The organism is Niabella hirudinis (assembly GCF_051201075.1).
Classification (GTDB): domain Bacteria; phylum Bacteroidota; class Bacteroidia; order Chitinophagales; family Chitinophagaceae; genus Niabella; species Niabella hirudinis.
Map to the genome: position 1 here is coordinate 1 of NZ_JBPEHJ010000007.1, position 115,343 is coordinate 115,343.

Below are 115,343 nucleotides of genomic sequence, written 5' to 3' on the forward strand. Positions count from 1 at the left end.
ATAAGCAGCAGATGGAACAATTTAGCGGCACCAGGGTAATTTGCATACAGCAGGATTATGCGGCAGGCTTGTTTGTTGCCAACCTGCAAAGCCTTATTGAAAAACAATCCTGTAAATATTTACGGCAGGTAAACCAGGAAAGAAAATACACTTATAGGATTAATAGGAACATAAGTTTTGCATCATTAAAATATGATATAGTGCAGCTCTTTCTGTCGGCCGATACTGAAGAACTATTATACCGTATACAAAAAAAATTTGAGCGCTACCTTGAACCAGTAAGGCCGGGAAGGCAGTACCAGCGGTCCAGAAAGGCAAAACGGCTAACAGGCAAATACCAAACTTTTACAAACTATAAAAGAGCTATATGAGCTTAACTAAATGACATTGGGCTAAAGCCGGGGGCTTTGCATATAGCACCCTGCGGGCACAACTACAGAATGATCGCCCGGTACAACCCCAAAAAATGTGTCCACACGATAGGGTTTATCGGGACGAAGTATAAATGTAAAACCTGCCCGTACCGGGCGGGCATCAAATGAAGCATGTAAAATGAAAAAGAAGTATTTGTTTTAGGAAAAAGAGCCTGTCGGTCTTGCCGGAATCCGGTTTTGCATTTTACATTGGATATTTATTATTTTACATTTCCTGAAGTCATTGTTAAAAAACGGTTTCTTATAGCGAATAGATTTTTATCCCTTGACCAGTACAGGTTGGTTCCGGGGTCAATATCACAAGTGGGTTTAACACCTGGTGATCTGCGGGCCAAACGACACTACATGATTCAAATAAATACTATCTGTGTTCATAAGATAGGATCCTTGGGGATTCAAATTGCTCCATCAATTCCAGTGTTGTAATTTTACACGGAAGTAAAATGACTGGTTCGTAAAAAGCACACTCATGACGGAATTGTACCTTCTTCAGTTGGAACGCTTGTATAAAAAATATCTCAAGGATGTGATTGCGGGCGCTGCATTTGATCCGATTGATCTGAGAGGCGGTAAACAGAAACCTGCAACTGCTGTTGAATTACATCAGGCAATCGCACAATTCAGGAGCCGGGAAAAAACCGCACAGACAGCGGGCTGGACGATCCATTGGGAGGATTGGGATAGCCGCAGGCTTGGCAGACAGGCATGGCCCGGGAAGATTGTTGTGGAGGAAGAGAATGATTATTTGTATTTGTTGCAAAAAGATCGGGAAGCCGCGGTTTTTAAGTTGCTTGTCGAACAGCTATTAAGCTGGCAGCCGGGGATTCAACCGTTCCTGCTTGCTAACCCCGAAAAAATTTTACAACTTAAGGACGATTGGCCTGGTATTATGCGGGTTGTTGACTATTTACTACTTCACGATGTTCGGAACCACTATATACGCAGCATTCCCGTACCCGTTCACACAAAGTTTATTGAAATTCACAAGCAAACCGTTGCATCCTTATTAGCGATGCTTCGGCCCGGTTGCTATATGGCTGGCGATACGCTTGAGCAGATGCTGGAATTAAAGACAAAGAAAAAATTGTATACGTTACGTTGGCTGGATAGCGGACTGGCAGCACAATATATGCATGGTATCGGAGTTGCAGGCGTTTCAATTGAAACCCTGCAGCAGGTTAGCTGGCGGCTAAAAGAAATCTGGCTGGTAGAAAATGAAACAAATCTATACCTGCTTCCCGAAAGAGAAGGGGCCCTGGTAATTTTTAGCAAGGGCTATGCTGCTAATAAAATCAAAGACGTTCCCCTTTTTCACCAGGCAGACCTCTACTACTGGGGCGATCTTGATGAAGACGGATACCGTATGCTGCAGCTAATGCGGAATCAATACGCGAACCTGAAGAGTATTTTTATGGATAGCTCCACGCTTCTGGCGCATGAAACAGAAATAGGCGGGCAGGGGCATCCTTACAAAATAACAGATTTAGAGTTGCTCACCGAAGAAGAACGGGCGGCCTTTAATATACTAAAGTACCATGGTGGCAGGCTGGAACAGGAAAAAATACGCCAGGATTTTATAAGGAACCGGCTGCTCATCATGTAGCGATGCCCGGTAAGGTGCCGATGGGAATAAGGTTGTGATTTAAAAATGTCATTTTCATACGACATTTTTTGTATATTTTTGTGCTAATTAAAGTACAATTTATGGATATTTTGTATGAATTTAATGACAATCTGATGGAACAGGTGGAGGATCATTTTTTCCGTTATCTCATCGATAAAATAAACTGGAAGCAACGGATGCTGGCCATAAAGGGGCCCCGGGGATCGGGCAAAACCACCCTGATGCTGCAGTATATGCGTTACCGTCTGAAGCGGCCCAAAGAAGAAATGTTGTATGTGACGGCCGATCATTATTGGTTTTATACACATAACCTGGTAGAGACGGCGGACACGTTCTATAAAAATGGAGGCCGGTACCTGTTTATTGATGAAGTGCATAAATATCCCGGATGGTCAGGAGAATTAAAGAATATTTACGATGGTTATCCAAAATTAAGGGTAGTCTTTTCTTCTTCATCGGCTCTGGACATCTATAAGGGAGAGGCTGATTTAAGCCGGCGGGTGATCAGTTATGAGCTCCCGGGGCTTTCTTTTCGCGAATTTCTGGTGCTACAGGGGTTTTCAATGCTGGAGACCTATACCTGGAACGATATGCTGAAACATCACCGGGAAATGAGCAGTGCTGTGTTGAAACAGTTACAGCCGCTGCCCTGGTTTAAAAAATACCTGCGTTATGGATACCTGCCGGTATTCAACGAAGGAGAAGCAGATGACGTTCCTTTAAGGCTGGGACAGGTCATCAATACGGTTATTGAAGCAGACCTGGCATCCATTGAGGGATACAATGCCGGTACCGCTTTTAAAATAAAAAAACTGCTGGGTGTTCTGGCGGAATCCGTTCCTTTTAAGCCCAATATCGCCTCACTGGCCCGTAAGCTTGATGTGAGCCGCGAAACCATCTATGCCTGGCTCCGGTACCTGGAGAATGCACGGCTGCTGAACCTGCTGATGGCAGAGGGTAAAGGCGTTTCTGTATTGCAAAAACCCGAAAAATTATATTTGGAAAATGCCAACCTGGCTTATGCATTGAAAGCAACACCCGATATCGGCTCTATCAGGGAAACATTCCTGCTCAACCAGCTCCGTAACCTGCAGTTCCCGGTTACACTTCCGGCCTCGGGTGATTTTGTGGTGAACGGTGTATATGTGGAAGTGGGAGGAAAAAGCAAAACCGCGCAACAGGTAAAAAAAGGGAACCGCTACCTGGTAGCTGCGGATGACATAGAGTATGGTGTGGGTACCAAAGTTCCGTTGTGGCTGTTTGGGATGATGTATTAGGAGCATCTGTGATAAATCTGATATTATTGCTCAGACTGGTGAGCATTCCGGCCCTATCGGAGCCGCGTAGACTTTTTTACGGGGAATGCCTATCTTTATTCCAGTACAGGAATTTAGTAGCTGAAAATTATGCAACACAAAAAGCGACATATCAATACCAGGAGGAAGTTTATAAAAAGAGCCGCAACGCTGGCGGCTGCGCCGGTCATGATCGGTCATTACCCCGGTTTGGCAAAACAGCAGGTGATTCATCATGTTTTCTTTTGGTTAAAGAACCCCGGATCGGCATCAGATCAAAAAGCGCTCATCGAAGGGTTGAGGACCCTGAAGGCGGTGCCGCAGGTACGACAACTGTTAATTGGCACGCCTGCTTCAACGATCAAACGCGATGTAGTAGACAATAGCTTCCAGGTTTCAGAGCTGATGTATTTTAACAGTACGGCAGACCAGGATGCCTACCAGGCGCATCCCATCCATACAGCCTTTGTTGAAAAATGCAGCCACTTATGGGAGCGGGTGGTCGTCTATGATATGCTAACTGTTTGATACCCGCGGTAGATGCCTGTCGCCTTCAATCAGTTGGCGGTTTTAATATCGGCGATATTGTGTATATGCAGCCATTGCCGGAACTCTTCCGGGCGCTCCGGCGAAAAATGGATGATCTCTCCTGATTTAAGCAGGATGGTAAAATAGCCCGCTGCTTCAACAAACTTGTTTAGCTGCGCATGGCCATATTCAAACTCCGGAAATAAAGCAGCAATATTCATTATGTAATGCGTTTAACCGGCAGGGCATGCAAAACGCATCCGATGCCTGGCGTAAAATTATCGAAATACCGGGCTTAAAAAGTCGGCAGAAAATTTACTGGGGACAAAAGGTGGAAATCTTTGGTTGCGGATCCTGGATCTCCTTACTAACAGCTCTTTCCCGGAGCGGCTTCCACTGGTTTTGAAAGGAACTACAGCTTTTAAGCATGGCTGCGTTCCGCTGGTTATCGCAACGGCATTAGTGATCGGTAAAAACGGCCCGCAGATAACGCTGATGAACCGCAGATGACTGGGGCGATAGTTACGAAGCCATCAGCGCGGATCAGCGGGAAATAGGGTGCCCTGAACCCCTCAGTTATTGATCAGTTTCCGGTACTCATTGGGTTGAATTTTTTTCATGCGTTTAAACAACCGGTTAAAATGGGTAATATTATTAAACCCGCTTTCATAGCAGATCTCCTTAATGCTTTTTTGTCCCTCGGATAAAAGTTTACAGGCATGACCAATCCGTAATTCTGCAATAAACTGTGTATAGCTTTTGCGGGTGCAGGACTTAAAATAGCGGCAAAAGGAATTTTCGGTCAGGTTGGTTAAGGCAGCTATCTCCTTAATATAGATCGGCGATTTAAAATGCTGAAGGGTATAATTATAGATCTTGTTGATTCGTTCCGATTGGGTAAAAAGGTTGTCGCTTTTGTACGCCGATGAAATGCTGCCGGGCTTCCTGCATTCGGCTAAACAGGTTAGCAGTTCAAGCAGAAGGATGATCCTTTTGGTGTCTGTAGCAGCGATCAGATTGGTCAGGGCCTCCTTGGCAGTATCTGCCTTTGTACCCTTAAGCACCAGGCCCTGTTTGCTCTTTTCAAGGAGCGCGGCTATCTTCTGGTTTTCGGGTATGGACAGGAAGTCTTTTCCCCAGAAATCTTCCCGGAACTGGGTAAGCTCAATGTAGGATTTTTCCGGATTATCTGTGGTATATAAACTGTCAAATTTCCAGTAGTGCGGCAGGTAGCTGCCAATAAGCACAAGATCGCCGCTTCTGAAATAATGGATGCCATCTCCGGCAAATAATGTTCCCGCTCCTTTTATTACATGGATCAGTTCAAACTCCGGGTGGTAATGCCAGCTGTTGTTTTTATAAGACTTGCTGTCGGATCGTGCACTAAAAGAAATGGCCGGTCCTGATGTGATCTTAAGGAGTATCGGTTTCATAATGCTAAAGATATTCCTTTTAAATGTTAAAATATAAAATAGATGGTAAAATAGTGTAGGTAATGGAACATACAATGGCTGAATTGCTGGCGATTATTTTATTTCTTTGTTGCAGGGAACGAAAAAATTGCCATGCTATTATCAAATAAGGTCATTATTGTTACAGGAGGCGCCAGCGGTATCGGCTATGAATGTGTAAAAGCCTATATCAGGGAAGGGGCGCTCGTAGCCCTGCTGGATGTGCAGCAAAAGGAGCTGGAACTGGTGATGGGCGAAATAGGTGCCCGGCATTTGGGCCTCCATTGCGATGTGTCTGATGAAGAGCAGGTAAAAGTTTCCATAGCGCAGATTCTGCAGCATTTCGGAAGGATCGATTGCATCCATAACAATGCAGGAATTGCATCGCCATCGAAACCTCTTCATGAAACTTCAACGGCGGAGTGGCATGCCCTCATGAATGTCAATGTTTTCAGTATCTATCTCACTACCCGGTATGGACTGCCGGCCCTGCAGGAGTCAAAGGGCTGTATTGTAAATACCAGCAGTATGGTAGCGCAGATCGGGCAGGCGCATCATGCTGCGTATACGGCTACAAAGGGGGCTATCAATACCCTTACCAAATCTATGGCGCTGGATTATGCCGGCTACGGGATCCGGGTCAACGCAGTGGCCCCTGCCGGCGTATGGACGCCTTTGCTGCGGAGCTGGGCTGCAGAACAACCGGACACCGCCGGAATTGAAAAATACCTTGATGATATTCATCCGCTGGGCTATTGCCCGGAGGGGGATGTAATCGCCGATGCCTGTGTATATCTGGTATCGGATAAGGCACGATTTGTTACCGGATGCATTTTGCCCGTTGGCGGTGGGGCAGAGCTGGGGTACAGACGGTAGCTGTATATGCAAAAGTATACACTGAACAGGAGTTTTATAAAATAAATGATTTACGATATATGATTCGGAATATAACGATCCGGGACCGGCGGTTTGCATTGTCCGGCGGTGCAGGTAGCGATGCAGTGCATAGAGACCCTGTCTATTCTTATGCGGTTACAGAGCTAACAGACGACTCGGGAGTAAAAGGAACGGGTTTTGCCTTTACCCTGGGCGAGGGGAATGACCTGGTTTGCAAGGCCGCGGCATTTTATGCCGACCGGCTAAAGGGATTGGATATTGAAGCCGTTATGGCCGATTTTGGCAGCTTGTTCAACCGTTTATCCAACGAGCAGCAGTTCCGCTGGCTGGGCCCTCATAAAGGGGTTGTGCACCTGGCACTGGCATCCGTTACCAATGCCTGTTTTGATTTGTGGGCGCAAAAAAGAGGAGTACCGTTGTGGAAACTGCTTACAGACCTTACCGCGGAACAACTGGTAGCCACCTTGGATCTGAGTTACCTGGAGGATCTGCTGGACCGGGAAACCGCGCTGGCCCTGATCCGCGGGGAGGAAGCCACCCAACACCAGCGGGAACCCATTCTTGAAAAAGGCTATCCCGGGTACGATACTTCTGTGGGATGGTTTAATTACGATGATGAAAAGGTGCGCGAAAACTGCCGTAAAGCCATCGACAGGGGATTCAATGCCCTGAAATTAAAAGTAGGATCCGGGGAAGCCGAACGGGATATCCGCCGGGCGCATATTGTAAGGGAAACGGCGGGGGACGGTGTAAAAGTAATGCTGGATGCCAACCAGCAATGGACATTGCCCGCAGCGCTGAAGATCTGCACCGCATTGCGATCGATGAATCCTTACTGGATCGAAGAGCCCACGCACCCGGATGATATTGAGGCGCACCGTGTGCTGGCCAAAGCTATAGCGCCCGTTCCGCTGGCTATTGGTGAGCATGTGCCCAACAGGATCATCTTTAAAAACTATCTGCAGGCAAAGTGTGCGGGCTTTATGCAGGCCGATGCCGTAAGGCTGGGTGGCGTAAGCGAATTTATTACCGTAAGCCTCCTGTGCAGGAAGTTTGGTGTTCCGGTGGTACCGCATGTGGGAGATATGGGACAATTGCACCAGCACCTGGTATTGTTCAATCATATCCGGCTGGGGCATGAAGCGTTGTTCCTGGAGCATATACCCCACCTGCAAAAACAGTTTGTGCACCCGGTAAAGATCGTAGACGGAAGATACCAGACGCCACAGGAGGCCGGTAGCTCCTGTACATTAATTGATCCTTAAAATAATGATCGTATGAAGCGTTTTTGCTTAACATTGGATTTGAAGAATGATCCCGGGCTTATTGCCCTGTACGAGGCCCATCACCGGGAGGATGGCATCTGGCCGGAGATTTTAGAAGGCATCCGGGCCTGTGGTATTGAGGCGATGGATATTTACCGCGCCGGCAACCGGCTGATGATGATCCTGGAGGCGGGGGATGATTTTGACCTGCAGGCAGGCTTTGCCCGCATGGCCACCCTGCCCCGCCAGCAGGAGTGGGCCGCGCTGATGGATACTTTTCAGCAAAAGCTCCCCTTTGCCCAACCGCAGGAACATTGGGTGGAAATGAAACAAATTTTTAAACTTTATAAATAACCGGCTTGCAAGTGCATACCTCTTCTTCATCAAAACGCTCCGCATTCCTGGTGCCGTTGTTGATCGTTATGAGCCTCATGTTCTTCTGGAATATGAGCCGCAATATCAATGATATCCTGATCCCGCATCTGAAACGCGCCTGCCAGCTTACCGATTTTCAGTCTTCGCTGGTGCAGTCTGCTTTTTTTGGCGCTTATTTTCTGATGGCCCTGCCTGCGGGGATCTTTATTCACCGCAGGGGCTACAAGGCCGGTATGGTTACGGGGCTTTTGATAGCGGCTGCAGGCGCTGCACTTTTTTTCCCTGCGGCAGAGATCCGGTATTATCCTTTGTTCCTGGGGGCCCTGTTTATTATGGCTGCAGGATTCACCTTTCTGGAAGTAACGGCTACACCTTATATTTCCCGGCTTGGCGATCCGGGGGAAGCTTCCAGCCGGTTAAGCTTATCGGCTGCCGTGGGTTCGGTAGGGGCTACCGTTGCTCCCTATATAGGGTCGCTGCTCCTGCTGCACAAAGAGGATATTCCGGAATCGGCCATACAAAACTACACGCCCGGCCAGCTGCAGGCGTTTCTTACAGCGGAAGCCAATCTTGTAAAGTTGCCCTATGTTTCGCTGGCACTGCTGTTCTTTGCTATGGCCATATTGCTCATTTTTATCAAATTGCCCGCCATCCGCGAAGAAGAAGGCACGGGCCGCTATACGTTTAAAGACATTCTCAATTACCGGCATCTCCTGCTGGGGGTGGGTGCCGTATTTTGTTATGTGGGCGCCGAAGTGGGCATCGTGAGCTTCCTCATACGTTATGCCCAGTCGCTCCGGATACCCGGGTTGACCCAGCAAAAGGCGGCATTGTTTATATCCCTGTTTATGGGGCTGGTATTGGCCGGCAGACTGGGGGGCGCCTATGTTCTCAAAAAAATAGCGGCGCCCCGGATGCTGGTCATTTCTGCAGGCGGCGCTTTCCTGCTGGTAACGGTGGCCCTGCTGGCCGGCGGCTATGGGTCCCTGTTTCTGCTGGCGCTGATCGGGTTGCTGACGTCGGTAATGTACCCCGTTATTTTTACGCTCAGCATTGATGGGTTGGGCCGGCATACCAAAACGGCCTCATCCCTGCTAATTATGGGGATCGTAGGCGGGGCGCTGGTACCGCCGGCCATGGGCTATGTTTCGGACCAGGTGGGTATCCGCTGGTCTTTTATATTCCCGGCGCTTTGCTATTTGTATGTATTGTTTTTTGCTGTAAAGGGATACCATATCCGTATCCGTAATAACCACAAATGATTTTAATAACGAAACTGTCTGAAATTTTATTTTTCTTAAAGCTTTAAGGCATTAAGAATAGTTAAGTGAGCATATTGCTTAATGACTCTTCACTTCTTAATGTTTTAAAATTCATCATATATCTTCTGTTGATTAAAATTTAAACAGGCTCAACACAACTTCAACGATAATTTTAAAACAACGTAAATAATGAAGCAGCTAAAATTAATCGGGTTACTGCTCCTGGTGAGCAGCAGTTTACTGATGGCTCAACCCTACAGTACTATCAGTAAAAAGACGATGGAGGATTTTATGGGTAAGCGGTTTGGAATGTTTATTCACTGGGGACCGGTTTCTTTACGCGGTACAGAGATCGGCTGGTCGCGGAACCATGGAGTAACCCAAAGCGACTACGACAGCCTGTATAAGCAATTTAACCCGGTGGATTTTGATGCCGATGCCTGGGTAAAAACGGCAAAAGAAACCGGAGTGAAATATCTCACCATCACAGCCAAACATCACGATGGATTTTGCCTGTGGCCAACGGCTTATACCGATTATAACATCATGAATACACCCTATAAAAAGGATGTGGTAGGGGCACTGGCAAAAGCCTGCAAAAAGTACGGTATAAAATTTTGTATTTATTATACCGTATTGGATTGGTACGACCGCCGTTATCCCCTGCACAATGATGGCAACAAAGTACCCGATCCAAAGGCCAATATGCCGCAGTTTGTACAATACATGAAAGATCAGCTAAAAGAGCTGGTAACCAACTACCATCCGTATATGCTCTGGTTTGATGGCAACTGGGAAGCTCCCTGGACCCTGGCTGATGGAAAAGAGATCTATGATTTTTTAAGAAAGCTGGATCCCAATGTGGTTATCAACAACCGTCTGGGAAAAGGTAAGCATACTTTATTGAATGAGGAATCGGTAGGTGATTATGCAACACCCGAACAGCAAATTGGGGCTTTAAATATGACCACACCCTGGGAATCCTGCATTACACTTTGCCGTCAATGGGCATGGAAGCCCGGCGATGCAATGAAATCTTTAAAGGAATGTATTCAAACCCTGGCCAGCACAGCAGGAGGCAATGGCAATTTGCTGTTTAACATCGGCCCCATGCCGGATGGTCGTATTGAGGAACGGCAGGTCCTGCGCCTGCGGGAGATTGGCGCCTGGATCAAAAAATATGGAGAAGCCATCTATAATACCAAAGGCGGCCCCTATCAGCCCAACAAGGTATTTGCCACTACCCGCAAGGGAAAGAAGATCTACCTGCACCTGTTTCAGAAACCTGGAGAACAGCTTAAATTGGCAGCGATACCGGGCTATAAAATAAAGAAGGCACGGTTTCTGGGAGGCCCCCGGGTGCACTTTCAGCAGGATGAAGGAGGCATAGCACTGCAGCTGCCGGAGCAGCTGCCCGATGAAAATGATTCGGTGATCGTACTGGAGCTCAATAAGAACACGGAGGGCATAGCGATCATTGGAAAATAAGTAATGGAACCAAACTCAGAACGCGGTGCGTGAAGAATTCGCAAAGGACGTTGCGCAGTAATATGGCCTTTGCGTTAAAGAAAGGACTAAAAAAGCTTTATACCAGTGAAAAGTTGTTGCTATTTTTTTATATTCCTGTTCCTCTGCGGAACAAGGCTTTATGCCCAGGATAACCTGGACCTGCAAAGCCGTATGCCAAAGGAGGTAGGGGCCAGGCAGCTCTTTGTTGCCGATTCTTTTTATAACTGGTGCAGCAGCGTGATCAAAGGACCCGATGGGCGCTATCACATGTTCTACTCCCGGTGGAGCCATGGTAAGCGGGCATTGGATGACGACCCAATGAATGGCATCTTTAACGGCTTTAGCGGCTGGCTTAAATATTCGGAAATAGCCTATGCTGTGGCAGACCAGGCTACCGGCCCTTACCGCTATGTTAAAACAATCCTGAAAGGCGAGGGGGATTCCCGCAGCTGGGACCGGTACACCATGCATAACCCTCAGATCCGGAAATTTGGCAATCAGTACTACCTTTATTATATCAGCAATTCCTTTGACCCCGCTTTTCATTTTTCGGATAACCGCAAGGTGGGTAAAGACTGGCTGCACTGGCTCAAATATAATTGCACCCAAAAGATAGGTGTTGTAAAGGCGGCCAGTATTAAGGATCTTGTAGAAGGAAGGTATAAAAAGCTGCCGCAGCCATTGATGCAACCGGACAATGAACATACCTTTGAAGTGACCACCAATCCCAGCGTAACGCAGGGGCCGGATGGCCGGTACTATATGATGTTTAAATCGCGCAAACCCAATGTGGGGCACATGACGATGTGGATGGCGGTGAGTGAGCAGCCCGATCAGCCGTTCCGTTTGCTGGGGCAGGTATTTACAACGGCCGATCTGGCCTGTGAAGATCCGTACCTGTGGTACGACCGGGGAAGAAAACGCTTTTATGCCATTGTAAAGTATTATTCGAATGATAAAGTGCTGGCACCCCAGTTTGGGGCCCTTGCCCTGGTTACTTCGGAAGACGGACTGCACTGGCAGGCAGCTAAACATTCCCTTGTGTCCATGCGTACCTTAAAAATAAAAGGAAGGCCGGCAACGGAACTGACGCATCTGGAGCGGCCTTTCCTCTTGCAGGATAACAGGGGCAACCTGCAGGCACTATTTGCCGCAGCCTCTATAAAGGAGCCGGGGAAGGGCGATGTGCTGCACACAGACTTCGATCATAACAGCTTTATTATTTGTTTTCCGTTATCCGGGAAATAGATTCCATCTTAAAAAACAGGATATGCGACTTTTATTAAGTTTCTTTCTAATGGTATTATTTTTTGTGAGCGCAGGCAGCAGGTTGCACGCGCAGGGAAAAACAAAACCCAATGTGATCATCATTTTTATGGATGATATGGGTTATGGCGATCCCGAGTGTTATGCGGGAGTTAATTACAAAACCCCGGCTATCAATAAACTCGCTGCAGAAGGTATGCGGTTTACCAATTTTTATGCAGCGCAGGCCGTGTGCAGTGCTTCGAGGGCAGGCCTGCTTACGGGCTGTTATCCCAACCGGGTAGGCATACACGGGGCTTTGATGCCCTGGGCCACACTGGCATTAAACCCGGCAGAAGAAACCATCGCTTCCACGTTAAAGAAGGCCGGCTACCGTACCGGTATGGTGGGTAAATGGCACCTGGGAGCAAAAGCGCCTTTCCTGCCGGTGCATTATGGTTTTGATGAGTTTCTGGGCCTGCCATACTCCAATGATATGTGGCCGGTAAACTATGACGGTAAACCTGTTACAGACACGGCCAACCGGAAATTCAAATATCCTCCATTGCCTTTACTGGAGGGCGACCGGCCGGTACGGTATATTAAAACACTGGAGGACCAGGGTACGCTTACGGCTACATATACCGAACGGGCCTGCGATTTTATAAAACGCAACAAAAAAAATCCGTTCTTTTTATACCTTGCCCATTCCATGGTACACGTGCCCATTGCCGCATCGCCCCGCTTTTTGGGTAAAAGCGGCGCCGGCTTGTTTGGAGATGTGATGATGGAAGTAGACTGGTCGGTAAGTGAGATCATGAAGACCCTGAAGGCACAGGGGATCGACCGGAATACCGTGGTTGTTTTTACCAGTGATAACGGCCCCTGGCTTACGTTTGGTGACCATGCCGGCAACACCGCCGGCCTGCGTGAGGGCAAAGGATCCAGTTGGGAGGGTGGCCAGCGGGAGCCCTGTATTGTGCGCTGGCCGGGAACGGTACCTGCGGGCACCATCTGCAATAATCTTGCGGCTACCATGGATTTGCTGCCTACACTGGCGCGCCTCGCCGGAGCGCCCCTGCCCAAAAATAAAATTGACGGAGTGGATATAGCCTCATTATGGTTTGCCAAAGCCGGCGCTAATCCCCGGGATGAGCTGGCCTATTACTACGGGCGCAATAACCTGGAGGCCGTTCGCAAGGGAAGCTGGAAACTGGTATTCCCGCACCGGGGACAAACCTATAAAACCTATATGCCGGGCAAGAACGGATTTCCCGGGGGCTATGCAGATGCGCAGGTGCCCCTGGCACTGTACGACCTGGCCCATGACCCCGGCGAAACACAGGACGTACAAAAAGCCAATCCCGAAGTGGTGGCGGCGCTCATGGATGTGGCCGTTAAGTATCGTAAAACATTAGGGGACGATCTTACAAAGACCCCCTGTACAGAGTGCCGGGAGCCGGGGCAAATAACGGCTGCACAAAAATAGCAGCAGCAGGAAGAACCCATAGGAGACCGGAATACAGTGAATAATTCAAATACAACGACCAATGCAGTTTAGTTTTAAAAAGTTCTTTTTTATCGGTGGCGCGCTGCTTTTAGCCGTTACCGGTTTTGCTCAAAAAATCCGGAAGCCCCAGCCGCCCAATATCCTCATTATTGTTTCTGATGATCATGCCTTCCAGGCCATTGGAGCATACGGAAGTAAGATGATGGAAACACCCGGTATCGACCGCCTGGCAAAGGAAGGAGCGGTTTTCAGCAATGCCTTTGTAACCAATTCTATTTGCGGCCCCAGCCGGGCCTGTATCTTAACCGGTAAATACAGTCATATAAACGGATTTAAGGACAACCTGAGTAAATTTGATGCCAGCCAGGACCTGTTTGTAAAACGGCTGCAAAAGGCAGGATACCAAACGGCCTGGATTGGTAAAATGCACCTGGATACCAAACCGCAGGGCTTCGATTATTGGGAGATACTGCCGGGGCAGGGGCATTATTATAACCCGGACTTTATTACGATGAGCGGTGAAACTGTAAGGCGTACCGGCTATGTGACCAATATCACTACGGAACTGGCAGAAAAATGGCTGGATTCCCGCGATGCCTCAAAACCCTTTTGTTTGGTAGTGGGACATAAAGCTACGCACCGGATATGGATGCCCGATCTGCAGGACCTGGGGAAGTTTGATAAAAAACAGTTTCCCCTGCCGGATAATTTTTATGACAACTATGACACCCGGTATGCCGCGGCGCATCAGGATATGAGCATCGAAAAAACGCTGCGGCTGGGCTATGATCTGAAGGTGATGCAGACCAGTGATATTATGGGGGCAGAAAACTATAACCGGATGAATGACGAGCAAAAGAAGGTATATAGTGCCTACTATAAAAAAATAGAAAAAGAATTTATTTCAAAGAACCTGTCCGGCAAAGCGCTTACCGAATGGAAATACCAGCGGTACATGAAAGATTATCTTGCCACGGCGGCCTCTCTGGACCGCAATATAGGCGAGCTGCTAAGCTATCTTGATAAAACAGGCCAGGCAAGCAATACGTTGGTGATCTACCTGTCGGACCAGGGCTTTTATATGGGAGAGCATGGCTGGTTCGATAAGCGGTTTATGTATGAAGAGTCGTTCAAAACGCCCATGCTGGCGCGTTTTCCCGGGGTTATAAAACCCGGTACGGTATATAAGGATATGGTCATGAACATTGATATAGCGCCCACGGCACTGGAGCTGGCAGGGGTGAAGATACCGGGAGAAATACAGGGAAAGTCGATGCTGCCGCTGTTTAAAAACAAGGAACAGCAGGCGCGGGATGCCGTTTATTATCATTATTATGAATCCGGTGAACATTCAGTGATTCCACATTTTGGAGTGCGTACCAGCCGGTATAAGCTGATTCGTTTTTACCAGGTGGCCGATAAATGGGAATTGTTCGACCTGGAAAAAGATCCGCATGAAATGCGCAATATATTTGACGATCCTGCTTACAAAACCATACAGGCGGGGCTTATGAAACGCTTAAAAGAATTGATAACGCAGTACCGGGATACCGATGCAGAGAAATTAGTGGGCAACCAGAGATGATTTATGGTCCCTGATGGTCAAAAGTGCATTCGCTGAGTCGCCGTTCGGCCGTTCAACGGCTGCTAACCTTGCTGTTTCCTGGTTATAAATTAAAAGGTTGCAGAGCGGGGTTCGCTGCCGGTATGAAGTTTTAATTTAAACAACAGCTTTTTCCCCGCCACTACAATACTGCCGGCATTGAGGATTCTGGTGGGGTCTTATAGCAATGTAGCTTGCTTTTTAAATATTATGAAGAAAATAAACATTCTTTGTTTGTGTGCATGTTTCTTTTTTGCATTGCCACTTTTTGGACAACAGATTTCATTGTCGCCGGTTCCACAATCTGCCTTATTTGGTAAAAAGACATTTAGCCGTCCTGTTACTTACTATATTGACAGTAAAAAAACAGCAGATGCGGATGCCATAGGGCTTTTGATGCAAAACGTGAAAACCGGCAAGAGCGGTGTTAAAATATCTATTGGCAAAAAAGGAGATGCTAATGTTCGCGATATTGATGCGCAAATACCCAATATAAAGGAAGGATATTTTCTGCGTATTACTCCTAAAAGAGTAATTATTGCAGGCAGTGATGATGCCGGCACGTTTTATGGCGTGCAAACTTTTTTACAATTAACGGCAAGTGCCAGGATATTACCCGTAACCATAAAAGACTACCCCAATGTAGCGGCACGTGGTATCGTAGAAGGATTCTATGGTAACCCTTATTCTTTTCAGGATCGCCTGCGCCTGTTCGCTTTTATGGGCCACAATAAAATGAATACCTATATATATGGACCTAAAGATGATCCTTATCATGGCTTTGGCACCAAATGGCGGGATCCTTACCCGGCGGAACAAGCAATGAATATGAAGAAATTGATTGATGCTGCACATAAAAATAAGGTAAACTTTATATGGGCGGTTCATCCGGGTAACAATATAAGTTGGGATGACAAAGACGGCGATGATGTTGTTGACGATTTTAAAGCCTGTGTAAACAAGTTTAGAAAAATGTATGAATTAGGAGTACGCTCGTTTGCCGTATTCTTTGATGATATTGGCGGAATAGGTGCCGATGCAGCAAATCAGGCAAAAATGATGAACTACCTGAATAAAAATTTTGTAAAACAAATGCCGGATGTTCATTCGCTTATTCTCTGTCCTACACAGTACAACGAACGCCGTACAAAGGGCGATTACCTGAATATATTAAAAACGGAAATGGATTCCAGTGTCCGCATTATGTGGACGGGTAAAAGTGTAATACGTCAAATAGATAGGGAGACGATGGACTGGATCAATCCCAGAATAGGCCGCAAAGCCTATATATGGTGGAATTACCCGGTAACGGATTATAGTGTAGAACGCTTGTTGATGGGGGCTGTGGATTATAATGGGCAGGATATTGCACCGCAATTATCAGGTTTTGTCTCTAATCCAATGGAATATGCAGAAGCCTCAAAAGTAGCATTGTTTAGTATTGCCGATTATTGTTGGAACATGGGCGCTTATGATGCCAGGGCTTCCTGGGAAAAAGCATTGAAATATCTGATGCCCGGGACTACAGGAGCTTTCCGCGTTTTTTGTGAAAATAACCAGGCTTTAAATCCGGGGGAGTTTATCAGGAATGATAATGAGTCAGCGTCATTTAAAAAGATTGTTGCCGGTTTTAAAGCGGATTATGGCGCACAGAAACCGATTGCAGAACTGATACATCAGTTTGAAAACTTCAGAAAGGCATCAGCTGCGTTGTTGGCTTCTTCGGATAATATCCCCATGCGTGATGAAATACAACCTTGGGTAAAGGTGTTTGATATAATGGCGCAAAAAGGCCTCGCTATGACATCGATGTGGCGTGCGTTGGTGGTAAAGGATAGCGTAGCATTTATCAATGAGTATCAGAAATTAGCTTTACTCGATAAGGAACAGGCAGATGTTAGTTCCCGCGGGTATAAAGGATCGCGGGCCACGGCTTATCCAAAACCGGCAAATCTGGTGGTACTTCCTTTCCTGAACTGGTTTAAGGATACGTTGATAAAAACATATAAAGCAACTTATGGCTACCGGGCGGATATTTTTCCCAGGCCGATTGTTCCGGATGGAAAATATCTGATCAAATATGGAGGAAAATATTTATCCAATCTTCAAAACGCTGCCCCGGAAAATAATCGTCCTGTCTTTATTTCCGAAAGAGATGTCAATATGCCTGCGCGACAGGAATGGATGATTACATATAACTATGCTACAAACCGGTATAAAATAGTAAATATGCTGGATGGCAAATATTTAAATGAAAATGGAGAATTTGGGACCGGGGATTATAATCCACTACGGCATAATTTTCTGCTGTATGTCGAAAAAGATAAACTAGCCATTCAAAACGCTGGGCAGGGCGGTCACAATTTTATGGGCGTTGCAATGGATAAAGTCATAGGTAGCGCAGTTAAAAAACTATTACCCGAGAGCTTTCTTTTTGAATTGGAATCTACAATGGCGAAGCCGGTTCAATGATGAAGGCTTTTGGTAATAATATTGCAATGTCATTAAATGATGCGTTCATTCCTTTATTATTCATGAAAACTATTTTAATGTTAGAATAGTGTAAGTGTTGGGGTATATTAAGAATATTTGAATATACTATCTTCCCTTATTTTGCATTGAAATAATAACGGGTTGTTTTTTTAGATTGCGTCAATCATTAAACGAGCTGCTGAAATAATCTGGCTTACAATAATGACAATCATACTGGAGTAGCGGTTTTGCGCCGTTGCCTCCGGGGGGAGTTGTTGTGTTTTACCGGATAATAGGATCAGGATTACTAACTAAAAGTTGCCAAATATTATGTTTAAAAAATGCGGTGGAGCTCCCAAAATCATATTCATGATACTGGGAATCGTAATGTGTTTGTTTTCGTATAGCCAGGGTAAAATTACAGTGGTGGGCTCTGTTCTGGATTCTACCCGGGTGCCCCTGATGGGCGTAACGGTTTCTGATAACAGTACAAAAACGGCGCTTACAGCAACAGATGTCAACGGCCGGTTTGTACTGGATGTTGCCTCCGGAACAACACTGAGTTTTTCATTTGTGGGCTTTGTGTCACAAACGCTTTTGGTATCCGGGAAGCCGGATACGGCTACTATAATCGTTTTAAAAAATGCCGCCATCAATGCCGGGGAGGAGGTGGTGGTAACCTCATTTGGACAAAAGAAAATGCGTGAGGCGGTTACCGGTTCTGTAACAACGGTCAAACCGGAGAACCTGCGGATCCCCTCCAGCAATCTTACCAATGCATTGGCAGGCCAGGTGGCGGGCATTGTGGCTTACCAGCCCAACGGGCAGCCGGGGTATGATAATTCAGAATTTTTTATCCGGGGGGTAACTACTTTTGGATATGCCAGTTCTCCTTTGATCATCATCGATAATATGGAGTCTTCCGCCACCGATCTTGCACGGCTTCAGGTAGATGATATTGAATCTTTCTCTATTCTGAAAGATGCCGGGGCCACCGCGCTTTACGGGGCCCGGGGCGCCAACGGGGTAATATTAGTATCCACAAAAAAGGGCAGGGAGGGAAAACCTAATTTTTACATGAAGCTGGAAAATTCGATTTCGGCGCCCACACAGCGTTTGAAAATTGCCGATCCGGTTGCGTTTATGCAGGGGTATAATGAAGCTACAACCACCCGTAATCCAACAGCCGGGGATTATTATACAGCCGATAAAATATACTTTACCCGTCAAACCATGCAGGGAGCTCCGGATGGCAATCCTTATGTATACCCGGCCAATGACTGGCTTTCCATGTTGTTTAAAAATCGTACCAATAATCAAAGAGCCAATCTGAACATCAGTGGCGGAGGCGGGGTAGCTACCTATTTTATCTCGGGCTCCTATAACCTGGATAATGGTATTCTTAAAGTAAGTCCCGTAAATAATTTTAATAACAATGTAAAGCTGCAGAACTATCAGCTTAGAACAAATATCGATGTAAATGTAACCAAAAGTACAAAATTGTCGTTGCTGATGAATGGTATATTTGACGACTACAATGGCCCGTTAACCAGCAATGCAAATGGTACTACTGATATGTGGGCGTTAGCCATGCGCACGGATCCCGTAGGATTTCCCGCGTACTATGCACCGGACTCTGCCAACGCCTATACCCAGCATGTTTTATTTGGGAATACCGCTGAATTGGGCGTCAACCCTTATGCGCAATTATTGCGGGGATATACGCAAACCGTTAATTCCACCATCAATGTGCAGCTGTCGCTCAACCAGGATCTGAAATTCATTACCCCGGGTTTAAAGTTCTCCGGCAACCTGCAGCTGCGGCGTACATCCGGCACTTCTACCACCCGGCAGTACAGGCCTTTCTATTATACGGTGCTGCCCAATAACTATAACCCGCTTACACAGGTATACCAGTTGTCCTGGCTGAATGCGTCGCCCGGAGCGGCAACAGAGTACCTGGACTATGCCCGCAGCGGAAGCGATGTAAATGCAGTAAGCAACCTGCAGGCATTTCTTAACTACGACCGTACTTTTGGAAATCTGCATACTGTAAGCGGCCGGGTTATTGCCTGGAAGCAGCAAACGATCAGCAACAAGGGCGCGGATCTTACCCTTCAATCCAGCCTGCCCTTCCGCAACCTGGTATATTCGGGTGGACTGGCCTATACCTATGATAAACGGTATACCGCAACTTTTGACTTTGGGTATAACGGATCGGAGCGGTTTTCTGAAAATAACCGGTTCGGGTTTTTCCCAACAGCCGGCGCTGCCTGGATCGTTTCTAACGAAAAATTTTGGGATGGGTCGGCCATTGCTGCAGTTGTCAGCAAGCTGAAATTAAGAGGAAGCTATGGCGTAGTAGGAAATGATAATATCTCCGGGTCAAGATTCTTTTATCTTTCGGGCGTCAATCTGAATGGTGGCAACGGAGCTTCCTTTGGCGCTACCAATGGCTACTCAAGGCCCGGAGTTACCATCAGCAACTATCCCAATCCCTTTGTAACCTGGGAGCGCTCCTACCAAACGAATCTTGCAGCGGAACTAACCCTGTTCCATTCCCTGAACATTGTGGCGGAAATATACCAGCAGAAACGCGAGAATATTTATCAGAACCGGCTGCCCATCGCCACGATGGGGCTGGAAGCCGCTGTGGGCGCCAACCTTGGAAAAACAGAATCCAAAGGATTGGATCTCCAGTTAGACTATTCAAAAACGATCAGCAATGATGTTACCATCAGCGCCCGCGGTAACTTAACCTATACGCAGGGTAAATATAGCTACTTTGAAGAACCGGCATATCCCGGTCAGCCGTGGCGGCGCCGCACAGGTTCATTGCTGGGACAGCAAATGGGATATATTGCCGAACGTTTATTTGTAGATGAGGCAGAGGTAGCCAACTCACCGGCACAATTCCCCGGCACCATGGGCGGGGATATTAAATACAGGGATGTAAACAGTGACGGTCTTATTAATACGGCGGATATGGTACCTATTGGTAACCCCGTAACACCGCAAATTACCTATGGGTTTGGCCCCAGCGCCAGGATAAAGGACTTTGATATTGCCTTCTTTTTTCAGGGTACAGGTAAAAGAAGTTTTTTCATCGATCCCTATATTGTAAGCCCCTTCCTTACCGGATCTGTTAATACCAATAAAAACCTCCTGCTGCAGGACTTCGCCGATAATCACTGGTCAGAATCATCCAGGAATCTTTACGCCCTTTATCCCCGGTATGTGACTTCCTCTACCCAGCTGCTAAACAACGGTCAGACAAGCACCTGGTGGATGCGGGATGGTTCATTCGTCCGGTTAAAGAGTATTGAGCTTGGCTATTCGCTCCGGCAAAACCTGCTTCAGAAATACAGGATCAAAAGCTTCAGGATCTATGCCAGCGGCCTCAACCTGTTTTTGTTCAGCAAATTTAAAACCTGGGATATAGAGCAGGCCGGAAATGGGTTTGCCTATCCCATTCAGAAGACATTTAACATCGGTATTCAGACAAGCATAAATTAACATACAATGAAGCGCATACTTTACCTGGTTTTAGCAATACAGATTTTAAGTTCCTGCAAAAAATACCTAGATATTGTGCCGGACAATGTGGCTACATTGGATTATGCTTTCCGCAACCGGAACGAGGCGGAAAACTATCTGTTTACCTGCTACAATACCTACCAGGGCCTGCAGGCTTTGGAAAGCAATGCCGGCTGGACCAGTTCCGGCGAGCTGGTTTTGAAAACGGATCTTAAAGGAGTCAATTTTGCAAGCAACTATAACCCCAATGGCTTTTGGGTAATGTATGGGTACCTGTCTCCCTATGGAACAGGGGCTACCACCAACATCCAAAACTGGTTTTCTAATTTGTATACGGCTATCCGGCGCTGCAATACCTTTCTCGACAATGTGAATAAGCCGGTGGACCTGTCTTCCGGCGAAAAGGCGCGGTGGGTTGCCGAAGCAAAGATTTTAAAAGCATGGTACTATTATTACCTGGTACGGCAATATGGCCCTGTACCCCTGGTAAAGGATAACCTGCCGGTATTTACGGAAACAGCAACTGCAAAAATACCAAGAAGCCCGTCTGACGAGGTGTTCCGGTATATCTACGATCTGGCGGATGAAGCGCTGGCCGACCTGCCCGATATGATCTATGATTTACAAAATGAAACCGGCCGCTTTACTCAGGTTATGGCGTTGAGTCTTAAAGCAAAAGCGGCTGTACTCCAGGCCAGCCCTTTGTTTAACGGAGATCCCGATTTTAGTGCACTGGCCAACAAGGATGGCACGCGTTTGTTTCCGCAAGCCTACGATGCGGCAAAATGGGATACGGCGGCACGCTTTTGCCGGGCAGCACTGGACTTATGCGAACAGCAGAGTATTACGCTCTTCCGGTATAACCAGGCCACCAATACACAAAACCCCATTCCGGATTCGCTGCAACTGTTATTATCCATACAGGGCCCCATCAATTTCGACCGGTCTACTTCATTTTCGATACCCGAAGTAATTTGGCCGGGCAACGTACGTTCCCGGCAGCAGCGCTATTTTGCGCCCAATATTGTAGCTGCAAAAATTACCACAAGCATGGACTACGATGCCAGCTTATCGGTGCCTTTAAAAATTGCGGAATTGTTTTACACCAATAACGGGGTGCCGATCGATGAAGATAAAAACTACAATTATTCAGGACGGTATGGCTACTCGCTCGGTACGGCCGACCAGCGTTTTTATACAAAGCAGGGGTATGCCACTGCCAATCTAAATCAGTACCGGGAGCCCCGGTATTATGCAGATCTGAGCTTTGATGGCGGTATCTGGTACGGGTTTGGATTTCTTTCTGCTTCCAACCTGCTCAACAATGATGCCGTGCCTACCCAGCACTCCAGCTACACAGGCTACTGGCCTAAAAAACTGGTTAACTATCAAACCCGGCTTTCTTCGTCTGTTACAGATGAAGCAGGCTACTATCCGCCCATGATGCGTCTTGCCGACCTGCAGCTGCTTTATGCGGAAGCATTAAATGAGTCCAAAGGACCCGGTGCCGAAGTGTATCGTTATATCGATTCCGTAAGGATTCGTGCGGGGCTAAAGGGCGTGCTGGAGTCCTGGCAAAACTTCTCTACACAGCCCAATAAACCTGCAACTAAAGATGGGTTAAGAAGCATTATTCATCAGGAGCGCCGCATTGAGCTTTGTTTTGAAGGCGAAGTAGGATGGGACCTGCGGAGGTGGAAGGAATACCTGCAGGCCAATTCCGGCCCCTGCCAGGGATGGAGCAATATCGGCACCACCACGGCGGCGGATTATTATAAGATCATCAATAAATTTGTGCCCTCCCTCGCTGCAAAAAACTACTTCTGGCCGCTACATGAGTCGCTATTGTTGAATAATGAATATTTAGTACAAAACCTTTATTGGTAAAAAGATAAAATATGAAACAGTTATATATACTGGCCTGTTGCGTTATCGTATTGCAGGCATGCAGGAAGACCACGGATTATAACACGGTGGTTTCAACGGATGCCACGTCTCCCGGCCAGGTGTCTGATGTTCAGGTACAGAATGGCGCGGGAGGTGCCACGCTTACCTACACCTTGCCGCCATCAGATAATATTTTGTTCGTAGAAGCGTCTTACGAAATAAGACCCGGGGTTACCCGCCAATCGGTTTCAAGTTTTTATAAGAACACGCTTACGGTGGAGGGCTTTGCCATAGAAGGCAGCTACGAGGTGGCGTTGGCCGTTGTGAGCCGCGCTAATGTGCGCTCGGCCCCGGTAAAAGTAACGGTAAACCCAACCCGTCCGGCCTACCTGCTTGCCCGGGACCAAATTGCCATTAATCCCACTTTTGGAGGTGTTAACGTGATGCTTCGAAATGAAAATAAAGCCAATGTGGGTGTGGCCATATTGAAGTATGATTCCTTATACCGGTACATGCGGCCCGTAGCGCAGAAGTTTGGCACCGATACGCTGGTGTCCAATACCGTAAGGGGATACGATTCTGTTAATTACTACTGGGGATTTGTAACGATGGACCGGTTTGGCAATAGCTCGGATACTGTGTTTCAATGGGTGAAGCCTTTTTTTGAAAAAAGAATTACGGGACCTGGTCTTACAAAATCCTATCCCATGCTTTCAGACGCCAACGCCGCCTGGCCGGTAACCAATATGTTTAATGATAACCTGGCCATGAACAATGACGCAGCTGCCTGCTGGCGGGGACTTTCCGCGGCATTTCCGGTTAGTTGTACTTTTGACCTTGGCGCCAGCTTTCGCTTAAGCCGCTATATCTTATATGGAAGAACAGGGGCTACCTACAATTTTGCCTGGGATAATGAAAATCCTACAGAGTGGACATTCTGGGGTACCAATGTGGCCTTGCCAAAAGATGCGCTATTACCCATGGGCGCTACAAAAGGCGCTGTAGTGGGCGACTGGATCTGCCTGGGAAGATTCCTGTGCCCACCCATTCCTTCCGGCCAAAAAACCCTTACACAGGCCGATAAAGAGTACTTCTCGGCAGGGTTTGCTTTTGACTTTGATTTGGATCTGCCCCCCGTTCGCTATATGCGCTTTTCTTCCGAAGGAGTCTTTAATGAAAAACCCAATTGTATAATAAACGAGCTGAGGATTTTTGGTCAAAATGTAAATTGATTTTATGAAGCATTGTTTCTTCCATTTAATAGCCGGCGTTACCCTGTTAATGACGGCTTGTAATAAGCCAACGGAATATAAAAAATACTTAGACGATAGAGAAATTGTTTATCCCGGCGCCCCGCAAAATGTGGTGGTACAACCACAGGTAAACCAACTTACTTTCCGGTTTAATCCCAGTACGGATCCAAATATTACAAAATACGTGGTGTTCTGGAGAAATAGGTTAGACTCTATGGCATTTACGCCGGGCACCCATGATCCGGCCGCTTATGAAAAGCTGGTGGTGCCGGGTATATCAGAGGATTTTCTTTCTAACTATATACTGTACTCGGTAAACAAGGAAGGCAATTATTCTGTACCAGTTACGCTAAATAATATCCGGAGCATCGGAGATGTTTATCTTAACAATTTGAGAAACCGTCCGGTTATTGGGGTTCAGGCGGCCACAATGGTTGCTACAAAAATACCGATGGACTCTGTTTATCTGGCCTTTAAATCAAACCCCGACACATTTAATCTTAAAACCGCTATTTACTGGGCCGATAAGAATAATAGCCAGCAGGAGTCGGAGATCAGCGCGCAAAACGGAAAAGTACTGCTCCCCGGCTATAAGATTGGCAGCTGGATTTATTACCAGTCGTTTTATAAGCCCAACCGGTACACGGATGAAACCTATACTCCAAAAACGGGACTGGATTCTGTAAGAATCATTCAGAACACGAATGGTACATTGACCGTGGGCTTTTGATATTAAAAATAAGGTAGGTTTTCCCAAAAAAGTGGAATGCCCTGATTTTTTGCTGATTTAAGGCCGATTAAATAGGGCTTGCTGTTTAACCGGTAGTCAAGCAAATTAGACTGTAAGACAATGATTTCTGGTTGTTGAGGAGCGAGGATGATGCAAGCAAAACACAACCAACCCCACAAAACCCTTGCATTAATTTTTTTGTAGCCTTTTTGTTTGCCCAAAAAGGTACCCAAAAAGGGCCCCGGAATCGGTTACAGCTCGATTCCGGATGGGTGCTTCTATCACCTTCAATACAAAGTAGTAGGTCCGCCATAGCGGACGCTCAGCTTCAGAATTTCTATGCTTTAATCGATACAACCTTCACCGTTTGTGGCAGCAGGCCCTAAATACACCACTGATCCCGGACCATTCTATTGTGAGGATACGTTTCATGCGAAAAACTGCACAACAAGGTTTAGACGCTCTATTGGTTTTGCAGGCTGAAAATTATTAACCCGGCGCCTGCGGGTGATGGGTCAGTTTCTTTTTGCTATTTTGAAGAGGGTGGCGGCATCTTCAAAATTTTTAAGGTCGGTGTTTGCCGGGATAGGGTACCCTTCGGGTAAAAGAACGTAAATAAAACTATACTTGAGTTTATTACTACCCACCGGATCAAAGTCCGCATTGATTGTTATTTGTCCTTTTGCCGGGGAAAAATCGATGTTCCTGCCCGCCTGCTGCTAATGCAACCAGAAAAAGATCATTGAAGGCTATTATTTACTTTAATTTGCTTACCAATCTTATACCCTCTTACGGCATAAAAAAGAACAAATAGGTAACAGGGGATCAGGATCCAATACGAATTCTGTGCGCCAACTATATCATTGAAATAGCCATAGATCAGGGGTGTTATGGCACCGCCTACAATTCCCATGATCATAAAGGCTGAAATTTTTTTGGTAAGATTTCCCAGGCCATCTAACGCCAGGGGCCAGATAGAGGGCCAAAGCATAGCATTAAACAGACCCAATGAGCACACGGCTAATACCGATGTTTTTTCCGGTAATAGTAAAACGGCTCCGCAAATCAACAGTCCAGAAATGCAGGAGATTACAAGCATTTTTTGTTGGCTGATGTATTTAGGAATCAGAACTGCACCGAGCAAATAACTTATAATCATCAGCAACAGTGTGTAAGTTGCAAGATATTTGGCGTCCTTAAAGCTAAACCCCATTTTTTGTCCATAGCCTGTAATTGAATCTACAACAAGCACCTCTGCGCTTACTGAAAAAAAATAGTTCTCTCATATAAAAGTAGACAATGTTTTTTGTTTCACCCCTATCTTTGGCTGCGCTGTTTTAATGTAGATTCCGGCAGGTCGGCGGCAGTACTAAAGACAGCAGTCGGCAGTCACCCAGCGGTGTAACCATTTCAGGTTTTAACGCCGGGGATGGGTTGTTCTGCCGGTGCCACAGAAGTGATAAACAGTAATGAATAAAAAAGTGACGATCATGTATCATTGTGTTAAATGGAATATAGTGGGTGCACTGCTTTTATTGCTTATGCATCCGTTAGCAGCGCAGCGCAGCGCCGGGTTGGCAAAAAAGGAAAAAGAAGCAGCAGCAAAAATGGTATTGCAGCGGGTGCTGGGAGAAAGGGCAGGCTTCATTCATCTGAACCTTACTGCGTCCGGTACGGTAAATGATCATTACCGTTATAAAGTGCAGCAAGATAAGCTGGAGGTAAGCGGCAACAGTGTTATTGCGCTTACAAGAGGGGTGTATGATTACCTGAAACACACCCATCAGGGAATGCTGGGCTGGGAAGGCCCTTTGTTTACAATAAGCAACCCGTGGCCACGTGTTCCGGAGCATTCTGTAACAAGCCCTTTCCGGATAAGACATGCACATAATATTGTTACCAGTGGGTATACAACGCCTTACTGGACCTGGGAACGTTGGGAACGCGAGCTCGACTGGCAGGCAATGCATGGCTTCAACATGCTGATGGCTCCTGTGGCCACGGAAGCCATTGCCGCCAGAGTTTGGAAAAAGCTGGGACTAAAGCAAGCGGAGCTCGATAGTTTTTTTACCAGCCCCTCCCTGTTGCCCTGGAACCGGATGGGCAATATTTGCAATGTGGGCGGAGGTCTTCCCGGAGAGTGGGAAAAAGACCAGGTAGCGTTGCAGCACAAGATCTTAAGGCGCATGCGGGAACTGGGCATACAGCCGGTTGTACAGTCGTTTGCGGGGTTTGTTCCTAAAGCGCTGCGCCGGCTGTTTCCGGGTGTGCAGTTGCATGAAACCCTTTGGAACAGTGGTTTTGCGCCCTCTCAGCGGCCTGTTTTTCTGATGCCGGATGACCCGCTGTTTGCCCGGATCTGTAAAATGTATATGTTAGAATGGCAAAAAGAGTTTGGGACTGCAGATTATTTTCTGCTGGATAGCTTTAATGAAATGCAATTGCCTGAAACAAGGGGGTCGGAAACGGCCATGCTTGCGGATTACGGGCTCAGATCCTACGAGGCGCTAAAAGCAGGCAATAAAAATGCTATTTGGGTGATACAGGGATGGATGTTCAGCTATCAGAAAGACATCTGGACGCCGGAACGGGTAAGGGCACTGTTTAGTAAGATACCGGATGATAAGGTTTTGATCCTGGATTACGCAAATGATTATGCCACCGTATGGAATTCGCTGAACGCTTATGACGGGAAAATGTGGGTATATGGTTTTGTGCCCAATATGGGGGGCAAGACTCCCTATACCGGAAACATGAATCTGTATGCAACCGGCCCTGCAAAAACGCTGGCTGCTGCTGATAAAAAAAATCTTGCGGGCTTTTCGATCTCTGGTGAGGGGCTTGAAAATAATGAGGTGATCTATGAGCTCCTGGCAGATGCTGCCTGGAGCAGGGATTCGATAGATCTCCGGTCCTGGCTGAAAAACTATTCGCTCAACCGCTATGGTGGTTACCCGGAAGCGTTAAAGACTTCCTGGGAACTGCTTCAGAACAGTGCATACAAATCGCTTGTAGATCACCCGCAGTTTAACTGGCAAACGGGTAGTTTTTCCAGGAGCCGTGTTAACCGGGACCCTGATTTTTTCAGATCGGTATCCGCTTTTCTTTCCTGCAGTGAGCTCCTTGGCAAATCTGCGGCTTATAGGGCCGATGCCATTGAACGGGTGGCGCTTGCATTGGGTATCAAAGCAGAGGAGTGTTTTATCCGGGCTGCAGATGGATATAAGACCAGGGACACAGCAACGGGAAATAGCAATGGCAGCCGGGGACTCGTGATACTTGCGGCGATGGACCAATTGTTGGAATCGCATCCATTATTAAGATTGGAGAACTGGCTGCAGCTGGCGGAGCAGCACAGTACCGATCCGCAGCTTAAACATTTTTACAGGTCTGATGCTAAAAGGATTGTTACCATCTGGGGCCCGCCGGTAAATGATTATTCCTGCCGCATTTGGAGTGGCCTGATAAGGGATTTTTACAGGGAGCGCATGCGCTTGTTGCTCGAAGCAAAAAAAACAGGAACGCCGTTTGATAAGAACCAGTGGGAGATCGGTTGGGTCAGGAACGCAACCCTTTCGAAAGCCCGGCCCTTTGCCGACCCGCTCCGGGAAGCGGCGGCCCTTTATAACAGGTATGTAGCTAATGATGTACCATAGCTGTTTTCCTGGCAGGGGAAACTTTCAGAATGGCTTGTTTTGCTCAAAAATAATTGCATGAAAAAGCTCAATAATGGAATAGAAAATGGAGCTAAAAATAGTTTAACTTTTTCTAAAAAAAGTGGAGGATCCTGAACGTTGAAGTGCATAGTTTTAAGGCAAATTACCGGTTTGATAATTGCAGACGAGGATGCATTACTTAAAAAAGAAAGATGGTTTTCAGGGGCAACGGAGCATCATCGTTCCGCCTCCATTGCTGGATAAGCTTGCTGAGGAGCATCCGGTAATGCGTCAATTGTATGTAACAGATATCGGATATTACCCCAATGCGCAATATCACTATCGTGAAAGGCCCCAGGGAACAAAGGAACATGTGGTTATTTACTGCGTCAATGGAAAAGGAATCTGCAAAGTGGGTGGCAGGGAGTATGCGGTGGGCCCCGGAGAACTGATGCTGCTGCCCGCTCATGAACCTCATGAATACCATGCAGATGCCACCTTGCCCTGGAGCATTTACTGGGTGCATTTTAAAGGCCTCAATAGCCAGGACTTTATGAATATGATGCTCCGGCAGTTTGCCGGAAACCTGGTGCTGCTTTCTTACCGCGATGACCGCATCCGGTTGTTTGAACAAATTTATACTACGCTTGAAAAAGGATACAGCATTCATAATTTATGCTATGCGGGTTTAAGTCTGCAATATTTTTTGACTACTTGTTGGTTTGATAACTATGACCAGCCGCCTGCTGCTGCCAACGAAATGGGTGGTGTGGATGGCTGCATCCGTTTTATGCGTGATAACCTGGATCAGACTTTGTCGCTACAGCAAATTGCAGCTGCTGCAAACCGGTCCGTTCCCCATATTGCCGCCCTTTTTAAAAAAGGGACCGGCTTTGCGCCTATCGAATATTTTAACCAGCTAAAAGTGCAGCGCGCCTGCCAGTACCTGCTTTATACGGATTTGCGCATCAATGAGATCGCCGCAAAGTTAGGAGTGGAGGATCCCTATTATTTCACAAGGATGTTTACCAAGATCATTGGCGTGTCGCCATTAAAGTACCGGAAAAACCGGCATGGATAAGGGCGGGAGAGGTTTTAAGGTTCAAAGTTTAAGGTTCAATGTTTCAGGTTAGTGCCGGTTCTACGCTCAATGTCCATTGCCTACTGCCTACTGGCTACTTCCTATTTCCTATTTCACTACTCACCATTGCGGGGTTTGAGGTTTCGCTTTTAACGTTTAAAGTTAGCACCAGTTTTACGCTCAATGTCCATTGCCTACTGGCTACTTCCTATTCACTACTCCCCATTTCCACATTCCCACATTTCCACATTTCCCCATTTTCAAATTAAACCAACTTAATCCCGTGTGTATACTAAATGTCCGCGGACTGACTATTGCCCATTGCCCATTCCCCAGATAATATTGTCCAGTTTTAACATCCTTTTATCCATTTGACTGAATTCGGGATCGGATATTTTTGATCTGTTATTAGTGAGGAAATCGCTGTTGCTGAAAACGATTGTAAAACAAGCTGCCTGCTTCCTCATTAATAAAATTACCCTTTTTGTGATAACAGTATCGTATCAAACGGTACTATCAGTGGTATATTAAAACATATATTATGATCAGAGCTGCTTTCTTTTTCTTAAAGGCATTACAGGTACACCATCGGTTGCTGTTGCTTTTACTGCTTACGGGATATTACTCCGGTACCGTCCGCGGCGCCGTAAAAACAAATGATCCAACGGGCGCAGAAACCATTCGCCGACATCCCGCCGCTAAAGCGCTGCTGCCGGCCGGGGCATGGTCCTGGGTGCTTAAAGGTAAAGTGGTGGATGGTACGGGAGCGCCCGTTGCCGGTGCATCTGTAAATATTTTAGGAACAACGCTTGGAGCATCTACCGACAACGATGGAGCCTTTATAATGGAGATTACTTCCGAAAAAGATTCTCTTGTGATAACCGCCGTAGGCTACCGGCCTAAAACAATTGTTGCCGGCAGTGAACGGGCCATTACCATTGTACTGGAACAGGATGAGGGAAAACAGAAACTGGATGAGGTGATGGTTTCCGTTGCCTATGGACGGCAAAAAAAGAAAGAGGTTGTGGGCTCGGTGACCTCTATAAACCCCGGCGATCTTAAAATACCGAGCAGCAACCTTACACAGGCGTTGGCCGGAAGACTGGCCGGTGTGATTTCGTTTATGTCTACCGGGGAGCCGGGTGCCGATAATGCCGATTTTTTTGTGCGCGGCGTATCTACATTTGGTTATAAAAGCAACCCGCTGATATTGATTGATAATATCCAGTCGACCCCCACGGATCTGGCCCGGCTTCAGGTAGATGATATTGAAGGGTTCTCCATTATGAAGGATGCTACCGCAACCGCTTTATATGGGGCAAAGGGCGCTAACGGCGTTATCCTGATCACCACCAAAGAAGGCCGGGAAGGACATGTGGTGGTAAGCGGCCGGCTGGAAAATTCTTTATCCCAATCCGTGCGGAATGTGGAATTTGCCGATCCTATTACTTATATGAAGCTGGCGAATGAGGCCAACCTCACGCGGGATCCTTTAAGCGGGTACCGGTACCTGCCTTCCAAAATTGAAAATACAAAAATGGGAACGGATCCGTTTGTATACCCCGCTGTTGACTGGCAGCAGGCATTGCTGAAAAAATCTACCATGAACCAGCGGTCAACAGTGAGCTTCAGCGGTGGCGGAAAAGTGGCCCGTTATTTTGTATCGGGAAGCATGAATATTGATAATGGTATTTTGAATGTAGACAAGCGCAGTAATTTCAACAGCAATTCGAAGTTGAAAACCTATTCGTTCCGGAGCAATGTAAACATGAACCTGGGGCCCAAAACGGAGCTGCAAACCAAACTCTCCGGTGTTTTTGACGACTACAACGGACCCATCGATGGCGCCAGTGATATATTCAGGAAGATTGTAATGACCAACCCCGTTTTGTTCCCTGCCTACTATGAGCCCACCGATGCTACCCGGTATATTCAGCATATCATGTTTGGCAACTACGGTATGGGTGGGTATAACAATCCTTATGCCGATCTGATGAAGGGTTATAAGCAATCCAATACCTCCGTTATGAACGCACAGGTGCAACTGCTTCAGGACCTGGACTTTCTTACGGATGGGCTGAAGTTCCGGGGAATGGTAAGCGTACAGCGCAGCGCCTCCTTTTTTATAACAAGAGCGTATAATCCCTACTATTATAATCTTACGAATTATGATTACAATACGAAGACTTATGACCTTACACCTATAAATCTTGAAGCGGCGCCCGGCTTGTTGGTTCCTGTGGGAACGGAATATCTTTCCGGCTCCAACTCCTCCAAAACCGTATCCTCGGAGTTTTACAGCGAGCTGGCCCTGAATTACCGCAAGGAAATAGCGGACCTGCACACCGTTAGCGGATCATTGATTGGTGTGGCAAAAAGCGGGTTAAACGGAGCCGAAACAGGAAACCTGATGTTGTCGCTGCCTTACCGCAACCTGGGTTTGTCGGGCCGGGCCACTTATGTGTATGATAGCCGGTATGCGGCTGAATTTAATTTTGGTTATAACGGCTCCGAGCGTTTTCATTCTTCCAAACGATTTGGGTTCTTCCCCTCCGCAGGGGTTGCCTATACGATTTCTAAAGAAAAATTCTGGGAACCGCTTGCCGGTATCCTCCCCTCGTTAAAGCTGAGGGCCACTTATGGCCTGGTGGGCAATGATGCCATCGGGGATGCCAGCGACCGCTTTTTTTACCTCTCGGATATCAATCTGAGCAGTGCACAGAGGGGCGCTTCCTTCGGGTATCTTAACAATTATTCCTTAAACGGAGTCATGGTGAACCGGTATGCCAATACAGATATTACCTGGGAAGTGGCCACCAAGACGAACCTGGGTCTGGATGCCCGCATCCTGAATGTGCTGGAGCTCAATTTGGATCTGTACAAAGACCGGAGGAAAAATATCCTGATGACCCGGGCGGCAATTCCTACCACGATGGGGTTGGAGGCGCCTTCCCGAGCCAATGTGGGTGAAGCTTCCTCAAAAGGGGTTGACCTTGCACTGGATTTCAGCAAACAGTTTACACCAAAGCTCTGGATGAGGGCCATGGGGAATTTTACCTATGCTACCAGTAAGTACGAAATTTACGAGGAGCCGGAGTATATTCTAACCAGGGATGGACAGGACATTGTATTGGACTATTTAACACATAGGGGAAAGTCGCTCTCCCAGCAATGGGGATTCATTGCGGAGCGGTTGTTTGTGGATGACCTGGATGCTGCCAACGCACCAAAACAAACCTTTGGACCTTATGGCGGCGGTGATATTAAATATAAAGATGTCAATAACGATGGGCAAATCACCAATCTGGATAAGGTTCCGATCGGGAAACCAACCGTTCCTGAAATTGTTTACGGGTTCGGATTCTCCGCCCGCTACCAGCAGCTCGATTTTTCGATCTTCTTCCAGGGCATGGCACGCAGATCTTTCTGGATCGATGTGAATGCTACATCGCCCTTTGTAAATGACCAGCGGCTACTTCTGAAGGCCTACAGCGAAAGCTACTGGAGCGAAAGCAATAAAGATATCTATGCCCTATGGCCCCGGCTCAGCCCCAATGTGAATAATAACAACGCCCAAACCAGCACCTGGTTTATGTTTGATGGCGGTCTGCTAAGGATTAAACAGCTCGAACTGGGCTATTCTTTTAAGAGCGCATTTATGAAACGGCTGGGCCTCAGCAATGCAAGGGTCTACCTCAACTCCAATAACCTGCATACTTTCAGCAATTTCAAGATCTGGGATGTGGAAATGGCAGGTAACGGATTGGCGTACCCCATACAGCGGGTTACCAATATCGGGTTGAATTTCACGTTTAAATAGAGGTATTAAAAATCTGTTTTTTTCTAATAAAAGGATTGACCAATGAAGTTATTAAAATATATAGTAGTGGTATCGGTATTGATCCAGCAGCTGGCCTGCAAAAAATACCTGGATATTGTGCCGGATTACACACCCACCATCGATAACGCGTTTGCGCTGCGGGCACAGGCAAAAAAATACCTGTTTACCTGTTATTCGTTCTTACCCCGGCTGGGAGAGTACAGTACCAATTTTACGTTCCTTGGCTCCAGGGAAATTGTAACCACCAATTTCAGCACCCCGCTGGTGGGCACCAGTTATCAGAATTTTATAGACCTGGCGGCCGACAACCAGCAGGTAGGAAGTCCCATTGCCAATTACTGGGATGGAGAGAATACGGGTACCCAAATGTTTATTGCTTTGAGGGATTGTAATATTTTCCTGGAAAACATCGGCCGGGTTCCCGATATCACTGATGAAGAACGGAAGCAATGGATTGCAGAGGTAAAAACCTTAAAGGCTTACTATCATTTTTTCCTGTTGCGCATGTATGGCCCCATCCCGGTAATAAGAACCAATCTGCCTATTTCGGCATCGGTAAACGAGGTGAAGGTTTTTCGGGAACCGGTGGACGATGTGGTAGCCTATATCGGCCAGCTTATTGATGAATCGGTGGCCGACCTCCCGCTCCGGATCGATAACGTAACGGATGAAATGGGACGGGTTACCAAAACCATTGCCTTATCGGTAAAGGCGCAGGCCCTGGTGCTGGGAGCAAGCCCCCTGTTTAATGGCAATGCCGGGTATGCGGGCTTTAAGAATAAAGATGGAAAACCATTGGTGAGCACTGAAGTCAGCAGCGCCAAGTGGACCGCGGCGGCTGAAGCCTGCAAACAGGCTATTGATATGGCTGAGCAGGCCGGGCACCAGCTGCACTATTTTAATAAACCATTTTCCGTTCCGGCCCTCACGCCCGAAACGCAGAAGGAAATGGACATCCGCGGCGCCATTACCGAAGATTTTAATATGGAAACCATCTGGGGCTTTAAGAACGCGCAGCCCAATACCCTGCAAAGCCTTTGCACGCCGTATAGTGGAAGTATTGGCAGCACCAAGCCGGGGGCAAGTGGTATTGCTATGTATGGGGCCAATATGGAAGCCTGTGAACAGTTTTATTCAAAAAATGGGGTGCCCATTGGGGAGGATAAGAACTGGGATTATGCCAACCGGTATACCAAAACGGGTATCGTTGGGGCCGCTGACAGAAGCCGCATGTATCCCAATTTTGAAACGGCACTCTTTAATCTCGACAGGGAACCCCGGTTTTATGCCGATCTGAATTTTATCGGTTCTTCCTTCTTTTATGCCCAGTATATGAATGCTTCCGATTTGATGTACTATGCGGGCTTTGGAAGCGTTACCGACCGGTTTTCCATAACCGGCTACTGGCCCAAAAAGCTGGTCAATTATAAAAATGCGGGCCTGCCCACAACCGCCTATTCCATCGTGCCCTATGTATGGCCGGCCATCCGTCTTTCTGAGATCTACCTGATGTATGCCGAGTCTTTAAACGAAGCCAACGGTCCATCGGAGGAAGCCTATCGGTATGTGGATTCTGTAAGAGCCAGGGCCGGCATCGGTAAAGTGGTAGATTCCTGGAGCACATTTTCTACCAATCCTTCAAAACCAGCTACAAAAGAAGGGCTGCGGGATATCATTCAACAAGAGACCCAGATCGAATTTATGTTTGAAGGCAATAACTACTGGAACCTGCGCCGCTGGAAACGCCTCGACCTGATCAACCGCCCCATCACCGGCTGGAACGTATTTGACAAAACGCGGAGCGGATATTATACCTTTAAGCTGCTGGGCCAGCCGGCCAGCACTTCCCGTTGCTATCTGCAGCCCATAAAAGAGTATAATTTATCCGTAAATCATAACCTGGTTCAGAACCCGCTGTGGTAACATTCCCATAAACATTCATTTCAAATCATTCTTATGTATCAGTTTATTCATCATCTTAAAACAGCCTGCCCGCTTTTGCTTTTCATAGGGCTTGTGGCCTGTACCAAAAGCAGCTCGTTTAAAAGGGATCCCGTAGAAAAAAGTACCGGAAAGCCATCCCCGGTTAAGGTTGCATCCATTGATAATTTAAACGGCGCGGCAGACGTTCACTATACCCTGCCGGACGACCCATCGATCCTGTATGTTCAGGCCGATTATATGATCAATGGAACTACGAAATTGCAGGAGAAAGTGTCCAAATATGCATCTACACTGCATTTAAAAGGATTTGGAAATGCAGCATCTTATAAGGTGCAGCTGTATGCCGTAAACGCAGGTGAAGAAAAATCGGATCCGGTTGAGGTAACAGTTCAGCCAACAACGCCCCCCTATCTTTCCGTTCGGAAGTCCCTGGTGCTCCAGGATGCTTTTGGCGGGGTAAATGTTACCTACCAGAACCTGGATACAGCGGAGGTTGGGATTATTTTACTGACCAAAGAAAAAGGCCGGCCGGAATATGCTTTTTCGGAATATACAGGTGATCCCGGAGGCGATTTTACAAAAAGAGGTTATAGCCTCGACTCAAGAGATTTTGGAGCGTATGTAATTGATAAATGGGGAAATATTTCGGATACTATCTGGAAAACCATAAATCCATTGTATGAAGTACCTCTCGACAAGAATAAGATTGCTAATGGCAATTTGCCCGGAGATGCAGTTGCAGGCTGGGGTACGAATTTTAACAACCTCTTTAACCACACGGGTTCCGGTAATGCCGGCACAGCGCAGATGTATGGAGCGGCCACCACTGCCGGCAACCGGCCGATGATCACTTTTTATTTGGGACAACCCACCAAGCTGAGCCGTCTGAAATTCTGGGCCGCCAGCAATGAGTATTACAAGAATATAGCACCCCGCGTTTTCCAGATATGGGTAAGCGAGCAACCCAATCCCAATGGAGCCCTGGATGATACCTGGACGCAGATCGGCGGCGACTATGAAATCAAAAAGCCTTCCGGGCAGCCCGTGGGTTCCAATACCGCTGTTGATGATCAAACGGCCGCTTCCGGTTGGGAATTTGCGTTTCCGCTGCCCCCCGTGAAAAGCAATTATGTAAGGATTGTAGGCATCGATACCTGGGGGGCAAATAACGATACCCGCATCCGTTTCAGCAGCTTTAGCTTCTGGGGCGATACACGGCAGTGATGCACCTGTAGACAGAAAAAGTAATTGTTGGCAGCGATTTTGAAAGGGAATGACGAAAAATAATAATGTGCTTGCCGCTCTGATGGCACGGGTTTACAAGGTAGCCTTTGAGGTCTGTGAGGGCCTGTTTCCTTAGCCTTTTGAGCTGTAGGGGAAATAGTGGCATATACCCGTCTGCAGGAGACATATCAGGATGATTTTATTTTCAAACAGCACCCTGAATTGATAAAGTATTATGAAAGCATGGCATAAGTTTTTGATTGTATTGCTGGTATTGGGCTGTTCAATTAACGGTGAGGCACAGCTTACGCCCCGTAATCTTTTCAAGCCGTTTACGGAAGCGGTTATCCGGAAGGCGTTGCCGGCTGCTGGCCGGTGGAATCCTTTCCCGGTAACGGCTGCGGGCTGGCGGCAGGTATTGCCCGATAGCGTTATACATCGCTACGTAATAGACGGAACACAGGCCGCAAAACAACCGTTTCCTGTATTGCCGGTAACCGATTTTCTTGAGTTTACCCGCACAAAGAACCGCGCAAATTATGAGCAAAAATGGACGGCCCGGCGGGTGCAGTTAATAAGCCTCGTAATGGCGGAATCCATGCAGGGCGAGGGCCGCTTTAACGATCGCATTGCCGAAGCGGTTTGGGCTATTTGTGAAGAGAGTTTCTGGGGTATACCGGCTCATATACCCGGCCTGCCCGATGTGGATGCACCCTATGTGGACCTGTTTGCTGCAGAAACTGCATCATTGCTGGCCTGGACCAGCTACTTCGCGGGAAAAAATTTGGACCAGGTATCTGCCCGTATAAAACCCCGCATCCTGAGCGAGGTAAACCGCCGCATCTTCCATCCGATGCTTACGGCCAGCTGGTGGTGGATCGGCAACAGCAATCCCAACGGGAAACTGAATAACTGGTCGCCCTGGATCATGTCCAATTATATCACCGCCGCATTGCTGCTGGAAACCGATGAAGCAAAAAGAGCGGCCGCCATTAAACGGGGGCTAAACACCATTGATCATTACCTGAATGGCCTGGGAGATGATGGGGCCATTGATGAAGGACCAATCTACTGGTTTCCTTCAGTAGGCTGCGTTTTTGATGTACTGGCTTTGTTAGACAACGCCACCAGCGGCAAACTGCAACTTTACAGCAACCCCTTTCTGAAAGGGGCCGCCTCCTATATTTACAAAACCCATATTGCCGGAAAATATTATGTAAATATGGGTGATGCTACGGCAACTATGAATGCGGATGGTATCTTTCTTTACAGGATCGGGAACCGCATTATGGACCCGGTACTGATGCAGCTGGGAGCCGAAACGGCCCGGCAGGCATCGGCTGGTGCAGATGACCTGGGCGACAGGATGTTTTCAAGAAAGCTCTTCAACCTTATGGAGCGAACAGCCTGTTTGAAGTATGAATGTAAAAATACCGGGGCAGGCGATGCCTGGATGCCGGGGATCGAAATGATGTGCGCACGATCGGAAAATGGTGTTTTTGTAGCTGCGCATGGAGGACATAATGGCGAGAGCCACAACCATAATGATGTAGGCGACTTTATGGTATATGTAAACGGCCAGCCCTTGCTGGTAGATGTTGGCCGGGGCACTTATACCGGAAGAACTTTTTCTGCTGAACGGTATACCTTGTGGTTTAATAATTCAGGTTATCACAACCTGCCGGAAATTAATGGTATGCAGCAAAAAGACGGAAGCCGGTATGCAGCAACAGCGGTTCAGTATCATAAGGACCGTAAAGCTTCGGTGCTTACCATGGATATCGCAAAAGCTTACCCGGCAGCGGCAGGTGTGCAGTACTGGAAACGGACCGTTTCATTGTACCGGGAAGGAATCGTAAAGATCTCCGATGGATATGCGCTCAACCCTCCCGGATCCGTAAGCCAGCACCTGATTACCGTTTGCGATGCCGATATCCGTCAGCCAGGCAAAATCATATTTAAGATGCCCGATGACACAAAAGTTGAATTACTATATAGTGCATCCATGTGGGAGGCAACAATACAACCCGTGTTGCTGAGCCAACCAGAAGATGAGGAGATCCGTCAGGTATGGAAAGGGCAGACGATCCGGCGGATCACACTCAATGCACGTCACGCATTGCTGAAGGGAACAACTACGCTGTTGTTGCGTAAAATAAATGAATGATCTTTATGCGCCGTATTTTTCAATTATTACTATTATTGTTGCTGTCTTTGGGTGTAAAGGCGCAAAAGCCGCTTGTCTATTATGTATCTAAAAAAGGAAAGGATTCCAACCCGGGCACCCTCCAAAAACCGTTGGAGACCCTTCAGAAGGCAAGGGATCTGATCCGCATGCAGCGGATAGGACGGGCTGCCGTTCCTGTTGCTGTATACATACGGGAGGGGCACTACTTTATGGAGCAGGGGTTTGAGCTGGACAGCAGTGATAGCGGTGTACCGGAAGCCCCGGTTGTATACAGCGCTTACCGGAATGAAAGGGTTTATATCACCGGCGCCCAAACCGCAGACACGCGTAAAGCTGTTGCAGTAACCGATGCCGGCATACGGGCCAGGCTGCTGCCCGAAGCCCGTAGCAGGGTACTGCAGCTGGATTTAAAGGGAGCGGGGATCAGCAACTATGGGGTCATGCACTCAAAAGGGTTCGGGCATCCCTATTCAACAGCGGCCATGGAATTGTTCTGCAACCAGCAGCCCATGCAGCTGGCGCGCTGGCCCAACGACAGCCTGGTGCCTACAGGCAAAGTACTGGATCCGGGATCCATACCCCGGAATGGCGATTCCTCCAACAGGGGCGGGATCTTTCATTATACCGGTTCAAGGCCCGGTCGCTGGACGCAGGCAAAGGATTTCTGGATCTCCGGCTTCTTCAGGTACGGATATGCGGATGATGCCGTAAAAATTAAACGTCTTGATACGGTAGCCAAAACACTAAGCACGCTTCAGCCAACCATGTACGGGTTTGAGAGTGGAAAGGTATTCCAGCGCTGGTACGCCTTCAACCTGCTGGAGGAAATCGACCGGCCGGGAGAATATTATATCGACCGGGCATCCGGAATGCTTTATTTTATTCCACCGGCAGGTCCGCTGCGCTCCATTGAATTGTCGGTTACAGAAAAGCCCCTGGTAACGATGCGGGGCGTGTCCAATCTGTATTTCAGGAATATTACGTTTGAAGTTGCGCGGGGTATCGGCATTTATATGGAAGGTGGAAATAATAATGTGGTGGATGGCTGTACCTTCCGTAACCTGGGAGTGGTTGGCATAGCATTGGGAAAAGGCACGCTGCCCTTTAAGCAGCCGCAGCACAGCGGTACAGCGGAAGCGGCCTCTGGTATTCTTGGCAGTATATATGCCCATTTATACGATAATACCATTTTTAACCGCGATGGCGGTACCAATCACCGGATCAGCAACTGTACCATTTACAACACCGGGTCGGGAGGCATTGTGCTGAGCGGCGGTAACCGGGTAACACTGCAAAAAGGGAACAACCAGGTGGTCAATTGCCGCATCTTTGATTTTAACCGTATTGAGCGATCCTACAAGGCAGGCATCAATATCGATGGCGTTGGCAATCTGATCCGCAATTGTGAAATTTCCCATTGCCCGGGTAGCGCCATCCTGCTGCATGGCAATGATCATATCATCGAGTACAACAATATTCATGATGCCGTAACCGACGGCGATGATATGGGCGCCATTTATTATGGCAGAGATCCCAGCGAGTTTGGAAATAAGATCCGGTACAATTTCTTTCACCATATCGGCAACAGCCATGGTATGATCATGGCCGTATACCACGATGATGGGGCCTGTGGCGGGGAAGTAACCGGCAATGTTTTTTACAAAGCAGGCTCAAGAACCGTAATGATCGGTGGCGGTAATGATAACGTGTACCGCAATAATATCTTTATCGATTGCCCCCTGGCGTTTCACTTGGATAACCGGCTGATGGGATGGGCGAAGTCCTTTATTGAAAAAGATGGACTGTTTCAAAAACGGCTGGAGGCCGTCAATTATAAAAAGCCACCTTATGCCACCGCTTACCCCTCGCTGGTACATTATTTTGAAGATTCGGCAGGGTTGCCCAAACGGAATTTTATCGATGGCAATGTGTTTGTAAACGTAAAGCAATTACACAATGGAAGGCCGGGATGGTCATACATTGGCAAAAACCTGGAGCTTTCCGGTGATCCCGGTTTTGTGGATATGGGAAAAATGAATTTTGAATTACGCGCCTCTTCAAAGGTTTTTTCCTTGCTGCCAGGCTTCAAAGCGATTCCGTTCGGCAAGATCGGGGTTCAGAAAATAAATAGTTCCAATAAAAAATAAATGATGATGAAATCAGTACGTCTTTTCTTTGGCATCGGCCTTTTGATGATCGGTGTGTGCTTCGCTTCAGGCTTGCAGGCAGCGGACAGCTTGTCCCTCGCATCCCCCGATGGGAAAATTATCTTTAACCTGCAGCCGGAAGAAAAGGGAAGCCTGGCCTACCAGGCCTCTTATAACAAGCAGCCCCTGGTGCTTCACTCTGCATTGGGGGTTGAGGGTTGGCAGCAGGGGCTTACGCTGAAAAGGGTAGAGCGTAAACAACAGGACCTTAGCTGGAAGCCGGTATATGGAGAACGTTCCCTGATACGCGACCATTTTAACGAAGCTTCCTTTGTACTATGGCGCCGGAACCAGGCACAGCAGGAAATGAAGCTCCAGGTGCGGGCTTATAACGAGGGGCTGGCATTTCGCTACGTATTTTCTGAATACTCAGAGGGGGGGCAGGATATTTCTATTGCGCGGGAATACACAAGCTTTGCAATGCCGGAAGGTACAAAGGCCTGGTATACCAGCCATGCCCAGGGAAGCTACCAGTTATTGCCATTAAAAAATTGGCCCGGTGCATCAGAACGCCCGCTGACATTGCAGCTGCCAAACGGTGTATATGCCGCCATTGGCGAGGCTGAAATGGTTGATTATAGTCGCACAAAATTTATTTTGGACCCTGCAAGCCCCCACACCATTCTTTGCAGCATGTACGGGCAGGTTGATCTGACCAGTCCGTTCGCCACTCCCTGGCGTGTGGTAATGGCTGCTGATAAGCCGACTGAATTGCTGGCCAATAATGACCTGTTTTTAAATCTGAACGAGCCTTGCAAGATTGAAAACACCAGCTGGATAAAGCCTGGCAAAGTGATGCGGGAGGTTACCCTGTCTACAAAAGGCTCAAAAGAGCTCGTGGATTTTGCCGTAAAGCGGAAGCTGCAATACATTCATTTTGATGCGGGCTGGTATGGTTTGGAGTATGCAAAAGCCTCAGATGCTTCAAAAGTAAATGTTGATCCGAGAAGGAATCCAAAGAATGATCTCGATTTGCAGGCCGTGATCCGCTACGCCAAATCGAAAGGCATTGGCGTTTTTCTTTATGTAAATCACCGGGCACTGGAAAATCAGCTCGATGAGATATTACCGCTGTATCAGAAATGGGGGGTTGCCGGTATTAAATTCGGATTTGTTCATGTAGGCTCGCACCGCTGGACCACCTGGCTGCATGAAGCCATAAAAAAATGTGCCCAATATCACCTGATGGTCGATATTCATGATGAGTACCGCCCTACGGGTTTTAGCAGAACCTATCCCAACCTCCTTACCCAGGAGGGCGTAAGAGGCAATGAGGAAATGCCCGATGCCAATAACAACACGATATTGCCGTTTACACGCTTCTTATGCGGAGCAGCGGATTATACCATTTGCTATTATCATCGCCCGGAGTTAAAACCCAAACTGGCGGAAACACAAAATGCAAGAGTTTTGAAAACCACCTCCATGCACCAGATGGCGTTATCCGTGGTGTATTACAGTCCGCTGCAGTTTATGTACTGGTATGACAGACCGGAAGATTCCCGGGACGAGCCGGAGCTGGAATTTTTTGACCGCGTGCCTACCGTTTGGGACGATACAAAAGTGCTGGATGGGGCCATCGGTCAGTATGCGGTAGTGGCGCGGAGGAGCGGAGATGCCTGGTTTGTGGGAAGTATTACCAATAATGATGCACGCCACCTAAAGATCGCCTGTTCCTTCCTTCCCCCGGGGAAAAAATACCGTGCAAAGATCTATTATGATGATCCCAAATCTTCCGTGCGTACCAGGGTCTCTATAAAACAGGTAACGGTGGATGCCGGTTCTGTAATAGATGCGCCATTATTAGCCTCCGGGGGACAGGCTATCTGGCTGCAGCCTGAAAAGTAGTTGGAGCTTTCAAGTTCCAGGTTTCAGTTGGATCGGTTTTTATGCTTGGTGTTGCATTTTCATTTCCACATTATCACATTTCCACATTATCAGATTTGCACGTTATCACATTAAACCTGCTTAGTTCCGTTTTTATACTTAATGCCCCGGACCAGCTAAAGGCTAAACGTTGAATCTGACAGCGACCTCTGCTCACTACCGGGAAAAGCCTGCGTCAAGCGTTATAAATCCCATTGCGGGCACCTTTATTTCCTGACCCGTCTTTTTTTCGCGGGGATCATTACCCTGGCCACTGATCGTTACTGATAATGGTTTACGGGTTAGCCAGTTCAGCTTTACCGTTTCATTTTTGTCCGATACGGATCGAAGCCTTACAAGGACCTTATTGCCGCTTTCGTTGGTTTCCAGTATGGATACCACCACTTTCCTGCTGCCGTCAATCGATAAGAGGGGTCTACAGGGCTCCCCGCTTTTTACCGGAGTTGCAATTAACGGCTGCGCCTGCTCAAGGCCGAAGCGGTTAGCCAACCCCGCATCGAAAGCCGTGTTGTGCGGCAGAACGCGATACCGGAATGTTATTTTTCCTTCCTGGCTTAAGGGGTAATTGGTATGCCAGTGATTATTTAAGGCCCAGGAATAGATGGTAGCGGCGGGATCAATTTTCGCGATCCATTTGGGTGAATTGGTGGCACCTCCAATGATGTTTGCGGTCATCGTGCCCACTTCAAAAACAGGCGCATCCAATGAGCACCAGGTTACTCCATTTGCTGCACCGGATACATCCAGCCATCTTTGGAAAGTGATCCAGTTGCGGTTGGCTCCGGATAACTGGTTGCTGTCCACTTCCATTACACCCCAGGCAATATCGGCCCTGATAACCGGCTTGCTGATATTAAATGCAAACCCGAAATGAATGCCTTCTTTACGGGTGATGGCCTGCTTGTCAACGATATTTTTGATCTCAATAAACGGGTTCCCCGCCATGATGGTAATTTCACGTGTCAATTCATTACAACCTTCAGCATCCGATCTTACCAGGACCGTGGCCAGCAAAGGCCCGTTTTCTTTGATGGTGATTTTTACATTTGAAGGGCCGGTCGCTTTCTCCGGACTGTCGCCCCCGCGCAGGTACCGGTAGCTATTGAGTTTCCCCGGCGCCTTTGCATCCACAAACTCGTTTCCTCCATATAACAAACCCGATATATCGCCTGTCTGGCGGTCAATCACAACTTTCAGGATCCCGTTGTCCAGGACATTATCTTTTGCGAGAGCCCCTGTAACGGGCACTTCCTTTTTATTTTTTAAAGCGTAGTTCCTTGATCCGAAAGCGGGGATGTCGCCTGCTGAAAAAACGAGTTCACCTGTTGAAAGGCGTTGCGATACCAGGTCGGTACCCTTGTCGTCCTGAACACTGTTATACAGGTCACTCTGTTCTTTGGATATCTGCACCAGACCGCTCCGTTCCCAGGAAAGGGTATTGAAAACACCAATCAGCGGGCTTTTCTTTTTGGCAACGGCAGCTAATGCTGCATTCATTAAGGCTTTGCTTTGATCCTGGGCCTGTTGAAAGTATCCAAATTTTACCTGTAAGATATCGTTGGTGATGGGTTGTTTTGACGGATCCATATAGCACCAGGTATGCTCCGTTCCCATACTTACATTCCGCCATGCTTCTTTTATCCGGGCACGGGGTGCCGGCTCCCCGGGGCGCAGCATGGTCCATAGTGTTTGATCCTGGATCAGGCGCTCCTTGCTGGTACGGTTCATACTGGTTTGTTTGGCTGCCGTTCCCAAACCGTCCGTCCAGTACTCGGTAAAATCACCGGTCAGCACCGGCAGCTGGTCCCCGTATTTTTGTTCAAATGTACGCATGATCTCCGTTGCACCGGAAATGACAAGGTGCGGGAATGCGTAGTCTTCATTCCAGCTTTTGACCGCATCGGGCAGGTCCGCGTCAATAGGCGTGTTGTCGGCCATTGCCCAGGACATGGCAAAGATGTTGTAGGGATAATAATCGCTTTTTTCCAGCTCTGGTAATTTTTCAGCAAGATATCGGTCAACAAAGTGCTGGCGCGGGTGATCCGTTTTTACGATCTGCAGCAGTTTTGAAGTGTCTGTCTGGCCGGCCATTTTGGGCCAGTATTCAAACCCTTTTGCATGGGCGCCAGGGGTGTAACTTCCCGGCTGAAGAAAAAGAACCTTTGATTGGCCGTCTTCACTCTTCCACCAAAAAGGCTTAAAGCTTAATTGGGTGGAATGGCCTACCCGGTCGGATCCGTTGTTCATGGCAAAAATGTATTTGATGCCATTTGCTGCCGCTACCGGCACCATTCCCCATGCCATTCCCGGAACATCCACCTGCACAAAGGTCTCTATTTTTGTGCCTGTCAGTTTTTTAAGTTCCCGGCTATGAGCCAGAAATTCAAACAATTCTTCATCTGCTGCTGCACTGGTATTTGTGTTTACATAGCTGGCGTCCAGGTTCAGGTATCCCTTTTTTACGGCATCAATGATATACTGTTTTTGATGTGGAGCCGCCGTTCTTAAGTAGCGCTCAACCGGCCATAATACTTCTGGGTTCCAGGTATACCGGGCTCCTTTGGGATAGCCGGCTGTTTTCTTTGCCAGTTCAATGCCATTGATAAGATTTCGTTTATGAATAACCTCAACATTGGCCTGTGTATTGGTATAGCCGATGTCAACATGCGAGTGCGGGTATATAAAAACGGTCCACTGACGGAGCGCAGGGATTGATATGGAATAGCGGATCTTTTTAGTACCGCTGCTAAGGACAAATGTTGCTTCGCAACCGGCGGTTACACCCACATTGGGAGGCAGCAGAACGGCAAAACTATCAATGCCGCTACTGCTTTGCAGGGAGATCCGTTCTTTTTTACCGGCACAGGCTACTTCAATAATACCTTTCCCGGAAAACTTACTTCCTTTAAAATATAACATGACTTCTCTGCCTGCCTTCCCATCGGCACGGTGCCGGTAAAACCGCTGTACTTTGCCATCCATAAAGGCGGGTAAGCTGTTTTCGGTAACCGGCGCAGTCTTTGATCTGTTTTGCGCCGATAGAAAATCTGCAGGCAACAGCAGGGTAAGCAGACATAAGATGAAGGTTGTGTTTTTTTGAATTGTCATCTCCGGTAAGGTTTGAAGTTGAAAGTTTAACGTTTGATGTTGGAGCCTCCTCCGTGACTACTCACCGGCCAGTTTCAAGTTCCATGTTTCAGGTTCCATGCACGGGATCCGTTTTTATGCTTGATGTTGCATTCTCATTTCCACATTTTCACATTTTCACATTTCCACATTACACCCCCTCGATCCCGATATTGCTTCCCCTGCGGATCACATCCGGGGCAAAAGCCTTTCGATATTGAAGCGGTGTTAATTTCTGGATCTTTAAAAATTGTTTGTGAAAATTGGCGATGGTATTGTAGCCGCTTTCAAAGCAAATGTCAAGAACCTGTTTTTGTGTTTCTGTTAAGAGGGTGCAGGCATAGCCCGTTCTTACGGTATTTAAAAAATCCACATAGGTCTTTTGGGTACATCGTTTAAAGAAGCTGCAAAAATGTGGTACGCTCATACAAGCGATTTCTGCCACATCCGACAGGGTAATGGGGTCTTTGAAATTGTTGATGGTAAATTGAAATATTTCACTGATGCGCGCATCTTCGTTGATCCTGGTTTCCTGTGTGTTTACAGTTGTCCATTCCGGATTGGAAGCCATTAACTCAAGGCATTGGCAAAGTGCGATGATCCGTTTAAACCCGGTGGCCTTTTCCAGTTCTTTTATCCGGAGCTGCATATTGTTTTGGAGCGCTCCCTGTAGTTTTAATCCCTGCGTACTCGTTTCCAGTAATTGCCGGATCTTTCGGGCTTCCGGAATTTGCATCAGGCCGGGGCCCCAGAAGTCTTCACGAAATTGTACAACAACAGCGCTGGTAACCAGGTCGGGGTCGCGCTTCTGGAACGTATGAGGTACATTGCTCCCCAGAAAATAAATATCGCCTGTTTCAAATTGCCCTACATGGTTGCCAATAAAACTTAAACCCGAGCCCTCTGTAAAAAGGATTAGTTCATACTCAATATGCTGGTGCCAGCCCACTTCAAACTCCGGTGTACGAAATCTTTTGGCTATAAAGCTCGTGCTTTCGTTAAGAGGCAACTTTTGGATCAATGGTCTCATAAAGGATCAATTAATGGTCAATTATATTATGCAATATATGAATAGTTTTTATTGTTTGTAATGAAAATAGTTTAGTTTTTTGTAAAAAAAGTGGAAGCGCTTTTAAACAGGAGCCTTTATTTTTAATGTTTTATTATCATTATAGCGGTTGTTAAAATAAAAGCTTTATGAATACAGATGCATTAGTAAAAGAAGGAAAGCTGCAACAGCAGCACATTGAGTTTTATAATCAATATGGTTACCTGGTAGCGCCGGAGCTGATCAGCCTGGCCGAAATTGATGCGCTCAAAGCAGAAACGGCAGCCATCTTCCGCGGAGAAAGGGGAATGGTGGAGGGGTTAATGCCGGTGACCCCGGGCGAGCCGGACAGCGAAGTATTACGAAAATATGTGGCCATCCATTTTCCACATAAGATATCCCCGGCTATCTTCCGGTTTCTGAGTCACCCGCAGATTGTAAATATATTAGCGGGTATCATCAGCCCCAATGTAAAATGTATGCAATCGATGCTTTTTGTAAAAGCGCCCGGTAAAAAGGGGCAAAGCTGGCATCAGGATGAATATTATATTCCTACAAGGGACTGCTCCCTTACCGGCGCCTGGATTGCCATTGATGATGCCACAATCGAAAATGGTTGCTTATGGATCATACCCGGCCGGCCCGGTCATATCATGCGGCGGGTGGCTTACTCCGGCAATGAATATGCGGATGTGGACACCGTAGATCTGCAGGGGCTGCAGGCGCAGGCCATACCGGTTGAAGTAAAAGCCGGTTCGGTGGTGTTCTTTAATGGTTATACCCTGCACAGCTCGCTGGCCAATAAAACCAATGATTGTTTTCGCACCGCGCTGGTCAATCATTATATGAACGCAGCATCCATGCTGCCCTGGGATCAGGATGGTAAACTGCCGCCCACGGAAGACCTGAGGGACATAGTAATGGTGGCGGGCGATGATCCCTATGCCTGGAAGGGGGTAACAGAAGCCAATGCGCCCTACCTGCGGCCGGAGGTGTTGAAGATCAAAGTAGACGCTGAACGCTGAACGCAGGTTTCAGGTTTGACGTTTGAAGTTTGACGTTTAACGTTAGTACCGGTTCTATGCTCGATGCACATTGGCATTTTCAAGTTTTCAATTGCCTACTGGCTACTCAATGTCGTTTCCTTAAGCCTTGAAACGAAGCCGTAACAGGAAAGAACTATTTTTGGAATGATTTTTTTCCTTTTAAACGGTGATATTGCTTAGGAGGCCGTCTGCAAGGCAGCAAAAGAAAAAATGAAGTGAAATGGCGGCAGTGACGCCCATTGAGGACTTCAGTAATCAGGTAGCGCGGGGGCGGAAGCGCCAAAGCCTGTAACGTACATTTTTTCGGTCCCGCCGGACGCTGGAAAGGCAACTACCAGCAAAGAATGCCAGGCGGGATTTGCCTTCTTTGCAGACAAGATTTTTTGCCTACTTTTTCATCGATGGGAAAAAGTAGGAAGAGAACTAAAAAAACGGCTCTTTCTTATCAACGCAAATTATTTTAAGAAGCGCTATACTTCTTGTAATTTCCCTATCTGCAGTTTGGAAATGGCAATAGAGGAACAGGGATGTTTAAGGAAACGGTATTGATTGCCTATTCACTAATCACTCTTTGCCCCGCCCCGGTCAGTGTCCTCACTGACCGAAAACAGGCTTTGAAAACTGAACAATTATGACAAAAAAAATCTTCCTGAAAAAGAGCCTGCTATGCTGTTGTATATTGCTCCTAAGTACCATGGCGGCACAATCGGCCGTACACACACTCACAGTAGTATCCCCCGATCATAAATTATCGGTAACCATTCGTGAAACAAATGAGCGGCAGATCGTGTATAGTTTTAAGGCAACGGGGATGCAGCTCATTGATCCTTCTGTGATGGGCCCCGATGTGAACGGTGATCTGAAATGGCAGGGTGCTTCGGTACATGCTGTCAAGCAGGAGTGGAAGCCCGTTTGGGGCAAAAGGGCGCTGGTGCCCGATGTCTATAATGAAGGCCTGATTGATGTTGCCTTATATAAGATCCGGGTGCGGGTGTATAACGAAGGGTTCGCTTTCAGGTATGAAGGCTGCAATGCGGAAACGGAGCGGACGCAGTTTCATTTTTCGGGAAACTATACGGCCTGGTATTATAATGGAGAAAATGCCAATATTGGCCCGGAGGAGCTGGAGGCTGCGAACGGCACCCGTCTGCCGGTAATGACGATCCAGGCCGGCCCCACAGATTATATGGCGGTGCATGAAGCCGCGCTGGAATCGGGAGAGCCGCTGGTGTTGCGCACTACCCGGGGCACCCGCTTGTTTACCGTGCCCTCCAAAAGAGCAAAAGCATGGCGCGTGGTATTGTACGGGCGCACACCCGGCGCCATGGTAGATGCGCACCTGATCGAATTATTGAATCCGCCTCCTCCGCAAAACATGGATTTTTCCTGGGTAAAGCCCGGGGTAGCCGTTTGGGACTGGCGCATCAACGGAGCCGTGGCAAATGGGTTTAAATACGCCATGTCCTTACCTTCCTGGAAACGGATGGTGGATTTTGCAGCGGGTCAAAAGATCAAAACACTGATGCTGGATGCAGATTGGTATGGCCCCGAATTTGAAAAAGGATCCGACCCGCTCAAAGGCGGTAAGGTGGCTCAGGTGCATGAATTGATCCGTTATGCAACACAAAAAGGGGTGGGGATCTGGCTCTATTTAAATGATGTGGGAGGGTTAACCTATCCGCTGGAACAAACCATCCGGCAGTACGGAAGCTGGGGAGCCGCTGGGGTAAAATATGGGTTTATGAAAGGAAACCCGGAGCAAAAGAATCAACGCACGCAGCTGATCACCAGGCTTTGTGCCGAAAATAAACTGATGGTCGATTTTCACGATGGCCCCGTACATCCGTATGGGCAAATGCGCACCTGGCCCAACGCGGTTACCCGGGAATATTGCCATTCCCAGCTGGATGCGCACCGGGTGTTTCAACCCTCCACTTTTGTAACGGCGGTATTTGTAAATATGTTAGCCGGCCCCCTGGATATGGATAACGGGGTGGTGGATATGGAGCAAAAGGGCAGGGTAGACAACCCGACGCCGGTGCCGGCCACTATTACGGGCGAAGTGGCACGCACGCTGATCGTTTTTTCGGGAGCTACCATCATCCCCGATATACCGGAAAATTATTTAAAGCATCCGGAACTGTTAAAGTTTATAAGTGCGCAACAGATGCCCTGGAGGGAGAGCAAAACGATAGATGGTGAAATTGGTAAGTACGTGGTGATGGCCCGCAAATCCGCTGAAGGCAAATGGCTGATTGGAGCCGCCACCAATGAAGAAGCGCGTACGCTTTCAATACCGCTGTCGGTGCTCGATAAGGGCCGCTACCGGGCAACCATCATCCGGGATGGGGCAGAAGCCGGTTTCAGAACGAATAAGGAAAGCTATACCACTACAACGGCCATTGTATCCCGCAGGCAAAGTATTGCCGTAAAACTGGCCCCGGGGGGCGGCGCCTGTATTTTGCTGGAAAAGCTGCCATAGCTTATGTTGAACTCATTTTTAAAAATAGAAAGATTAAAAACCATTAAGGCATTAAGAATAGTTTAGTAGCCGCAGTTCTTAATGAATCTTAACTTCTTAATGGTTTTTGAAGGCTGCAGCAGGGCGCTGCTTTTAAGCAGGTATTCATATTGATTTTCTGCGATCCCGAAGGTTCGGACTGCGCAAAAAATTGGCGTAAATCTGCGGGGAATACCACTACTTTCTAAAGTTCAAACGACTTCGGTATTTGAAACCATAGAAAATGATAAAAACCGGCAGTAGGGTGCGGGCTTAAGATAGTTTAGTTTTTGCCAAATAAAGTGGAAGCCCTTGCACAGGAGAGCGCGTAGTTTTAATGCCGTAAATACCGGCATAATGATTGCAAAAGGCGGCCAGCGGATCCCTGGCAGCATCGTTGCGCATGCACTATACGTTGTTTCGGGTAAAATGTGCGATATGAATCTTTGCGTCCTTGCTCCATGGCGTCTTTGCGTGAAAGTTGATGCACAAATTCATCCGGTATGAAGTAAAAAGGACTGGTATCTGCAAATGGCAGCGGCGGTCCGGACAATCCTAAAATAAAACCAGGCATTTCATTAAAATCAATACGAAATGAAGCAATTATTTCTTTTAGTTTTTTCGATGAGTTCATTGTTGGCCCCGGCCCAGGTATACCGGCATACAGGCAGGGAATTTCATGTAGCGCAAAAGGGCAATGATGCCAACAGCGGCAGCGCGGCACAGCCCTTCAAAACCATTATGGCGGCTGCGGGTAAGGCCCTGCCCGGGGATATTATTACCGTGCACGCCGGTATATACCGCGAGCAGATTACCCCGCCCCGCGGCGGAAACTCAGACCAGGAGCGGATCGTATACCGGGCAGCAAAAGGGGAGCAGGTGACCATTAAGGGATCGGAAGTGGTCAAAAACTGGAAGCAGCTGCAGAACGATACCTGGGAACTGCGGCTGCCCAATAGCTTTTTTGGAAGCTTCAATCCTTATAAAGACCAGATCAGCGGCGACTGGTTTACTCCCACACCCAGGGGGCGTAAATACCACCGGGGCGCCGTGTACCTGGAAGGGCAATGGCTGATGGAAGCCGCAAAAGCCGATGAAGTAATGCAGCCCGCCGGCGGAAAGGACCCGCTGTGGTGGGCGGAGGTAGATAGTACAACCACCACCATCCGGGCACAGTTTAAAAATGCAGATCCCAATAAAAAAATGGTGGAGATCAATGTGCGGCCCATGGTCTTTTACCCGGATAAGCCCTTCATCAATTATATTACCGTTAGCGGTTTTACCCTGGAGCAGGCCGCCACCAACTGGGCGCCCCCAACAGCGGAGCAGCAGGGGCTCATTGGCACCCACTGGAGCAGGGGCTGGATCATTGAAAACAATAAAGTACAGTACTCAAAGTGCGTAGGCATTGCCCTGGGAAAATATGGCGATGGGCACGATAACAATCAAACCGAATCAGCCGAAGGCTATGTAGGCACCATCAACCGGGCCCTGGCCTTTGGCTGGAACAAGGGAACCATTGGCGGTCATATTGTGCGGAACAATGAAGTGGCTTACTGCGAGCAAACCGGTATTGTGGGTTCCATGGGCTGCGCCTTCAGCATTATTGAACACAATGATATTCATGATATTCATGTTAAAAGATTGTTTACCGGCGCCGAAATGGCGGGCATCAAATTTCACGGAGCAGTGGATGTGCAGATCCGCGATAACCGCATTTACCGCACCAATATGGGCGTTTGGCTCGATTGGATGGCACAGGGAGCACAGGTGAAAAATAACCTGTTCTACGATAATGGTATCGACCTCTTCCTGGAAGTGGATCATGGCCCCATGTTGGTTAGCAATAATATAATGCTGTCGAAGAAAAGTCTTTTAATGAATTCCAGCGGCGCTGCCTTCGTGCATAATCTTTTCAGCGGTGGTATGGATGTAGTGTCTTACGACAGCCGGTTGACCCCTTATCATTTGCCACATTCCACTTTTGTAAAAGCCCTGCATGATAACCCTGGTGGCGATGTACAGTTTGTAAACAACCTTTTTGTAAACGGCGCAAACGCCAGTCAGTACAGCAAGGCCCTGCTTCCCGTGGTATTTGAAGGTAACGTATACACCAAAGGATCGGTACCTGCACGTGCGGTACAGGGCAGTAAGCGACTGGGCGAAATGACGGCCCAGGGAAAAGAAGCCATGAAAAAATACAACGCGCAGCCGGCAACAGAAGGGAACGCCGTAATGGATACCACCTTTGATGCAGCGGTGACCTTAACAGGCGAAGGGCCCAACCGGTACCTGGAAATAACCTTAAAAAAACAATGGCAGCAGCAAAAAAGAACATGGGTTACTACCGGCAGCTTAAACAAAGCCCTGGTTCCCGATCTTCCGTTTGAAAATACCGATGGCAGCCCCCTAAAGATCGATACTGATTTCTGGGGCAAAAAACGAAAAGCTTCCAGCCCTGCTCCGGGTCCTTTTGAGATTACCGGCAACGGACGGCAAAAACTAAAACTTTAATAATGGGCAACAATCTCAGTCAAAACTGTATTTGATATGGTCAGCAAAACGGTACTTTTTGTTTTCTTGTCTTTGATCCTGCTAAAGCCTTCTGCTGCGCAGCAGAGCAGTGTAAGCAATTATAACCTCCGATGGACCACTCCCGGCATTAACTCCAAGGGGTCCATGCCCGTCGGTAATGGCGATATTGGCGCCAATGTATGGGTGGAAGCCAATGGCGATCTTGTTTTTTATATTTCAAAAACGGATGCCTGGAGTGAGATTGGGCGGCTGCTAAAACTGGGCCGGGTGCGGGTATCTATGACACCTAACCCCTTTAAGGGAAGCGGATTTTTACAGGAACTGAAACTGGAGGAAGGGGCCGTTGCTATTGATTACGGATCTGCAAAGGTAAAGTTCTGGATCGATGCCCATAACCCGGTTATTCAAACGGAAATAAAAAGCAGTATCCCTGTTGCTGTAAAAGTAACTTATGAAAACTGGCGAAAGGAATCGCGCCCGATCACGGGGGCAGAAGCAGGCTCCGTTTGGGGTATGGGTGTACGGCAGGTGTCGAAGGATTGCCAGGTCGATATCAGCCAGGAGCCGGATGTGGTGCTGGCCAATGATCAAAAAAGCATTATCTCCTATCACCGCAATCCCTATTCCATCTGGAAAGGAAATTTACAGGTGCAGGCGCTTTATGATTTTGATAACTACCGGCCGGATCCCTTGCTGCATGCCAATTTTGGGGTGCTCATCAGGGGCGCCGGTTTAAAGAACCAGGATGATACCACGCTGGTAAGCACCGGTGCTGCCCGGCAGTTTTCGATTGCCGTTTACCCCGCAGGCCGGCAGGGCCCGGTGGATGCCTGGGTGCGGCAGCTAAGGCAGCAGGCGGCTGTTATTGAAGCCGTTCCGGTTCAAAAAAGAGCGCTTGCGCACCGCCAGTGGTGGAAAAATTTCTGGAACCGTTCCTATATCTATATTACGGCAAAAGACAGTGTGCAGCGGGAGCAGGCTTTTATCGTTTCGCGCGGATACATCTTACAACGCTTTATAAATGCCTGCGGCGGGCGGGGCGGATCGCCCATCAAGTTTAACGGCAGCATCTTTACCGTAGATACCTATGAAACCGGCGGTCCGCAAAAAGATCTGGATGCCGATTTTCGCTTATGGGGCGGGTGCTACTGGTGGCAAAACACCCGCCTGCCCTACTGGAGCATGCTGGAGTCGGGCGACTTTGATCTTTTTGCACCCCTGTTTAAAATGTATATGAATGCGCTGCCCCTGCGCATGGCGGCTACCAGGAAGTACTATGGCCATGAAGGCGCGTTCTTTCCGGAAACCATGAACTTCTGGGGTACCTATGCCGATGGGGACTATGGTTGCAAAAGAGACAGCCTGCCGGACGGCTTCGTTAAAAATCCCTATATCCGTTATTACTGGCAGAGCGGCCTGGAGTTGGCGCTGATGATGGCAGACTATTACCGGTTTACCAATAGCAGCAGTTTTGCAAAAGACACCCTGTTGCCCTTTGCATCACAGATCCTGAAGTTTTATGCACAGCACTGGAAAAAAGGGCCGGATGGAAAAATCCTGTTTGACCCGGCCATGTCGCTGGAAACCTTTCATACAGCGGTGAATCCCCTGCCGGAGATTGTGGGCATCCGCGTAGTGACGGAAAAACTATTGAAATTGCCCAACCTGACTGGCAAACAAAAAGAGGAATGGACGGCGCTTATCCAGGCGCTGCCGGCGGTACCGTTGCGTTTAAAAGGAACCGATACCCTGCTGGCCCCGGCACAGGCCTACAGCAATAAAGCCAATATCGAAAACCCCGAGCTCTATGCGGTTTTCCCCTACCGGGCTTATGCCGTTGGCAAACCCGGGCTTGATCTGGCCATCCGGACCTTTAACGCGCGGACGCACAAAGAGAACGGAGGCTGGCAGCAAAATTCTATACAGGCTGCCTACCTGGGGCTCACCCGGGAGGCAAAGGCCATGGTGGTGGAAAGCTTTTCAAGATGGAATAAGGAAATGCGGTTTCCGGCATTCTGGGGACCCAATTATGACTGGACTCCTGATCAGTGCCATGGTTCCGTAGCGGTAACGGCGCTGCAGCGCATGCTGCTGCAATATGAAGATGATAAAGTAACCCTGCTGCCCGCCTGGCCGGCAGAATGGGATGTGCAGTTCCGGCTGGCCGGTCCCGGCGGAAAAAACTATGAAGGGGTAGTAAAAAACGGAAAATTAAAAGTAAATCCCAAAAAATCCTGATGGGCCCGCGCAGGGCTAATGCCCGGTTTTGACCGGATAAGATCAGCGGGCCTGGCTTTGCGGATCCGGTCAAATAGGGACCGGATTTCGCAAAGCTTGGTTTGCACAATTTTTGTTCATCGATAACCATAGCGTATTGCTTTACAATGTGGCTGTTGTTTTTTCGTTGGCCGGGGGTACCATGTCAAACAACAGGTAATGAATTTTTTCATACACAAAATTGGGTTATTTAAACACAAGTTTATTCTTCTGATCCCTTCTGATCCCTTCTGACCTCTTCTGATCTCTTCTGACCGCATTGGACCTGTTTTCTGTATCCTTTCTGTATCGCTTCTGTATCCTTTCTGTATCCTTTCTGTATCCTTTCTGTATCCTTTCTGTATCCCTCAGAACCAGCCGGATTATGGAATTTTCCCGGGTTCCCCGAATCAGACCTGGTATTCCCGTTTATCTGCAACGCCTGAAAACGCTGCGAATTGCCCACAGGACAGGACCGGTCACAACCACATTTTCAAATTTTCAAATTAACATAGAATCCCGGCGTATAAATCTTAAAATAATTTAGTTTTTTAAGAAAAAAGTGGAATACTTTGTACATACATGTATGTAGCTTTAATTATTGAACGCCGGTTATAATGATTGCAAAAATGATTGATTGGCCATGAATGGGAACGGGGAATAAATGGGAACGAAAAGTTGGAAATACGGTTTTCACTTTAATAACCCCGATCCGCTTTAACCGGTATGTATTTGCTGAAACGAAGGTGGGTGGTACGTTGCACCTCCTAATTGTGGTTGGTTCGGGTTGTGAACGTATCACATGATCATGCCCGTACCGGCAGTTGTCGCGTACGCAATGGTATTTGTTTGTTAGAAGTATTTAAATTTTTGATAGTAAAATTGGTGCAGGCGTTAGAAAGGCCTGCAGTTACTCCCCGGGGTGGTGGAACTTTGTTGCTTTGTTTGTACAAATGATCCCGGCCACACCGGACGCTAAAACCACAGGTATTCTGAAACAGATCCGGCTCCCCGGTAGTTTTGGAACCACAGAATTGATAGAAAACAACGTTGCTCCATTCGTTTGATAGATTAAACCAAAAATTAATTAAATGTATAAAGAAACCGGCTAAATGGAAGAAGCGGGAATGGTTCCGGTGTTCCCGTTAATGCATAAATAATTCAGAATGTGCTATTACCTCACGTTAATTCTTGTAAAATTATGAGATTTATTTCTTGGTGCCTGGGTGGCAGGGGATACTGCCCGTTTTTCAGGCGATCGCTTGTTGCCGGCTTGCTCACGGCTGGTTTTTTTATTATTGTATTTCAAAGTCAGGCGGCTCCGGCAGCATTTTCCTGGGTACTAAAAGGCCTTGTTACCAATACCCGTAACGAGCCTGTTGCCAGGGCCTCTGTATCGGTCAAAGACAGATCTGGTGGTGTTTTCACGGATGACAAAGGCGCCTTTATGATCGAAGTGGTTTCCGAAAGCGATTCTTTAATAGTGTCTGCCGTTGGATACCGGTCAAAAACAATAGCGATCGGGAACGCCCGTACCCTGGATGTTGTTTTGGAAGAAGACCTGGAAAAACAAAAGATGGATGAAGTAGTGGTGGTAGCCTACGGACAGCAGAAAAAGGAAAGTATGGTGAGCTCTATAACAACGGTGAACCCCAAAGAAATTAAAGGGCCCACCAGCAACCTCACTACCATGCTTGCAGGGCGTATAGCCGGTATGATCTCTTACCAGCGAAGCGGCGAGCCGGGTGCCGACAATGCTTCTTTTTTTATAAGGGGCATCACTTCCTTTGGCGCCGGCAAAATTGACCCTTTGATACTGATCGACGGTATGGAGTCCACACCAACGGATCTGGCAAGAATGCAGCCCGATGATATTGCCGGTTTTTCGGTGTTAAAGGATGCCGCCGCATCATCGCTATATGGGGCCAGGGGCGCCAATGGCGTCATACTACTAACCACCAAATCCGGTGTCGAAAGCAAGATCAAGGTAAACTTCAGGATGGAAAATTCTGTTTCTTCCAACACACAGAACTTTAAGCTGGCAGATAATATCACCTACATGAAGCTTGCCAACGAAGCGGTGTTGACCCGCACACCGCCGGGCTCAAAATCGGCCCCGCAGCCCTATTCGCAAACCAAGATTGACCGTACGGCCGCAGGCTGGAACCCCATGTTATACCCCAATAATGACTGGATGGGGATCTTGATTAAAGACTATACGCAAAACCAACGGTTCAACGTAAACCTGGCAGGGGGCGGTAATGTGGCCCGGTACTATATTGCGGGTACTTTTAACATAGACAATGGGGTATTAAAAAATGATGCGCTTAACAAGTATAATAATAATATCAAATTAAAAAGCTATCAGGTCCGTTCAAATGTAAATGTTAAATTAACACCCACCACGGAGGGCATTGTAAGAACTTCGGGTAGTTTTGACGACTACCAGGGGCCTATCGGCGGCGGAGCCGGCATCTTTAGCCAGGCGCTGTCCTCTAACCCGGTACTGTTCCCTGCAGTGTACCCGGCCTCGGCGCTGCCACTGGTAAAGCATCCCTTATTCGGGAACGCCTTTGTAGGCAGCGGCAATGTTTTCTATAATAACCCTTATGCTAATATGGTGTCCGGTTTTCAGCAATACAACACTTCAACGCTGAATGTTCAAATTGAAATAAAACAGGATTTTAAATTTATAACCCCCGGACTTTCGGGCCGGGTTATGGGCTATACGCAGCGGTATTCCTATTTTGATCTGAGCAGGAAGTTTAACCCCTTCTTTTATGGAGCCACTCCAACAGATTCCAAAGGTGAAAATTATAACCTGGTATTGTTAAACGAACAGCAAAACCCGCCTCCCACAGAGTACCTCAATTATCAGCCAGGTATCCGGAAAGCGAATACAACCACCTATATGGAGGCGGCTGTAAACTACAACCGGACTTTTAATGAAAAACATGCGGTAGGCGGGCTATTAGTTACCATATTGCGAAACTATTTAACCGCAAATGCCGATGATCTGCAGGCCGCGCTCCCGGCCAGGAACCAGGGGCTTTCCGGCCGGTTTACCTATGGCTATGATAACCGGTATCTTTTTGAAACCAACTTTGGCTATAACGGATCCGAGCGCTTTGCTAAGAATAACCGTTATGGTTTCTTTCCATCAGTGGGCGTGGCCTGGAACACGTCTAACGAGCAGTTTTTTGAGCCGCTGCGGTCTGTTGTTTCCAAACTAAAGTTCAGGGCTACTTATGGCCTCGTGGGTAATGACCAGATCGGGAACCCGGCAGATCGTTTCTTCTACCTGGCGAATGTGAATTTGAATGGTGCCAATACCGGGGGCTTTGGTACGGATTTTAATACTTCCCGGCCGGGCGTTTCTATCTCAAGGTATCCCAATGAAAATATTACCTGGGAAAAATCAAGAACCACCAATATCGGAATGGATCTGACCCTGCTCAACAGTTTGAACCTTGTTGTGGATGTGTACAAACAGCACCGGAGCAATATTTTAATGAAAAGGAGCTTCATCCCCACCACCATGGGACTTCCGGCTGATATCCAGGCCAATGTGGGCGAAGCAGAATCAAAAGGTATTGATCTGTCCCTCGATTATAATAAAACCTTTGGAGACCTGTGGATCTCCGGAAGAGGTACATTTACCTATGCTACCAGTAAATTGCTGGTGAATGAAGAACCGGATTATGGCGCATTGACCTATCTCTCGCATGTTGGTAACTCACTTGGGCAAAACTATGGCTATATAGCTGAACGCTTATTTGTGGATGATGAAGAAGTGCGAAACTCGCCGCGCCAGGCTTTTGGTGCCGATCTTGAACCCGTAAGAGGGGGCGATATCAAATACCGGGATATCAATGGGGATGGAATCATCAGCTCATTGGACATTGTTCCTTTGGGGCTGCCCACATCACCTGAAATTGTATACGGTTTTGGCTTGTCTACCGGGTATAAAAAGTTTGACATCAGCGGGTTCTTCCAGGGCTCGGCCCGCTCTTCCTTCTGGATCGATCCTGCAGCCATGACGCCCTTTGCACTAAACGGAAGCAAGCAGAACGGGCTTTTACAGGGGATTGCCGATAGCTACTGGTCTGAAGACAACCGGAATATGTTGGCATTCTGGCCGCGCCTCAGCTCCACCGTTAATGCCAACAATACACAAATTTCCAACTGGTGGATGCGTAACGGATCTTTTTTAAGACTAAAGAGCGTGGAAATAGGCTATAATCTTTCGGGAAAACCGTTAACACGGCTGGGTTTGAATGCTGTAAGGGTCTATGCCAGCGGTACCAATTTGTTTGTTAAAAGCAGCTTCAAAATGTGGGATCCGGAACAGGGAGGCAATGGACTAGGTTACCCGCTTCAAAGGGTATATAATTTTGGGGTTAACGTCCAATTCTAAATTTTAATCAGGAAAAAAGATGAAAACATTTTTTAAAACATATCTTATTTTATCGGCCCTGGTCATAACGCTGGTTATGCCGTCCTGTAAAAAATCGTTCCTCGACATTGTGCCAGACAATGTGCCAACGCTTGATAATGCTTTTGCCAACCGCAATGAAGCAGAGAAATACCTGTATACCTGCTACAGCGGCTTGCCCAATGATGCAAGTCCGGACTTTAACCCCGGCATGAACACCGGGGACGAGTTTTGGGTTTATTCGCCGGTACAGGCTGCAGATTATACTTCTTTAGAGCCGTTTAATATTGCACGGGGGCTTCAGAGTAAAGTAAACCCCGCCATGAATTACTGGGACGGATCAGGAGGTGGCAAATCGCTGTGGCTGGGTATCCGTAACTGCAATATTTTTTTGGAAAATATTGATAAGCCCATCGATCTGCAGCCCTATGAAAAAGAACGCTGGATTGCCGAAGTAAAATTTCTAAAGGCTTATTTGCATTGGTACCTGTTCCGGATGTACGGACCGATACCCATTGTTGATAAAAATTTACCAATTGATGCCAGCCCCGCATCCGTAAAAGTAATCCGCCAGCCGGTTGACTCCGTAGTCAATTATATCTCCAACCTGCTGGATGAAGCGGCTGCAGGGGAGGGGACGGGCCTGCCGGATAAGATCACCAGCTTAAGTACCGAACTGGGACGCGCTACCAAACCTGCTGCCCTGGCCATTAAAGCCCGGCTGCTGGTAACCGCGGCCAGCCCGTTATTTAACGGCAACCCGGATTTTAGCAATCTCAAAAATAAGGACGGACAGGCATTGTTTAATCCTGTTTATGATGTAACAAAATGGCAACGGGCCGCTGCGGCCTGCAAGGCGGCCATTGATGCGGCAGAAGCAGCAGGGGTTGGATTGTATAAATTTGCGCCCAGCAGTTTGCAGGTAGCCGATAGTGCTACAAGAATTGAGATGAGCATCCGGAATGCCGTATGTGAAAAATGGAATAAGGAATTGATATTCGGAAGCACCGCATCTACCAGGTACCTTCAAATGACGGCCTGCCCGAATTTATTTGCGGCCCCGCAGTTTGACAATGGTTTAAGGGGGCAATTGGCGCCCACCCTCAAGATGGCCGAATTGTTTTATACTAAAAACGGGGTACCTATTACCGAAGATAAGACCTGGGACTATGCCAACCGGTATGTGCTCAAAACCATTACCGCCCAGGATTCGGCCATGCAAAACGGCTATCAAACCGTAGGGCTGCACTTTGAAAGAGAGCCGCGTTTTTATGCAGACATTGCATTTGACGGTTCAAAAATGTATATGCAAAGTAACCAGAAGCCCCCCATCAATATCCAAAGCAAATTAGAACAGGTATCCGGAAGAAAACAAACCCTTTACTACTCCATCAGTGGTTATTATACCAAAAAACTGATCAACTGGAACCTGGTTGTTGGTCCCAACGGAGGCACAACCACCGAAAATTATGCATGGCCCATAATGCGGCTGGGCGATCTTTACCTGCTTTATGCAGAGGCCTTAAACGAGAGCGGTGATCTGGAAACTCCGTTAATCTATCTTAACAGGATCCGGGACCGGGCCGGTGTGCCAACCGTAGAAAGTGCCTGGACCAATTTTTCAACAAATCCCGGAAAGTACTCCACCCAGGCAGGGTTAAGAGATATTATACACCAGGAACGTTTAATAGAAATGGCATTTGAAGGCAGCCGTTTCTGGGATCTGAAAAGGTGGAAGATGGCAGCCAACCTGCTCAATGCGCCGGTATATGGCTGGAATGTGGGCACAAAAACCTTTGCCGATTACAATACCAGGCTCCTGTTGTTTAACCAGACATTTGTGAGTCCGCGGGATTATTTCTGGCCGATTAAGGAAACCAATTTGCAGGTAAATACCAATTTAGTTCAAAACACAGGCTGGTAGCAGGTCCTGCTCCGTAAACATACTGAGCAAGGACGAAGCATACTGAGCAAAGACGAAGTATACTGAGCGAAGACGAAGTATACTGAGCGAAGACGAAGTATACTGAGCGAAGACGAAGTACAATTATTAAAACTTATAAACATAAGTAGCATGAAACGATTAATAAACAGATGGTGCATCGGGTTGCTTATTGTGGCAGCAGCACATGCCTGTAAGCAAGCGGATATAGCGCCTACCGTAAATGATGGCACGGCGCCGGGCCCGGTAACGGGACTAAGTGTAACCAATCTTAGCGGTGCGGCTACCATTAAGTACAACCTTCCTTCTGATGGAGATGTGCTTTATGTAAAAGCCGTATACAAAACAAAACAGGGCCTGGAAAGAGAGGCCAAAGTGAGCTATTACAACAATACGATAACCGTTGTGGGTTTTGCAGATACGGATCCCTACGAGGTGAAATTATATGCGGTAGACAAGGGCGGCAATGAATCGCAGCCGGCATCGGTTACCGTTAACCCGTTAACGCCACCCTATAAGGTGATCCGTAACAGCCTGCAGGCGGTTGCCAATTTTGGCGGCATCGATGTTAGTTTTCAAAATGCAACCGAGGCCGATGTGGCCATGGTGGTTTTAGCGCCCAACGAGCTGGGCGATCTTACAGCCATCAATACCAATTACACTACTTTAAAGGAAGGCACATTTATTACAAGAGACCTGAAAGCGGTTGAAACCAACTTCGGTATCTATGTGCGCGACCGCTGGGGTAATATTTCGGATACGCTGAATGCAACGCTTACACCCATATTTGAGGAAAAGCTGGACCGGACCAAGATGAAGGGATTGGTGTTGCCAGGCGATGCGGGTTTAGGCTACGGCGGATCAATAGCGGGTCTTTTTGATGGAAATGTGACCGGCACGTACTACCATACCGGTGATGGCGGCACCATGCCAAAATGGTTTACCTATGATATGGGGGTAACGGCTAAAATAAGCCGGATGGCCTGGTGGATGCGGCCGGGATTTTATTATAACCTGCACAGCCCGAGAGTGGTGGAAATATGGGGCTCCAACGACCCCGCACCGGATGGCAGTTTTAACGGCTGGACTTTGTTAACCACGCACGAGCAAATCAAACCCTCGGGGCTACCAAACGGACAATTATCTACAGCAGATAATGAGGCCGCCATAGCAGGAGAAACCATTACCATGCCGATTACCGCGCCAAAAGTGCGTTATATCCGGTTTAAGACCCTTAGCAACTGGTCGGCGGGCACCTATGTGCAGATCTTCGAAATTTCTATGTGGGGTAATACACAGTAATTGCATTTAATAGAATGAATAATTAAAGAAAATATGAAAAAGATAACATATTTGATATATCCTTTTCTTTTTGCTGCTGGATTATGTATCAGCTCCTGCACAAAAGAAGACGATTATAAAAAATTTACAAAAGACGGCGAAATTTCTTACCCGGGAAAGCCCGCAGCTATTATTGCCCAAACAGGAAATAACCGGCTGCGGCTGCGGGTAGTGCTGGGGCCGGATCCTTTAATAACAAAAATAAAGACCTACTGGAACAGCAGGGCCGATTCCCTGGAAACTACGGTGGTAAGAACGGAAGGCGATACGGTAAATATTATCATTGATAAGCACCTGAACGAAGGCGCCAATAACTTTGAAGTGTATACCTACAGCAGCAAGGGTGATCAATCGGTTGTAAGCAACGTGTCGGGAAATATGTATGGCGACAACTACCTGAGCACGGTAGCAAGGGCCAACAGGCCGGTAAGCTCGGTACAGCTAAGCGTTTACCAGGCGGCTACCATTAATTGGGGTACTGCTTTAGCCGATGAACGGTTTATAGAAATCAATTACACAGATGCAACCGGGGCGGCAACAACGCTCCGGGTACCCTCGCAACCGGTAACGAAGCTCCCCAGCTATAAGTTGGGCACCGCTATTACCTACCGCTCTTTATATGCGCCGGAGGCCAATGCTTATGACCTGTTTTCTGTGGCGCCCGGTACGGTGGATCTGACAAAGGCAACCTATTCGGCCGTTACAACAGGGTACCTGTACCATCCATCCAGCCCAAGGGCATTGAATGCCACAAAAACAGTGACTCCCAGCGACGCCAATGGTATCATCATCGATCTGGCCGATTTGGGCGGCAGCGGCTACAAAGCGTTGATGACCATTAATGCAGATAACAGCGTAACCATTACGGCAGCTCCGGGGGCTGCAGGCGTTCCGTATTTAATGTTTACTTCGGGGTTGCCCGCGCCTTATACGGCCTCCTGGACGGGATCTGCTTCCTGTAACAATACCTACGATCCGGCTACCAAAACCTATAAGGTAAGGTATGGTTATGGTACAGAAGGGGCCTACCGGGTTACCGAAGAGATCATTGTAATGAACTGATGTTATACGCGTTTAAAATTTATTAGAATTATGCTTGCCTGCCAGCAGCGATTTCTTGAAGTTCTTTGTCGGCATCGTAACCGCCATTCCACTTGTCCGGAGGCTTCGCATTGGCGTCAGGTTAAGGGGATATAAGCATGCCGGTAAATCTGCGCTATTAAAGGCTTTGAGGGGCATAGCCCCGGATAGATGTTGGAACATCGTGCTTCAGCGCGATGTTAGCAGCGAAAAGGCAGATGTGAGTGCCATAGGCACGCGTATGAGAGGCTTCGGGATCAGGACAAACAAAAAGGCTACAAAAGAAATATAGTGCAAGCTTAATGAAAGAATTTGGTATGAGAATTTTTAAAACGGTTTTGTTTTTTTTAATGCCCCTGTTTGTGCAGGCGCAGATCGCCGCGGTGGATGCGGGCAAGGGAACGGCTGCCGGTAACGTAACGGATATCGTGGTGGCCTTTAAAATGCATGTAGATATCGGCTATACGGATTGGGCCGAATCGGTGCTTCAGAAATACGCAGGCCCCATGCTGGATAAAACCCTCCGGTCAATCGATGAAACAGCGGTGCTGCCAAAGGCGGAGCAGTTTGTATGGACCATCCCGGCATGGCCGCTGCAGTATATGCTGGACCACTGCAGCCCGGCCAACAAGCCCCGGCTGGAGAAAGCCATTAAAGACAAACGGATCATTCCGCATGCGTTGCCGTTTACCGTTCAAACAGAGGCCAGTGATATGGAAAGCCTTACCAGGGGCTTGTCGTTTGCAGACCAGATCAACCGGAGGTTTGGATTAAAGCCCGCCCGGGATGCCAAGTTTACGGATGTGCCGGAGCATTCCCGGGTCATCCCCACGCTGTTGAAAAATGCCGGTGTGGATGTATTGCACATCGGCTGTAATTCGGGCTCCGCCTCACCGGAGCTGCCTACCTTATTTTGGTGGCAGGGGCCCGATGGATCGCGGCTGCTCACTTTTTATTGGGCCAAATACTATGGGTCCGGTATTTTACCGCCTAAGGACTGGCCTTACAAAACCTGGCTGGCTATGATCCATACCCATGAGAACACCGGCGCGCCGGATCCCAAAGACGTGGCGGCCCTGTTAAAGGAGGCAAAAGAAAAAATGCCCAATGCGCGGGTGCATATCGGACGAATCTCCGATTTTTATGACCTGCTGATAAAAGAGCATCCGGAGCTGCCCGTTATAAAAGGAGATATGCCGGATACCTGGATCCACGGCTTTATGTCGATGCCCGAAGAAGTAAAAACCAACAAAACCTTTCAGCGGGAAACCTTTGTGGCCGAGCAATTGAATACTCACATGAATCTTTGGAAGAAGATGGACCGGCCGGTTGATAAACTGGTAGCGGAGGCCACGGAAAATATGCTGCTGTTTGATGAGCATACCTTTGGTGGCGCCATGTCGCACGGGCACCAGCTGTTTTGGGAGTATGGCGATGATTTTAAGACGGACAAAGCCGCCGGTAATTATTACTTCCTCGAAAAATCATGGGAAGAAAAATCGGCGCACCCCCGCAAAGCGGAAAAGATCATCTGGCCGCTCAAACGTAACCTGCTGTTTGAGCTTACCGCTTCAGTAAAAGATAAAGGCCGGCACGTTACCGTGTACAATTCGCTGCCCTGGGCAAGGTCCGGGCGGGTAAGCCTCTTCCAGAGCTATTATGAAAATGCAGCGCATGAAGTACCCCCGGTTACCGCTTTAAAGGATCCTGAAACCGGAAAGATAATCCCCGTGTATCAAAACCATAACCTGCTATCCTTTGATGCGCCCGAAATACCGGCGGGGGGATACAAGACCCTGGTGGTGACGGATGCCCTGCCCGAAGCCGCAGCCTCCGTTACCGGAGATACACAGGCAAATATGCTGGAGAACCGGCATTTTAAAATAAAGATCGATCCCGCTACGGGAACCCTCCAATCCGTGATCGACAAGCGTACCGGCCGGGAGCTGGTAGATGCCAAAAGCGCTTACCGGTTTGGGGAGTATGTGTATGAGCAGCTGGGCCGGGAGCAGGTAGCGGCCTATAACAAAACTTATATTAAACCCGGCAACGAAGTATGGGCAGGGCAGGAGTTCATCCGGCGCTCGGTGCCCAATGCCCAAAACATACGCTTTGCCGGCAAATGCAGCCGCATCCGTTGGCTGAACAATGCTACTATGGCAAGGGCCACTGCATTTTGCCAGCTCAGCGACAGCAGTGCCCAGCAATACCTGGTAAGCTACACCCTTTATGCAGACCAGCCCTATATCGAAATTACCATTGGGCTGGATGGTAAAAAACCATTGCCCAATCCCGAAGCCGGCTGGCTGGCATTTCCCTTTGCACTGGATCAGCCGGAGTACCGCTTGTTGCGTACCGGGGGCATCGTGGATCCCAAAACAGACCTGGTAGCGGGGAGCAATCATGATTTTTATTTTCTGAACACTGCAATGGCGCTCTATGATAAAAAAGGCGGCGTTGGGCTCAATTGTCCGCATACGCCGGGTGTCAGCATCGACCGGCCGGGGATCGGTACTTTTTCTAAAACGCGCATTCCGGGTACGGGCACGGTGCTTTCCAACCTGTATAACAATGTATGGGGCACCAATTTTACTGAGTGGATCGAGGGTTCGCATTCCGCAACCTTCTTTATCTGGAGCTATGATCAATATGATGCGGAAGCCGGCCTGATTACGCCCGCCGAAGAAACCCGTACCCCGTTAAGTGCCGCATACTATGCACCTACAGACCTGGCGTATGCCTACAAGTTTGAAACGGAGCGTGTATTGCCAAACCAGCAGCAGGGGCTTGAGCTGGACCGCAAGGGCATCCTGGTAACCTCTTTTAATAAAAACGGAAAGGAAGCGCTGATCCGGTTTTGGGAAGAAGCAGGCCGTTCGGGAACATGCACGGTTCGCTTACCGGTAAATGCCTTGTTTAAAAAAGCCTGGCCCTGCAACCTCCGGGGAGAGCGGCTGGTGAATGAGGCCCCGGTACCGGTACAAAACGGAAGGTTTACCTTTTCCATCAACGCCAATCAGCCCAAAACATTCCGGCTGCAATGATGCGGCGGGTTTCGCGGTTTTTCCCGCTGATTTTCGGGCTGGTAACTGGCGGCAGGCCTATCTGCGTATGATCCTCGGAATCTGCGGGAGAAAGGGGTCTGAAAGAGCGGTTTAAAATTTATAGAATGAGTTATTTAGAAGTTGACACAGGTAAAGTGGCGTTAAGAAAAATGACGCGGTATGTATCATGGCTATTGACCATATATGGTGTGCTGATAAGCGGGAGCCTTGCAGCCCAAACATCAAAGACCCCGCTGTCATTTGAATGCAGGGTGCAGCCTTTTTATAAACATCGATCGGATGGGAAACCCGGCCGGGCGGTAACGCTTTTATTTAAAGAATCAAAACTTTATGGACCGGCAACTATTAAAGTAGCATGTAATGCCGTTGTTGAGGAAACCAGGGTTAATGATCCCAATGGGGTAGAAGAAATAACCGTTCTTTTGCCCGGGGACGCAGGCGTTAGTAAAATGTGCCAGGCGCGTATTTCTGTTATCACTTCGTCAAACCTCCTGCAGCAATCCATAATGGTGCCGGCTAAACGTAAATGGACTGTTTATATCTACCCCCATTCTCATGTTGATATAGGATATACAGAAACGCAGGAGTTTGTGAAGCAACTCCATTTAAGAAATATTGATGTGGCGATTGATCTTGCAAGAAAAACTCAAAATTATCCGGCCGGATCCAGGTTTGTATGGAACCCCGAAGCAAGCTGGGTAACGGAAAATTATTTAAAAACCGCTACGCCGCAGAAAAAAAAGAATTTTATTGAAGCGGTAAGAAGAGGCTGGATATGTCTTGATGGTAGCTTTGGCAATGTGAACACCAGCGCCTGTTCAGATGAAGAACTGCTCCGGCTATTTCATACATCCAGTGAAATTCAAAAGATTACCGGAGTGCCGATCAAAACAATGGTGCAGATGGATGTCCCCGGTGCTGCATGGGGTATAACACAAGCCGCGTTTCAAAACGGGATTCGCGGCTTTTTCAGTTTTCCCAATCATGTGGGCCGTATAGGCTCTATAAGGGAAACCTGGGAGCATAAACCATTTTATTGGATAGCACCCGATGGAAAGTCAAAGATTTTATTTTACCAGGCATACCCTTATGGATATGGATATAATTTAAAAGGCTCAAAGCTCAACCTGGCTCAAATACAGGGACGGGTGCCGGGAATGGACAGGATAACCACAAAAGATCCGTCTGCAAATTTTATAGACCCCTTTATTTTTAATGAAACGGCCAGGCTGGAGGCTCAGCAATCACCCTATGATATTTATGTGATGACCTGGTCGTTGGCTGATAATACCTTAATTGATGCCGATCTGCCGGATGCCGTTCGTTTGTGGAATGAAAAATACGCTTACCCAAAACTGGTAATAGCAGGAGCTCAAAAGATATTGAATGATTTTGAGGACAGGTATAGTGCGGTTATTCCAGAGGTAAAAGGCGATTATACGGAGTACTGGACGGATGGACTGGGGTCCGATGCCCGCAGGGTGGGGATGCACCGGCGGGCTACAGAAAATATCGTGCAGATGGAAACAGCCTGGTCAATGCTTAACTACCGGAAGGCACGCCCCAAAACGCAAATTGATGATGCCTGGCGCTACTGTTTGTTGGGGGTAGAGCATACCTGGGGGTATTCGGACCCGGCTGCAGCTAAGGCAAAGCAAATTGAAGATACCAAGGCCTCTTATTTTGAAAATTCACTTAAAACCAGTGAAGCACTTTTAACGGAAACGTTTAAGCCGATATGCAAACCGGGGAGTAATAAAATAGCTGTTTTTAATACACTCTCATGGCCAAGGGATGGGTTGATTACACTTACGAAAGAGCAAAGCCTTTACGGTGATAAAGTGTTAAATGAACAGGGCAGCGAAACCCCATCACAAAGGCTGTCAACAGGAGAACTGGTGTTTTTGGCAAAAAAGATCCCGGCGCTGGGCGCTGCCATGTATACGCTTGAAAAAGGAAAACCCGGGGCTTTAAAAGGATGCATTATAAACAAAAATACACTGTCAAATGGTATAATATCTGTTGCAATAGATCCTCAGAGCGGAAATATTACCAGCCTCCGCAATCTTCAAACAAACCAGGAATATGCGAATAAAAAGTCTGGTAATGGTTTAAATGATTACCGTTATTTGTTGGGTGCAGATACATCTGGTCGTGCCTCAGCGCCTTCAGATATTCAATTAAAAGTTCTGGAAAACGGGCCGTTGGTAGCTTCCATATTAATTGAATCCAATGCGCCGGGATGCAATTGGTTAACCCGGGAAATTAAACTGGTAGGGGGCCAGCCCCTGGTGTATATCGCCAATTCGTTTGATAAAATAAGGACACGCGTTAAAGAAGGGATCCATTTCGGTTTTGCTTTTAATATCCCTGGTGGTACTACACGCATGGACATACCCTGGGGTGTTATGACGCCGGAATTTGATCAGCTCCCGGGTGCAAACCGCAACTGGCTGGCCTTTCAGCATTGGGTAGATATTTCAAACAATAATACCGGTGTAACCTGGACAGCTATTGAATCCCCCTTAATTGAGTTTGGAAACCTGACTGCTAATATTCCCGGCGATGGGTTTAAAAGCAAATGGCTGAAATTTATTTCCCCAACGCAAACTCTGTTTTCATGGGCTTTAAATAATCATTGGTATACCAACTTTCCTTTGGAGCAGGGAGGTGTCATCGATTTACATTACCGCATTTTTCCACATGGCCCCTTCGATCCGGCGGCGGCAAATCGTTTCGGGATGGAGGCAAACAGGCCGCTGATAGCTGTGGAAGTCGGCCAAAGCCCGGTTACCAATAGCTGGGTCAACATTAATAACCCAAAGGTGTTTGTGACAATGTTGAAACAAAGCGATGACGGAAAGGGGATGATACTCCGGCTTCGTTCTGTTTCTGATAAGCCGGAGCATATTAAATTGCAATGGATGAACAAGAGCGCAAAAAAGTTATATAAATGCCTGGCAAATGAACGACCCGGATCCGAAACAGGGAGTGATCAGATGATATTGCCGTTTGGAACAGTGAGCTATTATTTTGAGGCATCATAAATAATAGAGATGCGAGTTTTAATCCCCTGTTTTTTTACTATATTCATCCAAAAAGGGAGCTGTTTAAAGTGGAAAAAGCGCACCTGTTATATCTGCAAAATAGGGTAGCGTATGCAAGGGATCCTGTTGCATATAAGGAACTCTTTTTGCATTTTCATCCAAAGCTGTATCAGCTGGCGCTGGGCATTATAAACCAGGATATTTTGGCAGAAGAGATCGTTTCTGATGTGATGACCCGCATCTGGACGATGGAAAACAGGCTGGCCCATGTAGAAGCCCTCAAAATTTACCTGCTTACAGCCGTCCGGAACACCGCTTACAATTATGCAAAAAAACGCCGGCAGGATGGCTTCGTACTGGAGGCCGATGCCGGCGGAGGCATAGCGGACCCCGGGGAGGCCGACCAGCCCCTGATAGCTTCCGAACTTTCGGGCCTTATCGAAAATGCCGTACAATCGCTTCCCCGCCAATGCCAGCAGGTATTCCGGCTTATTAAAGAAGAAGGGCTTTCCTATCAGGAAACCGGAGCGGTATTAGGCTTGTCCCAAAACACCCTTGAAACACATATGCGGCTGGCCCTTAAAAAATTAAAAGTCGCCCTGGATGGTTACCTGTTGAAAAAAAAATAACAGCCCCTTCACGGTGCCGCTTTTTTTTGTTGTCTTTATTAAAGAGACAATGAAGAATCCGCTGGAATATAAGTTATATCGCTTGCTGGCATTGAAGCTTTCAGGAGATGCTACTTCGGAGGAACTGGCAGCAATAGATACGATCCTGGAGCTGCATCCCGGGTACCGGTTTCTTCATGACCAGCTTCTGAAACCTGAGCCGGTTAACATCGCAAAGATTACAAAGGCGGAACAGGCCTATGCCGTGCACGCGGTAAAGCTGCAATTATCCGAAAGCGGGCCCGGCAGCGCAGCGCAGCCGTCTTTACGCGCAGCGCGCGCCGGAACCATGTCGCCTTACCTCAAATATATTGCAGCGACAGCAGTCCTGTTGATTGTTGGGTGCGCTGCATTTTTTTATTTTAAAGGAAGGACGGGAGCAGGTATGCCCAATGAAATAGCTACTACCAATGGCTCCCGTTCCGCCGTTAAGCTGCCGGATGGCTCTACAGTACTGTTGAATGCCAATAGTAAATTAAGCTATTCGCAAACCTTTAAGGGGAAATTACGCGAGGTGCGGTTGGAGGGTGAAGCCTTTTTTGATATTGCATCCGATGCAAAACGCCCGTTTATCATTCATACCCCGGAGGGTGAAATAAAAGTGCTGGGTACGGCATTTAATGTACGCAGTTTTGCGGATGGAACCTTTGAAACGGCACTGATCCGTGGAAAAGTAGCGATCCGTCTCTATAAAAAGGGCAGCGAAAGTTTTGTACTGGAACCCGGCCAAAAACTGGTATACAAAAATGCGGAGCTACGTAATGCTGATCCGGTACAAATTCAACCAATAATAAAAAAAGACAGCCTGATTGCAGAAACCTCCTGGACAAAAGGACGGCTGGTTTTTGTAGACAAACCGCTGGAAGATATTACATCAGAGCTTGAACGGGTTTTTGGAGTAAAAATAATCTTTAAGTCCCCGGTTGCAAAACGGTATCGGTATACCGGCGTGTTCGAAGACTCGGATCTAAACCACATACTGGAAATATTGATGCTTGCCAAAGACTTCCATTATCAGCAAAATAAGGACCAGATCTTTATCGAATAACGATTCTTCACCATAAAAAATAAAACCATGGGCGGGTAAATCTACAACAGTTCAAAAAAAAGGGGAATGCAGTAACATTCCCACTCTAAGTAAAGATGCCCTAAAGTTGGCGCTTGAAGGCATGTATTCTGTAAACTCAAAACAAATGTATGCAAAATTGTGTTTGCCGTAAAGCAGGCAATAGCCGCTGCTTGAAAGAAATTGTATTGATTATGAAGTTGTCCGCAATATTTCTGGTGCTCGCTTTACAGGTTTCCGCTACCAATTACGGACAGCGGGTGCTGAATTTAAAAGAAGAGAACATTTCATTAGCTGAAGTACTGAAGAAAATTGAAAAGCAATCGGACTACCGGTTCTTTTACAGCAATGATCTGATACCCTCCAAAGAATTTATTTCGATCAATGTGGTGAACGCCTCCTTAAACGATGTAATGTTAAAGGTACTGAAGGATGCTGCATTGAACTGGAAGCTGCTGGAGAATAACGAGGTGGTTATCATGGAAGAGAAAACGGATGCCCTTGGTATGGTACAGCCTCCCCGGCGTATGGTTACCGGTTCCGTTAAGAATGATAAAGGCGAACCGTTGGCAGGAGTAAGCATTACGGAAAAAGGCACGGATAACGGCACCATGACCAATGAACTGGGAAACTTTACCATAGATGTGGCCAATGATGCCGCAGTGCTGGTGATCTCCGATATCAATTACGAAACACTTGAAGTGCGCGTAAGCGAGATCGGGGATGGAGCCATTATTCTGAAGGCAATTGAAAAGAAACTGGATGAAGTGGTGGTGGTAGGTTATGGCTCCAATGTAAAGCGCAATTTATTACAAAGTGTAAGTTCGCTGAGCGCCGGAAAAGTAGCCGAAATACCCGTGGCCACCTTATCGCAGTCGCTTGCCGGCCGCTTGCCGGGCCTGTTCGTTACCCAGTCGGGCGGCAAACCGGGAAGGTCATCCAGTATAAGGGTGCGGGCCTACGATGGTTTTGGACCGGCGCAGCCTCCGTTATTTGTAATAGACGGGTTAATTGTTGACCAGTTTGCATTTGATGGTTTGGATGCATCGGAGGTTGAAAATATCTCTGTCTTAAAAGACGGCGCTGCTGCATCGGTATATGGCGTAAGGGGTGCAAATGGGGTCATCCTGGTTACCACCAAAAAAGGAGCTAAAGGCGCCCCCAAAATTAATTTTATATCCAGTTACAGTCTTGATCATCCCACAAAGATACCCGATGTGCTTACGGCCTACGAACAGGGGAAAATTGTAAATGACAACCTTAAGTTAACACAACCCACCAGCTACCAAACCAATAGCCTGTTTGCGGGAGATGATGAACTGGAATATTGGAAGACCCATTCTGTTAATATGGTAAAACAATATTACAAAGACCCGACAGAATTAAGAAATACGCTGAATATTTCTGGGGGGAGTGAGAAAATGAGCTATTTTTTAAGCGGCTCTTATTACAAGGGTACGGGTACTTTTGATAATATCGACTACCAGAAGTACAATGTAAGGGCCCGGGTTGATGCGGAGATTGCAAAGAACCTTACCGTTACGTTAAACCTTAGCTCCGATATCAGGAAAGATCTGAAGCCGTTCTGGCGATATGATAATGACGGGGACGATATGGTGGATTTTTACCGGGGTTTGCTGATAAGAGGAGGCATGGGCCCCGATTATATCACTGTAAATGGTGTTGCATACCCGGTGGGCAATTTTTTAAAATGGCACCCGGGAGAAGTGGTTAACGGCCATACGGGATATAACAGGAAGAAATTTTCGAACAACGAGATCCTGGTAGATGCCACCTACAAAGTGCCATTTGTAACCGGATTAAAATTAAGGGGGGCTTTTGCTACTTACAGCCGGAACGATTTTCGCAAGCAGCTGAACCTTCCCTACAATCTTTACGTTTTTCAGCCCACAGGCTCCCGGAATCATTTGCTGACTGATCAGCTGGATCTTAGCAAAACCTTTCAGCGGAATGACGGAAACTGGGTAAACGAAAACTATGTAAATGGTAATTTTTACCAGCTTAATTTATACATGAATTATGACCGGAGCTTTGGGCAGCATAATTTAGCGGTGATGGCCGGGTATGAGCAGAGTGAAACCTTTAACCATAACTTCTTTGCACAGAACCAGAACGTGATCTCGCGCGACCTGGACCAGATCTCGCTGGCGGGCAACGACCCTAATTTTTATTCGGTAAACGGCGGCGAATTCCAGGAAGGCCGCCTGGCGGCCCTGGGTCGTATTGGCTACAACTATGCGGGTAAATATTTGATGGAAGCGGCCTTCCGGTACGAAGGCTCCCGGTACTTTATTCCCTCAAACCGCTATGCCTTTTTTCCATCCTTATCGGCAGGCTGGAGGATCAGTGATGAGCGCTTCTTTAAAGACAATGTTCCATTTGTTAATGATCTGAAGCTAAGGGCAAGCCTGGGGCTTACCGGAGAAGAGCCGCGGATCAGGCCCGATGGCAGTGTGCGGACGGAATTGCAGTGGGATCAGTATTACTATAAAGCATCCGGCGCTATTTTTGGCGGCGTTACCAATGGCGTTGTCATTGGCACTTTACCCAACCCCAATATCACCTGGGCTAAAAAAAGATCCATTGATCTGGGGATCGATGCAACCATGCTCAATAATAAGCTATCGCTTACCGCCAACTATTTTAAAAACAGGAGAACGGATATCCTGGGCAACAGGATCCAGAGTATCCCTACAACTTTTGGAGGCATACTGCCGCTGGAGAACTACGGGATCCTGGAATCACACGGGTACGAATTTGACCTGGGGTACCGGACAAATTTAACGGGTGATCTGAACTTTTCGGCATCCGTTAACTATGCTTATGCCACCAATAAGCAGGTGCTTATTGACCAGGCGGCTAATATAAGGCCCTACCAATCGCAGCTGGGGCGCCCTGTTGGCGGCATCATGGGCTATATTGCTACCGGGGTTATTAAAACACAGGCAGAGCTGGATGCCTTGCCGGCCGGGTATACCATCAATGGCGCTACGCCAAGACTGGGTATGCTGAATTTTAAAGATATACGGGGCGCTACATCCGATAGTCCTGATGGCAGGATTGATGGAAACGACCAGGAGTTTATTGCAAAATATAATGCTCCTCCGGCCAGTTACGGGCTTACGCTGGGAGCCACCTGGCGGTCACTGTCATTTGATATTTTTATCCAGGGGGTGAGCAGCTATTACAGGGTTCGGTCTACTACCGCCCTGTTCATTACGCATGAATCTACCAACTTTGGATTCTGGAGGGATTACTGGTCGCCGGAGAATCCCGATGGCAACTACCCGCTGAACACCAGTGGCGGCGCCGGCAACACGTCCACCTTCTGGCTGGATAATGCCTCCTTTATAAGACTCAAGAATGCTAATATCGGGTGGGCGCTGCCTGCTAAAGCCATAAAGAGCATTGGCCTGCAAAGCGTGAAACTGTTTTTTAACGGTTCCAATCTCTTCCTGTTCAAAGACAAAACCAAGTGGTATGATCCGGAAGGCATATTGCAGGGATACCCCATCAACCGGAATTTTACGTTTGGTGTAAATGCATCCCTGTAGGACTCACATGATCTTTATTAAAAACTGATAATATCTTTTTATGAAGAAAAATATATTTAAGAAATGGCTCATTTCCCTGCCGGTAGCGGTAATGCTGTTCATCATCATCATCATTGGATGCACGCGGGTGCTGGATAAACGCGATCTGAGCGCTATTCCGCAGGAACTGCTCTACACGGATGCAAGTATTGCCACCGCTAACTTAAACAACCTTTATGTTGCCATCATGCCCACCTGGAGCGCCGATGTATTGAACATCTCCAATCAAACGGATGAAGCGGGCGGCGCCACTGCAACCATGTACGGGCAGCTGACAACCAATTCGGTCGATTACTGGACGACCCCCTATACCAATATCAGGAATGTCAATAACCTGCTTCAGATCCTTCGCGATGCTACCTACAGCGATGCAGATAAGAACTTAATTAAAGGACAATTGCATTTTTTAAGGGCCTGGCAGTATTTTCAGCTGGTAACAAGGTATGGAGGAGTACCCCTGCTGCTTTCACCGCAGCCGCGCGTTTCGGCACAGGAGCTGGAAGTGCCGCGCAATAAAACCTCTGAGTGCATACAGCAGATCCTGAAGGACCTTGATACCGCATCCGTCTTATGCCCAAAATCCTGGAGCGCAACAGATGCCGGTCGTATTACGGCAGGGGCCGTTCTGGCATTTAAGGGACGGGTACTGTTGCATTATGCCTCGGAGCAGTTTGACCCGGCTCAAACGGCGGCCAATCGCTGGCAGGATGCCTTTACCGCTAATAAGCAGGCAAAGGATTCCCTTATTGCAGCGGGTAAATCCTTGATGCCCGAGTTTGGCAATCTATGGTTTACGGAAGGGGATAATAACAAGGAAGCCGTTCTGGTTACCCGGTTCTCCAACCCCGGACGTACCCAAAACCGGGATGCCTGTGTAAGGCCCCTGGATGAGGCGCTGAACTGCACCGGTGGCGATCAGCCCTCCCTGTCGATTGCCCGTGCCTTTCCGATGAAAAATGGTTTGCCCATTACCGATCCGGCCTCCGGCTATAATCCGGATGCATACTGGCTTAACCGGGATCCGCGTTTTGAAGCAACCATTGCATATAATGGAGATCCCTGGGCCCTTTCTAACAAGAGCAGCCGTATTCAATGGACCTTCCAGGGCAGTCAGCAAACCGGGGGCACCGGTACCGGCTTCTATTCAAAAAAAGCGATCAACACAGCATTGAGCCCGCTGGAATCAACCACCAGCGGAACCGACTGGATCGAGATCCGTTTTGCCGAAGTATTGATGAACTATGCAGAGGCTTCCAATGAGGTAGGGAATACCGATGAAGCCTATGCGGTTTTAAAACAGATCCGCCAGAGAGCGGGTATCACCGCAGGCGCCGATAATATGTATGGTTTAAAAGCCAATATGTCCAGGGCTGAAATGAGGGCCGCTATTCTTTTCGAAAGGAGAATCGAGTTTGCTTTTGAAGGCAAGCGTATGCAGGATCTCAGAAGAAGAAGGTTATATGGCGCGGCTATGAACGGCACCCGGCGTCAGGGGATCACCGTTACATTAAAAGCGCCCCTTACAAAGGCGCAGTTTGAAGCAGCGTATGCGGCCGGCACCGTAAATCTTAATACCAGTTATAATACTTACTTTACAGATGCTGTAGTGGATCTTGACCAGCTGAACACGATCAACTATAAGCCGGAATACTATTTTTACGCCATTCCGACCACGCACCTGGAAAAAAATAAAAAGCTGCAGCAAACCAGTGGTTGGGATGCAGGCAGTTTTGACCCCCTTCAGTAAGCGTATATCCGGAACGATGTATAATCTATACTCAGTGCCTGTTTGTATTTTGGCAGTTAAACAATTTGCAGCAAACAACAAAAAACATTAAGTTAAGGCTCATTAAGAAATAGGATTGCTTAACGATTCAATACCGTTTCCTAAATAAAACGAAACCATCAATGAAGGTTGTATATTGTTTACTGGTTGCCTGCTGCTGTAATGCTTATTGGGTGCAGGGACAAAAGATCAGTAGCGGCGGCCTCCCCTTGTACGAGAAAACAAAAGTACGCAACAGGGAGGGCGACTGGCTTATTAAACCGGTGCGGCAAAAAGCGGCGGTTTATAAAACAACGGACGGTCAGCTGGCATTCAGCAACGGCCTTATGACCCGGTTGTTTACCATAGGCCCGAACGGCGCTACTATTGGCCTCGACAACCTGGTCACAAACGAATCGTTGGTACGGGCGGTTGGACCGGAAGCTGTGGTATGGATCAACGGACAGGAAATAAAAGTGGGCGGACTAACCGGCCAGCCTATCGGAAATTACCTGCTGCATAAATGGATACCACAGCTTAAACAGGATCCGCTGGCTATGCGGCTTGTCTCGTATAAAACGAACCCGATACGCGCGCGCTTTGAATGGAACCGCAGAACCTCCTGGATGCCGAAGGAACGGCCCTGGCCTCCGCCGGGTATGGAGCTCACCTTTACCTATAAAGCCGATGCCACCCTGGTCCGGAACCTGTTTAATGCGAATGCTTCTGATAGGGAGCGAACGGTTCTTTTTAAAGATGATTTCCTGCAAGTGCAGCCTCAATGGAAGGTAGTAAGCGAGGGAACAGATGCCCGGTTCAACAATGAAGGAAAGGCCGGTGAAATACTGGCGCCAACCAATGCATTGGTGTATGCAGAACGGGACATACCCGCGGGAACGCAGGTGCTGATCTGCAAACTGAACAGCGGAACCGATGGTATGGGTAATAAAAGCCCCTACAATAACTATGGCCCGGGTGTGGGTTTGTTATTCGTTGATGGCAGCACCAGTAAGATCAACATCCAGCCATCAGGGAAGCGGATCACTATTAACCATGATGACCGGGGGCTTTCCTGGACCGCTTATAACCCTGGAAAGGATGTTTGGATCAGGATTCTATTGCTGCGGGATAAAATGGTTTGCAGCAGATCCGATGATGGTACCGTTTATACCGATGCCCTGGAGCTGCCGCTGAAGGCTGCTCCGGCTGCCATCCGTATTGGAAAAACAGACGCTAAAGGCGGCAGCCGGCAAAACGATAACAAAGGAGCCATTGGCCGCAGCAAGATCGATGAGGTATTGCTTTTAGGCGCGCCCCGTGAGCAGCAGGCGCGGCCCGATTATCTTTTGGACCTGGAAGTAAATGTGCACTACGAATTGTACGATGGGTTGCCGCTGATGAGTAAATGGGTAAGCATTAAAAATAACGGCCCCAGGGAGATCGTGATCAACAATGTAAAAAGCGAGCACCTGGCCATGGCGGAGGTCGAAAGCGAAGCATCGGGAGAAGCCTGGAAATTGCCTCCCGTTTTTACGGAAACCGACTATGCGTTTGGCGGCATGACGGCAAAGGCAAATGCACAGGTGGTTTCCTGGCAGCCGGATCCTTCTTATACCACGCAGGTGAATTATGCGTTAAAAAATCCAACGGTGCTGGTGTGTAAACCAGAAGCAGGGATCGGCCAGGAGCTGGGGCCCTCCGGCTCTTTTGAAGGGATACGGCTTTGGGAGCTGTTATGGGATGGGTCCGACAGGGAAAGACGCGGCCTGGCCCAACGCAAACTATACAGAACCATTGCACCATGGATTACCGAAAACCCAATGCTGATGCATGTAAGCAGCGCAGAGGATAAAGCGGTTAAAGAGGCCATTGATCAATGCGCCGATGTGGGATTTGAAATGGTGATCATGACTTTTGGGAGTGGCGCAAATCTTGAGGATACGTCCGCTGCAAATCTTGAGCGGATGAAAAAACTGGAAGACTATGCCCGCTCCAAAAATATTGTATTGGGCGGTTACTCCCTGCTGGCCAGCAGATCCATAGATGCTCAGACGGATGTGGTAATGCCCACCCCCGATTTGAAGCCCAAATTCAGCAAATCGCCCTGTTTGCAGAGCGCATGGGGGCAGGAATACTTTAAAAAACTGTATGGCTACTATGCCTATACAGGACAGGGCGTGTTTGAGCATGATGGTTCCTATCCGGGAGATATTTGTGCCTCGACCACGCATCCCGGGCACAAGGGGCTGGAGGACTCCCAATGGAAGCAGTTTACGGAAATCCGGGATTTTTATCGCTGGTGCCGGGGAAAGGGCATTTACCTCAATGTACCCGATTGGTATTTTCTGAATGGCAGTTCCAAGACTGGTATGGGCTATCGTGAAACGAACTGGTCGCTTGCGCGGGAATACCAGGAGATCATCGAACGGCAGAATATTTATGATGGTACCTGGGAAAAAACACCCTCCATGGGATGGATGTTTGTACCCCTTGTACAATACCATGGTGGCGGAGCCGCTGCAACCATTGAACCCCTGAAGGATCATCTGCCGCATTACGGGCAGCGGCTGGCCAACCTCTTTGGCGCCGGCGTGCAGGCCTGTTACCGCGGTCCCCGGTTGTATGATAGTCCCCAAACCCGTAACCTCGTTAAAAAATGGGTGGGTTTTTATAAAAAGCACCGCGCGGTGCTGGATGGCGATATCATCCATATCCGCCGGGCGGATGGTAAAGACTATGACGCATTATTGCATGTGGATCCCGCCGGGAAGGAGAAGGGATTGCTCATGATCTATAACCCGCTGGAGGAGCCCATTACCCGGGATATTGAGATTGATCTGTACTATACGGGCTTAAAGCACCGGGCGGTTATCAGTGAAAATGACGGGTTGCGCAAAAGCCTGGTTTTGGATGGAACCCGGGCGCGGTTAACAGTGACCATTCCTGCCAAAAGCCAGCAATGGTTCCTGTTTGAAGCGCCCCGGTAGAAACAATACTTGTCTTTGTACCGGCGTGCCTGGTATTATAAACACGATGCACCTGCAACGCCGGGAACATATTTCTTAACTTGCCGCACCTGATTGGTTCAGGGTATCTTTAAAATGACTGCGGAAGCATGATTTCGGGGTGTGATACTTAGATTGTAATAAGAAAATGATGGGTAAACAAAACTATTTCTTTCTACTGGCTGGTTGTTTATGGATGCTGGCCGCTGCCGCACAGGAAAAACAGCCGGCCGACTATGTAAACCCTTTTATTGGAGCTACCACCAGCAAGACGGTAGCGGCCTCTGCGCATGGGGGAGGAAAAACTTTTCCGGGCGCGGCCACGCCATTTGGGTTAACACAGTTAAGTCCCAATACCATTACGGGTGGCGATAACGGCTCCGGGTATAGTTATGAACATCGCACTATTGAAGGGTTTGCGTTTACCCAAATGAGCGGGGTGGGCTGGTATGGAGATCTGGGTAATTTCCTGGTGATGCCCACAGCCGGCCCTTTAAGAACCAACTCCGGTAAGGAAGCTGGCGATATCAAGGGCTATCGTTCCTTTTACGACAAGGCCTCCGAAAAAGCCACTGCCGGGTACTATACCGTACGGCTTACGGATTATGGCATCCGGGCGGAGATGGCCGCAGCGCCGCATAGCGGCATCATGCGGTTTACCTTTCCCGCAAATGAACAGTCCCGTATCCAAATAGACCTGGCAAGACGGGTAGGCGGTACGGCCACCGAACAATACGTAAAAGTAGTGAACGACCATGCCATCACCGGATGGATGAAATGTGAAAGCTCCGGGGGCGGTTGGGGCGATGGACAGGGAAAACCGGATTATACCGTATATTTTTATGCTGAGTTCAGCCAGCCTTTGAAAGACTTTGGTGTTTGGGAGGTGGATATACCGCAGGGTACCAGCCGCAAAAGAGCGTTCATAGAGCAGCCCGGTTTTCAAACATTAACGGCTCATGCAAAGATTTTAAAAGGCTGTAAGGAAAAACAGGGCCGGCACCTGGGCTTTTATACCAATTTTAAGACCGGCGATGGCGCCGTGGTATTGATGAAGGCCGGTATCTCGTTTGTAAGCATGGAGGGCGCCCGGATGAATCTGCTGCAGGAAATTGCAGGGTGGAACTTTGATGCGGTTCATACCAAAAGCCGGCAACTATGGAATGATGCCTTAAGTAAGATGAAAATCAGTGGGGGAACGGAAGATCAGAAGGTGATATTCTATACAGCCCTGTATCATAGTATGATCGATCCCCGGTCCTTTGCCGATGTCAACGGCGACTATCCGGGTGGAGATGGGGCTGTTCATCACACGGGCGCGTTTACAAAACGGACCATATTCAGCGGATGGGATGTTTTCAGAAGCCAGATGCCGCTGCAAACGATCATAAATCCCGCAGTAGTGAACGATATGATCAATTCCCTGGTAGAGTTGGCTGGTGAAAATGGGACCCGCTACCTGGAACGCTGGGAGTTTTTAAATGCCTACAGTGGCTGTATGTTGGGCAACCCTGCTGTAGTAGTACTGGCAGATGCCTATAAAAAGGGGATCCGTAATTATGATGTAAAAAAAGCCTACCAGTTTGCAAAAAATACGGTGGCCCGGTTTGGGAATGGCCAGCGGGGGTATGCGCCCAATAGCATTTCCAGTACACTGGAATATGCCTATAACGACTGGTGTATGGCACAGCTGGCCGGGACGCTCGGCAAGAAGGAAGACTATAGCAGGTTTATGAAGCAGTCTGAAAACTACAAAAATGTATTTGACCCTTCCGTAGGCTGGTTCCGGCCAAAGGATGCAAATGGAGCCTGGTTGCCCTGGCCTGCATCCGGCCGCTTACAGCAATCCTACGGTTCTACGGAAAGCAACCCTTATCAGCAGGGGTGGTTTGTACCACATGATATTAAAGGGCTCACACGGTTACTGGGCGGTGTTGACAAAACGCTCGCTGACCTGGAGCAGTTCTTTGATAAAACGCCTGCAGATATGCTGTGGAACGATTATTATAACCATGCCAATGAACCGGTGCATCATGTTCCTTTTATGTTTAATGTATTGGGAAAGCCCTGGCTTACCCAAAAATGGGTAAGGGTGCTCTGTGAGCAGGCCTATCATAATTCTGCGGAACGCGGATTAGTGGGCAATGAGGATGTGGGGCAAATGTCGGCCTGGTATGTGTTGGCAGCCTCCGGACTGCACCCGGTATGCCCGGGCGATAACCGGTACCAGATCTGTACACCGCTCTTTGACGCTATTACCATCCGGTTAGATAACAGGTATGCCCGTGGCAAAAAGTTTGTTATTAAAACGATCGGTAATGCTCCCGGAAATAACTACATTCAATCGGCAAAGCTCAATGGAACGCCGTATAAAATGAGTTGGATCGATCATAGCGCAATAACAAAAGGAGGTACGCTCGAATTGGTGCTGGGTGCAAAGCCCAACAAAGCCTGGGGGGTATCAAATCCGGTTGATGCAGGACTTTAGAAGTTACGCACCCCGGTTGTTTGATCCCGGCTGGAAGTATTGGGTGGATGAATTTATGGAACTTGTATGAAACAGATCACTAACTTTAGGAATGATGATAAAACGAATCGTAGGCTGCTGCCTTCTGTTTTTACAGATGCAGGGTTATGGACAGGATAGCCTTTATGTTGCGGTAAACGGGAGTAGCCGTGCAGCGGGTACCAGGCAGGCGCCGCTGGGGTCTGTTGCGCAGGCCTTGTTAAGGGCCCGGACCATTATTTCAAAAGACACGGTTCATATTTATGTTGGCCCCGGCACTTACTTATTAAAAGAGCCCATTCATATATCAGAAGAAGATCAGAACCGGATCGTGATTGAAGGAGATCCCGGGCATAAACCCGTATTGAGCGGGGGTATTCCTATTGCGGGTTGGGAGCGTACAAAGGAAGGATGGTGGAAGTGTAAAGTGCCGGAAGCGGTTCGCTACGGATTCCGGTTTGAACAATTATATGTGAATGGTGTGCGGGCAACCCGGGCGCGTACACCGGATACCGGCTGGTTCTTTGTAGATAGTTCCAAAGAGCGCATCGGGGTGAAGGGCACCGGGAGGGTGGGGGAATATGCTGCCCAAACGATCTACACGCATCCGGCAAACCTTCAAACACTCCGTAAACGGGATGAGGATGATGCAGACATGGTAGTGGCGTTCTATCATAAATGGGATTACACCCGTAAGCCGGTGGCGTTTTTGGACAGCGACTCCGGTCGCTTGTTTATAAGTGGAGCGGCAATGAAACCCTGGAATCCTGTACAAAAGGGAAGCCGCTTTATCCTGGAGAACTACAAAGCCGCCCTGTCTGCCCCCGGGGAATGGTTCCTGAGCCCTGCCGGTTATTTGTATTATATACCCCGGGAAGGAGAAAAAATGGAAACAGCCGAAGTGTATGCACCGGCATTAACGCAACTGGTTACGATAACCGGCACCGCGGGCCATCTGGTAACGGATAAAATTTTCAGAAATATAAGCTTTGCCCATACTGCCGACCGCATGCCCGCAAATGGAAATGAGCCTATGCAGGCCGCCGCGGAAATTGATGCTGCGATCCGGATCGACTGGGCAGAGAAGATTATATTTCAGAACTGCGAGGTCATGCATACCGGCAACTATGCCTTCTGGCTGAGGCGGGCGGTAAAGAACAGCGCCATCACCCATAGCTTTATCTATGACATGGGTGGCGGTGGCATCAAGATCGGCGAAACGGCGCTCCCTGCGGAAGGTACCCCTTTGACGGAGCAGATATTGATAGAAAATAACATCATCCGGCATATAGGCCTGCTGTTTCCTAGTGCCGTGGGGGTTGTGGTGTTTAATGCGGCCAATAACCGCATCCTGCATAATGTGATCGCCGATTCGAGATACACGGGTATTTCGCTGGGATGGATGTGGGGCTATGCGGTTACCAAACAGTACACCACCTACCTGGATGCGCAGGGGCGCCTGCAATATGCCAACGATAAGGTGCTCAAAAATCCTTCGGTCAACAATGAAGTGGCTTATAATGATATTCATCATATCGGCTGGGGCGAGTTGTCGGATATGGGCGCCGTCTATACCCTGGCCGAGTCCCCGGGAACCCATATTCATAACAACGTGATCCATGATGTATACGCCTATGATTATGGCGGCTGGGGATTGTATACGGATGAGGGCAGCTCGGATATTCTGCTGGAGAATAACCTTGTTTATGCTTGTAAAAGCGGTGGCTTTCATCAGCACTACGGGCGTAATAATACCATCCGCAATAATATTTTTGCCTTCGGGCATTATCAGCAGCTGGATTTTACGCGCGTGGAACCACACCGCTCTTTTTCGTTTACCAATAATATCATTTTAATGGATCATGGCGCCGTGTTTCATGGTCCCTGGGACAAGGGAAATATCCTGATGGAGCAAAACTGTTACTGGAGTATGAATGCAGCAGCTCCTTTGTTTATGGGACAGTCCTTTTCCGCCTGGCGCCGGCTTAAAGATAAGGAGGCATTGTTTGCAGATCCCCTGTTTAAAGATCCGCTTCAGGGGGATTTTTCTTTCAAAAGTCTGAAAACAGCGCGGAAGATCCATTTTCAGCCCTTTGATTATAAAAAAGCCGGGGTATATGGAGATGATTCCTGGATTCAAAAATCCAAAATGTCCGAACATGAAATGGAGGCATTCAGGCGCATCATCCGGGACCGGGAAAAAACCTATAGTGCATACTACCGGTGAGGCGGTTTAAAGTCTGATGTCTGATGTCTGATGGACCTCCTAAGGTACGAAGACTGCGTTAACAAACGAAACCCCCATTTTCAAATTTTCAAATCAGCACATTCTCAAATTTTTGAATTCCCAAATTTCCAAATCATAAAATAGTTTATTTTTTAAAAAAGAAAGTGGAATACTTTGTACATACATAGTTGTAGCTTTAAAGCCTGAATACCGGGTATAATGATTGCAAATAACGATCGGTTTAACTTAAACAGGGGAGGGTCAGGGTTGGAAAAAGAAAAAGAGCTGCTGTTTAATCAAACGCATTCCGGATTTTGCCTATATCCCCACTGCCGGTAACACTTTTATAAAGTATTGAAAATGAAACGCTTTCTGATTATTCTGTTGCCATGGCTGGTATATACGGCACAGGCCCAGCAGGTCCCAAAGCTGGTATTGCCCAATGCACAGCAACTCCAGTGGGCTGCTGCGGAAATTGGAGCAATTATTCACTTTGATCTGGTCAATTATGTACCCGGTTACGATTGGCGCAACTGGGGTACCCATCCTCCGGCAAGTGTTTTTAATCCGTCAAAGCTCGATACGGATCAGTGGGTGCGCGCAGCAAAGGCCGCAGGGGCCAGCTACGTGGTATTAGTGGCCAAGCATTGTTCCGGCTTCAGCCTGTGGCCAACCGCCGCACACCCGTATAGTGTAAAAAACGCACCCTGGAAAAACGGAAAGGGCGATATTGTAAAAGATTTTATTGCCAGCTGCAAAAAGTACCATGTTAAGCCGGGCATTTATGCAAGTGCTGCTGCCAACGGGTATTGCTATGTAGATAATCCCGGCCTGGTGCAAAAAGGATCGCCCTTTACACAAAAGCAGTATAATGACATCGTGATTCAGCAGCTTACCGAGTTATGGACGAACTACGGAAAGTTATTTGAAATATGGTTCGATGGTGGCGTGTTGCCGGTGGAGCAGGGCGGGCCGCCGATTGCAGCACTGTTAAAGAAATTTCAGCCGGACGCCATCGTATTCCAGGGTCCTGTGCATGCAAAGAACCTGGTCCGGTGGATCGGCAATGAAGAGGGGGCCGCGCCCTATCCCAACTGGGGTACCTCTGATGCCACCACCTCGGCTACAGGAACCATCAAAGCAGCCAATATGAGCGGAGATCCCGATGGGAAAATATGGTGCCCGGGTGAAGCCGATTTTCCCCTGCGCACCGGTTGGCAGGGCGGATGGTTTTGGAAAGCATCCGGACAAAAAATGCGTTCCCCGGAGCAACTGCTCCGCAACTACAATACCAGTGTGGGCCGGAACGCCAATATGCTTTTGGGCATCGTGATCGATACCAGCGGCCAGGTACCGGCCGAAGATGTGGCCCGACTTACCTGGTTTGGAAAAGCTGTTAAAGAACGCTTTGCCCGTCCGGTTTTTTCCGGTAAGGCAAACGGAACGCAGGTGCAGCAAACCATTGCCCGCCGGCCTGTAGCCATCAATTGCATGGTCCTGCAGGAAGATATTGCCAAGGGCGAACGGATCCGGCATTATGCCCTGGACGCCTGGGTAAACAACGGCTGGAAACAGATCGCCGAAGGCAGTTCCGTTGGGCATAAACGGATACAGGAGTTTGATCCCGTATATACCACCAGGGTCCGGTTGCGGATTACAGGATCGGTAGCAAACCCGGTGTTAAAGAATATGGCCTTTTATTATATGGAGGACCAGCAAACTGCAAATGTTTCACCGTATCAGTAAAATAAACAATGAGTAAAAGATTGATCAAAAAAGGTTCTGTGGGCCGGCTTGCCTTATTTTTTTGCATGCTGGTGCTTGTAACAGCCGTAAACGGACAGCAAACGGCGGCGGAATTACTAACCCGCTTAAAAACCGCACCTGCAACGGTTGTATTGTCCAACGGGTCAAAGGCTTCCCCCGCTGCGGTGGTGAGCAGGGTGTGGAAGGGGGGGCTTTGTAAAATGTCTGTAACCAATACTTCGGCAAAGCCGCTCCCCATCCGGGAAGTAATCATTTTTGACCTGCAGCACGGCCTTCCGGGCACTACCCCTATCTATGGAGAAGGGTTTCAGAAGCTGGGACAAACAGGCGGTACGCTGGCAAAGCCCGAAGACTGGTGCACCTACCCGGATAGAACGCATTATAAAATTCCGGAGCCGGAGGGGTTAAGAACCGTATATGGCATGCTGACGCTGCAGGTTAAAAACACGGACCGGGTGCTGCTGGCCACCACTTCCTGCAACAAATTTATTTCCCGTTTTTCTTTCAGCGATAAGCGTCTGCGCATTTCAATCGACTGCGAAGGAATGGTGCTGCAGCCCGGCAAAAGCTGGAACCTGGAAGAGTTTCTGGCCATAGCCGGGCCCGACAGGGAAAAGTTGTATGATCAGTTAACAGCCGCCATTTCCAAACACCACCCGCGTTTAAAACACGATCCGGTGCCCATGGGCTGGTGCAGCTGGTACTGTTTTGGTCCCAATGTAACGGCAAAAAATGTGGCGGATAATACCGGCTGGATCGCCGGGCATTTGCCGCAGTTAAAATATGTGCAAATCGATGATGGTTACCAGCCCTGGATGGGCGACTGGCTGGATGCCGGCAAAGCCTTTGGCGGTGATGTATCCGAAGTATTGCAGCAGATCCGTTCTAAAAAACTGGATCCCGCCATCTGGGTGGCGCCGTTCATTGCAAGTCCGCAATCCCGGCTGTTTAAAGAGCATCCGGACTGGATGGTAAAAGACAGTGCCGGACAACCGCTGCGTTCGGATAAAATCGGCTTTGGCGGCTGGCGCCAGGGCCCCTGGTACGTACTGGACGGTACGCACCCGCAGGTACAGCAGTTCTTCACGGAGCTCTTCCGCACCATGCGCGAAAAATGGGGCGTTACCTATTTTAAACTGGATGCCAATTACTGGGGCGCAATACATGGTGGCGTGCACTATGATAAAAACGCCACGAGGATAGAAGCCTACCGGCGTGGCATGCAAGCCATATTAAAGGGATCAAAGGATGCCTTTATCCTCGGCTGCAATCATCCTATATGGGCATCACTGGGATTGATACACGGCTCGCGCAGTTCTATGGATACCTGGCGTAAATGGGAGTCGTTCCGCGACATCGGGCGCGAGAATCTGCTGCGCGGATGGCAAAACGGCCGGCTCTGGTGGAACGACCCGGATTGCATCCTGCTGGAGGACGGCGGTGCTACGGATGTGATGGACCAGGCGGGCAAAGGTGTAGCCGGAAAAAAGAAACAGGGGCTCCCGCTGAATGAATTCCTTTTTCATGCAGCTACGGTATACGCCTCCGGCGGCATGTTACTGAGCGGGGACGACCTTACGAAAATGAGGCCCGAACGGGTAGCTATTTTAAAGAAACTGATGCCCCCCACGGGTAAGGCCGCCCGGTTTGCGAACGAGCATTTTGAGGTAGGAGTTACGGCCATGAAGGATAAGACCATTTATTTCGCATTCAACTGGGGCGATGCCCCCGTAGAACGTACGATCAGCCTGCCTGCCGGCCGGTACCGGCTCACCGAACTGTTTACCGGCAAGGACCTGGGTATTGCGGAACAGGAATATAAGATCCCCGCGCTGGCGCCCCATTCGGCGTTGGTGATCAACGCGGTTAAAAAATAAAACAGTAGTATAAAGCGCCCTTCGGAGATTGCGTCCGGCGCTGATTTTATAAAACAGCATAAAATATACAGATGAAAAAGTGGTTGTTGCTGGGGCTCACCGGGATGCTCAGTTTGAATATGCCGGCCCTGCTGGCCCAGCAGTCGATGAATGAAATGTGGGGTAAACAGGACTCAAAAACAACGGAAGCGGACCCTGGTAAAAAGAATTTGTTTGATACGCACTTTGCCATGTTCATTCACTGGGGCCTCTTTTCACAGCTGGCCAACAAGTGGCAGGGCAAAACTTACTATGGCATTGGTGAATGGCTGATGAACAGTAACATGGCAAACATTCCGGTAAAGGATTATATGCCCGTGGCAAAAGATTTTAATCCTGCAGCCTTTGATGCCCGCAAAATAGCACAGCTGGCCAAAGATGCCGGTATGAAGTATATTATCATCACCGCCAAACATCATGATGGATTTGCGATGTACCATTCAATGGTAAATAAATTCAATATTGTAGATGCCACGCCGTTTAAGCGGGATCCGATGAAGGAATTATCAGAAGCCTGCAAGGCGCTGGGGCTTGGCTTTGGATTCTATTATTCGCACAACCAGGACTGGACCTACCCGGGGGGCACCGGAGGTCCAAAGACGGACAGCGCCGGCAGGACAAAAAAATTTGACGATTATTTTGTTGAGAAATGTTTACCCCAGGTAGAGGAAATTACCCGCAATTATGGGGATATGGTATTGATCTGGTTTGATACCCCGGGCGGCATGCCGGCAAAATATGCGCAGCAACTGGTAAATGTGGTCCGCAAAAATCAATCCAATGCCCTGGTGTCGGGCCGTGTAGGCTACAACCTGGGCGATTACCAGACCCTGGGCGATATGGAAGTGCCGCTGGAACGAATAGCGGGCCGGTGGGAGAGTGTGGATGTAACCAATGATGCCTGGGGCTATGCCTGGTATGATGAAAACTGGAAAAGCCCGCATAAGATCCTGACGCTGCTGGTTGCCACAGTAGCGCGTGGCGGCACCTATATGCTGAACATAGGGCCCGATGGACAGGGCCGGGTACCGGAGCCGGTTCAGGCATCGTTGCGTTCCGTGGGTAAATGGATCAGCCGCTATCCGCAGGTGATTTACCATGCCCAGGCATCGCCGTGGAAACATGCCCTGCCCTGGGGCGATGCCGTTATAAACAATGGCAAACTCTACCTGGCGGTATATCAATGGCCGGCCTCGGGCAGTCTCCTGGTGCCGGGTTTAAAATCGGAGATCGCATCAGCCCGGGTATTGAAAAACGGGAAAGCCGAAAAAATAGCATTTAAAAAAGAAGGTTCATGGATCCGGCTAAAGACACCGGTACAGGCGCCGGACCCGATGGTTTCCGTTATAGAGCTTACCCTGAAGAGCGCGCCGGAAGCGGTATCGGACCTGGCGCTTGATCCTGATTTTGGGCTGGATGTGTCGGTAAAGTTTGGCCGGCCGGAGGCTTGCACGGTTACGGGCAAAAGCTGGATGGAGAAGTTTGGCGAATGGAAACATACCTACCAGGTAAGCGATTGGAAGCCCGACAGCCGGATCAGCTGGGAGCTGGAAGTAAAAGAGGCGGGCACCTACCTGGTCGAATTAAAGTGTTCCGGCAACGGTCCAAAGGTTTGGAAGGTGCAAACGGAGGAAGGTATTGCCATCCAGAACCGGCAGAACACCGGCAGCATCTACCACCATCAGCCCATCGGATGGATCCGGTTCAAAACCCCGGGCAAACATACCATCACGGTCAGCATGCCTGAGGAAGACCGTACCGGTACCAGCCTCTCCGGGCTAAAACTGACACCGGTTCAATTTTAAAAAGCGGGGTAACGACCCGCGGGTATATATAAAAAAATAACGATGAATACAGACAAACCACCAGTAACAGATCTGGCAGAATATAGAAGTCCCATTGCAGATCTTTTTGAACAGCCTCAAACGGCAGAAGAGTGGAAGCCCTATGTCCTGGATGAGGAACAGGTGCGCCGGTTTGAACGGGATGGGTTTATTTCCGGTATAAAGGTGCTTACAGATGCGCAGGTGGATGTATTGAATACCGAACTCGCAAAAATGCAATCGGTTTCGGCGGAGGAAAAACAGTTGTTCTATCATTATGAAAGCAACGAATCGGAAAACCCGGACCAGGTACTGTTTCATGCCATCGGCGCCTGGCGGGTGGCCCCGGGTTTTCATGACCTCGTCTGGGCTCCGGCCTTCCGTATGGCGGCCTACCAGTTGCTGGGAACTTCGTTCCGGATGTTTCACGACCAGTTGTTCTGCAAGCCCGCTAAACATGGTGGCGTAGTAGCCTGGCACCAGGATTACTCCTACTGGACCTTCACCAAACCCATGCACCATCTTACCTGCTGGATTGGACTGGATGACGCCACCAAAGAAAATGGTTGCCTTTACTATGTGCCGGGCAGCCATCAATGGGGGTTGCTGCCCATTACGGGGCTGGCCGGTGATATGGAAGCCGTGCGCACAGTGCTGGATGCCGGGCAGCTGGAAGCGTTTGATAATAAAGTGGCCAATGAACTGCCGCGCGGATATGCCAGTTTTCACCATCCGCTGATGATGCACGGCTCCTATGCCAATGTATCCGACCGGCCCCGGAGAGCCGTTGTGCTCAATGCCATGGATGCCCATACGGTGGGCAACACGGCTGGTTATGAGCGGCTGGATGCATTGCACAGCTTCCCGGAAATGCCGCAGGATCAAATTTTAGACAGCCGGTTCTTTCCGCTTTTGTTTGATGGGGATAAGGAGTTGAAGGCGGCGGTTGATGCGGTGCCCAAAGTGGATCCATTAAAGTTGTATATATGACATTAAAATTTAAACGGCGCATGTATCAACGCTGCAGCATTGGGTTGGGGCTAATGGTTTGTCTGGCAGGGATGGGGCAAACGGTGGCAGGGCAAATCAATACTGCTAAAGGACAGCCATCCCCGGTTAAAGAGATCATTGTGGTGTTTAAAACACATTTTGATATTGGTTACACACACCGGGTAAAAGATGTGGTACAGTATTACCGGACAAGCATGATCGACAATGCGCTGAAGATTATGGATGCATCCCGCTCCCTGCCGGTGGAGCAACAATTCCGGTGGACGGCCCCTGGCTGGGTGATGTCGAAGGTGATGGAGCCCTGGCAGGGACAAACAGAAGAACGGAGAAAAAAGCTGGATACGGCCTTTAAGGCGGGGCGGTTTCTTACCCATGCCCTGCCATTTACCATCGAAACGGATGTTTGCGAACCAGAGGTTTTAACCAGGGGGCTGGGTTTTGCAACCCGGCTTTCAAAACAGTATGGACTGCCGCTTCCGGTGGCAGCGAAAGTTACCGATATGCCTTCGCATGCCGGTGAACTGGCAACAGTACTGCACAATGCCGGGGTAAAGTTTTTGCATATCGGGTGCAACTGGCCAAGCGGTTTTGTACAAACACCCGGCCTTTTTTGGTGGGAGGGGCCCGACGGTTCCCGGCTGCTGACTTTTTATTCCAGTACCTATGGTACGGCAACAGGACTTAGCTGGCCGTTGAAATGGGGCGGTAATGATCATTTTATAGGGCATGGATTGCTGCCGCCGGCCGATTGGCCCTATAAGGTTTGGCCGGCCATTTTTGTAACCCTCGACAATAGCGGTCCGCCCCAGGCGGAGCAGGTAAAAGCGCTTTTTGATGAGGCAAAGAAAAAACTGCCGGGTGTAAAAATACGGGTGGGGTCAATGGATGATTTTGCAAAAGCTATTTTGTCCGATCCACCCAAACTTCCGGTTGTCCGCAATGAAATGCCCGATACCTGGGTGCACGGCATCATGTGCGACCCCGGAGGGGTAAAGATGGCAAGGGAGGCGGCGCCGATGTTGGCGGCCGATGAACTTTTAAATACCCAGCTGAAGGGTTGGGGACTGCCGGCCCCCGCTATTGCCGACTCCATAGCCCGGGCCTACGAGTTGATGGCCCTGTATGCAGAACATACCTGGGGCGGGGCAGGATCCGTTAACCAGTATGGAGCTGCATTTAAAAGGCTGTCTCCGGCAACCTATGCAGACCTGGAAGCCTCCTGGGAGGATAAAACAGACTATGTCCGGGGCGCCTGGAAGATTGCCGGCAACATCAAACAGGAAAACCTGAAACAACTGGCAGGAGCTGTAAAAGGCAATGCAAACAGCATTATCGTCTACAACCCCCTGCCCTGGAAACGGAGCGGTATCATAAACCTGGGAGATCAATCCGTTTTTGTAAAGAACATTCCTGCCGGCGGCTATGCTACGGTTCCCGCTCCGGTTGAAACGGCAGTAAAGACCCTGGCCGGTAATAGTATCGAGAACCGGTTTTATAAGATCGTATTTGATAAGGACAAAGGGAGTATTCAATCGCTGGTAGATAAACGCACCGGTCACGATTGGGCGGCAACGGTATCGGGTACCCAAACCGGGCAGTATTTGAATGAACGGTTTACCTACGAGCAAACCCTTGACTATGTAAAAGCCTATCAGCAAAACCGTGCGGGAGACTGGATGCATCCCGGCCTGTATAAACCGGGGATGATCTCTGAAAAAGAAGTGCCGTACCGGATGGCTTCCCCGGCGGGAGGATCATTAAAAATCCGGACTACCAGGTTAAAGCAAACCGCCGTATTGGAGATGCCTGCAGACACGGCCCGGTATTTGCCCGCATCACGCCTTACATTAACGCTTTTTGAAGATCAGCCCTATATTGATCTCGAAATCACAATTTTAGATAAAGTAAAAGATAACTGGCCGGAGGCCGACTGGCTGGCCCTCCCGTTCAATATAAAAGACCCGGTTTTTAAAGTGTATCGTCCTTTGGGGGTAATGGACCCTGCAACGGACATCCAGGCCGGAGCCAACAAGGATATTTACTCAGTAAGCCAGGGTGTAACCCTTACGGATGCGGGGGGCAGGGGTATTGCCGTTTGTCCCATCGATCATCCGCTCATTAGCCTGGACCGGCCCGGCTGCTGGAAGTTTTCCACGGATTTTGTACCCAAAAAGCCGGTGGTTTATATCAATTTGTACAACAATCAGTGGAACACCAATTACCGGTACTGGTATTCCGGCACCTGGAGCTCACGGGTAAGGATCTGGACTTTTGATAAAACGGTGCCCGGTGAAGCCGTTATGCCGGTTCCGGCGCTGGAAGCCCGGTATCCGCTGGAGCTGGCTGGCTCCGGCAACCCCGGCGGTGTACTTCCCCCGGCGCAAAGCGGGGTGCAGCTATCACGCAAAGGGATAGTGGTTACCGCATTTGGGGAAGATCCGGACGGTTCAGGGGCTACCTTACTGCGCTTATGGGAAATGGCGGGTAAAACCGGCGCCCTCACCATCACGTTGCCGGCCCATACCCGTTTTACCAGGGCCAGGCCGGTAAATCTCCGCGGGGAGCCTGCCGGCAAACCAGTAAAAATCGTCAACGGAAAATGGAGCAGTACAATCAGGGGGTTTGGGCCCGCGGGCTTCATGCTGGAATAGCTTTTGGCCGGTCGGTGAGGACACCAACCGGGGCGCCGTGGTTCGTAGCCATGGTTCGTGGCCTCACGAACCATCTGTGAAACACAAAATGGATGTTGGTTCATCATCAAATAGAATTTAAACAGGTTCAATAACAAAGGATCATTGAAAATACAGATATGGCAGATAAAAAATTTATAGCACTCACAAGTTTTGTAGCCGCCCTTGGCGGGTTATTATTCGGGTTTGATACGGCCATTATTTCCGGCGCTATCCCCTATATAAAGTCTTATTTCCACATGGATGAGTATGTATTGGGATGGTCTGTAAGCTCCATATTGATCGGGTGTGCCGCAGGAGCCATGCTGGCGGGCAATATGGCAGACCGCTACGGCCGGCGCGCGGGGCTGATCATTTGCGCGATCCTTTTTGCAGTTTCGGGCATCGGCGCGGGACTGGCCAACGAGTTATACCTGTTTATCCTGTTCCGGCTGATAGGCGGGCTGGGCGTGGGAGCGGCCGCAATGGTATCGCCCATGTACATTGCCGAAATAGCCCCGGCCCGGCTGCGCGGGCGCCTGGTAGCCTGCTACCAGCTTGCGATCGTTTTCGGGATCCTGGCGGCTTATTTTACCAATTATTTTTTAAGTGAAACAGGCCCCGATGCCTGGCGGTGGATGTTTGCTTCGCAGGCCGCTCCCGCCGCATTATTCTTTGTGCTGCTGTTGCTGGTGCCCGAAACGCCCCGCTGGCTGATTATGAAGGGGCGGTATGATGCCGGCAAGGCAATCCTGCAGAAAATATCCGGCGCCCCCGTGCCGGATGAAGAAATGATCCAAATCGAAAACAGCTTTCGCAAGGACGAAAACCTTACCATCCGGCAGCTCTTCAGCAAACCATACCGTACCGTATTGTTTGTAGGCATCATCGTAGCCGTGTTTCAGCAGGTAACCGGTATTAATGCCATCATTTATTATGCGCCAACCATCTTTAAGGAAACCGGAGGCGACAATGCCTCTTCCCTGATGCAGACCATCGGCATTGGTGTCGTAAACATCATTGCTACTTTTGTGGCCATTGGCCTGGTAGATAAGATCGGACGAAAGAAATTACTGGTGGCAGGCTGCCTGTTAATGGGCTTATCCATGACGGGCGTGGGGCTCTGTTTTTATTTCAGCTATTTTGAGCATTACCTCGTCCTTATTTTTATGTTTCTCTATGTGGCTTCATTTGGCGCTACCCTGGGAGCGGTGGTATGGGTATACCTTTCAGAAATTTTTCCCAACCGCATCCGGAGCCGCGCTTTGTCTATTGCTACGCTGGCGCTTTGGCTGGCCGATTTTGCGGTGACGCTTACCTTCCCGATTATGACCCGGCACCTGGGCACGGCCCTCACCATGTTTTGTTATGCGGCCCTGTGCGCTGTAGCTTTTGTGTACATGATGGCACGGGTAAAAGAAACCAGGGGGCGTTCTTTAGAGGATATAGAGAACCTGTTTGTTGATTAAATAATATAATAAAAGCAAGTGATACATACAATGGAACTGCAGTTTTTTTGCCCGAGATGGGGCTCCGAAGATCTGGATTGGGAGTTGTTTTTTGAAAAGGTCCGGGAGGAAGGCTACGATGGGGTAGAGTATGGCATCGGCAACCAGGCAGATGAAAAAGAGCTGGACCGGGTATGGCGGCTTGCCGAAAAATACGGGATGAAGCTGATAGCCCAATGTTATGATACCGGCGAAGCCGATTTCTTAAAACATAAAGCTCTTTATGAAGCCTGGTTCCAAAAAATAAAAGCATACCCCGTGGTCAAGATCAATACCCAAACGGGACGGGATATTTTCAGCTTTGAGCAAAACCGGCAGCTGATCGATGTGGCCACCCGTTTTACCCGGGATACAGGAACTGCCGTGGTGCATGAAACGCACCGCAATAAATGCCTGTTTGCCGCGCATATTGCTGCGGAGTATTTAACAAAGCTGCCGGATCTGAACCTGACCATGGACCTGTCTCACTGGGTTTGCGTGGCAGAAACCTTTTTGGAAGACCAGGCAGCGGCTGTTCAACTGGCCATTGAAAAAGCAGGGCACCTGCATGCAAGAGTAGGATACAGCCAGGGCCCGCAGATACCGGATCCGCGGGCAGCGGAATGGAGCCATGCCCTGGATGCGCATCTAAACTGGTGGGACCAGTTCGTGCGCCGCAAACAGGCAGCAGGCGAAACCATAACCATCACGCCGGAGTTTGGACCCTATCCCTATATGGTGCACCTGCCCGGCGTGCAAACGCCCATTGCAGATCAATGGGCCGTAAATGGGTACATGATGCAATTATTAAAACAACGGTACCAGGATGGCCGGGCTGCGGCTTTATAGCAAGCGGCCCGTTATAAAAGGAATATCAAGTCAGTCAGAAGTCATGCGAATACATTTTTTATTAATCCTGCTATTATCGGTTGCCACTGTAAAAGAAGTGGCAGCAGGTCCTCATAATATAGCGCCGCTGGCAAAGGTGACCGCATCCAGTAATGCCGGGGCTTCCTTTAACGCGGAACAGGTACTGGATGGGGTCATTGGGGTAAACGGCCGGGGCGAATGGGCCTGCAAGGGCGACACTGCTTTTTGGGGTTACGTAAAGTTTCCATGGATCCGGCTCGACTGGGACCGGGAGCAATGGATCGACCGGATCGTTTTATTTGACCGCCCCAATCTGAATGATAATATTTCCGGCGTTAAAATCCTTTTTAGTGATGGCTCTGTAAAACGGGTAAACCAGTTGCCTGCAGATGGTGCCGGCCTGGCAGTGCAGTTTCCTCCCAAAAAAATAAAATGGATCCGGCTGGAGGTGACCGATGGCACCGGGAAGGACCTGGGCTTTTCAGAAATAGAAGTATACAATGCCTTTGAAGGGGCTCCCGACTATGTTTCCCTGGTTAACCCCTATATAGAAACAACAAGGGGACGATACGAGTTTTTTATTACCGGCAGCCTGCCCTTTGGGTTGGCAAGCGCGGCGCCGCTCACCCGCAACAAACATCAGTGGGGCGGTGGTTATAACTATAACGACCGGGAAATCCTCGGGTTTCAGCAGATCCATACCTGGATGATCTCCGGTATCGAAATAATGCCGGCCACTACGGCGGATGATCCCTCCGGCGGAAGAGAAGCATGGAAGTCGGCCTTTAGTCATGATGATGAGATCGTACAGCCCGGTTATCACCGCGTGCTGCTGCAAAAGCATAAGATTTGGGCCGAGCAAACGGCCACTGACCGGGTAAGTATGTACCGGTTCCGGTACACGCAGCAGGCGGATGCCCGCATCATTATGGATATGAGCGCCACGGTAAAGAATTGCTCTTCTATGAAGGATGCCCGCATCACAAAGGTGAGCAATACGGAAATTGAAGGCTCCTTTAATACGGTAGACCGGTTGTGGGGCGGCCCGGGTGTGGTACCTGTTTTTTTTGTGATCCGGTTCAATAAGGCCTGCCGGTCGCTGGATGCCTGGCAGGGGAGTACCGGCTTCCGCTCCGGTATCAGTGATGCAGCGGGAGATGGGCTAAAACTGGCCGCTGCTTATAAAATGGAAGCCGGCGATCAGCTGGAAATGAAGATCGCACTTTCCTATACCTCTGTTCAGAATGCCCGCAACAATTTAAACACCGAGTGCGGAAACCTGGACTTTGATGCCGTAAGGATCCGGGCCCGGGACACCTGGAACCGGTACCTGGGTAAGATCGCCGTAAAAGGCGGAACGGCGGCACAGCGCAGTAAATTTTATACGGATCTGTGGCATGTGCTCCTGGGCCGCCAAAAGATCAGCGATGTAAGCGGCGACTATCCGGACAGGACCGAGTTTACCGGTCAGAAAGGATTGTTGGGAGGGCATAATGAAGCCGCATTCAAAATAAAAACGGTTCCCAAAGACGGCAATGGCCGCCCCCGGTTCAATATGTATTTGTCGGATGCCTTCTGGCTAACACAATGGAACATCAATATTTTGTGGGGCCTGGCCTGGCCCGAGCTAATGGATGATTTTTCGGCCTGCCTGCTGGAGTACGCCAAAAACGGCAAGCTGCTGCCGCGGGGGCCGCTGGCCGGGGGTTACACCTTTATCATGACGGGAGATCCGGCAGCCAGTTTTATCGTCAGCACCTATATGAGGGGGCTGCTGAAAAAGGCGGATGCCAACACGGCTTTTGAAGTCATAAAACAAAACCAGATGCCCGGCGGTATGCTGGGAGGCGGAGAGCGTGGCGCTGCCGATGTAGCTTTTTATGCGGCAAAAGGGTGGTGGCCATCCAATGCGGGCATTACGGTTGAAGCGGCATTCCAGGATTGGGGTACCGCCCAGATGGCGGCCAAACTCGGCAAAAAAGAAGACTACGATTATTTCAGCAAAAGAGCCTCCGGATGGGTCAACAGTTTTGACGCCCGCCAGCGCTTCCTCTTCCCTAAAAACCGGAACGGCAACTTTGCCCATACCGATCCTCTTTCCGGAAGCGGCTGGGTAGAAGCCAATGCCTGGCAGGGCACCTGGGGGCTTTCGCACGATATTCCGAAGCTGATAAACCTGATGGGCGGCAAAGACAGTTTTTGCAACCGGTTACAGTATGCTTTTGAAAAAGCGGCTCCACAGGATTTTGTGGCGGAGTATGGCGGCGGCTATGTAAGCTATGCCAACCAGCCGGGGTGCTCCAACGCCCATTTGTTCAGCTATGGCGGAAAACCCTGGCTCACCCAGTATTGGGTAAGGCGGGTTCAAAAGCAAAACTACAGTGGCACCACACCGGATAATGGTTATGGCGGGCATGATGAAGACGAAGGCCAGATGGGTGGTGTAAGCGCGCTGATGGCCATCGGGCTTTTTGATATTATGGGCAACGAGGCCCGGGAGCCGGTGCTGGAAATTACATCGCCGGTATTTGATGAAGTGGCTATACAACTGAACCCGGCTTATTACAAAGGCCGCCTGTTTCAGATTATATGCCATCAAAACAGCGAAAAAAACGGTTATATTCAAAAAGCCCGGTTAAATCAGCAACCGTTAAATACCTTCTGGTTTCCCTTCCGGCAGTTTAGCAACGGGGGGCGGTTAGAGCTGTGGATGGGCCCTAAACCCAATAAGAGCTGGGGTGTACAAGGCCTGCCGCCCGCATGCAGGGGATAAAAGCGGAAAGGCCGCATCGTATTTTAGAAATGATAGCTATGAACCTAATATTAAATGACAGATTAAGTGATGAGTAAAAGAAATTATGACAAGAAGCCCAGCATCCGGGTAAGCGGACAGGCGTCTGAAGGATGGGATGCTATTTTAAAACGCATTCAGGAAGACCCCCGGTTTCGAAAAACCATTGTGATCGATTGTTATACCGGTATCCTTTATGAAGAGCTGGTTGCGCAAGTAAAAATACTGCCGCATAGCCTGCTGGTATTAACCCCCGCTCTGTTTAAGGAGGAGGCGGCCATCCTGGCAATGACAAAACCCTACGTAACGGATGATCCGCTGTTTGGGTATATGACAAAACTGCGCATGGCCGATTATTTTGATCCGGAAAAGCTGCAGGCGGCGCGGGAACAGATCGCCCGTCATGAAGGAACCGTGCTGGTAGTGGGTTGCGGCGCCGGCGCCGTGGTGGAGGGCAACCTGACCATTTATGCAGATATGCCGCGTTGGGAGCTGCAGCTGCGCATGCGGAAAAAAAGCGTACAGGGGCTGGGCGTCAGCAATGGCGATAAATCCTTTGCCACGCAGTATAAGCGGGGATTATTTAATGACTGGAAGGTGCTGGACCAGCACAAGCAGACCCTATATGATAAAGTAAATTACTGGCTGGACACCACAAAAGCAGGGGCTCCGGTCCTGATCGACAATAACACGTTTTTATCGGGCATGGCAAAAGCCGCAGGCAGCCCCTTTAGGGTGGTGCCGTTTTTTGATCCCGCTCCCTGGGGTGGCCAGTGGATGAAAGAAGCCTTTGACCTGGATCCGGCTGCCGTAAATTATGGGTGGTGTTTTGATTGTGTGCCGGAGGAAAACAGCCTGCTGCTTGAGGTGGGAGGAACCCTGTTTGAAACGCCTGCCATCAACCTGGTATTTATAAAAAGCAACGCATTGCTGGGCGAAAGGGTAGTAGCCCGTTTTGGAAAAGAGTTCCCCATCCGCTTTGATTTTCTGGATACCATGGACGGTGGCAATTTGAGTTTACAGGTGCACCCTACGCGGGCCTTTGCAAAGGAACATTTTGGCATCGACTATACGCAGGATGAAAGTTATTATCTGCTGGATGCAAAGGAGAATGCGTTTGTGTACCTGGGAATGAAGACCGGTGCAGACACCGGGCAAATGCTGCAGGAGCTGGATGCGGCTCAGAACGGATCGGGCCGGTCTTTTGATGCGGACCGGTTTGTAAATAAGATCCCCGCAAAAAAACACGATCATTTTTTGATACCTGCCGGTACGGTACATTGTTCCGGCAAAGACGCAATGGTGCTTGAGATCAGCGCTACCCCGTTTTTGTATACGTTTAAACTATGGGATTGGGACCGTCCCGGGTTGGACGGGCGGCCAAGGCCTATCAACATCAGCCGGGGAAGGGAGGTGATCAACGCAGCGGCCGATGCGGATTTCGCTGCCCGCGAGCTTACCAACCGTTTTGAAGTAGTAAAGGCCGGTAAAGGCTGGGTACAGGAACGTACAGGCTTGCATGAATCGCAGTTTATTGAAACCTTCCGGGATACGTTCCAGACGGCCGTTGTACATCATACAAACGGATCTGTAAATGTATTGAACCTGGTAGAAGGGGATGCGATCATTGTAGAAGGATTACAAAATGAATTTGAGCCGCTGGTAGTGCATTACGCAGAAACATTTATCATTCCTGCAGCGGTTGCCGCCTATTCCATCCGGCCCTATGGGGCTGAACCGGGCGCAACCTGTGTAACCATGAAAGCCTGTGTAAAAGAAGCATGAAAAAGGAACTGCCCATGTTTGAAGAAGATCCAAGAGTAGTATTAACACTGGATGCAGGAGGCACTAATTTTGTGTTTGGCGCCATGCAGGGTAACCGGGAGATCGTTGTGCCGCTTACGCTGCCCGCGGACACGGTTGATCTGGAAAACTGTCTTTCGGTGATCGTTGCCGGTTTCACCAGGATCATGACTGGTCTGGGTACGCCGCCTGCGGCCATTAGCTTTGCATTTCCCGGCCCGGCGGACTATGAACGGGGCATTATTGGCGACCTGCCTAATTTTCCTTCCTTTAGAGGCGGCGTTGCCCTGGGGCCTTTCCTCGAAGCACAGTTCCGGCTTCCGGTGTTCATCAACAACGATGGCAATCTTTTTGCCTATGGGGAGGCGCTGGCCGGGTTGTTGCCCGGGCTTAATACCGAACTGCGGCATGCAGGGAGCGCAAGGCAATATAAAAACCTGGTAGCCCTTACGCTGGGTACCGGATTTGGCTCCGGGGTGGTTATAAATGGCACCCTCTTAACGGGTGATAATGGCTGCGGTGGTGAGATCTGGTGCGCTGCCGGCAGGAAGGATCACCGGTTGATAGCCGAGGCCGGCGTGGGGGTGGCCGCGGTACAACGCTTGTATGCGGAGCGGTCGGGCGCCGCAGACCCCTTTAGCCCCAGGGATATTTATGAAATTGCAAAAGGCACCAGGAGCGGAAACCGGGATGCCGCTCTTGAAACGTTTCATGAATTAGGCCGGGCTGCCGGGTTTACGGTTGCCGAAATGCTGAACACCATCGATGGGTTGGTGGTCATCGGTGGCGGTATGGCCCATGCCCATGAATTTATTTTACCGGCTATGATGGTGGAGATGAACAGTACACGCTCCACATTCAACGGAATATCCGTGCCGCGTTTGCCCATGCAGGTGTATAACCTGGAAGCCGCCGGTGACCGGGCCGCATTTTTACAAGATGATATAAAAATGGTGGCGGTGCCGGGCACGGGTAAACAGGCACTATATCAGTGTACAAAAAAATCAGGAGTAGCCATAACAAGGATGGGCACCAGCCGGGCCATTGCCCTGGGCGCCTATGCGTTTGCATTAAAGCAGCTGGAGCAATAAAAGACATGACAGCCAATCTTATTTTATCAGATTTTTTAAAAAGAATATTCGTATGAAGAGTAGCTATTGCCGCCTTTTTTTTCGATTGTTACTATTACTGGTAGCGGGGGCACCCCTGCTGGCAAGCGCGCAGGCAAAACCAGCCGCTCGTAAAGTGACCGATATATGGATCGTGGTAAAAACGCATTTTGATCTGGGCTTTACAGATCAGGCGGCCAATGTATTTCACCGCTATCGCACGGAGATGATGGATAATGCATTGAAGATCGTAGATGAAAACAGTAAGCTGCCGGCGGAGCAGCGTTTTGTATGGACGGTGCCCGGCTGGCCGCTTTGGGCGCAGATCTTGGGGCCGCAGCAGGACCCTGCACGAAAACTGCGCATAGAGCAGGCCATAAGAGACGGACGGCTGGCGGTACATGCACTCCCGTTCTCTATGCATACGGAATCGCAGGAGCTGGAAGACCTGGTGCGGGGGCTGGATTATTCTGCCCGCGTAAGCCGCACTTACAACCTTCCGCTGCCCATTGCCGGTAAAATGACGGATGTGCCCTCGCATAGCTGGGTATGGCCCACGCTCCTGGAGCATGCAGGCATCAGATTTTTGCACATCGGGGTAAACCCCGCCAGCCAGTATCCGAGGGTGCCGCAGCTCTTCTGGTGGCAGGGACCGGATGGATCCCGCATCCTCTGCGCTTATAATATCGACTACGGCAGCAGCCTTTTTCCTCCGGCGGACTGGCCCTGCCGCAACTATCTTTCGATGATCATGACGGGCGACAATCATGGTCCGCCCACACCCGCGGAAGTTGCTAAATGGCGCAAACAGTACGAAGAAAAAATGCCGGGTGTAAAAATACATTTCGGTACCCTCGATGATTTTGCCCGGGCCGTACTTTCAGAAAAACCGGAACTACCGGTAGTACGCGGCGATATGCCGGATACCTGGATCCATGGGTTAATGTCGATGCCACAGGCTTCCAAGGAAGCCCGCAATGCAAGGCCGCTGGAACCCGCTTTACAGACACTGGATGCGCAGCTCCGGCTTTGGGGATTGCGACCGCCGCCGGTTGATGGCGCCCTGGATAAAGCCTATGAGCAAAGCCTGCTGTATGGCGAGCATACCTGGGGCATGAATGCCGAGTATGGGCCACGTTATGTATACGGTGCGGCCTGGAAACAGTGGCTCAAAGAAAAAGATGCGGAACCCGTACCCGCCGATGGAGACTATACCAAACTGGCAAGAGGTAGCAAACGTAAATGGCTGCAGTCTTATGAAGACCATAAAGCCTATGCCCACCAGGCTTCCACCATTGTGCACCGGGAGTTGGATGCCCTGCTCCGCCTGTTGGCGGCATCGGTAAAAACGAAAGAAAAAAGCCTGCTCGTCTATAACCCGCTTCCCTGGAAAAGATCCGGGCTTGTGGAGGTCGATGGAGTGCAGCTTTATGTAGCCGGTGTGCCGGCCAATGGGTATAAAACCATTCCTTACCGTACACCAAAAACCACACCGCTGCAATCCGGTACCACAAAAATAGAAACGCCTTATTTTATTGCGGTCTTTGACCTGGATAAGGGCGGTATCCGCTCCCTCAGGAATAAACAAACCGGCCGGGAACTAAAGGATCCCAACAGCAAATATGTACTGGGGCAGTTCCTGCATGAACGGTTTAGCAAAAAAGAAGTGTACGATCGCTTTTTTAATAAGTATTCCCGTATGTCGGGTGGCTGGGCATTAAATGATATCGGAAAGCCGGGCATGCCGGATACCCTGCAGGAACCCTATCGTGCCATTACACCGGGTAACTGGAAAATGCAGCACCTGAGCTCCGGTGTATCCGATGTGATTGTGTTAACCACGGATGATACCAAAGGCCTGGCCGGCAGCTACAGCATCCGGTTTACCTTTCCCAAAGCGCTGCCGTATATTGATGTAAAATGGGAGGTGACCAATAAAACACCCGACAAACACCCGGAGGGCGGCTGGCTTTGTTTTCCTTTTGCAGTTAACAATCCGGAATTTCAGCTGGGACGTTTAGGCGCCCCGGTAAATCCCGCCAAAGATGTTGTGCCGGGTACCAATCATTACCTGAACGCGGTTAGCGCCGGCGTTGCGCTTTGGGGCAACAATAATAGTATGGCGCTTTGCCCCATCGATGCCCCGCTGGTTTCGCTGGATGAGCCCGGGCTTTGGCGCTGGGATCTGAACTTTACGCCAAAAAAGCCCGCCGTATTTGTAAACCTGTACAATAATATGTGGAATACGAATTTTCCCCTGTGGCAGGAAGGCTCCTGGTCGGAGCAAGTGCGTTTTTGGCCGGTAAAGCAGCAGGCAAATAAAACTGAAGATCTTACCGTGCATGGATGGGAGGCCCGCTTGCCGTTGATGGCGGCCGTAGCTGAAAATAAAGCAGGAACATTGCCCGCCATGCAGCAGGGAGTGGCGCTTTCCCGCAAGGGGGTGCTGGTAACTGCTTTTGGCAATGATCCGGATGGTAACAATGGTACCCTGCTGCGTTTGTGGGAGCAGGCCGGTATCGCCGGCCCGGTGGAGGTTCAATTACCCAAAGGAGGCAAATTTAAACGGGCCCGTCTGGTTAATTTAAGAGGCGTGCCCACCGGAGAGCAATTAAAAGTAAAAGAAGGAAAAATAGCAGTTGCGATCAAAGCATTTGCACCCGTTTCACTGATATTGGAGTAGCACGTTACAACTGACTAAAATGGAACCGCAAGGCACGCAAGGTTCCACAACGATCGCAGAAGAGAGTATAGGATGGCATTGTGAACTTAGCGTTCCTTGCGTTTAAAATGAAACCGCAATGTGCGCAAAGGTTCCGCAACGGCCGCAAAGGGAAGTATCAGATAGCATTGCGAACTTGGCGTAATCCTTCGCGTCCCTTGCGTTTAAAATGGAACCGCAAGGCACGCAAGGGTTCCACAACGATCGCAGAAGAGAGTATAGGATGGCATTGTGAACTTAGCGTTCCTTGCGTTTAAAATGAAACCGCGATGTGCGCAAGGGCTCCGCAATGATCACAACAGAAAGTATCCAATAGCGTTGCGAACTTAGCGGATCCTTCGCGTTCCTTGCGTTTCAAACAAATCCTTGCAGTTAAAACAGAAAGGATATTTGTGGCATTACAACGGCATTGTAAAAAACATTCGTGTATTCGTGGCATTTTAGATCCTCAATAACTAAAAATGAAAATAAAAAGCTTCCTGCTATATCTGGGTATATTGTCATCAGCAACCGGATCCGCGCAGCAACCGGCCGACCTGGCCAACCCGCTGGTGAACACGGTAAAGCCCCGCTTCGATTTTTTTGCCGCAGCCTCCCTGCCTTACGGCATGGTAGCGCTTAGCCCGGATACACATCATGGTGATCTGTGGAATGCCGGGTATCGCTACAATGACCCCTATATCCTTAATTTCAGTCATGTACACAATACGCAAACGGCCGGCATTCCCGTGATGCCCGTAGTAGGCCCCTGCAAAGCGTTGCAGGGACTGGCTGCTTCCAAATGCCGGCTAAGTCATGAAGGAGAAGTGGCAAAGCCCGGCTATCATAAAATCCTGCTGCAGGACTATGGTATTACGGCAGAGCTGACCGCCTCGCAGCGCGTGGGTTTTCACCGGTATACTTTCCCGGCGGCAAAGGAAGCCCATATCATTATGGACCTTACGGCGGCACTGGGGCCGGTGAAAATGTTATGGGGCTATGCCCGTAAGAAAAGCAACACCGAAATAGAAGGCTATTCATTGATGGCGCCCACCTTCAGACGAAAGAAAAATTGCACCGTTTATTTTGCTGCCCGGTTCAGCAAACCCTTTGATAAACTTAATTTCTGGGGGGTATCAGCAACCGACTCAACGGCACAGGAACTGGTAAAGGGAGCGCTCACCAGCGACCGCAGGGCCGGGGTATATGCCAGCTATTACAACCTTAAGAAAGGGGAACAAATATTGCTGCAGGTAGGCATCTCCTTTGTAAGTATGGAAAATGCAAGGATGAATCTGGATAAGGAAATGCCCGATGCCGATTTTGAAAAAGCGGTGGCCAGGGCAAAGAACGCATGGAACGACTACCTCGGGCGGATAGAGGTAAGCGGCGGCACCCGCAAGCAGCAGGTCAAGTTTTATACGGACCTGATGCATACCGCCATCGGGAGAAGAATATCCGAAGATGTAAACGGACAGTATATCGATAATACAGGTCCGGTTTCCCTGGTACGCAGCGTACCCCTCACCTCAAAGGGTGCCCCTGCCTGGCATTTTATGGATGCCGATGGCTTGTGGGGTACGCAATGGAACCTGAATATCCTTTGGTCCATGGTATATCCTGAATATGGCAACGATCTGGCGCAAACCTTTCTTGCCTATTACCGCAATGCGGGCGTTATGGCCAGGGAGTCCTGGGGAGGCGCCCAATCCTATGTAATGGTGGGCGACCAAACCACGCCCTTGCTGGCAGCGCTGATGCAAACAAAACAGGCCCGCTTTAATAAGGAGGAAGCATTTGCAGGGGCGTATAAAAATGCGTTTCCGGGGGGGATAAGAGACCGGGCAGGGTATGAAGCCGGGCCCAATCCCAAAGGTGGCGGTATCGACTGGTATCTCAAATACGGGTATGTGCCTTATGAGATCGCTTCCCGGGGAGATGGGTTTCACCGCGGAGGCGCCGCCATGACACTCGAATATGCCTACCAGGATTGGTGTATTGCCCAGATGGCCCAAAGTATGGGAAAGAAAGAAGATTATGACCGGTTTATGAAAAGGGCCGGCTACTGGCGCAATGTATACGATGCATCCAGTGGTTATATGCGTCCCAAAGATACCCTGGGCCGTTGGTTGACGCCCTTTGACCCCGTAGCAACCGCCAATAGCGGAGGCTTTGCCACACCCGGCTTTATTGAGTCAAACGCCGCCATCTACAGTTATTATGTACCCCAGGACATCAAGGCGCTTATACAGGCCAGGGGAGGTGCAGCCTCATTTATACAAAACCTGGAAGCGCGTTTTAAAAGCGCCGCCGGCACCGGCTTTGCGGCAGAGCACGGGGCACATGGATGGGCCTGGGTCGATTATGATAACCAGCCCGGATGTCATCTGGCGCATTTGTTCAGCCATGCCGGCGCGCCCTGGAAAACACAGTACTGGGTACGGCAGGTGAAGGAACTGACTTTTGGCGATACCACGGCGTTTGCCGGCTACAGGGGCGATGAGGACCAGGGACAAATGGGAGCACTGAGTGCGCTGATGGCGTTAGGGCTCTTTGATGTACAGGGCCTGGCGGATGTGAACCCCTCGCTTGAAATTACATCGCCTGTTTTTAGCAGGATTGTTTTTCATTTACCCAATAACAAAACCTTTCAGATCCGGACAAAGGCGCCTGCTGTGGGAGTTGATGATACCTACATTCAGTCGGTATTGCTGAACGGAAAACCCTGGAACCGTTTTGAATTTCCGTTCAGCAGTTTTGCCAATGGGGGCAGTATGAATATCAACCTCGGACCGGAACCTAATAAAACATGGGGGCGGTGATACCTGTCTCCTTTGTCAGGCCCGGGGTAGCCGGTGGTGCGTTCCCTGTTCCCTTTATGAATTTGCATGCCAGAATCTGCAATGGGATATCCGTAGGATTATGAACGGATTCGCCCGGGCTGCGCTTAGGATTTCCGGTGCAATTCCAGCGCCCGGTTCCGGTATTCTCCGGGTGTCTGCTGCGTTATCAGCTTAAAGAAATAAAAAAAATTGACGGGGTTATTATACCCGCATTCATAACCGATGTTCGTTATTGAATATTGCTCGTTCAGTAACAGTTTCTTTGCGTGACCTACCCGGATCTCATTCAGAAAAAAGGTAAAGTTCTTTTGGGTTTTTTGTTTAAAGTACCGGCAGAAAGAAGAAGGTGTCATATTGCACACCGCCGCTACTTCGTTTAACGAAATGTCCTGTTGAAAATGTTTCAGCAGGTATTGATATACCGTATTGAACCGCTCCATATCATGGGTATTGGATGAGGAGCGGTACCCGATGCCCGCCAGATATTCGTATTCCGTGGATTGGGAGAGGAGGTGGAGGATCTGTAAAAAAATACCCGTTTGTGCAAGCCCGGAGGATGCGGCAATCTTATGTAATTTTTCTACCACCCGCTGCTGGGTAGTTCCATAAAACCGGATCCCCCTTTCGGCTTTAGCCACCAAACTGTTGTATTGATCAATGATCCGCTCATCATCGCACATACCGGAGATGAGCTCTACGGGAAAATAAAGCCCCATTGCCTTTGTCTGCATTTTTTTGCTTCCCCTGTAAAATGCCGTATCGGATTTCCAGATATGCGGTAGCCCGGGACTCAGGAGTACCAGTTCGTTATCGGAATAGTTGCCTACATGATCACCGATGATCAGTTTGCCATAGCCTTTCTCGATCCAGGTGATCTCGCACAGTTTATGAAAATGATAAGGATGATCAAAATGAGGCTTGGATACTTTTTTGATCCAGATCCTTTTTTGATTCATTATCGGAGCGTCAACAATTAATTCAGGCTTCATAATGGCATTTCCGGGAATAATTATTTAAACAGTGTTAAAGATAGGGGAATTTTTTCCGGACCCTGCTGAATGGCTGCATAACATTTTATTGCACGTTGATTTTATAATAAAGTTTTACCGCCAAAGAAAGACAGCGCTGGGTCAATGATAGCGTTACCGTGTATTTACTGTATTGAGCCGGATACCTGTTACAGCCAAATGGGCGTTAACATAACACAAGGTGCACCACCTGCGATACCCGTGTTGTCCTGAGCATTGGCAACAGAACAATTAAGTTCATCGAAATAAGAAGAAGTACTATCAGGCTGCTCCGATAGTTCCAATGACTACCGGGATCGGAACAAGGCAGTACAGGTCACTGCCCATTTTCAGGCAAATGTCAAAATACTTTATAAACTGAACAAAGCAGGCAATCGAAATGCTGCGGCCGCTTTTTAGGTTTGCAGCTACGCAGCGCAGGTTGCCGGATATTATTTTAGCGATAACAGAATAAAGAAAGAATATGATATTGCCGTTGGAGGGGATCATTATAGTGGAGTATGCCGGTGGTCTTTCGGTATCCGGCGCCGGTTTGCGCCTGGCAGATCTTGGAGCGAGGGTGATCCTGATCGAAGAAAGGGCTGAGGATAGCATGCATGGTAATGCCTGCGGCAATGATCAGCGATGGAATACACTTTCTTTTAAAACGGTTAACCGGAATAAGGAACGGGTAGCGCTGGATGCCGGCGATGCTGCCTCCGGGGATACCCTTTCAGCATGGCTGCGCATTGCACAGGTATTTGTACACGATCTGCCGGAGGAGATAATTGCGCAAAGAGGGTTGGATTATGCAGCGGTTCAGGCAATCAATCCCCGGATCGTTTATGCCCGGGTATCGGGTTACGGGCCCAATACGGTAATGGGCACCGGGCCCGCATCAGACCTGGTGGTGCAGGCGGTTTCCGGGCTTTGTTATACAACGGGGAACCGGTCGGACCCGCCAACGCCTTTTGGATTAGGCATTGGCGATTATCTCTGTGGTCAGCAGGCCGTACAGTTTATCATTGCCGCGCTGATCCGTGCCAAAAAGAACGGGAAGGGGGCATTGCTGGAGCTGAGCCTGTTTGAAACCCTGATCGATTTCCAGTTTGAGTTTCTTACAACCTTCTTTGAGAGCGGCAGTACGCCGGTACGCGCGGAGGTTAATAATGCCAATGCCCTGTTAAGCGCCCCCTATGGTATTTACAGTACACGGGATGGATGCATAGCGATTGCTATGATGCCGCTGAAGCAACTCAACAGCGCATTACAGTGTGCCGCACTGGATGCCTTTAAGGAAGAAGAAGCCTTTTCGAAGCGCGATGAAATTAAGGAAGTTATAGCGGAACATCTTTCAGCAGAAACAACAGCGTACTGGCTGCAGCGGACAAGGGCGCTGGATCTTTGGGTAATGCCGGTGCTGGACTGGGATGCAATGCGGGCTACCGAAGGATATAAAGTGCTGCAGATGGAGCAGCAGATCACTGCAGACAACGGAACCTCATTTGTTACAACGCGTTGCCCCATCCGCATCAACGGCGAACGGCTGTTTGCGCCCTCCCCGCATGCGATACCACCGGTGCCGGTCTTTAGATAATTTTTTTACAAATTCAGGTATGTATCAGTTACTGGAAGATATATTGGTGGTGGATTTTAGTCAGTTCCTTTCAGGGCCCAGTGCCGGATTACGAATGGCCGATATGGGAGCGCGCGTAATAAAAGTGGAACGGGAAACAGTGGGCGATATCTGCCGGGTATTGTACGTGTCGGATGTGAAGATTGACGGCGATGAATCAACGATCTTTCACGCCATTAACCGGAACAAGGAGAGTTATTGTGCCGATATAAAGGACGCTGCGGCCCTGGATCGTGTAAAAAAGCTGGTGGCAAAGGCGGATGTAGTGATCCATAATTTCAGACCCGGGGTCATGCAGCGGCTGGGGCTGGACTATGACCGGGTAAAAGCATTGAACCCCGCCATCGTTTACGGGGAGATCAGCGGGTATGGTGACGAAGGGGAGTGGAAGGAACTGCCCGGTCAGGATCTGTTGCTGCAGGCGGTATCCGGCGCGGCCTACCTTTCCGGTGATCAAAAAGGGATACCCGTGCCCATGGGGGTGGCCGTGGTGGATATTATTGCTGGAACCCAACTGGTACAAGGCCTGTTGGCCGCACTGCTGGGCCGGATGCAAACCGGGCTTGGAAGCCTGGTGCAGGTAAGCATGATGGAAAGTATCCTGGATTTTCAGTTTGACGCACTAACGGCGTTCCTTAACAAAAATGACAGGACATCGCCGGCGGCAGCCGCTCATGCGATCCGTAGCTGCGGTCCGGCAACGCAGGGTCTTTTTAAGACCCGGGATGATTTTATAGCAATTGGGTATACATCCGTTGCGGAACTGTACCGGGTACTGCAGATCCCGGATCAGGCGGCGGCATCAGCAAACGCGGTAAAAACGGTATTGAATAAGGCCTTTGTGGAGCAAACAACAGCGGTATGGTTAAACCTTTTAAGGACCGCAGGGATCGAGTGCGCAGAAGTATATGATTATAGCAGATTGCTGGCCAGTGAGCTTTATCAATCCGCAGCGGCAGATCAACGGGTGCACTACGGCAACAAAACCATACGGACAACGCGTTGCCCGGCAAGGGTGGATGGCGCATTGATGGTATCGCCCAGGGGGGCTCCTTTTTTGGGCGCGCATAACGAAGCCATTGATGCAGCGTTTGGGCTGTATGCGTCCGGGACCCGGACTGATTTATAATTTAATTGAAATAGTATGCGAACAATGAGTGATCCGTCTGAACATAGCAAAATCCCGGTTTGGAATGCGGAAGACTGGTACTATGAGGATCTGGTAATTGGCAAAAAAATACGATCCATTTGCAGAACCATCAGCGAAGGCGAAAGTATGCAGTTTAATACCCTGGTGCTGGATATGCATCCTTATGTTGCCAACGATGTCTTTGCACAGCGTGAGGGCATCTTTGGGCGGCGACTGGTTGCGGGGGCTTTTGTTTTTAGCGCGGGGCTTGGACTGGTTGCCACAAACTGTGTCAATGCATTTAGCTATGGTTACGATAAGCTGCGCTTTATAAAGCCGGTGTTTATCGGCGATACCATCTATACGATCAAAACGGATATGGATAAACAGCCAAAATATAAGGATATGGGACTATGCCGGGCCAGCTATGAAGTGTTTAAGAACGAGGGTGAACTGGTATTGTATTGCGAGCATTTACAAACGGTGAAGTATAGAGACCCCGGCGGTTTTAACGGGCCGCCGGGTACAGATGCAGGTTCTTTTTAGATAGGGCAACGTAGCTTGCCCCTTCTTACGGTCTCTTTTGCGCAGCGATGGGTTTTAATGACTCTGCTTGGAATTCGTATGCTCTGTATAACGGTCAAATTGCTTGAAATTCTCAGCTTTTCTAACTTTTAATTATATGTCCAATGATTAGACTCTTTTGTATTGCGTTTACTTTACTGACAACGGTTACAGCCTGGACGCAATCTCTAACGGTTACCGGGATCGTAAAAGATCCTGATAGTAAACCCATGGCTGGTGTTAGCATTGAAGTGGTTGGGACTTCTGTGCGAACGACTTCTAACGAAGACGGCTCTTTTTCGGTACAACTGCCTATTGGTAAAACTGAGTTGCAATTCAGTTTTGTGGGATATAGAACCCAGGTTGTTGAAACCGGAGGGAAGAGAACGCTTGATGTACTGATGCTTCATTCTGAGGAAGCCATGGATAACGTGGTAGTGATCGGGTATGGTACGGCAAAAAAATCAGATTTAACCGGCGCCGTGGTACGGGTAAATATGAAAGAACTCGCAAAGCTATCGAATGTAAACACCTTTCAATCATTGCGTGGTGTTGCTCCGGGACTTAATGTGGGGGTGACTACACGGCCGGGGGAAAATCCCTCGGTTGGAATTCGGGGTACGAACTCACTATCAAGTGCAGATGGACAACCACTTATTGTTGTAGATGGAAGTATCTACAGGGGAAGCTTAACCGATCTGAATCCTGCGGATATTGAGTCGGTCGATATTTTGAAAGATGCCAGCTCCTCGGCTATTTACGGTTCCCAGGCATCCAATGGTGTACTGCTGGTTACAACCAAAAAGGGAATTGGTAATTCCAAACCTATTGTTAGTTATGCTGGAAATTATAGCCTTCAAAGCCCTGCCAGCTTGTTGGTGCCTATGGAAAGTAAGGAGTATACAGAGTTTTTTAAGGATGTAACATGGACGCGCAGCCGGTCAGGCCTGGATTCTCTTGATTTTAATCCAAAGTATAATATCACGCAGTATTTCAAATCGGAAGATATTGTAAGAGGCTTTAACGAGGGGCAGAATAATGACTGGTGGGGCGGTCTTACGCGTAAGAGCTCTTCTCAGAGCCATACGATTGGTATTCGGGGAAAAAGTAATGACCTCAGCTATTTTTTATCGGGTGGATATACCGGGGTAAAAGGATTTATGCTCAACGACGATTATAAGAGGTATAACTATCGTATTAATGCCGATGCAAAAATCAACAGGTGGCTGAACCTGGGGATCGAATCTTTTTTTACTTCGAGCGACTATTCCGGAGCTGCGCCAAATGTTAACAATGCCTTTTTGTTACAGCCTTTTGCACCGATTTACACTCCGGAAGGTAGTCTGCAGATTGTAGCGGGGGGCGGGCCTAATCTTAATCCTTATCTTGACCTCAACATTGATAACCTGGACAAACGGGCAAACCTGGTGGGTAATATCCATGCAGATATAAAATTACCGATTACGGGGCTGGCCTATCGTGCGAATTTTTATCAGAACTACCGAACCTCCAGAGAAGCTCAATATAATCCCAATGGTGCAAATTTTACGGGTCAGGCCTATAAGAATGAAGGTGTGGCGTATGATTGGTCTTTTGATAATATAGTTACGTATAAGAAGAATTTTAATAAGGTACACGATATCAATGCTACGTTTGTTTATGGCGTTGAAAAACGTACCGGTTCAAACACCAATGCCTCAGCCCAAAAGTTTGTAAATGGTACATTGGGGTACAATTTTCTTGGCGCCGGAGACCCAACGCTTAATACGCTTGCATCAGGTGCTTACCAGGAAACAAGCCTGTATACCATGGGGCGCGTGTTATATGGGTTTAAAGACAAATATCTTTTAACCGGAACAGTTCGGCGGGATGGGTTCTCCGGATTTGGCTCAAATAATAAAATAGGGGTATTTCCATCGGCAGCCGTAGGATGGGTTGCCAGCAATGAGTCCTTCATTAAAGATAATACTGCCTGGCTTGATTTCTTAAAGTTTCGTTTTTCCTATGGTAGCACCGGCAACAGAGGGGTAGGCAGGTATCAAACGCTGGCGATCCTGAAATCTGAGCCAAGTTATGTATTTGGCGAAGGTGGAACTACAACGCTGGGACAATACATTTCGTCCATGGCAAATAATAACCTGGGATGGGAAACCACAACCGGTTCTAACTTTGGCGTTGACTTTACTGTTTTACACAATGTGTTTTCGGGGACTGTTGAGTACTATGCCAACAACACGGAGGGGATCCTCTACAACATAGATTTGCCAAGATTGACGGGCTTTGCTGCTGTTGCCACCAATATTGGTAAGGTCCGCAACCATGGTATTGAAGCTACTTTAACTGCAAAACTCATTCGGTCCGGTGCTTTCAGGTGGGAGGCAACTGCAAACTATGCCAGAAACCGGGATAAGATTATATCCATTCTGGGGTTGAATAAAAATGGAGTGGAGAACGATATTCCATCCAGCGGGCTATTTATAGGCAAGCCGACAGGCGCAGTCTACAACTACGAAATTATTGGTATGTGGCAGTTGGCGGATCAGAGGGCCGGAATCATCCCCACAGGTTTTTTCCCTGGTACTGAGAAAATCTCCGATCTGAATGGCGATGGAAAATATTCGGCTGCTGATGATCGTAAGATCCTGGGATATACAACACCTGCATATCGTTTCAGTATTGCAAATAGGGTCAACTATAAAAACTTTGGATTGTATATAATGATTAATTCTATTCAGGGAGGTAAAAACTTTTACCTGGGTGATGATAGTCCGTATTCGTCCGGCGCCTGGTCGTTTGAAGAGCAGTTGAAATATTCAAATGTTCCAAAAGGGGCGTGGGACTATTGGATGCCTGAGAATCCGAACGCAAGGTATCGCCGGCTTGATGCGCCATCGGCATACAACCCAAGGCTTTATTCGCAAAGAAATTTTATCAGGCTCCAGGATGTGTCGCTTTCTTATGCATTCAGCAGCCAACTGCTCAAAAAAATCGAAATCGGCAGCTTAAGCGTTTTTGCAACGGGAAAAAACCTGGTTACGAT

General features: G+C 48.7%; 64 protein-coding genes (1 of these 64 running past the window's edge). 58 read left to right on the forward strand and 6 right to left on the reverse strand.

All coding sequences use genetic code 11. The features are described 5' to 3' along the window. The 4 genes from GGU45_RS14245 to GGU45_RS14260 all read left to right on the forward strand — a co-directional run. Positions 1–371 (forward strand): hypothetical protein (locus GGU45_RS14245; RefSeq protein ID WP_435225788.1); only part of this gene is annotated, 371 nt, incomplete at its 5' end. A gap of 532 nt (positions 372–903) precedes the next feature. Further along, positions 904–2,037, forward strand: a complete 1,134-nt coding sequence (locus tag GGU45_RS14250) for a Wadjet anti-phage system protein JetD domain-containing protein (protein WP_435225790.1) — start codon at positions 904–906, stop codon at positions 2,035–2,037. A gap of 101 nt (positions 2,038–2,138) precedes the next feature. Beyond that, positions 2,139–3,335 carry an ATP-binding protein gene (locus GGU45_RS14255; protein ID WP_435225792.1) on the forward strand — a complete coding sequence of 399 codons (1,197 nt, stop codon included), beginning with the start codon at positions 2,139–2,141 and terminating at the stop codon, positions 3,333–3,335. A gap of 129 nt (positions 3,336–3,464) precedes the next feature. Next, entirely contained in the window at positions 3,465–3,881 is a 417-nt protein-coding gene (locus tag GGU45_RS14260; protein WP_435225794.1) for a Dabb family protein, read from the forward strand. Positions 3,882–3,910: 29 nt separating this feature from the next. Here GGU45_RS14260 and GGU45_RS14265 read toward each other — a convergent pair whose 3' ends face one another. Continuing rightward, positions 3,911–4,102 (reverse strand): hypothetical protein, encoded by a 192-nt coding sequence (locus tag GGU45_RS14265; protein WP_435225796.1) that lies wholly within the window; start codon positions 4,100–4,102, stop codon positions 3,911–3,913. A 351-nt stretch (positions 4,103–4,453) separates the two neighbouring features. Beyond that, entirely contained in the window at positions 4,454–5,314 is an 861-nt protein-coding gene (locus GGU45_RS14270) for an AraC family transcriptional regulator (RefSeq protein WP_435225798.1), read from the reverse strand. A gap of 132 nt (positions 5,315–5,446) precedes the next feature. Here GGU45_RS14270 and GGU45_RS14275 point away from each other — a divergent pair, with 132 nt between their 5' ends. The 13 genes from GGU45_RS14275 to GGU45_RS14335 all read left to right on the forward strand — a co-directional run bounded on the left by GGU45_RS14275 (position 5,447) and on the right by GGU45_RS14335 (position 24,877). Next, positions 5,447–6,208, forward strand: a complete 762-nt coding sequence (locus GGU45_RS14275; RefSeq protein ID WP_435225800.1) for an SDR family NAD(P)-dependent oxidoreductase — start codon at positions 5,447–5,449, stop codon at positions 6,206–6,208. 59 nt (positions 6,209–6,267) lie between these two features. Then, on the forward strand, positions 6,268–7,494 hold the full coding sequence (locus GGU45_RS14280) for an enolase C-terminal domain-like protein (RefSeq protein ID WP_435225802.1): 1,227 nt from the start codon (positions 6,268–6,270) through the stop codon (positions 7,492–7,494). 12 nt (positions 7,495–7,506) lie between these two features. Next, entirely contained in the window at positions 7,507–7,848 is a 342-nt protein-coding gene (locus tag GGU45_RS14285; RefSeq protein WP_435225804.1) for an L-rhamnose mutarotase, read from the forward strand. A gap of 11 nt (positions 7,849–7,859) precedes the next feature. Further along, a complete protein-coding gene (gene fucP, locus GGU45_RS14290; protein ID WP_435226145.1) occupies positions 7,860–9,131 on the forward strand; it encodes an L-fucose:H+ symporter permease in 1,272 nt (423 codons plus the stop codon). A 189-nt stretch (positions 9,132–9,320) separates the two neighbouring features. Beyond that, the gene (locus tag GGU45_RS14295; protein WP_435225805.1) at positions 9,321–10,619 is read left to right on the forward strand and encodes an alpha-L-fucosidase; all 1,299 of its coding nucleotides are present in this window, start codon (positions 9,321–9,323) and stop codon (positions 10,617–10,619) included. Between the two features lie 105 nt (positions 10,620–10,724). After that, entirely contained in the window at positions 10,725–11,888 is a 1,164-nt protein-coding gene (locus tag GGU45_RS14300; protein ID WP_435225807.1) for a glycoside hydrolase family protein, read from the forward strand. A 22-nt stretch (positions 11,889–11,910) separates the two neighbouring features. Next, on the forward strand, positions 11,911–13,374 hold the full coding sequence (locus GGU45_RS14305; protein WP_435225809.1) for a sulfatase family protein: 1,464 nt from the start codon (positions 11,911–11,913) through the stop codon (positions 13,372–13,374). 61 nt (positions 13,375–13,435) lie between these two features. Next, positions 13,436–14,980, forward strand: a complete 1,545-nt coding sequence (locus tag GGU45_RS14310; protein ID WP_435225811.1) for a sulfatase family protein — start codon at positions 13,436–13,438, stop codon at positions 14,978–14,980. Between the two features lie 228 nt (positions 14,981–15,208). Beyond that, positions 15,209–17,470 (forward strand): beta-N-acetylglucosaminidase domain-containing protein, encoded by a 2,262-nt coding sequence (locus GGU45_RS14315; protein WP_435225813.1) that lies wholly within the window; start codon positions 15,209–15,211, stop codon positions 17,468–17,470. A 369-nt stretch (positions 17,471–17,839) separates the two neighbouring features. Further along, positions 17,840–20,986: a SusC/RagA family TonB-linked outer membrane protein gene (locus tag GGU45_RS14320; protein WP_435225815.1), complete on the forward strand. Its 3,147-nt coding sequence runs from the start codon at positions 17,840–17,842 to the stop codon at positions 20,984–20,986. A gap of 6 nt (positions 20,987–20,992) precedes the next feature. Then, entirely contained in the window at positions 20,993–22,894 is a 1,902-nt protein-coding gene (locus GGU45_RS14325; protein WP_435225817.1) for a RagB/SusD family nutrient uptake outer membrane protein, read from the forward strand. A gap of 11 nt (positions 22,895–22,905) precedes the next feature. Beyond that, positions 22,906–24,126 carry a DUF4959 domain-containing protein gene (locus GGU45_RS14330; protein WP_435225819.1) on the forward strand — a complete coding sequence of 407 codons (1,221 nt, stop codon included), beginning with the start codon at positions 22,906–22,908 and terminating at the stop codon, positions 24,124–24,126. Positions 24,127–24,130: 4 nt separating this feature from the next. Beyond that, positions 24,131–24,877: a DUF4998 domain-containing protein gene (locus GGU45_RS14335; protein WP_435225821.1), complete on the forward strand. Its 747-nt coding sequence runs from the start codon at positions 24,131–24,133 to the stop codon at positions 24,875–24,877. A gap of 739 nt (positions 24,878–25,616) precedes the next feature. Here GGU45_RS14335 and GGU45_RS14340 read toward each other — a convergent pair. Continuing rightward, on the reverse strand, positions 25,617–26,129 hold the full coding sequence (locus tag GGU45_RS14340; protein WP_435225823.1) for an MFS transporter: 513 nt from the start codon (positions 26,127–26,129) through the stop codon (positions 25,617–25,619). A 238-nt stretch (positions 26,130–26,367) separates the two neighbouring features. Here GGU45_RS14340 and GGU45_RS14345 point away from each other — a divergent pair, with 238 nt between their 5' ends. The 8 genes from GGU45_RS14345 to GGU45_RS14380 all read left to right on the forward strand — a co-directional run bounded on the left by GGU45_RS14345 (position 26,368) and on the right by GGU45_RS14380 (position 42,866). Continuing rightward, on the forward strand, positions 26,368–28,533 hold the full coding sequence (locus GGU45_RS14345; RefSeq protein WP_435225825.1) for an alpha-N-acetylglucosaminidase: 2,166 nt from the start codon (positions 26,368–26,370) through the stop codon (positions 28,531–28,533). Positions 28,534–28,723: 190 nt separating this feature from the next. Then, positions 28,724–29,614 carry a helix-turn-helix domain-containing protein gene (locus tag GGU45_RS14350; protein WP_435225827.1) on the forward strand — a complete coding sequence of 297 codons (891 nt, stop codon included), beginning with the start codon at positions 28,724–28,726 and terminating at the stop codon, positions 29,612–29,614. 541 nt (positions 29,615–30,155) lie between these two features. Then, positions 30,156–33,434: a SusC/RagA family TonB-linked outer membrane protein gene (locus GGU45_RS14355; RefSeq protein ID WP_435225829.1), complete on the forward strand. Its 3,279-nt coding sequence runs from the start codon at positions 30,156–30,158 to the stop codon at positions 33,432–33,434. Between the two features lie 42 nt (positions 33,435–33,476). Beyond that, on the forward strand, positions 33,477–35,378 hold the full coding sequence (locus GGU45_RS14360) for a RagB/SusD family nutrient uptake outer membrane protein (protein WP_435225831.1): 1,902 nt from the start codon (positions 33,477–33,479) through the stop codon (positions 35,376–35,378). 33 nt (positions 35,379–35,411) lie between these two features. After that, positions 35,412–36,623 (forward strand): DUF5000 domain-containing lipoprotein, encoded by a 1,212-nt coding sequence (locus GGU45_RS14365; protein WP_435225833.1) that lies wholly within the window; start codon positions 35,412–35,414, stop codon positions 36,621–36,623. Positions 36,624–36,858: 235 nt separating this feature from the next. Then, positions 36,859–38,790: a heparinase II/III domain-containing protein gene (locus tag GGU45_RS14370; protein ID WP_435225835.1), complete on the forward strand. Its 1,932-nt coding sequence runs from the start codon at positions 36,859–36,861 to the stop codon at positions 38,788–38,790. A 5-nt stretch (positions 38,791–38,795) separates the two neighbouring features. After that, complete coding sequence (locus GGU45_RS14375) at positions 38,796–40,958, forward strand: right-handed parallel beta-helix repeat-containing protein (RefSeq protein WP_435225836.1); 2,163 nt, start codon at positions 38,796–38,798, stop codon at positions 40,956–40,958. Then, positions 40,959–42,866 (forward strand): glycoside hydrolase family 97 protein, encoded by a 1,908-nt coding sequence (locus tag GGU45_RS14380; protein WP_435225838.1) that lies wholly within the window; start codon positions 40,959–40,961, stop codon positions 42,864–42,866. Positions 42,867–43,061: 195 nt separating this feature from the next. Here GGU45_RS14380 and GGU45_RS14385 read toward each other — a convergent pair whose 3' ends face one another. Both GGU45_RS14385 and GGU45_RS14390 read right to left on the reverse strand, forming a co-directional pair. Then, positions 43,062–46,013: a glycoside hydrolase family 38 N-terminal domain-containing protein gene (locus GGU45_RS14385; protein ID WP_435225840.1), complete on the reverse strand. Its 2,952-nt coding sequence runs from the start codon at positions 46,011–46,013 to the stop codon at positions 43,062–43,064. Between the two features lie 169 nt (positions 46,014–46,182). Next, entirely contained in the window at positions 46,183–47,061 is an 879-nt protein-coding gene (locus GGU45_RS14390) for an AraC family transcriptional regulator (protein WP_435225842.1), read from the reverse strand. A gap of 167 nt (positions 47,062–47,228) precedes the next feature. Between GGU45_RS14390 and GGU45_RS14395 the strand changes: the two genes are divergently transcribed. The 29 genes from GGU45_RS14395 to GGU45_RS14535 all read left to right on the forward strand — a co-directional run bounded on the left by GGU45_RS14395 (position 47,229) and on the right by GGU45_RS14535 (position 107,946). Beyond that, positions 47,229–48,104 carry a phytanoyl-CoA dioxygenase family protein gene (locus GGU45_RS14395; protein WP_435225844.1) on the forward strand — a complete coding sequence of 292 codons (876 nt, stop codon included), beginning with the start codon at positions 47,229–47,231 and terminating at the stop codon, positions 48,102–48,104. A gap of 652 nt (positions 48,105–48,756) precedes the next feature. Next, a complete protein-coding gene (locus GGU45_RS14400; RefSeq protein WP_435225845.1) occupies positions 48,757–50,607 on the forward strand; it encodes a glycoside hydrolase family 97 protein in 1,851 nt (616 codons plus the stop codon). A 612-nt stretch (positions 50,608–51,219) separates the two neighbouring features. After that, on the forward strand, positions 51,220–53,139 hold the full coding sequence (locus GGU45_RS14405) for a right-handed parallel beta-helix repeat-containing protein (protein ID WP_435225847.1): 1,920 nt from the start codon (positions 51,220–51,222) through the stop codon (positions 53,137–53,139). A gap of 36 nt (positions 53,140–53,175) precedes the next feature. Then, positions 53,176–55,398 (forward strand): DUF5703 domain-containing protein, encoded by a 2,223-nt coding sequence (locus GGU45_RS14410; protein WP_435225849.1) that lies wholly within the window; start codon positions 53,176–53,178, stop codon positions 55,396–55,398. A gap of 1,219 nt (positions 55,399–56,617) precedes the next feature. After that, positions 56,618–59,833 carry a SusC/RagA family TonB-linked outer membrane protein gene (locus tag GGU45_RS14415; RefSeq protein ID WP_435225850.1) on the forward strand — a complete coding sequence of 1,072 codons (3,216 nt, stop codon included), beginning with the start codon at positions 56,618–56,620 and terminating at the stop codon, positions 59,831–59,833. 19 nt (positions 59,834–59,852) lie between these two features. Then, positions 59,853–61,775, forward strand: coding sequence for a RagB/SusD family nutrient uptake outer membrane protein (locus GGU45_RS14420; protein WP_435225852.1), 1,923 nt, complete (start codon positions 59,853–59,855; stop codon positions 61,773–61,775). A 150-nt stretch (positions 61,776–61,925) separates the two neighbouring features. Continuing rightward, the gene (locus GGU45_RS14425) at positions 61,926–63,095 is read left to right on the forward strand and encodes a DUF5000 domain-containing lipoprotein (protein WP_435225854.1); all 1,170 of its coding nucleotides are present in this window, start codon (positions 61,926–61,928) and stop codon (positions 63,093–63,095) included. A gap of 33 nt (positions 63,096–63,128) precedes the next feature. Further along, the gene (locus GGU45_RS14430) at positions 63,129–64,196 is read left to right on the forward strand and encodes a DUF4998 domain-containing protein (RefSeq protein ID WP_435225855.1); all 1,068 of its coding nucleotides are present in this window, start codon (positions 63,129–63,131) and stop codon (positions 64,194–64,196) included. Positions 64,197–64,531: 335 nt separating this feature from the next. Then, a complete protein-coding gene (locus GGU45_RS14435; RefSeq protein ID WP_435225856.1) occupies positions 64,532–67,258 on the forward strand; it encodes a glycoside hydrolase family 38 N-terminal domain-containing protein in 2,727 nt (908 codons plus the stop codon). 125 nt (positions 67,259–67,383) lie between these two features. Then, positions 67,384–70,326: a glycoside hydrolase family 38 N-terminal domain-containing protein gene (locus tag GGU45_RS14440; protein ID WP_435225858.1), complete on the forward strand. Its 2,943-nt coding sequence runs from the start codon at positions 67,384–67,386 to the stop codon at positions 70,324–70,326. A gap of 68 nt (positions 70,327–70,394) precedes the next feature. Then, entirely contained in the window at positions 70,395–70,955 is a 561-nt protein-coding gene (locus tag GGU45_RS14445; RefSeq protein WP_435225859.1) for a sigma-70 family RNA polymerase sigma factor, read from the forward strand. A 49-nt stretch (positions 70,956–71,004) separates the two neighbouring features. Then, entirely contained in the window at positions 71,005–72,042 is a 1,038-nt protein-coding gene (locus GGU45_RS14450) for a FecR family protein (protein WP_435225860.1), read from the forward strand. A 212-nt stretch (positions 72,043–72,254) separates the two neighbouring features. Then, positions 72,255–75,635 (forward strand): SusC/RagA family TonB-linked outer membrane protein, encoded by a 3,381-nt coding sequence (locus tag GGU45_RS14455; protein ID WP_435225862.1) that lies wholly within the window; start codon positions 72,255–72,257, stop codon positions 75,633–75,635. Positions 75,636–75,675: 40 nt separating this feature from the next. Continuing rightward, positions 75,676–77,421, forward strand: a complete 1,746-nt coding sequence (locus tag GGU45_RS14460) for a RagB/SusD family nutrient uptake outer membrane protein (protein WP_435225864.1) — start codon at positions 75,676–75,678, stop codon at positions 77,419–77,421. Between the two features lie 161 nt (positions 77,422–77,582). Continuing rightward, a complete protein-coding gene (locus GGU45_RS14465; protein WP_435225865.1) occupies positions 77,583–80,426 on the forward strand; it encodes a hypothetical protein in 2,844 nt (947 codons plus the stop codon). Positions 80,427–80,592: 166 nt separating this feature from the next. After that, the gene (locus GGU45_RS14470) at positions 80,593–82,932 is read left to right on the forward strand and encodes a GH92 family glycosyl hydrolase (RefSeq protein ID WP_435225867.1); all 2,340 of its coding nucleotides are present in this window, start codon (positions 80,593–80,595) and stop codon (positions 82,930–82,932) included. A 91-nt stretch (positions 82,933–83,023) separates the two neighbouring features. Then, positions 83,024–85,177, forward strand: a complete 2,154-nt coding sequence (locus GGU45_RS14475) for a right-handed parallel beta-helix repeat-containing protein (RefSeq protein ID WP_435225869.1) — start codon at positions 83,024–83,026, stop codon at positions 85,175–85,177. 360 nt (positions 85,178–85,537) lie between these two features. Then, positions 85,538–86,923: an alpha-L-fucosidase gene (locus GGU45_RS14480; protein ID WP_435225870.1), complete on the forward strand. Its 1,386-nt coding sequence runs from the start codon at positions 85,538–85,540 to the stop codon at positions 86,921–86,923. Positions 86,924–86,931: 8 nt separating this feature from the next. Then, the gene (locus GGU45_RS14485; protein ID WP_435225872.1) at positions 86,932–88,821 is read left to right on the forward strand and encodes a glycoside hydrolase family 36 protein; all 1,890 of its coding nucleotides are present in this window, start codon (positions 86,932–86,934) and stop codon (positions 88,819–88,821) included. Positions 88,822–88,892: 71 nt separating this feature from the next. Further along, entirely contained in the window at positions 88,893–90,665 is a 1,773-nt protein-coding gene (locus GGU45_RS14490) for an alpha-L-fucosidase (protein WP_435225874.1), read from the forward strand. Between the two features lie 42 nt (positions 90,666–90,707). Continuing rightward, positions 90,708–91,673 carry a phytanoyl-CoA dioxygenase family protein gene (locus GGU45_RS14495; RefSeq protein WP_435225876.1) on the forward strand — a complete coding sequence of 322 codons (966 nt, stop codon included), beginning with the start codon at positions 90,708–90,710 and terminating at the stop codon, positions 91,671–91,673. Beyond that, positions 91,670–94,345 carry a glycoside hydrolase family 38 N-terminal domain-containing protein gene (locus tag GGU45_RS14500; RefSeq protein ID WP_435225878.1) on the forward strand — a complete coding sequence of 892 codons (2,676 nt, stop codon included), beginning with the start codon at positions 91,670–91,672 and terminating at the stop codon, positions 94,343–94,345. Before GGU45_RS14495 ends, GGU45_RS14500 begins: the two co-directional genes overlap by 4 nt. Before the next feature lie 158 nt (positions 94,346–94,503). Continuing rightward, a complete protein-coding gene (locus GGU45_RS14505) occupies positions 94,504–95,832 on the forward strand; it encodes a sugar porter family MFS transporter (protein WP_435225879.1) in 1,329 nt (442 codons plus the stop codon). An 18-nt stretch (positions 95,833–95,850) separates the two neighbouring features. Next, positions 95,851–96,699 carry a sugar phosphate isomerase/epimerase family protein gene (locus tag GGU45_RS14510; protein WP_435225881.1) on the forward strand — a complete coding sequence of 283 codons (849 nt, stop codon included), beginning with the start codon at positions 95,851–95,853 and terminating at the stop codon, positions 96,697–96,699. A 43-nt stretch (positions 96,700–96,742) separates the two neighbouring features. Beyond that, on the forward strand, positions 96,743–99,493 hold the full coding sequence (locus GGU45_RS14515) for a GH92 family glycosyl hydrolase (RefSeq protein WP_435225882.1): 2,751 nt from the start codon (positions 96,743–96,745) through the stop codon (positions 99,491–99,493). Positions 99,494–99,562: 69 nt separating this feature from the next. Next, on the forward strand, positions 99,563–101,296 hold the full coding sequence (locus GGU45_RS14520) for a class I mannose-6-phosphate isomerase (protein WP_435225884.1): 1,734 nt from the start codon (positions 99,563–99,565) through the stop codon (positions 101,294–101,296). Next, positions 101,293–102,405, forward strand: a complete 1,113-nt coding sequence (locus tag GGU45_RS14525; protein WP_435225886.1) for an ROK family protein — start codon at positions 101,293–101,295, stop codon at positions 102,403–102,405. The genes GGU45_RS14520 and GGU45_RS14525 overlap by 4 nt, the downstream gene beginning before the upstream one ends. A gap of 52 nt (positions 102,406–102,457) precedes the next feature. After that, the gene (locus GGU45_RS14530) at positions 102,458–105,106 is read left to right on the forward strand and encodes a glycoside hydrolase family 38 N-terminal domain-containing protein (RefSeq protein WP_435225888.1); all 2,649 of its coding nucleotides are present in this window, start codon (positions 102,458–102,460) and stop codon (positions 105,104–105,106) included. Between the two features lie 500 nt (positions 105,107–105,606). Then, on the forward strand, positions 105,607–107,946 hold the full coding sequence (locus GGU45_RS14535) for a GH92 family glycosyl hydrolase (RefSeq protein WP_435225889.1): 2,340 nt from the start codon (positions 105,607–105,609) through the stop codon (positions 107,944–107,946). A 125-nt stretch (positions 107,947–108,071) separates the two neighbouring features. On the opposite strand, the gene GGU45_RS14540 is transcribed toward GGU45_RS14535, so the two are convergent. Then, positions 108,072–108,956 (reverse strand): AraC family transcriptional regulator, encoded by an 885-nt coding sequence (locus GGU45_RS14540; protein ID WP_435225891.1) that lies wholly within the window; start codon positions 108,954–108,956, stop codon positions 108,072–108,074. A gap of 502 nt (positions 108,957–109,458) precedes the next feature. On the opposite strand from GGU45_RS14540, the gene GGU45_RS14545 reads away from it, so the two are divergent. The 4 genes from GGU45_RS14545 to GGU45_RS14560 all read left to right on the forward strand — a co-directional run. Next, positions 109,459–110,571, forward strand: coding sequence for a CoA transferase (locus tag GGU45_RS14545; RefSeq protein WP_435225893.1), 1,113 nt, complete (start codon positions 109,459–109,461; stop codon positions 110,569–110,571). Positions 110,572–110,590: 19 nt separating this feature from the next. Continuing rightward, positions 110,591–111,739, forward strand: coding sequence for a CaiB/BaiF CoA transferase family protein (locus tag GGU45_RS14550; RefSeq protein WP_435225895.1), 1,149 nt, complete (start codon positions 110,591–110,593; stop codon positions 111,737–111,739). 15 nt (positions 111,740–111,754) lie between these two features. Next, complete coding sequence (locus tag GGU45_RS14555; RefSeq protein ID WP_435225896.1) at positions 111,755–112,285, forward strand: MaoC family dehydratase; 531 nt, start codon at positions 111,755–111,757, stop codon at positions 112,283–112,285. A gap of 143 nt (positions 112,286–112,428) precedes the next feature. Beyond that, positions 112,429–115,343, forward strand: partial view of a SusC/RagA family TonB-linked outer membrane protein gene (locus GGU45_RS14560; protein ID WP_435225898.1) — the 5' portion only. Its footprint extends 100 nt past the window's final position; only the first 2,915 of its 3,015 coding nucleotides appear in the window; the start codon lies at positions 112,429–112,431; the stop codon falls past the right edge of the window.

Coding starts and splice junctions, on each gene's coding strand:
- GGU45_RS14250 (WP_435225790.1), top strand. CDS start 904: ATGACGGAATTGTACCTTCTTCAGTTGGAACGCTTGTATAAAAAATAT.
- GGU45_RS14255 (WP_435225792.1), top strand. CDS start 2,139: ATGGATATTTTGTATGAATTTAATGACAATCTGATGGAACAGGTGGAG.
- GGU45_RS14260 (WP_435225794.1), top strand. CDS start 3,465: ATGCAACACAAAAAGCGACATATCAATACCAGGAGGAAGTTTATAAAA.
- GGU45_RS14265 (WP_435225796.1), bottom strand. CDS start 4,102: ATGAATATTGCTGCTTTATTTCCGGAGTTTGAATATGGCCATGCGCAG.
- GGU45_RS14270 (WP_435225798.1), bottom strand. CDS start 5,314: ATGAAACCGATACTCCTTAAGATCACATCAGGACCGGCCATTTCTTTT.
- GGU45_RS14275 (WP_435225800.1), top strand. CDS start 5,447: ATGCTATTATCAAATAAGGTCATTATTGTTACAGGAGGCGCCAGCGGT.
- GGU45_RS14280 (WP_435225802.1), top strand. CDS start 6,268: ATGATTCGGAATATAACGATCCGGGACCGGCGGTTTGCATTGTCCGGC.
- GGU45_RS14285 (WP_435225804.1), top strand. CDS start 7,507: ATGAAGCGTTTTTGCTTAACATTGGATTTGAAGAATGATCCCGGGCTT.
- GGU45_RS14295 (WP_435225805.1), top strand. CDS start 9,321: ATGAAGCAGCTAAAATTAATCGGGTTACTGCTCCTGGTGAGCAGCAGT.
- GGU45_RS14305 (WP_435225809.1), top strand. CDS start 11,911: ATGCGACTTTTATTAAGTTTCTTTCTAATGGTATTATTTTTTGTGAGC.
- GGU45_RS14310 (WP_435225811.1), top strand. CDS start 13,436: ATGCAGTTTAGTTTTAAAAAGTTCTTTTTTATCGGTGGCGCGCTGCTT.
- GGU45_RS14315 (WP_435225813.1), top strand. CDS start 15,209: ATGAAGAAAATAAACATTCTTTGTTTGTGTGCATGTTTCTTTTTTGCA.
- GGU45_RS14320 (WP_435225815.1), top strand. CDS start 17,840: ATGATACTGGGAATCGTAATGTGTTTGTTTTCGTATAGCCAGGGTAAA.
- GGU45_RS14325 (WP_435225817.1), top strand. CDS start 20,993: ATGAAGCGCATACTTTACCTGGTTTTAGCAATACAGATTTTAAGTTCC.
- GGU45_RS14330 (WP_435225819.1), top strand. CDS start 22,906: ATGAAACAGTTATATATACTGGCCTGTTGCGTTATCGTATTGCAGGCA.
- GGU45_RS14335 (WP_435225821.1), top strand. CDS start 24,131: ATGAAGCATTGTTTCTTCCATTTAATAGCCGGCGTTACCCTGTTAATG.
- GGU45_RS14345 (WP_435225825.1), top strand. CDS start 26,368: ATGTATCATTGTGTTAAATGGAATATAGTGGGTGCACTGCTTTTATTG.
- GGU45_RS14350 (WP_435225827.1), top strand. CDS start 28,724: ATGCATTACTTAAAAAAGAAAGATGGTTTTCAGGGGCAACGGAGCATC.
- GGU45_RS14355 (WP_435225829.1), top strand. CDS start 30,156: ATGATCAGAGCTGCTTTCTTTTTCTTAAAGGCATTACAGGTACACCAT.
- GGU45_RS14360 (WP_435225831.1), top strand. CDS start 33,477: ATGAAGTTATTAAAATATATAGTAGTGGTATCGGTATTGATCCAGCAG.
- GGU45_RS14365 (WP_435225833.1), top strand. CDS start 35,412: ATGTATCAGTTTATTCATCATCTTAAAACAGCCTGCCCGCTTTTGCTT.
- GGU45_RS14370 (WP_435225835.1), top strand. CDS start 36,859: ATGAAAGCATGGCATAAGTTTTTGATTGTATTGCTGGTATTGGGCTGT.
- GGU45_RS14375 (WP_435225836.1), top strand. CDS start 38,796: ATGCGCCGTATTTTTCAATTATTACTATTATTGTTGCTGTCTTTGGGT.
- GGU45_RS14380 (WP_435225838.1), top strand. CDS start 40,959: ATGATGATGAAATCAGTACGTCTTTTCTTTGGCATCGGCCTTTTGATG.
- GGU45_RS14385 (WP_435225840.1), bottom strand. CDS start 46,013: ATGACAATTCAAAAAAACACAACCTTCATCTTATGTCTGCTTACCCTG.
- GGU45_RS14390 (WP_435225842.1), bottom strand. CDS start 47,061: ATGAGACCATTGATCCAAAAGTTGCCTCTTAACGAAAGCACGAGCTTT.
- GGU45_RS14395 (WP_435225844.1), top strand. CDS start 47,229: ATGAATACAGATGCATTAGTAAAAGAAGGAAAGCTGCAACAGCAGCAC.
- GGU45_RS14400 (WP_435225845.1), top strand. CDS start 48,757: ATGACAAAAAAAATCTTCCTGAAAAAGAGCCTGCTATGCTGTTGTATA.
- GGU45_RS14405 (WP_435225847.1), top strand. CDS start 51,220: ATGAAGCAATTATTTCTTTTAGTTTTTTCGATGAGTTCATTGTTGGCC.
- GGU45_RS14410 (WP_435225849.1), top strand. CDS start 53,176: ATGGTCAGCAAAACGGTACTTTTTGTTTTCTTGTCTTTGATCCTGCTA.
- GGU45_RS14415 (WP_435225850.1), top strand. CDS start 56,618: ATGAGATTTATTTCTTGGTGCCTGGGTGGCAGGGGATACTGCCCGTTT.
- GGU45_RS14420 (WP_435225852.1), top strand. CDS start 59,853: ATGAAAACATTTTTTAAAACATATCTTATTTTATCGGCCCTGGTCATA.
- GGU45_RS14425 (WP_435225854.1), top strand. CDS start 61,926: ATGAAACGATTAATAAACAGATGGTGCATCGGGTTGCTTATTGTGGCA.
- GGU45_RS14430 (WP_435225855.1), top strand. CDS start 63,129: ATGAAAAAGATAACATATTTGATATATCCTTTTCTTTTTGCTGCTGGA.
- GGU45_RS14435 (WP_435225856.1), top strand. CDS start 64,532: ATGAGAATTTTTAAAACGGTTTTGTTTTTTTTAATGCCCCTGTTTGTG.
- GGU45_RS14440 (WP_435225858.1), top strand. CDS start 67,384: ATGAGTTATTTAGAAGTTGACACAGGTAAAGTGGCGTTAAGAAAAATG.
- GGU45_RS14450 (WP_435225860.1), top strand. CDS start 71,005: ATGAAGAATCCGCTGGAATATAAGTTATATCGCTTGCTGGCATTGAAG.
- GGU45_RS14455 (WP_435225862.1), top strand. CDS start 72,255: ATGAAGTTGTCCGCAATATTTCTGGTGCTCGCTTTACAGGTTTCCGCT.
- GGU45_RS14460 (WP_435225864.1), top strand. CDS start 75,676: ATGAAGAAAAATATATTTAAGAAATGGCTCATTTCCCTGCCGGTAGCG.
- GGU45_RS14465 (WP_435225865.1), top strand. CDS start 77,583: ATGAAGGTTGTATATTGTTTACTGGTTGCCTGCTGCTGTAATGCTTAT.
- GGU45_RS14470 (WP_435225867.1), top strand. CDS start 80,593: ATGATGGGTAAACAAAACTATTTCTTTCTACTGGCTGGTTGTTTATGG.
- GGU45_RS14475 (WP_435225869.1), top strand. CDS start 83,024: ATGATGATAAAACGAATCGTAGGCTGCTGCCTTCTGTTTTTACAGATG.
- GGU45_RS14480 (WP_435225870.1), top strand. CDS start 85,538: ATGAAACGCTTTCTGATTATTCTGTTGCCATGGCTGGTATATACGGCA.
- GGU45_RS14485 (WP_435225872.1), top strand. CDS start 86,932: ATGAGTAAAAGATTGATCAAAAAAGGTTCTGTGGGCCGGCTTGCCTTA.
- GGU45_RS14490 (WP_435225874.1), top strand. CDS start 88,893: ATGAAAAAGTGGTTGTTGCTGGGGCTCACCGGGATGCTCAGTTTGAAT.
- GGU45_RS14495 (WP_435225876.1), top strand. CDS start 90,708: ATGAATACAGACAAACCACCAGTAACAGATCTGGCAGAATATAGAAGT.
- GGU45_RS14500 (WP_435225878.1), top strand. CDS start 91,670: ATGACATTAAAATTTAAACGGCGCATGTATCAACGCTGCAGCATTGGG.
- GGU45_RS14505 (WP_435225879.1), top strand. CDS start 94,504: ATGGCAGATAAAAAATTTATAGCACTCACAAGTTTTGTAGCCGCCCTT.
- GGU45_RS14515 (WP_435225882.1), top strand. CDS start 96,743: ATGCGAATACATTTTTTATTAATCCTGCTATTATCGGTTGCCACTGTA.
- GGU45_RS14520 (WP_435225884.1), top strand. CDS start 99,563: ATGAGTAAAAGAAATTATGACAAGAAGCCCAGCATCCGGGTAAGCGGA.
- GGU45_RS14525 (WP_435225886.1), top strand. CDS start 101,293: ATGAAAAAGGAACTGCCCATGTTTGAAGAAGATCCAAGAGTAGTATTA.
- GGU45_RS14530 (WP_435225888.1), top strand. CDS start 102,458: ATGAAGAGTAGCTATTGCCGCCTTTTTTTTCGATTGTTACTATTACTG.
- GGU45_RS14535 (WP_435225889.1), top strand. CDS start 105,607: ATGAAAATAAAAAGCTTCCTGCTATATCTGGGTATATTGTCATCAGCA.
- GGU45_RS14540 (WP_435225891.1), bottom strand. CDS start 108,956: ATGAAGCCTGAATTAATTGTTGACGCTCCGATAATGAATCAAAAAAGG.
- GGU45_RS14545 (WP_435225893.1), top strand. CDS start 109,459: ATGATATTGCCGTTGGAGGGGATCATTATAGTGGAGTATGCCGGTGGT.
- GGU45_RS14550 (WP_435225895.1), top strand. CDS start 110,591: ATGTATCAGTTACTGGAAGATATATTGGTGGTGGATTTTAGTCAGTTC.
- GGU45_RS14555 (WP_435225896.1), top strand. CDS start 111,755: ATGCGAACAATGAGTGATCCGTCTGAACATAGCAAAATCCCGGTTTGG.